Annotated in this window: 97 protein-coding genes (1 of these 97 running past the window's edge); 40 read left to right on the forward strand and 57 right to left on the reverse strand. The window is 42.5% G+C overall.

All coding sequences use genetic code 11. The features are described 5' to 3' along the window. Together JOD17_RS09085 and JOD17_RS09090 are read left to right on the forward strand one after the other, a co-directional pair. The coding region (locus tag JOD17_RS09085) for an exosporium glycoprotein BclB-related protein (protein WP_204697192.1) at nt 1–1,344 on the forward strand (1,344 nt) is incomplete at its 5' end. Nucleotides 1,345–1,484: 140 nt separating this feature from the next. Next, on the forward strand, nt 1,485–2,144 hold the full coding sequence (locus JOD17_RS09090) for an MOSC domain-containing protein (protein ID WP_204697194.1): 660 nt from the start codon (nt 1,485–1,487) through the stop codon (nt 2,142–2,144). 26 nt (nt 2,145–2,170) lie between these two features. Here the strand turns inward: JOD17_RS09090 and JOD17_RS09095 are convergent, their stop codons facing one another. From JOD17_RS09095 to JOD17_RS09160, 14 genes are all read right to left on the reverse strand, one after another. Further along, a complete protein-coding gene (locus JOD17_RS09095; RefSeq protein WP_204697195.1) occupies nt 2,171–3,775 on the reverse strand; it encodes a flotillin family protein in 1,605 nt (534 codons plus the stop codon). 152 nt (nt 3,776–3,927) lie between these two features. Beyond that, entirely contained in the window at nt 3,928–4,470 is a 543-nt protein-coding gene (locus JOD17_RS09100) for an isochorismatase family protein (protein WP_204697196.1), read from the reverse strand. Next, a complete protein-coding gene (locus JOD17_RS09105; RefSeq protein WP_204697197.1) occupies nt 4,467–5,108 on the reverse strand; it encodes a PadR family transcriptional regulator in 642 nt (213 codons plus the stop codon). Before JOD17_RS09105 ends, JOD17_RS09100 begins: the two co-directional genes overlap by 4 nt. Further along, nucleotides 5,105–6,307 (reverse strand): MFS transporter, encoded by a 1,203-nt coding sequence (locus tag JOD17_RS09110; protein WP_204697198.1) that lies wholly within the window; start codon nt 6,305–6,307, stop codon nt 5,105–5,107. The genes JOD17_RS09105 and JOD17_RS09110 overlap by 4 nt, the downstream gene beginning before the upstream one ends. Before the next feature lie 114 nt (nt 6,308–6,421). Beyond that, nucleotides 6,422–6,916: a GNAT family N-acetyltransferase gene (locus JOD17_RS09115; protein ID WP_204697199.1), complete on the reverse strand. Its 495-nt coding sequence runs from the start codon at nt 6,914–6,916 to the stop codon at nt 6,422–6,424. A gap of 99 nt (nt 6,917–7,015) precedes the next feature. After that, nucleotides 7,016–8,827: a hypothetical protein gene (locus tag JOD17_RS09120; protein WP_204697200.1), complete on the reverse strand. Its 1,812-nt coding sequence runs from the start codon at nt 8,825–8,827 to the stop codon at nt 7,016–7,018. Nucleotides 8,828–8,918: 91 nt separating this feature from the next. Continuing rightward, nucleotides 8,919–9,764: a PhzF family phenazine biosynthesis protein gene (locus tag JOD17_RS09125; protein WP_204697201.1), complete on the reverse strand. Its 846-nt coding sequence runs from the start codon at nt 9,762–9,764 to the stop codon at nt 8,919–8,921. 211 nt (nt 9,765–9,975) lie between these two features. After that, nucleotides 9,976–10,359 (reverse strand): glycine cleavage system protein GcvH, encoded by a 384-nt coding sequence (gcvH, locus tag JOD17_RS09130; protein WP_042358730.1) that lies wholly within the window; start codon nt 10,357–10,359, stop codon nt 9,976–9,978. A gap of 39 nt (nt 10,360–10,398) precedes the next feature. Continuing rightward, nucleotides 10,399–10,794 carry an arsenate reductase family protein gene (locus JOD17_RS09135; RefSeq protein WP_169965708.1) on the reverse strand — a complete coding sequence of 132 codons (396 nt, stop codon included), beginning with the start codon at nt 10,792–10,794 and terminating at the stop codon, nt 10,399–10,401. Nucleotides 10,795–10,875: 81 nt separating this feature from the next. Then, nucleotides 10,876–12,456 carry a M20/M25/M40 family metallo-hydrolase gene (locus tag JOD17_RS09140; RefSeq protein WP_204697203.1) on the reverse strand — a complete coding sequence of 527 codons (1,581 nt, stop codon included), beginning with the start codon at nt 12,454–12,456 and terminating at the stop codon, nt 10,876–10,878. Nucleotides 12,457–12,721: 265 nt separating this feature from the next. Beyond that, nucleotides 12,722–13,051 carry a hypothetical protein gene (locus JOD17_RS09145; RefSeq protein WP_239575399.1) on the reverse strand — a complete coding sequence of 110 codons (330 nt, stop codon included), beginning with the start codon at nt 13,049–13,051 and terminating at the stop codon, nt 12,722–12,724. An 84-nt stretch (nt 13,052–13,135) separates the two neighbouring features. Then, a complete protein-coding gene (locus JOD17_RS09150) occupies nt 13,136–14,920 on the reverse strand; it encodes an acyl-CoA dehydrogenase family protein (RefSeq protein WP_204697205.1) in 1,785 nt (594 codons plus the stop codon). 27 nt (nt 14,921–14,947) lie between these two features. Further along, nucleotides 14,948–16,126, reverse strand: coding sequence for an acetyl-CoA C-acetyltransferase (locus JOD17_RS09155; protein WP_042417645.1), 1,179 nt, complete (start codon nt 16,124–16,126; stop codon nt 14,948–14,950). A 22-nt stretch (nt 16,127–16,148) separates the two neighbouring features. Then, a complete protein-coding gene (locus JOD17_RS09160; RefSeq protein ID WP_204697207.1) occupies nt 16,149–18,533 on the reverse strand; it encodes a 3-hydroxyacyl-CoA dehydrogenase/enoyl-CoA hydratase family protein in 2,385 nt (794 codons plus the stop codon). 258 nt (nt 18,534–18,791) lie between these two features. Here JOD17_RS09160 and JOD17_RS09165 point away from each other — a divergent pair, with 258 nt between their 5' ends. After that, the gene (locus tag JOD17_RS09165) at nt 18,792–19,061 is read left to right on the forward strand and encodes a hypothetical protein (RefSeq protein WP_338028781.1); all 270 of its coding nucleotides are present in this window, start codon (nt 18,792–18,794) and stop codon (nt 19,059–19,061) included. Then, a complete protein-coding gene (locus JOD17_RS09170; protein ID WP_204697209.1) occupies nt 19,058–19,384 on the forward strand; it encodes a spore coat protein in 327 nt (108 codons plus the stop codon). The genes JOD17_RS09165 and JOD17_RS09170 overlap by 4 nt, the downstream gene beginning before the upstream one ends. A 20-nt stretch (nt 19,385–19,404) precedes the next feature. On the opposite strand, the gene JOD17_RS09175 is transcribed toward JOD17_RS09170, so the two are convergent. The 10 genes from JOD17_RS09175 to JOD17_RS09220 form a co-directional block, all read right to left on the reverse strand. Next, nucleotides 19,405–19,989 carry a hypothetical protein gene (locus JOD17_RS09175; RefSeq protein WP_204697211.1) on the reverse strand — a complete coding sequence of 195 codons (585 nt, stop codon included), beginning with the start codon at nt 19,987–19,989 and terminating at the stop codon, nt 19,405–19,407. 98 nt (nt 19,990–20,087) lie between these two features. After that, entirely contained in the window at nt 20,088–21,239 is a 1,152-nt protein-coding gene (locus JOD17_RS09180) for a M20 family metallopeptidase (RefSeq protein WP_204697213.1), read from the reverse strand. A 373-nt stretch (nt 21,240–21,612) separates the two neighbouring features. After that, a complete protein-coding gene (locus JOD17_RS09185) occupies nt 21,613–23,124 on the reverse strand; it encodes a tripartite tricarboxylate transporter permease (RefSeq protein WP_204697215.1) in 1,512 nt (503 codons plus the stop codon). Between the two features lie 14 nt (nt 23,125–23,138). Then, complete coding sequence (locus tag JOD17_RS09190) at nt 23,139–23,588, reverse strand: tripartite tricarboxylate transporter TctB family protein (RefSeq protein WP_204697217.1); 450 nt, start codon at nt 23,586–23,588, stop codon at nt 23,139–23,141. Between the two features lie 12 nt (nt 23,589–23,600). Then, nucleotides 23,601–24,578, reverse strand: coding sequence for a tripartite tricarboxylate transporter substrate binding protein (locus tag JOD17_RS09195; protein ID WP_239575400.1), 978 nt, complete (start codon nt 24,576–24,578; stop codon nt 23,601–23,603). A gap of 170 nt (nt 24,579–24,748) precedes the next feature. Continuing rightward, nucleotides 24,749–25,423 (reverse strand): response regulator, encoded by a 675-nt coding sequence (locus JOD17_RS09200; RefSeq protein WP_204697221.1) that lies wholly within the window; start codon nt 25,421–25,423, stop codon nt 24,749–24,751. Next, entirely contained in the window at nt 25,423–26,985 is a 1,563-nt protein-coding gene (locus JOD17_RS09205; RefSeq protein ID WP_204697223.1) for an ATP-binding protein, read from the reverse strand. The genes JOD17_RS09200 and JOD17_RS09205 overlap by 1 nt, the downstream gene beginning before the upstream one ends. A 406-nt stretch (nt 26,986–27,391) precedes the next feature. Continuing rightward, nucleotides 27,392–27,754: a DUF5362 family protein gene (locus JOD17_RS09210; RefSeq protein WP_204697225.1), complete on the reverse strand. Its 363-nt coding sequence runs from the start codon at nt 27,752–27,754 to the stop codon at nt 27,392–27,394. A 150-nt stretch (nt 27,755–27,904) separates the two neighbouring features. Then, a complete protein-coding gene (locus JOD17_RS09215; RefSeq protein WP_204697227.1) occupies nt 27,905–28,102 on the reverse strand; it encodes a hypothetical protein in 198 nt (65 codons plus the stop codon). 47 nt (nt 28,103–28,149) lie between these two features. After that, the gene (locus JOD17_RS09220; RefSeq protein ID WP_204697228.1) at nt 28,150–30,120 is read right to left on the reverse strand and encodes an acetoacetate--CoA ligase; all 1,971 of its coding nucleotides are present in this window, start codon (nt 30,118–30,120) and stop codon (nt 28,150–28,152) included. 149 nt (nt 30,121–30,269) lie between these two features. Between JOD17_RS09220 and JOD17_RS09225 the strand changes: the two genes are divergently transcribed. Further along, nucleotides 30,270–33,344 carry a gamma-glutamyltransferase gene (locus tag JOD17_RS09225; protein ID WP_204697230.1) on the forward strand — a complete coding sequence of 1,025 codons (3,075 nt, stop codon included), beginning with the start codon at nt 30,270–30,272 and terminating at the stop codon, nt 33,342–33,344. 44 nt (nt 33,345–33,388) lie between these two features. Here JOD17_RS09225 and JOD17_RS09230 read toward each other — a convergent pair whose 3' ends face one another. Continuing rightward, the gene (locus tag JOD17_RS09230) at nt 33,389–34,144 is read right to left on the reverse strand and encodes an HAD family hydrolase (RefSeq protein ID WP_204697232.1); all 756 of its coding nucleotides are present in this window, start codon (nt 34,142–34,144) and stop codon (nt 33,389–33,391) included. A 162-nt stretch (nt 34,145–34,306) separates the two neighbouring features. On the opposite strand from JOD17_RS09230, the gene speB reads away from it, so the two are divergent. From speB to JOD17_RS09260, 6 genes are all read left to right on the forward strand, one after another. After that, nucleotides 34,307–35,284, forward strand: coding sequence for an agmatinase (gene speB / locus JOD17_RS09235; protein WP_204697234.1), 978 nt, complete (start codon nt 34,307–34,309; stop codon nt 35,282–35,284). An 18-nt stretch (nt 35,285–35,302) separates the two neighbouring features. Further along, nucleotides 35,303–36,304, forward strand: coding sequence for an ABC transporter substrate-binding protein (locus JOD17_RS09240; protein ID WP_204697236.1), 1,002 nt, complete (start codon nt 35,303–35,305; stop codon nt 36,302–36,304). A gap of 15 nt (nt 36,305–36,319) precedes the next feature. Beyond that, nucleotides 36,320–37,183 carry an ABC transporter permease gene (locus tag JOD17_RS09245; protein WP_204697238.1) on the forward strand — a complete coding sequence of 288 codons (864 nt, stop codon included), beginning with the start codon at nt 36,320–36,322 and terminating at the stop codon, nt 37,181–37,183. Nucleotides 37,184–37,200: 17 nt separating this feature from the next. After that, nucleotides 37,201–37,974 carry an ABC transporter ATP-binding protein gene (locus tag JOD17_RS09250; RefSeq protein WP_204697240.1) on the forward strand — a complete coding sequence of 258 codons (774 nt, stop codon included), beginning with the start codon at nt 37,201–37,203 and terminating at the stop codon, nt 37,972–37,974. A gap of 368 nt (nt 37,975–38,342) precedes the next feature. Beyond that, the gene (locus JOD17_RS09255; RefSeq protein WP_204697242.1) at nt 38,343–39,557 is read left to right on the forward strand and encodes a dicarboxylate/amino acid:cation symporter; all 1,215 of its coding nucleotides are present in this window, start codon (nt 38,343–38,345) and stop codon (nt 39,555–39,557) included. Between the two features lie 109 nt (nt 39,558–39,666). Beyond that, complete coding sequence (locus JOD17_RS09260; protein WP_204697244.1) at nt 39,667–40,467, forward strand: sulfite exporter TauE/SafE family protein; 801 nt, start codon at nt 39,667–39,669, stop codon at nt 40,465–40,467. A gap of 155 nt (nt 40,468–40,622) precedes the next feature. Here JOD17_RS09260 and JOD17_RS09265 read toward each other — a convergent pair whose 3' ends face one another. Together JOD17_RS09265 and JOD17_RS09270 are read right to left on the reverse strand one after the other, a co-directional pair. Next, entirely contained in the window at nt 40,623–42,218 is a 1,596-nt protein-coding gene (locus tag JOD17_RS09265; protein WP_239575401.1) for a long-chain-fatty-acid--CoA ligase, read from the reverse strand. A gap of 22 nt (nt 42,219–42,240) precedes the next feature. After that, a complete protein-coding gene (locus JOD17_RS09270) occupies nt 42,241–43,416 on the reverse strand; it encodes a thiolase family protein (protein ID WP_204697246.1) in 1,176 nt (391 codons plus the stop codon). 441 nt (nt 43,417–43,857) lie between these two features. On the opposite strand from JOD17_RS09270, the gene JOD17_RS09275 reads away from it, so the two are divergent. Together JOD17_RS09275 and JOD17_RS09280 are read left to right on the forward strand one after the other, a co-directional pair. Next, complete coding sequence (locus JOD17_RS09275; protein ID WP_204697248.1) at nt 43,858–44,655, forward strand: DUF3100 domain-containing protein; 798 nt, start codon at nt 43,858–43,860, stop codon at nt 44,653–44,655. After that, nucleotides 44,652–45,101 carry a hypothetical protein gene (locus tag JOD17_RS09280; protein ID WP_204697250.1) on the forward strand — a complete coding sequence of 150 codons (450 nt, stop codon included), beginning with the start codon at nt 44,652–44,654 and terminating at the stop codon, nt 45,099–45,101. The genes JOD17_RS09275 and JOD17_RS09280 overlap by 4 nt, the downstream gene beginning before the upstream one ends. A gap of 73 nt (nt 45,102–45,174) precedes the next feature. Here the strand turns inward: JOD17_RS09280 and JOD17_RS09285 are convergent, their stop codons facing one another. Further along, a complete protein-coding gene (locus tag JOD17_RS09285) occupies nt 45,175–45,948 on the reverse strand; it encodes a tyrosine-protein phosphatase (protein ID WP_204697252.1) in 774 nt (257 codons plus the stop codon). A 72-nt stretch (nt 45,949–46,020) separates the two neighbouring features. Further along, nucleotides 46,021–47,475 (reverse strand): xylulokinase, encoded by a 1,455-nt coding sequence (locus JOD17_RS09290; RefSeq protein ID WP_204697254.1) that lies wholly within the window; start codon nt 47,473–47,475, stop codon nt 46,021–46,023. A 97-nt stretch (nt 47,476–47,572) separates the two neighbouring features. Between JOD17_RS09290 and JOD17_RS09295 the strand changes: the two genes are divergently transcribed. After that, nucleotides 47,573–48,955, forward strand: coding sequence for a M20/M25/M40 family metallo-hydrolase (locus JOD17_RS09295; RefSeq protein WP_204697256.1), 1,383 nt, complete (start codon nt 47,573–47,575; stop codon nt 48,953–48,955). Nucleotides 48,956–48,992: 37 nt separating this feature from the next. Here the strand turns inward: JOD17_RS09295 and JOD17_RS09300 are convergent, their stop codons facing one another. From JOD17_RS09300 to JOD17_RS09320, 5 genes are all read right to left on the reverse strand, one after another. Continuing rightward, complete coding sequence (locus tag JOD17_RS09300) at nt 48,993–50,579, reverse strand: ABC transporter substrate-binding protein (protein WP_204697258.1); 1,587 nt, start codon at nt 50,577–50,579, stop codon at nt 48,993–48,995. A 109-nt stretch (nt 50,580–50,688) separates the two neighbouring features. Further along, nucleotides 50,689–52,254 (reverse strand): ABC transporter substrate-binding protein, encoded by a 1,566-nt coding sequence (locus tag JOD17_RS09305; RefSeq protein ID WP_204697259.1) that lies wholly within the window; start codon nt 52,252–52,254, stop codon nt 50,689–50,691. A gap of 214 nt (nt 52,255–52,468) precedes the next feature. After that, nucleotides 52,469–54,031: an ABC transporter substrate-binding protein gene (locus tag JOD17_RS09310; protein WP_204697260.1), complete on the reverse strand. Its 1,563-nt coding sequence runs from the start codon at nt 54,029–54,031 to the stop codon at nt 52,469–52,471. Nucleotides 54,032–54,055: 24 nt separating this feature from the next. Further along, a complete protein-coding gene (locus JOD17_RS09315; RefSeq protein WP_204697261.1) occupies nt 54,056–55,615 on the reverse strand; it encodes an ABC transporter substrate-binding protein in 1,560 nt (519 codons plus the stop codon). Between the two features lie 137 nt (nt 55,616–55,752). Further along, complete coding sequence (locus JOD17_RS09320) at nt 55,753–56,925, reverse strand: M20 metallopeptidase family protein (protein ID WP_204697262.1); 1,173 nt, start codon at nt 56,923–56,925, stop codon at nt 55,753–55,755. A 184-nt stretch (nt 56,926–57,109) separates the two neighbouring features. Here JOD17_RS09320 and JOD17_RS09325 point away from each other — a divergent pair, with 184 nt between their 5' ends. Next, nucleotides 57,110–58,687, forward strand: coding sequence for an ABC transporter substrate-binding protein (locus JOD17_RS09325; protein WP_204697263.1), 1,578 nt, complete (start codon nt 57,110–57,112; stop codon nt 58,685–58,687). A 388-nt stretch (nt 58,688–59,075) separates the two neighbouring features. Here the strand turns inward: JOD17_RS09325 and JOD17_RS09330 are convergent, their stop codons facing one another. The 4 genes from JOD17_RS09330 to JOD17_RS09345 form a co-directional block, all read right to left on the reverse strand. Beyond that, nucleotides 59,076–60,218 (reverse strand): S8 family peptidase, encoded by a 1,143-nt coding sequence (locus JOD17_RS09330; protein WP_204697264.1) that lies wholly within the window; start codon nt 60,216–60,218, stop codon nt 59,076–59,078. Nucleotides 60,219–60,661: 443 nt separating this feature from the next. Then, a complete protein-coding gene (locus tag JOD17_RS09335) occupies nt 60,662–62,194 on the reverse strand; it encodes an AbgT family transporter (protein WP_204697265.1) in 1,533 nt (510 codons plus the stop codon). A gap of 20 nt (nt 62,195–62,214) precedes the next feature. Continuing rightward, a complete protein-coding gene (locus JOD17_RS09340; protein WP_204697266.1) occupies nt 62,215–63,636 on the reverse strand; it encodes an amidohydrolase in 1,422 nt (473 codons plus the stop codon). Nucleotides 63,637–63,945: 309 nt separating this feature from the next. Continuing rightward, on the reverse strand, nt 63,946–64,710 hold the full coding sequence (locus JOD17_RS09345) for an IclR family transcriptional regulator domain-containing protein (protein ID WP_204697267.1): 765 nt from the start codon (nt 64,708–64,710) through the stop codon (nt 63,946–63,948). Between the two features lie 257 nt (nt 64,711–64,967). Between JOD17_RS09345 and JOD17_RS09350 the strand changes: the two genes are divergently transcribed. The 5 genes from JOD17_RS09350 (at nt 64,968) to allB (ending at nt 71,555) form a co-directional block, all read left to right on the forward strand. Continuing rightward, complete coding sequence (locus JOD17_RS09350) at nt 64,968–65,642, forward strand: DUF1028 domain-containing protein (protein WP_239575402.1); 675 nt, start codon at nt 64,968–64,970, stop codon at nt 65,640–65,642. A gap of 96 nt (nt 65,643–65,738) precedes the next feature. Beyond that, entirely contained in the window at nt 65,739–67,169 is a 1,431-nt protein-coding gene (locus JOD17_RS09355; RefSeq protein WP_204697268.1) for an amidohydrolase family protein, read from the forward strand. 19 nt (nt 67,170–67,188) lie between these two features. After that, a complete protein-coding gene (locus JOD17_RS09360; RefSeq protein ID WP_204697269.1) occupies nt 67,189–68,796 on the forward strand; it encodes an ABC transporter substrate-binding protein in 1,608 nt (535 codons plus the stop codon). 65 nt (nt 68,797–68,861) lie between these two features. Continuing rightward, nucleotides 68,862–70,100 carry a Zn-dependent hydrolase gene (locus tag JOD17_RS09365; protein ID WP_204697270.1) on the forward strand — a complete coding sequence of 413 codons (1,239 nt, stop codon included), beginning with the start codon at nt 68,862–68,864 and terminating at the stop codon, nt 70,098–70,100. Nucleotides 70,101–70,133: 33 nt separating this feature from the next. After that, the gene (gene allB, locus JOD17_RS09370) at nt 70,134–71,555 is read left to right on the forward strand and encodes an allantoinase AllB (protein WP_204697271.1); all 1,422 of its coding nucleotides are present in this window, start codon (nt 70,134–70,136) and stop codon (nt 71,553–71,555) included. 73 nt (nt 71,556–71,628) lie between these two features. On the opposite strand, the gene JOD17_RS09375 is transcribed toward allB, so the two are convergent. From JOD17_RS09375 to JOD17_RS09395, 5 genes are all read right to left on the reverse strand, one after another. Continuing rightward, nucleotides 71,629–73,257 carry an amidohydrolase gene (locus JOD17_RS09375; protein WP_204697272.1) on the reverse strand — a complete coding sequence of 543 codons (1,629 nt, stop codon included), beginning with the start codon at nt 73,255–73,257 and terminating at the stop codon, nt 71,629–71,631. Then, complete coding sequence (locus JOD17_RS09380; protein WP_204697273.1) at nt 73,254–74,687, reverse strand: sodium:solute symporter family protein; 1,434 nt, start codon at nt 74,685–74,687, stop codon at nt 73,254–73,256. Before JOD17_RS09380 ends, JOD17_RS09375 begins: the two co-directional genes overlap by 4 nt. A 147-nt stretch (nt 74,688–74,834) precedes the next feature. Continuing rightward, complete coding sequence (locus JOD17_RS09385; protein WP_204697274.1) at nt 74,835–75,806, reverse strand: hypothetical protein; 972 nt, start codon at nt 75,804–75,806, stop codon at nt 74,835–74,837. An 18-nt stretch (nt 75,807–75,824) separates the two neighbouring features. Then, nucleotides 75,825–76,715, reverse strand: coding sequence for a permease prefix domain 1-containing protein (locus tag JOD17_RS09390; RefSeq protein ID WP_204697275.1), 891 nt, complete (start codon nt 76,713–76,715; stop codon nt 75,825–75,827). Beyond that, on the reverse strand, nt 76,708–77,031 hold the full coding sequence (locus JOD17_RS09395; protein WP_204697276.1) for a PadR family transcriptional regulator: 324 nt from the start codon (nt 77,029–77,031) through the stop codon (nt 76,708–76,710). Before JOD17_RS09395 ends, JOD17_RS09390 begins: the two co-directional genes overlap by 8 nt. Before the next feature lie 222 nt (nt 77,032–77,253). Here JOD17_RS09395 and JOD17_RS21295 point away from each other — a divergent pair, with 222 nt between their 5' ends. The 3 genes from JOD17_RS21295 to JOD17_RS09405 are packed head-to-tail and all read left to right on the forward strand — an operon-like array spanning nt 77,254 to nt 79,120. After that, entirely contained in the window at nt 77,254–77,649 is a 396-nt protein-coding gene (locus JOD17_RS21295; protein WP_239575403.1) for an aspartate/glutamate racemase family protein, read from the forward strand. After that, nucleotides 77,547–78,017: an aspartate/glutamate racemase family protein gene (locus tag JOD17_RS21300; RefSeq protein ID WP_239575404.1), complete on the forward strand. Its 471-nt coding sequence runs from the start codon at nt 77,547–77,549 to the stop codon at nt 78,015–78,017. The genes JOD17_RS21295 and JOD17_RS21300 overlap by 103 nt, the downstream gene beginning before the upstream one ends. Before the next feature lie 26 nt (nt 78,018–78,043). Further along, nucleotides 78,044–79,120 carry a YkvI family membrane protein gene (locus JOD17_RS09405; protein WP_204697277.1) on the forward strand — a complete coding sequence of 359 codons (1,077 nt, stop codon included), beginning with the start codon at nt 78,044–78,046 and terminating at the stop codon, nt 79,118–79,120. A gap of 37 nt (nt 79,121–79,157) precedes the next feature. Here the strand turns inward: JOD17_RS09405 and JOD17_RS09410 are convergent, their stop codons facing one another. Together JOD17_RS09410 and JOD17_RS09415 are read right to left on the reverse strand one after the other, a co-directional pair. Continuing rightward, complete coding sequence (locus tag JOD17_RS09410; RefSeq protein ID WP_204697278.1) at nt 79,158–80,411, reverse strand: serine hydrolase; 1,254 nt, start codon at nt 80,409–80,411, stop codon at nt 79,158–79,160. Between the two features lie 194 nt (nt 80,412–80,605). Further along, entirely contained in the window at nt 80,606–81,775 is a 1,170-nt protein-coding gene (locus JOD17_RS09415; RefSeq protein ID WP_204697279.1) for an NAD(P)/FAD-dependent oxidoreductase, read from the reverse strand. Between the two features lie 170 nt (nt 81,776–81,945). Between JOD17_RS09415 and JOD17_RS09420 the strand changes: the two genes are divergently transcribed. The 3 genes from JOD17_RS09420 to JOD17_RS09430 all read left to right on the forward strand — a co-directional run bounded on the left by JOD17_RS09420 (nt 81,946) and on the right by JOD17_RS09430 (nt 85,330). Beyond that, a complete protein-coding gene (locus tag JOD17_RS09420; protein WP_204697281.1) occupies nt 81,946–83,142 on the forward strand; it encodes a CdaR family transcriptional regulator in 1,197 nt (398 codons plus the stop codon). A 229-nt stretch (nt 83,143–83,371) separates the two neighbouring features. Further along, a complete protein-coding gene (locus tag JOD17_RS09425; protein ID WP_204697283.1) occupies nt 83,372–83,869 on the forward strand; it encodes a sigma-70 family RNA polymerase sigma factor in 498 nt (165 codons plus the stop codon). Nucleotides 83,870–84,001: 132 nt separating this feature from the next. Continuing rightward, nucleotides 84,002–85,330 (forward strand): oligosaccharide flippase family protein, encoded by a 1,329-nt coding sequence (locus JOD17_RS09430; RefSeq protein WP_204697285.1) that lies wholly within the window; start codon nt 84,002–84,004, stop codon nt 85,328–85,330. 94 nt (nt 85,331–85,424) lie between these two features. Here the strand turns inward: JOD17_RS09430 and JOD17_RS09435 are convergent, their stop codons facing one another. Then, a complete protein-coding gene (locus JOD17_RS09435; protein WP_204697287.1) occupies nt 85,425–86,138 on the reverse strand; it encodes a hypothetical protein in 714 nt (237 codons plus the stop codon). A 225-nt stretch (nt 86,139–86,363) separates the two neighbouring features. Here JOD17_RS09435 and JOD17_RS09440 point away from each other — a divergent pair, with 225 nt between their 5' ends. The 4 genes from JOD17_RS09440 (at nt 86,364) to JOD17_RS09455 (ending at nt 90,565) form a co-directional block, all read left to right on the forward strand. After that, nucleotides 86,364–87,620: an Nramp family divalent metal transporter gene (locus JOD17_RS09440; protein ID WP_204697289.1), complete on the forward strand. Its 1,257-nt coding sequence runs from the start codon at nt 86,364–86,366 to the stop codon at nt 87,618–87,620. Between the two features lie 265 nt (nt 87,621–87,885). After that, nucleotides 87,886–88,635, forward strand: a complete 750-nt coding sequence (locus JOD17_RS09445) for an ATP-binding cassette domain-containing protein (protein WP_204697291.1) — start codon at nt 87,886–87,888, stop codon at nt 88,633–88,635. A 3-nt stretch (nt 88,636–88,638) separates the two neighbouring features. Further along, complete coding sequence (locus tag JOD17_RS09450) at nt 88,639–89,493, forward strand: ABC transporter permease (RefSeq protein ID WP_204697293.1); 855 nt, start codon at nt 88,639–88,641, stop codon at nt 89,491–89,493. Between the two features lie 19 nt (nt 89,494–89,512). Further along, nucleotides 89,513–90,565 carry an ABC transporter substrate-binding protein gene (locus JOD17_RS09455; protein ID WP_204697295.1) on the forward strand — a complete coding sequence of 351 codons (1,053 nt, stop codon included), beginning with the start codon at nt 89,513–89,515 and terminating at the stop codon, nt 90,563–90,565. Nucleotides 90,566–91,087: 522 nt separating this feature from the next. Here the strand turns inward: JOD17_RS09455 and JOD17_RS09460 are convergent. Continuing rightward, entirely contained in the window at nt 91,088–91,267 is a 180-nt protein-coding gene (locus tag JOD17_RS09460) for a hypothetical protein (RefSeq protein ID WP_042358669.1), read from the reverse strand. Nucleotides 91,268–91,329: 62 nt separating this feature from the next. Further along, nucleotides 91,330–92,166 (reverse strand): hypothetical protein, encoded by an 837-nt coding sequence (locus JOD17_RS09465; protein WP_204697297.1) that lies wholly within the window; start codon nt 92,164–92,166, stop codon nt 91,330–91,332. A 286-nt stretch (nt 92,167–92,452) separates the two neighbouring features. On the opposite strand from JOD17_RS09465, the gene JOD17_RS09470 reads away from it, so the two are divergent. After that, the gene (locus JOD17_RS09470; protein ID WP_204697299.1) at nt 92,453–93,301 is read left to right on the forward strand and encodes a MurR/RpiR family transcriptional regulator; all 849 of its coding nucleotides are present in this window, start codon (nt 92,453–92,455) and stop codon (nt 93,299–93,301) included. A gap of 40 nt (nt 93,302–93,341) precedes the next feature. On the opposite strand, the gene JOD17_RS09475 is transcribed toward JOD17_RS09470, so the two are convergent. Further along, the gene (locus tag JOD17_RS09475; RefSeq protein WP_204697301.1) at nt 93,342–94,691 is read right to left on the reverse strand and encodes a GntP family permease; all 1,350 of its coding nucleotides are present in this window, start codon (nt 94,689–94,691) and stop codon (nt 93,342–93,344) included. 34 nt (nt 94,692–94,725) lie between these two features. After that, nucleotides 94,726–95,874, reverse strand: coding sequence for a galactonate dehydratase (gene dgoD / locus JOD17_RS09480; RefSeq protein WP_204697303.1), 1,149 nt, complete (start codon nt 95,872–95,874; stop codon nt 94,726–94,728). Between the two features lie 324 nt (nt 95,875–96,198). Here dgoD and gnd point away from each other — a divergent pair, with 324 nt between their 5' ends. Beyond that, nucleotides 96,199–97,098: a phosphogluconate dehydrogenase (NAD(+)-dependent, decarboxylating) gene (gene gnd / locus JOD17_RS09485; protein ID WP_204697305.1), complete on the forward strand. Its 900-nt coding sequence runs from the start codon at nt 96,199–96,201 to the stop codon at nt 97,096–97,098. Nucleotides 97,099–97,117: 19 nt separating this feature from the next. Next, nucleotides 97,118–98,614, forward strand: a complete 1,497-nt coding sequence (locus JOD17_RS09490; RefSeq protein ID WP_204697307.1) for a gluconokinase — start codon at nt 97,118–97,120, stop codon at nt 98,612–98,614. 79 nt (nt 98,615–98,693) lie between these two features. Here the strand turns inward: JOD17_RS09490 and JOD17_RS09495 are convergent, their stop codons facing one another. The 3 genes from JOD17_RS09495 to JOD17_RS09505 all read right to left on the reverse strand — a co-directional run bounded on the left by JOD17_RS09495 (nt 98,694) and on the right by JOD17_RS09505 (nt 102,585). Next, nucleotides 98,694–100,169, reverse strand: a complete 1,476-nt coding sequence (locus JOD17_RS09495) for an amidase (protein ID WP_204697309.1) — start codon at nt 100,167–100,169, stop codon at nt 98,694–98,696. 214 nt (nt 100,170–100,383) lie between these two features. Continuing rightward, complete coding sequence (locus JOD17_RS09500) at nt 100,384–101,571, reverse strand: CaiB/BaiF CoA transferase family protein (RefSeq protein WP_204697311.1); 1,188 nt, start codon at nt 101,569–101,571, stop codon at nt 100,384–100,386. 102 nt (nt 101,572–101,673) lie between these two features. Next, nucleotides 101,674–102,585: a LysR family transcriptional regulator gene (locus JOD17_RS09505; RefSeq protein ID WP_204697313.1), complete on the reverse strand. Its 912-nt coding sequence runs from the start codon at nt 102,583–102,585 to the stop codon at nt 101,674–101,676. A gap of 284 nt (nt 102,586–102,869) precedes the next feature. Here JOD17_RS09505 and JOD17_RS09510 point away from each other — a divergent pair, with 284 nt between their 5' ends. Genes JOD17_RS09510 through JOD17_RS09540 form a run of 7 tightly spaced genes read left to right on the forward strand, consistent with a single transcriptional unit; the run spans nt 102,870 to nt 110,891 of the window. After that, entirely contained in the window at nt 102,870–103,655 is a 786-nt protein-coding gene (locus JOD17_RS09510) for an enoyl-CoA hydratase/isomerase family protein (protein ID WP_204697315.1), read from the forward strand. Nucleotides 103,656–103,674: 19 nt separating this feature from the next. Then, nucleotides 103,675–104,835 (forward strand): acyl-CoA dehydrogenase family protein, encoded by a 1,161-nt coding sequence (locus JOD17_RS09515; protein WP_204697318.1) that lies wholly within the window; start codon nt 103,675–103,677, stop codon nt 104,833–104,835. Further along, nucleotides 104,835–105,884, forward strand: coding sequence for an acyl-CoA dehydrogenase family protein (locus tag JOD17_RS09520; protein ID WP_204697320.1), 1,050 nt, complete (start codon nt 104,835–104,837; stop codon nt 105,882–105,884). Before JOD17_RS09515 ends, JOD17_RS09520 begins: the two co-directional genes overlap by 1 nt. An 18-nt stretch (nt 105,885–105,902) precedes the next feature. Further along, nucleotides 105,903–106,907, forward strand: coding sequence for a TAXI family TRAP transporter solute-binding subunit (locus JOD17_RS09525; protein WP_204697322.1), 1,005 nt, complete (start codon nt 105,903–105,905; stop codon nt 106,905–106,907). A gap of 24 nt (nt 106,908–106,931) precedes the next feature. Further along, complete coding sequence (locus JOD17_RS09530; RefSeq protein ID WP_204697324.1) at nt 106,932–107,393, forward strand: DUF1850 domain-containing protein; 462 nt, start codon at nt 106,932–106,934, stop codon at nt 107,391–107,393. A gap of 17 nt (nt 107,394–107,410) precedes the next feature. Beyond that, nucleotides 107,411–109,348, forward strand: coding sequence for a TRAP transporter fused permease subunit (locus JOD17_RS09535; RefSeq protein WP_204697326.1), 1,938 nt, complete (start codon nt 107,411–107,413; stop codon nt 109,346–109,348). A gap of 37 nt (nt 109,349–109,385) precedes the next feature. Beyond that, complete coding sequence (locus JOD17_RS09540) at nt 109,386–110,891, forward strand: acetate--CoA ligase (RefSeq protein WP_204697328.1); 1,506 nt, start codon at nt 109,386–109,388, stop codon at nt 110,889–110,891. Nucleotides 110,892–110,969: 78 nt separating this feature from the next. On the opposite strand, the gene JOD17_RS09545 is transcribed toward JOD17_RS09540, so the two are convergent. The 4 genes in view from JOD17_RS09545 to JOD17_RS09560 are tightly spaced (at most 13 nt apart) and all read right to left on the reverse strand, a layout consistent with a single transcriptional unit that may run on beyond the window. Then, nucleotides 110,970–112,682 carry an AMP-binding protein gene (locus tag JOD17_RS09545; RefSeq protein ID WP_204697330.1) on the reverse strand — a complete coding sequence of 571 codons (1,713 nt, stop codon included), beginning with the start codon at nt 112,680–112,682 and terminating at the stop codon, nt 110,970–110,972. 13 nt (nt 112,683–112,695) lie between these two features. Continuing rightward, the gene (locus tag JOD17_RS09550) at nt 112,696–112,911 is read right to left on the reverse strand and encodes an acetyl-CoA carboxylase biotin carboxyl carrier protein subunit (protein WP_204697332.1); all 216 of its coding nucleotides are present in this window, start codon (nt 112,909–112,911) and stop codon (nt 112,696–112,698) included. After that, nucleotides 112,898–114,586, reverse strand: coding sequence for an AMP-binding protein (locus JOD17_RS09555; protein ID WP_204697334.1), 1,689 nt, complete (start codon nt 114,584–114,586; stop codon nt 112,898–112,900). Before JOD17_RS09555 ends, JOD17_RS09550 begins: the two co-directional genes overlap by 14 nt. A gap of 12 nt (nt 114,587–114,598) precedes the next feature. Then, nucleotides 114,599–115,343, reverse strand: partial view of an ABC transporter ATP-binding protein gene (locus JOD17_RS09560; protein ID WP_204697335.1) — the 3' portion only. Its footprint extends 248 nt past the window's final position; the window shows 745 of its 993 coding nt (coding positions 249–993); its start codon lies beyond the right edge, outside the window; it ends in the stop codon at nt 114,599–114,601.

Here is a 115,343-nt window from a genome sequence, read left to right on the forward strand (position 1 = left end):
TTTGACGGTAGCACCTATTTTGTGAACACTGCTCCTCCTACGGGTACCCCAGGTACTTCTCCGGATTACACGTTGATTGCGGGCGCTGGAGCTACTGGGGCGACAGGTGTTACGGGTGCGACGGGCATTGCAGGAGATACCGGGCCTACTGGACCGACCGGCGCTACGGGTATTGGGCTCGATGGAATTGTTCCTTTTGACCCTGTTGCCGCACCGGGCTACCCTGTTGGGCAAATCGTTACGTTTGAAGGCAGCACCTATTTTGTGAACACCGCGCCTCCTACAGGCACTCCTGATACTTCACCGGATTACACGTTGATTGCGGGCGCTGGGGCTACTGGGGCGACAGGTGTTACGGGTGCGACGGGCTTAACTGGTGCTTCTGGCATTACCGGACCTACGGGTGCAACTGGCTTAACTGGGGCCACTGGCTCGATCGGAATCACCGGAGCTTCTGGCATTACTGGGGCTACGGGATTAACGGGTGTCACTGGAGCTTCTGGCATTACTGGGGCTACGGGATTAACGGGCGTCACCGGGGCTTCTGGTATTACTGGGGCCACTGGGCCTACGGGTGTCACTGGAGCTTCTGGCATTACTGGGGCTACGGGATTAACGGGCGTCACCGGGGCTTCTGGTATTACTGGGGCCACTGGGCCTACGGGTGTCACTGGAGCTTCTGGCATTACTGGGGCTACGGGATCAACGGGTGTCACCGGGGCTTCTGGCATTACTGGGGCTACGGGATCAACGGGTGTCACCGGGGCTTCTGGTATTACTGGGGCCACTGGGCCTACGGGTGTTACTGGTACAACTGGTATTCCTGGATCTTCAGCGATCATTCCATTTGCTTCTGGTACACCTGTCACTTTAACTACGATTGCTGGGGGATTAATAGGAACTACTAGTCTTGTCGGATTTGGTAGCTCAGTAGCTGGAGTTAGCATTGCTGGTTCGACGATCAACCTCGGTGGAGGACCTGGCATTTTGCTAAACTATGCATTCTCGGTGCCTCGCGCGGGGACGATTACTGCGATATCGGCTTACTTTAGTGTTACTGCAGCATTATCGTTAATAGGTAGCTCAGTTACAGTCAACGCCCAGCTCTTTAGTTCGAGCACGCCAAATAACACATTCACTGCAATTCCAGGAGCAAGCGTCAATCTTCCTCCGTTAACGGGTGTCATTAGTTTAGGTCAAACGTTGAATAATATTGTTTCAGGATTGTCGATTCCAGTCACCCCACAAACGAGATTGCTACTCGTACTATCTGCAACTTCAAGTGGAATTTCTCTAGCAAACGTAGTCGAAGGCTACGCCAGCGCAGGAATCTCAATCTCATAACCTGTCGTGAATCGCTAACTGATCGCTATTCTTTCAACCACAAGTCGTGCTTTCCTTATCCTCGTCGATAAGGAAAGCGCCCTTCAATCAAGTCTGTATTTTCAGAAAATGTTATACTGAATAAAAAAAGGATTGAAATAATGTATATCGAACGTCTTTCTACCTCTTTACCGAAGAGATTAGACTATGGAAACAATGAGCAAGTCATTAGCGCGATTGCAAAAGAAGCGCAATCGGAGGCTTTTCTGACTAAACTCGGATTTACAGGTGATGACGTAGCAGATAAGAAGCATCACGGTGGTCTGGAACGGGCCGTTTGCTTTTATCCACACGAACACTATTCTTATTGGGAAGAACAATTTAACCTTTCTCTTCCAAAAGCAGCTTTCGGTGAAAACATTACCGTTTCAGGCCTTCTAGAACGCGAAGTATATTTAGGCAATATTTACCGCGTTGGAGACGCAATGATTCAAATTACTCAAGCACGAACACCTTGTCGGACCATAGTCCAGCATACGGGAATTGCCGATTTCCTTGTGCACATTATACGAACAGGCTTTACAGGATATTTAGCTAAAGTGTTACATGAGGGAACTGTTTATGCGGATAGCACGATTGAACTACTAGAAGAACCACCTATTAAGATGAGTGTTTTGCGATGCAACGAAATTTATTACCATGAAAGAGAAAACCTTAGCGATGTCAATCAACTCCTACAAATAGAAAGCCTTGCCGAGGAATGGCGAGACATGCTTAATAAACGTAAACAACAGATCACAAACAAAGTCGCCCGCGATTAGCTCGTTGCGGACGACTTTGTTTTCTTTTATGATTTAGTATTATCTTGATCAAAAAACGGATCAATCGTTTCATCGCGTTCTGGATCTAAATCATCCTGATTGCTGTCATCAACTCGCTCATCACTCGGTTTCTCTTTATGAACGGTGTTAGACTCAGCACTCTCTTTTGAGGCTGCAAATTCAGGATATGCTTCTCGCACTGAATTGCCTACACTAGAGCTTCCTCTAGCGACAAAGCTTTCAAGCATTTCTTTTAAGTCCATCCCTGTTGCTTCTTTTAGACTTTCTTGAACACCTAACATCGTTTGTGTCACGTTTGACGTAATTCGATTCGCTCCACCTTTGGAGTCAGAGCCACCCATATCAATGACTTTGTATCCTTCAATCTGACTAAGTGGTGCTGCAACTTCTTTCGCAATGTCAGGAAGTGAGCGGATCATCATTTCCATGATTGCTGCTTCACCGTATTTCTCCATTGCTTCGGCCATAAGCTCTTTCGCCTCCGCCTCGGCACGACCCTTCTCACGAATAACTTCAGCTTGCGCAAGACCTTCAGCACGTTGAATTGATGCTTCTGCTTCACCATCAATACGAGCTTTCTCTGCTTCAGCTTCTGCTTTCGCTTTAATGTCATACGCATCTGCATCTGCTTGAGCTTTACGACGCTTTTGCTCCTCTTGTTCTAAGGTAACTTGACGTTGTCGTTCAATGAATTGCACTTGCATTTCTTCTTCTGTTACTTCTTGATTTAATCTTGCTTGCTCTAATTGATACGCTTGTTCAGACTGTGCTCGAGCACGTTCCGTTTCACGTTTGAATTCAGCTTCTTTAATGTCACGCTCTTTTTGAGATTGTGAAACCGTCGTACTCCTCGTATTCTCTTCTTGTTGTGCTTCTTGGTCGTTTTTCGCTTTGTACATTCGTGTTTCTTTCTCAGCGTCTGACTCTGCCATGTCCGCTTTTTTGCGAATTTCAGCAATTCGTGGACGCCCTAGATTCTCTAAGTACCCATTCTCTTCATCCGCATCACGAAGATCGTCTAGACCGAACGACGTAATTGTAAAGCCCATGTTATCAAGTTCAACTTGTGCAATGTCTTGAACTTGATGGCTAAACGATTCACGGTCATTATTAATCATTTCTACTGATAGTTTTGATAAAATTGCTCGTAAATTAGTCCCGAGTACTTTAGAGACCTCTTCTTCAATCTCAGTATCTTTCTTTCCTAGAAACTGTTCTGCATAATTTGCAATTCCATCTAATGAATCGGCAATCTTAACAGAAGCAATTGCGTCTGCGACGACAGGTACCCCTTGACTCGTGTACACTTTAGGCGTCGTTAACTTAATTTGAAAGGAGTTCAAATCAACGGGTGTACTCGTTTGGAAAAACTTCAAACGTTGCCCACCACCACGAATGATCTTCATGCTTCGACCATTTTCATCTTGAAAGATTCGATTGTCCTTTTCTGGATCACCTAAGTTTGGACCCGTAATAATTAAAGCTTCATTTGAACGCGCGGTTTTGTATCTGCGTTTAACATAAATGAATGCAACAATCCCAAATAAAACCGCTACTGCAGCTAATACTGCAAGAATAATAAAAATTACTGTACCCGTACCAAAATCCATTCCATCACCTCTTTTTCTTAGTTACACTACATACGTTTGCAAATTACACTAAGTTTCAACAATACAGAAAAATCATATTAATTGTAACGAAGGCTGGATGATAATGACAAGTGATTCCATGCAAAAAACCACCGAGAAGCACACTCGAAGGTTTATTGGTAACGTTGTAATAACTCTTCTGTCGTCACAATGTCCGCAAATTCATCACGCAATGTTGCAAGCGTCACATCGTGAATGGTCTGTGCGTCAAAAGGTGCAATTGCCGCTGCTGACGTTGCATCAGATACTAACGTCGTTTTAAAACCTAGATTTCCACTCATTCGAACTGTCGTGGATACGCAATGCTGCGTTGTAAAACCTGCGATAATGACCTCTGACGCTCCATGTTCCTTTAAAACACTTTCCAAATTCGTACCGATAAACGCACTGTTAACGTCTTTTTGAATAATGATCTCATTTTCAACAGGCAGAACTTGTTCCATAAACGAATGGGTCTGACTCCCTTTGTAAAACAATGATGTTGGATCGGTTCTCGTATGTTGAATATGTATGATGAGACCTTCTTGTTCACGGATCCAATGCAAAATCTCACCTGCATGTTCAGCCGCCTTAGGAGTACTAAATTCCCCCCAGCTCGGTTCTTCAAACGCCTTTTGAAAGTCAACGAGTACAAACGCTACTTTTTTTCCACTCATTCCATCACCCCTCCGTCATTTTTATGCTTATGAAACTGTAAAAACAACCGCTCAAATTCTTCATAGGTAATTTCTTCTTCTTCCCAAAGTTCCTCAGCATTTTCAAGGATCGCTTGTGTTGATTGAATCCAATTTAAATAGAGCTTTTCTTGATGAATGGCATGCGAATAGACTGCTGATGCCATAACGATTCGTTTTTTTATGGCTTGTCGTTCGCGAATGCTTGCCGAAGTATCGTCTAGAAACTGCTCCATTTGTTCAATCTTTTCTTTTTGTTCACGCTCAAAGGTTTGTAATTGAAACAATACATCCTTAAGAGACAATTGATCCATAAAAAAAGCTTGCATTAGGAATGGATCTTTTCGTTTCGGAAGGGTTGGAGGCTGACTAAGCCATCGTATCATTTCCGCTTTACCTGATTCTGTAATCTGGTACAACTTCTTATCTGGCTTCCCGACTTGCGTAACAAGCCTACTTTCAATTAAACCTTCATTCTCTAACTTTGCTAGTTCAGGATAGATTTGCGAAAGGTTCGAATGCCAAAACACACTAACAAACCCATCAAACTCCTGCTTTATGTCGTAACCGCTCGCTTCCCACGTCGTTAATAACCCAAGTAGTCCGTGCCTTAAACTCATTGTATGTTTGTCTCCTCTTTTCCACCGATCCCAATCCTCGGGAAAGTAATCACACCCATTGCGCCTGTCACGATGAGAATTGTTGCCATAATGGCGACCGTCTCTGTTATCGTCAGTGTACTTAACAGCCAGCCACTAATCAAGATACTAGGAAGCATCATGCCATTTGAAACTAAGAAATACATCGTAAACATTCGTGTGTAATACGCCGGCTTCGACCATTCTTGAATTAATGTGACGGTTGTCACTTGAAAAAGACCGAGTGCAAACCCTTGAATGACGAAAAAAGGCAAGAGCACAGAAAGCGAATTAGCAAATCCGACCGCTATAAATGTTACCGCTAAAAACAAAAATGGAGGAAATAACAACCATTTACGTTCAAAACGCTTCATCAACCTCGGTGCAAAAAAAGCTCCTAACGTAATACCTACAATGTTACAAATGCCGATCCAAGCCATATTCTCCACGCCTAGATGCAGCTTGTCAGTTAGAAAATGAATAAGAATAAGCTCAAATGCCGTTGCGATTAACATTCCAATGGCTATGAAGGTGTAAAGCATCCGAAACCGTTTTGAAGACCAAACTTCTCTTAATCCCGCTCGAATTTGTTCAATTAATCGTTCACTCCCTTGATTAGTTGCGGGACTTTTCGGAATTTTAATCGTACATAACGTTGCGATGAGTAATGCAACAATGGCAGCAATGAGCAATACTTCAACTGGAAATTGAAGCGCTAAAACAAATCCAGAAACTGCTTGAGCAACGATTCGCAGGATTGTGATCGACATCTGGAATAATGCGTTTGCTTTCGGACGATGATCATGATTCACGAATTGGGGAACGAGCGCTTGGCTTGACGGTAAGAAAAATAAATCAAAGATGCTCAGTAACATAAGCAAAACGAAAAGAATTGGTAACGAAACTGATGACAAAAACAAAGTTAGTACAATGACAATGATTGCTCGTATACTGTTTGAGAAGCGAATAACCAGTTTCAAATTCTTTCCTTCAATCCATGAGCCGATCGGTAAAGCAAGGAATAATAAAGGTGCGTAATACGCGACATAAAACCAAGTAAACATTGAAGGATCACTTACTCGAGATTCCATTTCCTTAAGCAAGGCAAAGAATAAAACAGCATCAGCAAAAATCGTTAACAATCGATTTCCATAGATTGCTTTAAACGCTGGGGTCCACATCCGTTTCACCTCATATATAAATTATCATATATAAATATTTATATATGATAATTTATATAAAAGCAACAAAAAAAGCTACACAAAACGAAAAATATCGTTTCGTGTAGCCCTACTTTAGACGTGAACTCCCTCTGCTACGAGAGAATGAATTGGCTTTTTGACGGTTGCAACATCAATGTGGATCCCTTGAATATTCTTTGTAACAATCTCTTCTGTTTCATAGCCAAGACGTTGGTACAACACCATATTACGATCAACTGCCGTTCGGACCCGGCACGATACTGACTGTTTGCCTAACGTTTTAGCTTCAGCTTCTAGTGCTGTAATGAGCTTTTTAGCATAACCATTCCCTTGATTCTCTGGCGGTACAGATAATCGGAAGAAATATATATCATCATCACTAATCACATAACGAAGCATGGCGACCGGTTCGTCTCCCTCCATACCGATTAACGCTTTCTCTCCACCGTTCAATCCTTCGCGAATCGACTCGGGTGTTTCTAATAAAGCGCTTGAAGAAGGTGTTGCATGTTTATATTCAGCAAATGCATCATGCATGAGCGTGCATACGATTGTTGCGTCATCTGGTGTTGCGTAGTAAACGTTCATCTTGACCTCCTGAAACTTTGACTTTTTAGCAGAAAATCATTGTAAAACATTCAAGCTTAGCTGAAAAGCCATCTGGAAATAGTCAGAATAGGAATTTGTTTACGATTCTACGTCTACCTCTACTTCTTCGTCATCGGCTGTTTCTGATCCTTCATCTTCCTCTTCAATCTCGAACTCTTCAATAACACCGAAATCATCTTCAACCGTCAAGTTAATAAATGAAAGAACTTGTAAGATATTCTCTTCTGTATCGACGACCGTCGCTTCAATTTCATCACCGTCTTGAATGAAAACGGCATCGGCTGATTGTGTAATATCGAATTCAAGTACACGACTTTCTCCTTCAACGAGTACTTGCAAGTATTGATTATTAAACGGATCACTCACACGATACACATTGCCGCTGATCTCCATTTCATCGTATACGTCTGTCGGTACATAGTCGTCTGCACCTAAATTAGCAGCGAGCATTTGACGATACTCTTGGAATGCACCCTCTCGTGAAGAAGCATGAGCAATGTTACCAGTTTCTGCATGAACCATCGCCATTTCTCTCATTAGACCATTTTGGTCGACGACTGGGATCACCCATGTGTACTGATCATACACAGAATATAAGACAGGCTGAGTTCCACGCCATTGTTCACGTATGAAGGACTTGTTCACAACTTCTTGTGCTCCTCGTGCATTCAAAAGACCCGAAGAACCTGTATAATAGGTCGCCTCTCCCGTTTGCGCATTGATCATCGTAAATCCAACCATCGTATTGGATTCTTGATTTGGTCTCGTATGATCAATCATCCAGTACATATCATCGTCTGGACCTAAAACACCAATCATTTCCTCATTACTAGTCGGTTCATGAACACCTTCTTTTGTGAAATACGCGTTAAATAAACCGTTGCTATAACGTCCGAACCAATCAGCATATTGAAGCGCAACGCGATAATCAATCGCATTATCAATAAACTCTGGTTGCTCCCCAAGATCAAAACGTTCTGTTTCTCCAGTGACCGCATCAACTAAAATGACACCGTCTGCATTTGGACCCGTACGATAGTAATCATAATATGCATACGAATACGCGTAATATGGATGTCCATCATCATCAGGCTCAAAAGAATAACCGATTAAAACGACATCTTCATATTGCTGACGAACGTGACGCTCTAAGTTCTCACCAAAAAATGCACTCGGAACATACTTCATGTCATGTTCACTAATCAATCTCGCTTCGGCGTTCGGATCTTCTGCACTGACCATAATGTATCCTGGTGCGGCATCGGCTCTTAACCAACGCCAAATGTTCGCATATTCAATCGGTGATACCCAATACAATTCATCATTGATCTTTTGAATGCTTGATTCTCCTAGATCATAAAAAGAAAAGTTATCGATATTACCGAATACAATTTCTGATTTATACCTTGCATACGTATACGGCACGGCACGAACTGCTTCTTCAGTCACTGACTCGATTTGCTCATCGCTCGTTTCAATGTTCCCTAAGTTGGACAATTGTTCTGTCACGGTTAGTGGAAAAACAACATTCATAAACAATAACCCGGCAAATAAAATGCTACCGATCGTCGTCGACGCATTCGTAAAAGCCAGCCTTGCTTGTTGCTTGACCTCTTCAGGATTACGAGGCACTTTTGCTGCCCCTAAAAACAGTCCTGATATCATGAGATTTAATGCTACGATCCACCCGAAGGAGTTAAGCAAGCCACTCCAAGATAAATCAATTAACCCAAAATAAATAATATAAATGCTTATTCCAAGACCGAGTAAGTAACGTATACCTTGAAATGCAAACCAAGCTTTTGCATTACGTCTAAGGCCATACTTCCAAGCTTTAGGGTTTAATTCAATTGTCGTTAAACCCATAATTAAAATCCAAATATACATCATTCTGTTGTCCCCCTACATGTTGTCACTTAATACATACGTACAACATGCTTTAAAGATTCAGTTTCTAGCCATTTCCCGGGAAATAGATCATTTATTGTTCACTATTTACAGCGCTCCCAGTAATTCTCGTCTTTGTTACCTTTCCTAAATGCACGTATGCTTCTGCTTTCATTACGCTTGGTCTTCCCATTGCTTCTCCTTGATGAACTTGAAACAAGTGCCACCCTTCTTGGCACGATTCTGTTCCTTTGTCGATTAAATACGCACTTAAAGCGGATGCTGCCACACCGGTTGCTGCATCTTCTTTGAACATTCCTCGACTCGGGAATTGTCTTGCGTGAACTTCACCGTTCGATTCGATTACAAACGGGTAAAAGCCGGTAGTTTCATAAGCTTCACACAGGTCCCACAAACGATCAAAATCAGGATTTAGAGCTTGTAAAACCTCATTATTCTTTAATGGAATGATTAGCTTTGATCGTGAAGTTGATCCAATTTGAATAGGTAAGTCATCACGTAAATCTACTTTAGTAATCATCAAACTTTCACAGATGTCTTGAATCGTTGGCACTTTTTCTTGAGTACTCAACGAGTTTTGCTCAACTTGAACTTCTTTGTTTTGATTCCACGTAACAGCCATTGCTCCTGCTTTCGTTTCAATCAATGCATGCTCACCAGCTATTCTCGAATGCTCGACCAAGCTTGTCGTCGCAGCAATTGTCGCGTGTAAACAAAACGCTTTTTCTACTTTTTTCGTAAAGAAACGAAAAGCATATGAACCTGTCTCAGCCCGCTCGACATAAACGACATCCTCATCACAATGACTTGCAAAAGTTTGTTTTTCTAACTCTGTCCATTGTTCGGTATCTAAGACAACGCGGCAAGGATTGCCTCCATGCTCTCCTTTAGAAAAAACCCTTTTAATTCCTTGTTCCATCTGTTGTTCGTCTCCTTTCTAATAGCGAAAATTGTCGAAATCAGTTATATTATCTTTTAAATCAACGATTTAGCTAGATTTTTCTTAGACGATCATCTAAACTAAACACACAGAAGTTAACCGAACGTTTCACGCCTGAAGCTCCCCCTTGCTTCGGGCTTTTTTTATGCTCAAAGAAAAAGCGACCGCATGGTGAGCGATCGCTAACTTCTTATCCTTGGTTAATCAATTGATCGTAGTCTTCTGAAGTTAATAGCTGTTCAAGTTCTTCTGGTTTCGTTGCTTCAATAACAACCATCCATGCTTTCTCATATGGAGATTCATTCACAAGCTCTGGTGAATCCTCAAGGTCTTCATTGATTTCAACGACTTTACCACTGATTGGTGCGTAAAGTTCTGAAACCGTCTTTACAGATTCAACACTTCCAAAAGGTTCGTTTACATCAAGAACGTCTCCGACCTCTGGCAATTCAACAAATACGATATCCCCGAGTTCATCTTGAGCAAAAGCTGTAATTCCTACACGGTAATTTCCGTTCTCTTCTTTTACCCACTCGTGCTCTTTTGAATACTTCAATTCTTTTGGCGTTGTCATGATTTCAACCTCCCATTGATAAGTAACCGTAACGCTATCTTACCATTTTCCTAAGATGTCTGGTGATACATTCCCCAAATATTGCTTCCAATGTTTTTCGAATTCGTCTTCTTTAAATCCTACCGTTGCATGATGCCCATCAGTCACAATTGGACGCTTCACTAACATGCCATCAGAAGCGAGCCAATCGATAATCGTATCTTCATCCGCATCAGGTAGTTTGTCTTTCAATCCAAGTTCTCTGTACTTCTTACCACTTGTGTTAAATAACTTCTTCCATTCTAAACCACTTAGAGCTTTAATTTCTTGAAGCTCTTTACGTGTTGGAGGCTCTTCAACAATATGACGTTCTTGATAAGAGATTTCATTTGCATCAAGCCAATTTTTTGCTTTTTTGCACGTTCCACACGGTGGATATGAATACATCGTGAGCATAAAGACAATTGCCTCCTTACAAATAACATTCCTCTACATTATACGATAAAATGCTACTCGTTTATACAAAGACGTATTGTTTCAGTCACCACTCTGTTCAAACATTTTGTGCAAAACTTCTTCAATTAATTGCGGTACTTCGACAAAAGCACTTTTAGCATGTAGACGTTCCGTCGATTTATGCGCATCTTTTCCAAGTGGTCCGACATTAAGAACAGGAGCATTTAGCTTAGACATTATATGGAAAGGAATAGAGTATGACCAGTTGAACCCCGGTGTATTTCGTTCATAAGAGGCATCATTTCTTGCATGCTTATAAGCAAGATAACTAAGATCGCTAATGCCATTAAAGTAATTCAAATGTTTGACATCCCGATTGAAGCGCTCCTGTGAAGTGGTACGAATCAATTCAACAATTGGTTCAATATCCGCTTTTTTTGAGCGAACAGCTGGATAATAGGGTGGTGAAAAATACGTTATGACAACAGGAGCCAGTTCATCACAACGAAGTAAGATTTTATCAATCATCATCGATGCTTTGGCACGATCATCAAACGTCTCATTCGAGAAAATCTCTTGTTGCCACTCTGTAAGCAATTCTTGTCCGTGTTTTTCTTGAGCATAAATCAGCAGTTCATCGAAGTTCATAACTGTCGTTTTAGGTAACCCTATACGTTCTGCCCGTGTATTTAACGTTTCAACTGCTACGGCGACTTCTTCCCTAAAGATTTTTTCAATATCGAATGCACTCCGTTCAAATAAGAAAACGTTAAACAACGACGTTGAACGATACGGTGTCTTCACTGAATAGGACTCTTGCAAGTCTTTTTGATAAAGTGCCACTGGAAGTGGGGTTTCTTCACCATCAACTTGCTCTCTAAACCGCTCATTATACTCAATTTGACTCGTCACTTGAGAAAGCATAAACGTTGATGTTAACCCGCTTAATGGCTCTCCTACGTGCGTTTCGACACCATAACAAAACACACTCGGCATGATTTTACCAATCGAGCCACTATACACATAAAACTGCTCATCACCAGGCGTTTGTGTAAACACCGGTTCACTATTTAAAAACAATTCATAGTCGAGGTTATGTAATGTTTTCAATTCGTATAAGTGCTCGACTGCAGCACGCATCCCCGCTGAATTCACTTCCTCGTCAGGCACAGTAAGTAACACGAGATTAATCGGCCAAGATTCCTTGATCGCTTTTTCTAAAATAGAAAGTTGAATGACTAGTCCAGCTTTCATATCCATGGCGCCTCTACCAAATATGTACTCTTCTGTTTGGATGTCTTTTAGTGTGCTTCCACTAAATTGACTCTCATGATTGTGGAACCATTCGGTAACTTGTTCGATATCAAAAGCAATTGAATCAAGTTCTCCGTAATTTTCTACACTTACGACGTCAAAGTGGCTCATCATGACAACCGTTTTCGTCGCATGTTCGTGCTTGTACAAAGCAGTTAGAAATTCAGCAGATTGTGGCGACTCCCCTAAATGAAGGTATTCACGGTGTTGGTTAAAATAATCCAATTGCAACAAACGATTGTATAGATGTTTCGGAAAAAGCTTTTCACTTTCCGTACCTGTAATACTCGGGATCGCCACTAATTCCGCTAGCAATTGCTTCTTTTGTTCAAAGCTTGTAGTATTCATAAGCCACCTCCACCAGTTGTCTACTGTGATTGTACGGAAGGTTTGTAATTTTAACAACACTCTAATAGCAGATTTTCTACCATTTGGTCTAACTTCATCGAATTTGTCATTTCAGATCGTCTACTCGCTCGTTGAAAGGTGGGATTTCGCCCATTTATCGTCCACTGTCTTGAATAAAGCTCCATAACAGCTTTTATGCAGGATTATTACTCGTTTATGTAGGGATTTCTGTTGTTCCCCTTAGTATTTGTTAAATAAAATAGTTCTAATTGGCCTCATTTGGATCTACCAACTTCATTTGCGAGTAATACGTCACTTTTTTGCCTGATTGCTTTGCATACGTAATTTCTTTGCTCGTTGAATCTCCGATATACCCTGCAGGATCAATAATCATAACTTCATCAGCAAGATCTATTTTACGCATATGAATTTCCTCAAACATTCTTGCTTGATCATCACTAATGTCAAATCCTTCATATTGTTCAAAGAAACCGACACTAATCACAGCATGTCCTTGAAGTGTGAGCATCGCATTTGCATGGTCGAATTGTTCTTTAAATTTTGTTGATCCACAAAGTGTGATGACTTTTATCATGTTTATCTCCTTATGATTTGATTAGTTATTCGCACAAAACGAAAACGCCCACCTCTCGCGAGATGAACGCTTTCGTCTATTTTCTTAAACGACGTACTTTTTCTCTTGAACGATTCGCTCAGCGATTTCACGCTTCAATTTGATGACGTTGTCTGGTGTACGACGCGTTAATTTACGTACCATTGAAAGCATTGTGCGAAGTGTGTCGCCTTCTTCCATGTGGATGAGTGACTCTTTCGCATCCGCTTCAATGTTTTGTAATCCTTCTTCTACGAGTACTTTCGTATAAAGAAGTTTTAGTGTTTCACTGTCTGCACCATTCTTCTCAATCGCTTTCTCTGTACGGGCAATGGCAGCTTCCATGTTATAAATTTCGCTAACCATGTCTGCCACGTTTAGAAGAAGCTCTTGTTCTTTGTCGAGTTCTTTTCCGTATTTTTGAACGGCTGAACCTGCACCCATAATCACGAGTTTCTTGGCGTTTTGGAGCATATACTTTTCTTTTTCAAGTGGCGCATCGCCTGGTTCTTCTGGCATCATAGCCATTAGTTCTTCTTGAAGTCCCATGGCTTTCTCTAAGAATGGAAGTTCACCTTTCATCGTCTTACGTACGAGAGTACCTGGTACGAGTAAACGGTTGATTTCATTCGTTCCTTCAAAGATACGATTAATACGAGAGTCACGATAAATACGCTCTACTTCGTATTCAGCCATAAAGCCGTAACCACCGTGAATTTGAACCGCTTCATCTGCACAATAGTCAAGTGCTTCTGAACCGAAGAATTTGTTTAATGAACACTCAATTGCATACTCTGCAATCGCCTTGGCAACTTTTTCGCCATCCGCTTGCTCTTCATCTGTAAGGTCACCGAGATTCTTCTCAAAAAGTCCACCTGTACGGTAAATCGAGCTTTCAAGGGCATAAGCTTTTGTCGCCATTGAGCCGAGCTTCTCTTGAATCGCTGTGAAGTTTGCAATTGGTGTCTTGAATTGCTTACGCTCACTTGCATATGTCGCTGCAAGTTCAATCGTACGCTTCACACCACCAACACAGCCAACACCTAACTTGTAACGACCAACGTTAAGAATGTTAAACGCGATCACGTGTCCACGACCGATTTCTCCGAGTACGTTTTCTTTAGGAACCTTAGCATCTTCTAAAAGTAACGTACGAGTAGAAGAACCTTTAATCCCCATCTTCTTCTCTTCAACACCAGTTGATACACCGTCGTAGTCGCGCTCAACGATAAATGCTGTAAACTTGTCGCCATCAATTTGAGCATAGACAACAAATACATCAGCAAATGCAGAGTTCGTGATCCATTGCTTCTCACCGTTCAAAACGTAGTGTGTACCTTCTTCGTTCAAGATCGCCGTCGTTTTTGCGCCTAGTGCGTCAGATCCTGAGCTTGGCTCTGTTAACGCATACGCTGCGATTAGTTCTCCTGAAGATAGTTTAGGTAAATACTTTTTCTTTTGGTCTTCATTGCCGAAGAATACGATCGGTAATGAGCCAATCCCAACGTGTGCACCGTGGCTAAGACCAAACCCGCCAGCAAGTGACATGCTTTCTGTAATTAAGCTTGAGCTAATCTTATCAAGACCAATTCCGTCATACTTTTCTGGTACGTCAGCACCGAGAAGTCCAAGCTCTCCTGCTTTTTTTAGCAATTTCACGGAGTAATCAAATTCATGATTCTCGATGTGGTCAATAACCGGATAAACCTCGTTATATACGAATTCTGAAGTTGTCTTTGAAATCATTTTGTGCTCATCTGTAAAGTCTTCTGGAGTGAACACATCTGTTGTTTCAACATCTTCTAGTAAAAACCCGCCGCCTTTGATGCTCGTTTTTAACGCTTCTGCCATTGTAAATTCCTCCTAGTAAAGTTTGGTTTATAGTAATTCAAATACGCCAGCAGCACCCATACCGCCACCGATACACATCGTTACAACACCGTATTGCTCATTGCGACGCTTCATTTCGTGAATGAGTGAGAGTGTTAATCTCGTTCCCGAACAGCCGAGCGGATGCCCGAGTGCAATCGCGCCACCATTCACGTTTACTTTGCTATGGTCAAGTTCTAATGAACGAATAACTTGAAGTGACTGGGAAGCAAAGGCTTCGTTAAGTTCAAATAAACCAATGTCTTCAAGCGACAAACCAACATTTTTCAATACTTTAGGAATCGCTTCAACAGGTCCAATTCCCATAACTTCTGGGCGAACACCAGCAACCGCCATTCCTAAAAACTTCGCCATTGGCTTTAAGCCATCAGCTTCAGCTTTTTCACGGTCCATTAACAGGACTGAAGCCGCCCCATCACTCATTTGTGAAGAGTTACCTGCTGTTACACTTCCCTTTACATGAAAGGCTGGTCTTAGACCTGAAAGCGTTTCTACTGTTGTACCAACGCGTACGCCTTCATCTGTATCAAACGTTACCGTATTCTCTTGGAACTTATTGTTCGCATCTACGTAACGCTTTTTCACTTCAAGTGGTACGATTTCATCTTTGAATCGACCCGCTTCAATGGCTGCGGCTGCTCGTTTATGACTTTCTACGGCAAAAGCGTCTTGGTCTTCACGGCTTACACCGAATTCGTTCGCCACTTGCTCAGCAGTGTGCCCCATCCCCATGTAATATTCTGGAGCATTCTCAACGAGTTTTGCGTTTGGTGCAATGACATGCCCACCCATTGGGATCAAACTCATGGACTCTGCCCCGCCTGCAAGGATCGTATGTGCATGGCCGAGCATGATTTTCTCCCCTGCATAAGCAATGCTTTGAAGACCTGAAGCACAGTAACGGTTAATGGTTACGGCGCCTGCAGTATTGGGTAGTCCTGCAAGACCGGAAATGTTCCGTGCCATGTTCATGCCTTGTTCAGCTTCTGGCATTGCACAACCGAAGATGACGTCTTCAATTTGACTTGCATCAAAGTCACCTGCACGCTTAAGTGTTTCTTTTACGGTTTCTGCTGCGTAATCATCTGGACGCATTTGTGCAAGCGTCCCTTTTTTCGCCTTACCTACTGCGGTTCTTGCTCCTGATACGATCACCGCTTCTCTCATGACCGTTCCCTCCTTAATAGTGCTAGTTGCGTAATGGCTTACCCGTTTTTAACATGTGTTGCATTCTCATTTGTGTTTTTGGTTCTGCAATTAAGCTAAGGAACGCTTCACGCTCGAGATCGAGCAAGTATTGCTCATCAACTTCACTGTTCTTTGGAACACGACCACCAGCAATGACGAACGCGAGTTTTTCTGCAATTTTAAAATCATGGTCACTAATTTGACCGGATAGTTTCAATCCTTCAGCACCAAGTCGCATCGTTGCATAGCCCGTTTCTCCAACAACTCTTACTGGCTGCTTAACTGGAGGGCGATAGCCTTTTTCAGCAAGTTCCATTGCTTTACGCTTTGCACTCCATGTTACTTGACGATGGTTGGCAACGATGTCATCACGATCCGCCAAAAATCCATTTTCTTTCGATTCTTGTGCAGATGTACCAACTTTCGCCATCGCTATCGTTTCGAACACTTTATTAGCAATTGGTTGTAAATCCGTACCTTTCGGAACATTCTCAATCGATCTTAGGTACAATTCTTTATTTCCGCCGCCGCCTGGAATGAGGCCAACACCGACTTCAACGAGACCCATGTACGTCTCACTTGATGCTTGGATGCTCGCAGATGGCATACAAATCTCAGCACCTCCACCGAGTGCCATTTGGAATGGTGCGGTTACGACAGGTTTTTTGCTATAACGAATGTTCGTTGTCATCTGTTGGAACTTACGGATCACAAGATCCAACTCATCAAATGCAAAGTCTTGCGCTTCCATAAGCATCATCATTAAGTTGGCGCCAACACAGAAGTTTTTGCCTTTGTTGGAAATGACGAGACCATCATAGTTCTCTTCAACTTCTTTGATCGCTGTATCCATCATTTGAATAACATCAAGTCCGATTGAGTTGTTCGGTGATGTAAATGTAAGTCCAGCAATGCCATCGCCTAAATCTGTGAGAACCGCTCCAGCATTCTTCTTAATTACGTTCGACTCATTTTTAATGAGTACACTAACGTCGATGTCTTTCTCACTCTTAGGCAAGGCTACGTACTCACCGTTTTGATAAAACTTTCCGTCTTTTGTATAGAAAGAATCATGCCCACTTGCAAGCATTTCCTTCACCCAAGCAGGAACGGTTTCACCTTCTGCTTCCATTTTTTCGACTGATTTCTTAACACCGATTGCATCCCAAACTTCAAACGGTCCAAGCTCCCAACCGAATCCCCACTTCATGGCGTTGTCAATTGCCACAACATCATTTGCAATTTCTGACATCTTCTCTGCAGAATAGATCAGACTTTTCTTTAAAGTACCCCACGTAAATTGACCCGCTTTATCATCTGCATACGCAAGTGTCTGCAATTTAGCAGCCTTTCCTTTTGCTTGCTTTGCCATTTCAACTGAAGGGGACTTTAACTTGCTTCCTTCGCGGTATTCTAACGTTTCAGGATCTAGTTCAAGGATTTGTTTGTCCTTGCCTTTGCCTTTCTTCATATAGAAACCTTGACCGACCTTTGCACCAATCCACCCTTTTTCGGTGATTTCTTTCATAAATGCTGGCGGATCAAAGACTTCCTTTTCTTCTCCATCAACTTGATCGTATACATTTTTAGCGACGTGCATAAACGTATCTAAACCAACAACATCAAGCGTTCTAAACGTTGCACTTTTCGGACGTCCGATGAGTGGGCCTGTGATTGAATCGACTTCAGAGATCGTTAGTCCATGCTGTTCCATTTGTTCAACAGAAACGAGCAATCCGTACGTACCAATGCGGTTCCCGATAAAGTTCGGCGTATCTTTCGCTTCGACGACACCTTTGCCTAACACATCCTCAGCAAACGCTTTCACAGATGCCAATACGTTAGGGTCTGTATCTTCTGTCGGAATGATTTCAAGTAAATGTAAGTATCTTGGTGGGTTGAAAAAATGCGTTCCTAAAAAGTGCTTTTTAAACGAGTCGGAACGTCCTTCAACCATCGCGTTTACAGAGATTCCAGACGTATTGGAACTAACGATTGTCCCTGGTTTCGTGTGCTTTTCAACCTTTTCAAACAATTGTTTTTTAACGTCTAAGTTTTCTACGACGACTTCAATAATCCAGTCAACATCGCCTAACTTGTGTAAATCATCTTCAAGATTTCCAACCTCTATTCGCTGTGCATTTTCCTTTGAAGCAAGTGGTGCAGGCTTTTGCTTAAATAACTTCTGCTTACTCGTTACTGCCTGACGATTACGAACTTGTGGATGATCTAATGTAAGTCCTTTTGCTTTTTCTTCATCTGTGAGTTCTTTTGCAGGCAAGTCCAGCAGTAGCACGTTTATTCCTAAGTTTGCTAAATGGGCAGCAATCCCTGAACCCATTACACCTGAGCCAAGTACCGCCGCTCGCTGAATGTGCGTCGTCATAATTGTCCTCCTCATTTGAATGAATACTCATTCATTTCACTCTGAAAATAGAAGAGCACTTCCATTTGTTAAGATGCCCTCTAAATGTTGAAATTAATAAAATTGTATTTATATTCTCTTACTATACTATATAAGATTTAAAACCATCTGACAACTATAAAATGAATTGCCATTCATTTTTATTAAAATTGCTTCGAATAGAACGCTGGACATTAGGTGACGATAAGGTTGAAGAAATTTAAAAGGAGAATGTTCGCGATGAATATGCAACCAAATTCGAATCAACCTCAAAACCAACAATCAGCCAATACGATGCACCAACCACCTGTAGTCATTACGACAAAAGACCAACTGTATTTATCTGATATGTTGAATTGGAATTTAACAGCTGCAAAAAAGGCTCACTTTTATGCGCAACATGCCATGGAAGCTGATGTGAAGACAAAATTTGAGCAAGTCGCACAAATGCACGAGAACCATTACAATCGACTAATGCCTTATTTGCAAATTCAAGGAGCCAAACAATGACTAAAATCCAAAACCCCAAAACACAAGTACCAAATACGAAGGAAATGAACGACAAAGACTTTATGACAGACTTACTCTCAACAGAAAAATATATGACAGCGTCTTATGGAACAGCGATGAATGAAGCGAGTCACAAAGCGCTGTATGATGAGATCGCAAGCATCTGTAAAGAATCTCAAGATTGTCAGCGTGACCTTTACAATCAGATGTTCGAAAAAGGCTGGTACTCTCTTGAACCTGCTCCAGAACAAGCAAAACAGCAAGCTTATCAAGAATATTCAACGTTAAGTTCAGAACTTCCATCTGGGCAGATGCCTCACTAAAACGTCGGGATGAGTCATACTCATCCCGATGTTTTTCGTTCATTTTCAAAATGAATGAGTGTTGACTCAAAGACCGGTTCGTCTTCAATTAATTGTGCTTTTCGGTACACTTCCCCAATATCTTCACAGTAAAAAGTTTCACCGACAAGTTCCTCGTACGCATATTGATCAACAGCGATGCAATTATCGTATGCGATCTCTCGAATCTCAAGGCGATACGTCGCTGGGCGAACCCGATATGAATACGCAGCATCATCCCATTGATGATGATCTAGTATGATAAATGATTCACCTTTGGGTTTGTATTCGGTATACCGAACTCCTCGAACGAACGTGCGATCGATTTCATACACTTCCTCACTAACATGAACGCCATTTATTGATTGGTTCACGGCAAGTTGATTTGAATTTACTGATGTCATGGTGCGCTCTTTCATGTGGTTGTCTTCAAATTCGTACGTCGCATAAAGGGTTTCTTCTGGAAAGTAATCCGTAAAATCAATCTCTTCAACTGACCGTTCTTTAAGATCAACGATGACTATTTCTGCTTTTGGATACGTGACAAAGAAAATAACAGCTACGAGAAGCTTTATCATAACGATCATGTTCGTCCCCCTTCCTTACTATGTATTCAAAGAAGCGGACGCCCATTCAATTTAATTTGAATAGGCGTCCGCTTTAGTCAAGTTAGGAGACTTCTCTATTAGACTGTTTCTACACGGCTGTTGCTTAATTGCTTGATTGTCGCTGCAAGTAAATGCGTCCGTTCAACTAAACTTGGGATCTCTAAATATTCATCCGAACTATGCGCCCCTCCACCAACAGGGCCCATTCCATCAATCGTCGCAACGTCCATCACGCTCGTAAATGAAGCATCCGAACTGCCTCCTGTTGCAACTTCAGTCACTTGTACGCCAATTTGTTCACCAGTTTGTTGTATTAATTGAAACAACTCTTCGGTCTTTTCCGTTCTTTCCATCGGCGGCCTCGTCAAATCTCCTGAGACCATCACCTTCGTACCTTCAAGCTCAGACTGTTCAGATAAAGCTTCAATCGCTTCTGTCATTTGTGGTCCTTGCTCGAGTGTAGAAATTCGCACATCAATGAATGCACGAGCATGCTCAGCAACCGTGTTTACCGTTGATCCCCCTTCAATGACCCCGACGTTTACTGAAATTCCTGCTTCAAGGTTTGATAATTGATGAAGAGCAATCGTTTTGTGAGCCAATTCTTCAATGGCACTTCGACCTTCTTCTGGATTGATCCCTGCATGTGCCGCTTTTCCTTGAACGTCCATCGTAAAACGGCCGCCCCCTCTTCTAGCAGTGACGAAAGAACCGTCTTTTCGCGCAGGCTCCATCACGAGTACCGCACGCTTATCCTTAGCGTAGGACTGAATCAATTCTTTTGAAGAAGTTGCACCAATTTCTTCGTCACTTGTGAAAAGAATACCTACGTGCTGTAAAACGTCTGAAGAACCTTCTTCAATTAATGCTTTTATCGCGTATAAAGAGGACACGTGGCTGCCTTTCATATCAACAACACCAGGTCCGTATGCAACGTCGCCCTCAATTCGAAATGGCCGTTCTTTTACAGTTCCAGATTTAAAGACGGTATCCATATGTAATAGTAAAAGGATCGAAGGTGTAGCTTCTGGAAATGAAAAATAGCGATGGTTTCCACGGTTGAGAGATTCATGTTCTTCTTCAATCATCCCGATGCTTTCAAATGCATTCTTAATCATTATGCCGTACTCATCAATGTCTTCTTTGTCATAAGACCCACTATCTTGATTCACAAACGTTTCAAGCGTCTGTAACATGTTCGTAAGCTCAGCTTCTAAATAAGACTTCATCGTAACCATCCTCCTGTTATCATCCAACTTGATTTAGAAAACACAAAATGTTTAAAAAACAGATGGCATATCCCTATTTAATTCATTACAACGGGACGCTTAAGAACAAGAATACACTACTTTTTAATACTTGGTAAATGGATGACTACAATAAACCTGCCATCACTGTAGAACCGACCTCTAAAATTATTACACGCTGAATTGAGCGTCCTTCATAAATAAAACCAACTTGTCACAACTAAGTTCTTTGCGACAAGCTGGTTCGTCAACTACTTCAAATCTTTCTGATCAATCTAGAATGGGCGACTTCTGATTCACAATCGTGATTGATTCTGTTCTGGCGAATTGCCCGTTCTAGTGCGCAGTATTTTATCTATAGATCGACGGTATGATCTTTGTTTTTACTTGCTCTCTTTACGAGCTTAATAATCAACGGGTAAGAGAACGATAATAATGTAAGTAATGCCAACACAATTGTAATCGGGGAGGCGAAAAGCATATCCACCGGCTGGTCGTAGATGACAAGTGCTCTTCTTAAGTTTTGCTCCATCTCTCCGCCAACGATGAGCGCAAGAATTAACGGAACAATCGGATAATCTAATAAACGCATGAACAGCCCGATGACCCCTGCGATAATTAGAATATAGAAATCAATGGTACTGTATCCGAGCGTGTACGCACCGATAAATGAGAGAATGAGAACAATCGGATAGAGTACTTTCGGTGGCGTCTTCAAGATTTTCACTAGAACACCCACCATTGCAATGTTGATAATTACAAGTATGATGTTCCCGATAAACATACTATTAATCAACGTCCATACTAAATCAGGACTGTTTTCAAAGAGTAGTGGTCCTGGTGTAATGCCAATCATCACCAATGCTCCGAGCATCACAGCTGTTGTTGCTGAACCTGGTATTGCCATCGTCAACATCGGAATGAGTGATCCGACTGCTGCTGAACTATTTGCAGATTCAGGTGCAACTAAACCTTCAACAGCGCCTTTTCCAAACTGTTTCTTATTCTTCGAGATTTGTTTCTCCGTACTATACGCAAGAAGCGATGAAATCGTCCCGCCGGAACCTGGCAATACCCCGAGGAAAAAGCCAATAGGACCACTTCTTAGAATTGGAGCGATCGAACGCCTCCACTGTTCTTTCGTAAACCATTTTTGCCCAATCTTACTGCCATCAACATCTTTAGGCTGCTTGTTGGCGAACATGTTGTACAAGACTTCACCAATCGCATAAATACCGATAATGATAACGACAAAACTGATTCCCTCCGTGAAATGGGGAATGTCAAAGGTGTGTCGATGCACACCGGACTGCAAGTCAATACCGATCGTGCTAATTCCAAGACCTAAAAACATCGTAATGAATCCTTTTACCATGTTCCCTATCGAAAGGGCAACCACAGCCGATAAAGCAAAGAAAAAGAGAAATAAATATTCTGCCGGTCCGAAGTTCAATGCGAAATTCGCAAGCGGAATGGCTAAGAAAATAAATCCAAAAATCGCCATCACACCGCCAATTAACGAGGCCATTGCCGCAATGGACATCGCTTGACCGGCTTGACCGTTTTTGGTCATCGGATACCCGTCAAATGTCGCCGCAATCGATGAACCATCTCCTGGCGTGTTAATTAAGATTGAACTTCTTGATCCTCCAAACAATGCCCCGTAGTAGATCGCAGCCATTAGAATCAATGCACTAACAGGTTCCATACCAAAGGTTAAAGGAATTAAGACTGCCACACCGGTAGCCGGCCCCAACCCCGGGAGTATCCCTACAATCGTACCGAGAATTGCTCCAATAATGAGCCAAAGGAGGTTAATCGGTTGAAGGGCTGTCCATAATCCATCTAAAACAAAGCTCAAATCCATACCGAAATCCTCCTTTACGGTAGACTAATTTCTAATAAATAACTGAACACGTACCAACTGCTTCCTGAAACGACCAACGTTACAATGATGTTTAACATCCATTTCTTTTTTCCATTTAAGAAAAACATAATTGCAGCCAAGAAAATGACCGTGGACAAAAGGAAGCCGACTCTTTCAAAAATCAACGTGTACAACAAACAAAGCGCTAAAATAACACCTAACGTAAACAACGTTTCCTTTTTTAGTAACGCTTTCAAATCTTCATTTTCTTTACCGAAATAATGGCGTGTCTTGATTAAATCAATCACTGAAAAAAGAAATAAACCTATGCTCACGACCAGCGGGAAATACATCGGTCCGTATGGATTGCCGAGTTGCGCATGGGGCAATTGTAAAGTAAGTATTGCGAGCACTAAACTAACTACGATAAAAAATATTGGCAATGATAGCCGAACGGCATTCATGGCGACTCCTCTCTACGGGGATAATCCCGCCTGTTCAATGATCTCTGCAAAAAAGTCCTGCTGTTCTTCAAAAAACTGACCAGTCTCACCACTGCTCATATAAAAATCTTCAAGATCGTAATTGTCCAAAACCGTCTGCCATTCATCGGTCTCTACCATGTTGCTTAACCACTCGTCCCATGCCTCCACTTCATGTTCTGGCATATCCGCTGGCCCCATGATGCCTCGCCAGTGTGGGAACACCATGTCGATCCCTTGTTCCTCCCATGTAGGAATATCCGGAAAACTTTCCAATCGTTCCGGCGACGTCACCGCTAAAATATCGATTTCGCCCACCTCATACTGCTCAGAAAGGTCAGACATTGAATTACTCGTTACATCGATGTGCCCTCCAAGAAGCGCATTCATAATGTCGCCACCGCTGCTATAGACGAGAAATTGCAGTTCTGTCGGATCCACTCCGGACTCCACAGCTGCTTGTACAAATGCCAGATGATTCCCACTGCCAAGAGACGGACTAACACCAATCGTAAGTGATTGAGGGTCTTCTCTTAGCTGATCCATCAACTCAGTACCGTCAGAGAAGCCCGCATCACGATGTGTCGCTACAGCGAGCCACTCTGTTGAGAGCATCGCTAAAGGAGTGAAGTCTTCGTGAGTCAGATCACTTTGATCCAAGAGATTACCGGTAACGAGTAAGCTGGAGTTAACAGCGGCAAAATGTCCATCTTGTTGGTTTAAGTATTGCCATCCTACTTCTCCACCTCCGCCCGGTTTATTTACAACTGTAATGTCCTGGTCGACGGAACCATCGGCATTCATAGCCCGCTGTATTGACCTTGCCGTCATATCCCAGCCACCCCCAGGTGTTGCCGGTGCGATGATCTCAATGGCTTGTTCAGGAAAACTTTCAGGTGAAGAGCCTGAAGAATTCGAACAGGCTACTACAACTAGAAGTGCACTGCTCATCATCGCAATTTTTTTCCACATCGTATAAAACCTCCCCATCAAGTAAACGCTTTCAGTTCTCGATGATAATGAATATATCACCCGCAATAACTCGCTACAATATTTAGAATTTTTATTTCTTTTTGTCCTTTATGACCATCGCGATAGAAAATTAAAAAAACTTCAGCATGAATTCGCTGAAGTCCAGGTCGTCATGACGACGTAAGTACATACTTACGCTCAGGTCTTCCGATGACGCCGTAACTCAATTGCGTTTTTGCTTTGCCGGATGCCACCAAGTGTTCCAAATATCTTCGTGCCGTCGTTCGAGAGATGCCCTCTTTTCTACACGTCTCTTCAATCGTTAAGCCGTCAGATGCTCGGCTTAGTGCACCTGCCACTTTGTTCAATGTAATTGAGTCAATTCCTGTCGGCAGCACCTCTTCAGAGAATGCTTGACCCGTATGTGTTAAAAACCGCTTCGCATCACTCTCTGAGAACGTCGAAGGTTGTGCAAACCATGAGCGATGCTCTTTGTATTGTCGCAATGCGGCTTGAAATCTATTTTTCGTCACCGGTTTAACTAAGAAATCATAAACGCCATAGCGCTTTGCAACAAGCAAATCATCGCGGCGGTCAGACGCAGAAATGACGATTATGTCTATGTCCGGGTATTGATTTCGAATGTGCTTCATCAAATTCGTTCCTCTTTCATCCGGAAAGTAGATATCTAGTAGAATTAAGTCGACCGTATGCTCTTCCAAAGATGCGCGCAATTCTTTGCCGTTTAGTGCTTTTGCGGTCACATCAAACCCTTCCATTTCTTCCACATACGTTTCATGAATGCTTGAAACACGAAAATCATCTTCTGCTATAACCACATTCATCATTTCATCTTCCCTTCTGCTCTTTTTGGAATGATTAACGACACACTCGCTCCTCCAAGTTCAGAGTCTGCTATTTCTAGTGAACCATTGTAACGACTTAATTCTTTTTCAACATTAAAAAGACCATAGCCTCTTCCTTCACCCTTAACGGAGTACCCCTGTTTTAAGACATCAGATTTGTAATGATCCGGAATTCCCTTACCGCTGTCCTCAACATCAATGACAATATCATCACCTACATCCGTCATAAAGATCAATATTTTCTTTCGCTTTTCGTCAACGACTGCATCAATGGCGTTGTCGATCACATTGCCGAGCATCGTTGTCATTGAAGAAATGGGAATATGCGTAGGTTCTAAAGAAGAACTGTCCTCAATGATGATTGTAATATTTTTCTCTGATGCTTTCCCCATTCCCGCTAAAAGGATCGCTTGTATCCCAGAATCTTGAATTTTGTTAAGCTTTGGTAAAAAACTTTCCGTCACGACGGCTTCTTCCTCGATGAATCGAATCGCTTCCTCATACTGTTCAAGTTGCACTAAACTCATGATTACATACAGCTTGTTTTTAAACTCATGGGTTTGCGCCCGAAGACCGTCCGCGTAGCTTTTCATTTGATCAATGGTCTGCTGTAGCAACCTCATATCTGTTTTAGATCGAAAACTACAAATAGCACCCGTTAATTGCATATTTGTGTACATCGGTCGTAAGTTCGCAATCAGAGGGTGTCCTTTGAAAAAACGCTCCTCATCATATAAGTACGCTTCACCGTTGATCACATCCAACAGCCCCAAATCACGCACGAGTTTGTCTTCGTCATCATGATGTTGAATCAGCTTGCGTGCTGATGGATTGATCAATGTTACTTCTTGTTTCGTATTTATGGCAATAATCCCTTCTTTTACAGACTCAAGCATGGCTTCCCTTTCCGTAAATTTACTCGCAATCTCCGCCGGCTCAAGCCCAAACGTATCCTCACGAATGTTACGGGCCAACAAACTGATGCCCAACACTAAAACGATAAGACTTACAATCGCTACGAAACCAAGTCGCATAAATTTATCCGTAATTGAAGTCATCAAAATATCTCTTGGGTATTCGACCTTCACTGCACCGACCAAGCGCTCACCATTGAAATCCACTTGTTGATAGATAGGCGCAATAATTTGGATATGCAATTGGTCTGAATCGCTCTGGTAAGATCCATACATTAACGTTCGAGCGTATCTGGTTTCCGGTGCATCTTCACCACCGCTTGTTGCATTTGTTTTATGTAAATACTTACCATCAACATTCACGACAGAAACGAAGGGATGCTGAACTTGCAGACGAATACGCTCTATTTGCCCTTCAAGTTCGTCCGTTTTTTCATTAACCATGGCATCAGCAATTGCAGGCATAAAACTGATCGTATTCGCTGTTTGCCTTGCCAACTGCTCATACTCATCTCTCGTATTTTCAATTTCAAATGAAGCAAAAGCAATAACAAAGATTGTAAATAGGAATGACGACAGGACCGTTGAGAACACAAGCATCCGCGTTTTAATTTTCCATTTTTTCATCACTTGTCCCTCCTTCCCTTGCAAAATCACTGATTGCTTCGCTAAACAACTCGATTGGTACTCCCCTTTCTCACAGAAATTACTTTAAGCAATGGCTATGAAAAAGAGAAAAGAAGACATTCCACATCTTCAACTATCAGAATAATAGATCAGCTAAAATGCTAGATATAAGCCGATTCAAAGCCCTTGATTACGATGTATGGCTCATAAAACCAGAGAGTTGTTCACTCGTTGTAGAGACTTAGTCCCTTTTCTGCACTGTTGAACGAAAAGGTTAAACTGGGTTTTCTATCATTATTTATACTACTCTAATCTGCATGCACTAGTTTATCATATATATTTTGATGATTTGTTTCACTGCAAAACAAAAGCCGTTGCGTGGCGCAACGGCTTTTAAGTCATATAATTAAAACCCTTGGAGCGTCAATCCTGTTGTGAAAATCCCCATGATAACAAGAATAGCTATAATAATGACGAACGCAATCGCAATGATTGCCATAATTGAATTCCACAATAAATAACGTCCAAAATGAATGAGGATGTTATTCAACTCAGCAGGATTCCCACTGTCTCTCAATTGTTTTGCAGCACTACCACTCTGAAACAGAAATACACCGAGAACGACCGTTATAATTCCTGGGATTGCTCCTATTACAAAAGCAAACACGCCTGAAATCGCAGAAAATACTCCACTCACGATCAGGATTACTCCTAGCACTCGCCCCCATAGCGCAATTCTTGGCAAATGCGCGTCTACATCAACGTTCATCCAATTCCTCCTTTTGTACAATTCCTAGTAACATTCCCCTAATTATATGTATAAAGAAACTACTTTATTAAGAAATTTCATACAAAAAGCCTCCTTTTAAGTTTTCACGTATTACGTGTGAACTTAAAACGAAGCTAATTGTACACATCGTTATTTATGAAACTTCTTTTCAATCTCATTGAAATTCTCTTCAGTTTTTTCTGTAAAACGACGATCGATTTCATCGAAGCGTTTATTCGCATCATTCAATCGTTCGTCCATTCCTTTAAACCGTTCATTAAAGTCTGCTTGAAACCGTAACAATGATTTTCGTAGTTGCCTGAAGAAGGGGTCTTGATGAGGATACATCGTTATTCCTCCTTTTTCAGTACTATATGCTTTAATGAACTCGTTCGTTAAGCATCTTGTCGATGAAATTGCTTGAAGTAATTGAATGTATGAGGGTTCTGTAATGATCCTTCATTTACTGCTTGTTCATACTCGACACCCATCAATAACTTCTTAACAGGCACTTCGACTTTTTTTCCATTTAATGTACGTGGAACTTCTTCAATCACATAAATCTCATTAGGGACATGCCGTGGACTAACGTTTTGACGGATGCTCGTTATGATTTCTGTTTTTAATTCTTCACTCAAAACAAAGCCATCTTCTAACACAACGAATAAAGGCATGTATGGTTCTCGAGTCGGGTGGCTTATATCAACGATCAAACTATCTTTGATTGCTTCAAGACTTTCGACTGCTCGATAAATCTCACTCGAGCCCATTCGCACGCCGCCACGATTAATTGTTGAATCACTTCTTCCATAGATTTGACAGCGACCATCGTCTTTAAATTTAATTAAATCACCGTGTCGCCAAACCCCTTTATACTCATTAAAATAACTTTCATAGTATCGCTCGTTGTTCGGGTCATTCCAAAAATAGAGAGGCATGGAAGGCGTTGGCTTTTTTATGACTAGCTCACCAACCTCATCCACGAGTGAATTCCCTTCTTCATCCCACGCATCGACATCCACACCAAGTACGCGTCCTTGAATCTCTCCAGCATAGACCGGTTGAGTCGGGATCCCACCTACAATTGCTGAACAGATATCGGTACCGCCACTTACGGAGTTTAGCCATACCTTATCATGAACTGCTTCATACACCCATTGTGATCCTTCTGGAGGTAACGTTGCACCCGTAGAAGAAAATGCTTTAAGCGTTGAAAGATCTGCGATTTCTTTAGGCTGCATTCCATTTGCTCGGCAAGCCATAATGAATGGCGCACTCGTACCGTATGAAGTAATCCCTGCTTCTTCAATAAGCTTAAATGTCACATTCGCATCTGGGTATGCTGGACTACCGTCATAAAGGACGACTGTTCCGTTCATCATTAACCCACTTACGACCATGTTCCACATCATCCAACCGGTTGACGTATACCAGAACATAACGTCTTCCGATTTTAAGTCTTTGTGTAACACCATTGATTTCATATGTTCCAAGATAATGCCGCCATGACCTTGGACAATGGCTTTTGGTGGGCCTGTTGTGCCCGAAGAATATAAAATCCATAACGGATCGTCAAACCCTACGGACTCATATGGAATTGGAGACCCGTCTCGATAATCAGACAAGAAAGTAGACCATAAATTAAATTCAGCTGGAAGCGCATCTTGAAATACAGGAACGACGATGACATGTTCTAATGACGGAATTGACGTTTTAATTTCTTTTACGACGTCCAATCGGTCATACTTCTTACCATTATATCGGTAACCATCAACAGCAAAAATCACTTTCGGCTCAATCTGTATGAAACGATCAACGACCGTTCGTGCTCCGAAGTCTGGTGAACAACTCGACCAAATTGCTCCAATACTTGCTGTTGCAAGCATTGCAACCATCGCTTCAGGAATATTAGGCATATAACTTACGACTCGGTCGCCACGTTCAACCCCGAGTGCCTTTAAGCCATTTGCAACGGCTGATACGCGTGCGTACAACTCTCCCCAAACGATTTCTTCTTTGTGCCTTTTTTCTCCGTACGCTTTAACGGCAACATGATCAGGATTCATGTTCCGAAAAATGTATTCGGTATAGTTTACGTTTGCTCCTTGAAACCACGTCGTATGCATAAATCCTTTTGACGAATCCATAACGTGTTGATACGTCGCTTCAGGGTTCACTTCAAAGTAATGCCATAAGCTTTCCCAGAACGCTTCATGCTCAGTAACTGACCAGTTATGAAGTTCATGGTAATTTGCAAAAGAAAGACCATATTGCTTCGTAAGCCAATTCATGTAATCGCTTAAATTTGTTTGTTCAATCGCTTCTTTACTCGGGGTATGTAACAACGTCCCTTCTTGCACACTCATCCATTTCTCCTCCTCTTCGTCTACTCCTCCTTTATGTAATTAGTGATTTCTGCCAATTTCTCCTGCTATCTAGCAATCCTTTCTAATTATCATTACAATAAGAGGATAAGTTTTACGTTTTTTTCCATTCGGAGCATATAAAGGAGTAGATGATCATTCGGAAATTCATTTCATTTGTACTATCTGGTGTTTTACTCGTATCGCTGTTCAAACCTTCGCCCGTCCATGCACAATCTGAAGCTCACGTAGACGCTCATGTTACAGGAACAGGTGGTGCTGTTGCCTCTGAAGACGTTCATGCGTCGAAAGCCGGCATGACCATACTAGATCAAGGTGGAAATGCAATCGATGCTGCTATTGCCGTTGCAGCTGCTCAAGGCGTGACACGGCCCTACTCTGGCGGTATCGGTGGCGGTGGCATGATGCTCATCTACCTCGCTGAAGAAGACCGACATATTACGATCGATGCACGATCGGTCACGCCGGCTTCATTTAACGATGAGTCCTACATTGATCCTACGACCGGTTCAATCTACCCTGCAGCAATGAGAACCTCAAGTGGTACGAGCGTATCGGTCCCAGGTACGATCAAAAATTGGGAAGTTGCCCTCGAGCAATATGGAACGATGAGTTTTGAAGACGTATTACAACCAGCCATTCAAGTTGCAGAAAACGGCTTTATTGCCGATCACAACTTTGTACGAGAAACCAATCAACATCAAGATCGCTTTAACTTGTTTTCGTCAACGGTTGCAATCTACGACCAGCCTCGAGTCGGTGAACGCATTAAAAACCCTGATCTTGCTCATACATATCGCTTGATTGCAAATGAGGGTGCCGATGTTTTTTATGAAGGAGAAGTTGCTGAAGCAATGGTTCAAACGATTAATGAACCTCCGCTCGTTGCACATCCAGACTTTCGCGCGGTAAGTAGCAATTGGAACGCTGAACGAGGCATTCTTAAAGGCGATGTATCACTAAACGATTTCAAAGGCTATGAGGTCATCACAAGAGAAGCGACGCATTCTACCTATCGTGGCTATGACATCTACGGAATGCCACCGTCTTCAAGTGGCGGGATTACTGTTGGCTTGCTTTTTAACATTCTTGAAGGATACGATGTTCCGAATATGGGGCCTGTTGATGCATTGCATCATTACTTTGAAGCTTCCCGTGCCGCTTTTGCGGATCGACGAGCTTTCATTGGAGATCCTGCGTTTACAGATATTCCGGAAAACGAGCTTCTATCAATGTCGTATGCCGATCATCGTCGTTCCCTTATTGATTCAAGCATTGCACGCATCGGCCAAATTGCTCCTGGAAATCCACAGACTGAAGCAATGCCGCAGTTTCCTTATGATTTCCAAGATGTTAAAAACGGTCAAACGTGGCCGAGTGAGCATTTTCACCGAATTGATACTGGACCATCAAGCCATCCATTTGATGCAACGTTTACGGTGAACGATGAGCAAGGTCAAATGACACTTTCACCCCGTCAAGACGGCAGGGGCAGTTCTTACGGTCGAGCAGCAGTGACGATGGAATCACTTGCCGACCATGAGTTAACGATGCGCGTTTATGGGAAACCATCTTCTGGAGACCATAGGCTCCGAATTTGGCTTAATGCGGACGTATGGCAATCTGGCAGTACATTACCACTAAATGGATACGGCTTAGAGCTTAACTTCGGCACAAACCAACTTGCTCTACAATCTGTTGTCGATGGTCAGCTTCGAACGGTTGAACGAATCCCATTCACTTTTCAAGATGAATGGCATGACGTGACATTTAGAATTGAAAATGAACAGTTAAAAGTCGCCGTTTCTGCTGAAAACGAAGATCGCACCAATCAGTGGTTAGCCGTTCATTCTTTAGATTCTTCAAACCAGACGTCGTTAGACAAAGGCAACGTTTTATTGAGCATGATCAACTTCGATCATCATCATGCCCAAACATTGTATGTCGATCATATTGATGTAACACCAATCAACGAAGCACGTCAGATGAGCATTCAAGAAGACGTGCAACAAAAAGCCATCTCACCTGCAGAAAAAGCAATCATTGAAGAACCAGAGGAATTTGAGCACTTAGAAGATGATGCTGATGAATCAACCATTCACTTATCGGTCAGTGATGATGAGGGAAATATCGTCAGTTACACGTCCACAATTGTCTCGATCGGCGGCAACGGCATGGTCGTTCCTGGCTATGGTTTTCTATTAAATAACGCGGTTTATAGCCGGATTCCAACTGAATCTCCTGATCATCCGAATTACCCGAGACCTGGTATGCGCTCATTAAGCAGCATGTCACCTACCATCGTAATGGAAGAAGACCGTCCGGTACTTACGATCGGTGCACCGGGAAGTGACACGATCATTACGACCGTCTCACAAATTATGATGCACATGCTCGATTTTAATCGTTCATTTCCAGAAGCAATCACTGAGCCACGCTTCTCGCAACGGAACAATTTTGATTCTGCAACAGAATACGAAGGTCGTTATGTGAATAACGAATCCCTTGCTCAGATTGCAGAACTCGAGACACGTGGCCATCGTTTCTTAGCAAATCAAGCCGTTCAAGGAATCGGAGCGGTTACTGGTATTGAATTTCATGAAAACGGTCAAGTGACACCAACGACAGAACCTGAGCGCCGCGGCGGAGGAAGTGCAATGGTTCAACACGCTACATTGTCATTTAGCGACGTTCATGAGAACACGTTCGGGTATAATTCAATTATGAGAATGGCTGGACTACATGTGATTACTGGTTATACAGACGGTACATTTCGACCTAGTCAACCAATCAACCGTGGTCAAAGCGCTCGCATTTTAACGAATGCACTTGAACTACCAGTACCTGAGAACGTAGACAGCACACCATTTGTAGACACGCCACCGGGTCACACGTATGCCGACGTTGCTGCTGCCGTTTATGAAGCAGGCATTATGATTGGCTCGAATAACAGCCAATATTTCAAAGGCGGCGATTATTTGACTCGCCAGCAAATGGCCTCCATTCTCGTCCGAGGATTAGAGCTCGAGAATACTGGGCAAGCCGTCACGATCGTTGATCTCGATCAGACGTATGATGCGCATAGAGAAAACGTGGAGATTCTTACTCAGCACGGCATTACGATTACTGAAGACAATCGTTTTCGTCCGAATGAGAATGTCTCACGTGCACAGCTAGTCGTCTTTTTAGATCGCGCACTCGACTAATCCAATCTAAAAAACGCCTCGTACGAGTGAAGTACGGGGCGTTTTTACGTAAAAATCCGGTTCAATTCTTCAATTGATGAAACGATATAATTCGGCTGACATTCCTCGCTAATCGTTTGAGTTCCTGTTTCTTTCTCATATTTCTCTTTAATCAATGGTTGTGCAAGCTGTATCCGTTCACTCATGGTTGCTCGTTTTATCCATTCCGGGAACGTATGGCGGATCCAAATGGATGGGATTTCTTCTTGGTTAGCCATCACTACATCATGATCAATGCGATCCCCTACATGACCGACAACCGTGCCATGAGCATACACCGCCTGCAAAATCTGTGGATCTGGCTTTGCGCACCCTGCTTCTTCTGGCGTCACAATCTGATCAAACAGTGGCGCAAGACCTAGTCGTTCCATAACTGGAAATTGATATTTATAAAAACCATTCGTTAACGCCACGAGACGGTAGCCTTTCTTCCTAAGCGTCATTAAGGCCGAAATGCTTCCTGCCTCAAGAAGGTACGAGTCAGGCGGTGCAGCGTGCTTTTTTACAAGTTGCTCCACAGACAACGTATGCACACAATTCGATTTAATCAAAAACTCCGTTACGATCAGGTCCCAATCATAGGCTTTAGTTGTTTCACCTTGTTTCATATAGTCGTTGTGCATCGCAACAATTTCGGAAATAATCGGTCGCTGATCGTTTAAAACGTCCTGCAACTCTTTCTCAATCGCTGGAAACACAAACTTCACGAACGGATTTTGCATAAGCGTACCGTCTAAATCAAACGTAATGATGTTCGTCATCGTCTCACACCTTTTTACTTACTTTGCGTTTACTATACTAGTGTACGTGAATACGATAAAGTATGTTAAATTATATGACTAGTTCGTTGCAGTCCATAGATTATATGCAGATAATATTACATAACAATATGATAGAATTTTACAAAAACAGAGGTGATCTATATGCATTATAAGCCAGAAGCAAATTATGAAGAAGCAGGATTTACAGGAATACGTACATTTATGCATTTACCCCACGTCAAAACAATGGACCACATCGATTATGCAATTATGGGACATGCGTTTGATACTGGAGTCACAAGTGCACCAGGTGCAAGGTTCGGTCCAGAAGCCATTAGGAGTCGTTCGATGAGAATCAGTTCCTATGATGCTGCTTTTGATGTTGAAGTCTTTGAAGACTTATCTGGTGTTGATTATGGTGACTTATCCATTACTCCTGGATTCATTGAAGAAAATTACGAGCAAGTCGAGGAGCAACTCGTACCGTTTTTCTCCAAAAAAATCGTTCCGATCATTCTAGGTGGAGACCATTCCGTGTCCCTCCCACATTTACGTGCAGCGGCAAAGGCATACGGACCTGTAAGTTTACTACACTTTGATGCTCACAGTGATACGTGGGACAGCTCCTTTCAAGGAAAGAAATATACACATGCAACGATGTTCCGTCGTGCCGTTGAAGAAGGAATTGTGAATACAGAAACGTCCATTCAAATTGGGATGCGCCAATATTCGAAGCAACATTTAATTGAAAATCGTGAACTTGGATATGAAGTGATTACAGCTTTAGACTTCCGTGAAATGGGCATTAAAGAAGTCATTAAACGTGCCAATCAACGAATTGGTAACACGCCAACTTTTTTGACATTTGATATTGATTTTCTCGATCCTACATACGCACCAGGCACAGGGACACCTGAAGTTGGTGGGTTTACGAACACTGAAGCGTTTGAACTACTTCGTGGTGTTGCCGGTGGGAACTTCATTGGTTTTGACCTCGTTGAAGTCCTACCTGATCGCGATCCAGCAGGAACCACTGCACTTAATGCAGCACACGTTGCTTCTAAATTTCTAGCATTACTCGCCTACAATAAAAAGCATAGCATTGTTCACAGCAACGAACTTACTCACTCAAAAATTTAAAAACAAGGAGAACATCCCATGAAAAAAACCTTGGCTTTTCCTCTTATTGCAGTACTAACATTAATGACTGCTTGTAACAACTCGGATGAACCGAGTGCAACTGGTGAAGCGGCAAACGATTCGTCAGGAGATCTGGCACCAATGAGTGTCGGTATGGTTACTTGGATTGGCTACTCTGGATTATGGGTCGCTGATGAGCAAGGTTTTTTTGAGGAAGAAGGACTTGAAGTAGAATTCAATACAATTGAAGACTCTACGCAAATCAGGAATACATTAGCATCTGGGCAACTAGACGGGATCGCGACGACAATGGACAGTGCAGCAAGATACGCCGATGACATTCCAATGCAAGTCGTGCTTGGTCTTGATAAATCAACTGGTGCCGATGGGATTATAGTAAGTAACGACATCCAATCTGTCGATGACTTAGCTGGAAGAGACGTCGCTGTTGAATTTGGGAACGTTAGTGAATGGTTTCTTGCCCAAGTACTCCAAGACCATGACATGTCATTAGACGATATTAATCCTGTTGAAATGACGTCTTCTGATGCTGGAGCAGCATTTGCATCTGGAAACATTGACGCTGCAGTCACTTGGGAACCATGGCTAAGTCAAGCAGACGCATCTGATGATGGACAACTGCTTACGAGCACCGCTGATTATCCAAGCATCATCGTTGACGTTTTTGGTTTCCATGATGATTACATTGCTGAACACCCTGAATCGATTTCTGCATTCATCACAGCTTACGATAAAGGAATAGAATTTATAAACACGAACCCCGATGAAGCTCATGATATTATCGGCTCTAAAACGAACTTATCTGCCGAGGAAGCTGCTGAGCAACTACAAGACATTACGTTAATGAGCGCTTCGGATAGTGTTGAATTCTTTGAAAACGATGCAACAGATGTCATTGAGAGCGCTGCTGATTTTTGGTATGAACAAGGAGAAACGAGCGAACGGTTAGATGTGACGAACAAGATTGATCCTGAATTCGTTCAACAACTTACCGAATAAAAGGGAGTGACCTTCATGCAAAAAAGCACTGTCGAGAATCGTTCGCTTCCTCATGAAAGCCAAGTCGTTCATAAACCGAAAAATAACCTACTAAAAAGGTATCTCACACCTAAAGAACCGATTCACAAAAGAGAAAAGAACACACTCGGGGCACTTCCTTTTCTTCTAATTCTTGGTTTATGGTCTCTTGTAACTTATACAGGTCTTGTTGATGAGCTTTTCCTTCCTACTCCAACAGGAGTCATCACTTCCCTTTATGAGATGACGGTACATCAAGGGTTTCTTATGGACGTATGGACGAGCGTGTATCGCATTATGCTCGGTTACTTTTTAGCAGCACTTGTAGCGATTCCACTCGGAATTTTCATGGGATCTTATCCTTCATTTCGTAGTTTTTTCGAGCCAATCACTGGCGTTATGAGGTACTTACCAGTTACAGCGTTAATTCCATTGTTTATATTGTGGCTTGGAATTGGCGAAACGCAAAAACTTGCAGTTATCTTTTTCGGAACGTTCTTCCCTTTAGTCTTCATGGTCATGGACGTAAGTTCAAATGTTTCAAAAGACTTACTCCACGTCTCTTATACGTTAGGTGCGAAAAGAAAGACCGTATTCACTAAAGTATTAATCCCTGCCTCGATGCCTGGAGTCATGGATAGCCTACGTACCGTTTTAGGTTGGTCTTGGACATATCTCGTCGTCGCAGAGCTCGTTGCTGCTCAAGCAGGGATCGGTAATGTCATTATGACGGCACAACGCTTTATGAATACGGAACAAATTATTGCCGGTGTGTTAGTTATCGGTGCACTTGGTTTTTTCAGTGACAGAATATTTATGCTTTTATACCGCAAATTCTTTCCTTATATGTCGACAAGATAACGAAAGGAGCTTTTGTCATGATCACTATTGAACATCTCGAGAAGACGTTTGAAACCCCAAAAGGGAACGTTACTGCGCTTGAAGATGTAAACTTAAGCATCGACCACGGCCAATTTACTTGTATTGTCGGCGCTTCTGGTTGTGGGAAATCTACACTTCTCAAAATCATCGGCGGTCTTGAACCACCTACTGTCGGTACTGTTTCTGTTGATCAAAAAATCAACCCCGAACCTGGACAAGATCGAGGCATGATGTTTCAAAGCTACACGCTTTATCATTGGTTAACCGTAACAGAAAACATCGAGTTCGGTCCGAAGCTAAACGGTGTTAATGTTGCTGAACGCAAGAGCATAGTTGATCATCTTATTCGTTCTATTGGTCTTACGAAATTTAAAGACCTGTACCCTTCTTCTCTTTCTGGCGGGATGCAACAACGTGTGGCACTTGCAAGGATGCTCGCAAATGATCCTTCGATCCTTCTTATGGACGAACCTTTCGGAGCGTTAGATGCCCAAACACGTGCCATGATGCAAAATCTTCTTCTTAAGCTGTGGGAAGAGAATCATAAGACCGTCCTCTTTGTTACACATGATATTGACGAAGCCATCTTACTTGGTGATGTCATTTACGTCATGTCCTCGCACCCTGGTAAGGTAAAAAAACGTATCACAGTTGATATTCCACGCCCGAGAGCCGATCAAATTTTCTCAAATCGAACATTTGGGGATCTAAAAGCTGAAATTACAGAACTACTATTTGATGAAAACGAGAAGAATATGAATTTAGCATAAACTTGTGGAAAGCCAGTCAGACAATCAAAAAACGTCTGCCTCCACGAATATAGAAGTATCAAAAAGATGAACTGGTTGTATTGCTTTTTCAGAGAGTATATGTATTAAAATGTGACTTTCGCTGTAGACCATCGTGCGAAGCACTAAGCGCGGGCAACGCTACGGCAAGCGTAGCCACAAAAGCCGCTTTACTCATTGTAAGTACGATTAAGTTTCTCAACAGGTAGACTGGTGGAAAGCCAGTCTTTTTTTTGTGATGAGAATGCAAAATCAAAATCCCAGTAATTATATAGGAGTAATCTATTTACAAGCCTATCTCCGTCCTATACAATTAAACTCATTGAATTGTAGAGACTGAGGTGAAGGGCTTGTCGTTATCTACTCGTATTTTTATTGCACTGTTTGCTGGAATTGTGTTTGGTGGGTTGTTGAATTTGCTCGCACCAGGCTGGATTGCACCGCTTGATGAGTATGTACTCTCGCCAGTTGGGGAGATCTTTCTACGAGCGATTCAACTCATTGTCGTGCCACTCGTGTTTGTCGCGCTCGTCATCGGTGTTACGCAGTTAAAAGGATCGGGACACATTGCAAGATACACAACAAAGCTGATGAGTTTTTATGTCGTTACGTCTGCATTTGCTATTGTGATCGGAATTCTCGTCGCGATTACGATCCGGCCTGGTGATAGTGCAGAACCGATTAGTTCAGGTGACGCTGATGCGAATGAAGGGCAACCGCTTATGGAGTGGCTCGTAAGCATTGTCCCGAGTAATCCATTCGAATCTCTCGCGTCCGGAAATCTATTACAAGTAATCATTATCGCAGCGCTCGTCGGTACAGCGATTAATTTATTGCAAGATGAACAAACGAAACCATTTATGAATTTCATCGAGAGCACGTATGAAATTGTCCAGAAGATTCTCGGGCTCGTCTTAATCATCGCTCCAATTGGTGTATTCAGCTTAATTGCTTCGATGGTTGCGACGCAAGGGTTTGGAATCCTTGCTAACTTAGCGGTGTACATTCTTGGGTTAATCGCAGCAATCTTTATCATGATTGCATTGTATGCTCTCCTTTTATCTGTAACACGTGCAAATCCGAAAGCATTTTTTAAAGGCTTTATGCCTGCATTTACATTAGCATTTGGTACCGCAAGCTCAAATGCAGCATTACCGGTTGCAATGGACGGTGCTAAAAAAGCAGGCTTGGATGAGCAGATTTCTAGATTTGCGATTCCATTTGGAACGGCACTTAAGCGTGATGGGGCAGGGATTCTTCAAGGATTCAACGCCATTTTTGTTGCCCAATTGTTCGGTGTCGAGTTAACCTTCACGCTCGTTCTAACGATTTTCGTGAGTGCTTTGCTCGTATCGTTTAGTACTGCTGGTGTTCCAGGGGCAGGAATTATTATGATGACCACCGTCTTAACTGCAGCTGGTCTTCCATTAGAAGGAATTGCGATCGTTGCAGGGATTGACCGTATTACTGAAGGATTTAGAACGATGCTTAACGTACTAGGAAATGCAGCAAACGCGACACTTCTGCAACGCTCTGAAGATCATAGACTCGCAAAAAAAGGATGATACGCTCATCCTTTTTTAGTTTGACTGAAATTTCTGCCGCATCGTTCGACATTTCGTTGTACGATAAGAAGGTAGACACCACGAGCTAGATTAGTTGGAGGCGGAACAGATGCTTGCGATACTTCTCTTCACGTTAATAGGTATTTTCATTGGAGTCATGTCTAGTCTCTTTGGTTTTGGCGGAGGCTTTATCGTTGTTCCGATTCTTTATGCGTTCTTACCAGAATCCATTCCCCATGCGTACCTCATGCACACAGCGATCGGTACGTCACTCGCCGTGATGATTGTGAATTCGTTTAACTCCACGCTAAATCACGCCAAACAAGGCAATGTGCATTGGCCGGTATTTCATTATTTGGTAATCTTTATTGCAATCGGTTCACTATTCGGAGCAGTCGCTGCTAGTTTCATTGAAAGTGAGTGGCTTCGCTATGCCTTTATCGGTTTCTTGCTTTATGTAATCGTCTCGAACATCATCAAAAAAACGTTCACCACAGCGATTACCGACAGTCACTTCCGCTTCCCAAAACGCCGCTATGCGGGGGCAAATGGCGTCTGTATCGGTTGGATCTCTTCAATGCTCGGCATTGGAGGTAGTGTGATGACCATTCCCTATTTACGAAAACGAGGTCTTAACATGCTCCATGCGGTTGCGTTAGCAACACCACTTGGCTTGCCGATTGCCATTGTTGGAACGACTACCTATATGATTCTCGGTGCAAACGTATCAGGTATGCCAGCATCCACACTTGGATTCATTTACATACCCGCATTGATTGGTTTTACAATTGGTGGGTTTGCAGGCGTCCCGATTGGTAGGCGTATTGCTCAAGTGTTACCGGACAAGATCTTTTCAAAAGCCTACTTGGTTCTCTTAGCAATTGTTGTCATCTTTATGATTATTGGTTAATTCGTACTCGAGGACTAGAACCAACCGTTATAACCTTTCAACTTGCCAAAGTCTTTTGTTGAGAACAGAGCTCAATCTTTCATCAACTTCAACCTACCCATCGTATAAAACATATAAAAAACACCCGAAACTGGAACGTTTCGGATGCGCCTGCCTTATACTGATGTTTCTTCTTCAATCAATACTCGACGTAGGATTTTCCCTACTTTTGATTTTGGCAATTCTTCTCTAAATTCGATTTGAGAAGGAATTTTGAATTTCGCAAGTCGTTCTTTACTGTACGCAATAAAGTCTTCTTCGGTATCTTTGGAAGCGTCTTTCTTCACGATAAATGCTTTAACCGTTTCGCCTCGGTACGCATCTGGAATACCACAGACGACAACTTCCGTAACGTTTGGATGCTCATAGAGCACTTCTTCAATCTCTCTTGGGTAAATGTTGTAGCCGCTCGCAATGATGACATCTTTCTTACGACTAACGATAAAGCAATACCCATCTTCATCCATGTACGCAACATCACCAGTGTACAGCCAACCATCACGGAGAGCTTCTTCGGTTTCATCATCTCGTTTATAATACCCTTCCATTACTTGAGCACCTTTAACGATCAGTTCACCCGGTTCATTCGGCTTGCACTCCGTTAACCCTTCTTCTAAATCGACGATTTTACAATCGGTACCATAAATCGGAATGCCGATACTACCAGGCTTCGATTCACCTGTGATCGGGTTACAGTGGGTAACTGGAGATGCTTCAGTTAACCCATAAGCATCCAGTAGATTCGCTCCTGTTAACTCGCAAAAGCGATCGCGAACTGCCGTTGGAAGTGGCGCTGAACCACTTAGACACGTATGAATAGCAGAAAGGTCATATTGTTCGATATTTTTAGCAGAATTAACCGCTACATAGATTGTTGGCGTTCCAGGTAGCATCGTAATCTTTTCATTGTGTAAAAGTTCCAAAATACTATTCGGTTCAAACCGCTCAACGAGGTACAACGTCGACTGTAAGTAGATGCAATAGTTCATTGACACAGTCATGCCGTAAACGTGGAACAACGGCAATACATTTAATAGCTTTTCCTTTTGCTTCTCTGTTTGCAAACCAACGAACTCATCGGTCTGAATGACGTTTGCTGCTAAGTTATAATGTGTAAGCTTTGCACCTTTTGATACACCTGTCGTTCCACCCGTATATTGCAACACCGCTAAGTCTTCTTTCGGCTTAATGGCTACTGGCTCAAAGTCTTCACTACCTAAATTAATTAGTTTCTTTAACGTATCGTACTTCGGATGGTCATCTGCTCTTGCAACGATAATCTTCGAAACAATGTCTGAGATGCCTTCTAATCCGTCAAGTAGCGACTTCTCAATGATTAATAGTTCAGAACCTGAATCGGTAAGTTGATAGCCGAGCTCACGCTCTTTATACATTGGATTGTTTTGAACGACAACACCACCCGCATAAAGAATCGCAAAGTAAGAGAACACGTAGTCCGGTGAGTTGTTCATCATTAACGCAACCCGAGTGCCCTTTTTGACACCTTGGTCTTGTAGTGAACTCGCTACTCGACGAACAATTTGTCCAAACTCTTTGTATGTGTACGATTCATTTTCAAATACGATTGCACGATGATCTGGCGAGGCTTTAATTGTATCTTCAAGAAAATCAACGACCGTTGTTTCTTGAATCTCAACGTCTACGTTACGCTCTACTCCTTCTGGGTACGACGAAAACCATCTTCTTTCCATTCCAATCACCCTTCCAAATGGATTATAGTGCTTCTACAATGATCGTGACACCTTGTCCGCCACCGACACAAAGGCTCGCTAAACCGTGTTGCTTTTGTTGTTTTTGTAGTTCATGTAATAGTGTGACAACAATTCTAGCTCCTGAACATCCGACAGGGTGCCCTAGTGCAATCGCGCCCCCATTTACGTTAATCTTACTCTCATCAACGTTCAACTCTCGATTTACAGCGATCACCTGTGAAGCAAACGCCTCATTAAATTCAAACAGATCAATATCGTCTAATGACATGCCTGCTCGCTCTAGCGCCTTCTTAGTCGCAGGAACAGGACCAATGCCCATAATTGAAGGATCAACTGCAGCACTTGCATAACTTTTAATTTTGGCTACAGGCTTTAAGTTGTATTGATCAACCGCAGCTTTCGATGCAAGGAACGTAAACGCTGCCCCGTCATTTAATCCGGAGGCATTTCCTGCTGTTACGGTACCATCCTTTTCAAAGACTGACGATAGTTTCCCAAGCTTCTCAACACTTGTTTGACGAGGACCCTCATCAGTATCAAATGTAATCGTTTCACGGCGTGACTTGACCGATAATGGTACGATTTCCTCTTTGAAGCGTTCGTTTTCGATTGCTTTTAATGCTTTGACCTGACTTTGATATGCAAACTCATCTTGTTCTTCACGTGAAATGTTGTATTGACGTACTAAATTCTCTGCCGTCACACCCATATGATAGTTCTGAATGGCACAGTGCAACCCGTCATGAGTAAGACTATCAACGAGCTTTGCATCCCCCATCTTCTGTCCTTCACGACTTCCCATCAAAAGGCGAGGAACATTTGTCATGCTTTCAGCACCACCAGCAAGAATTAGGTTGCTCTCACCTGCTCCGATTTGCATCGCTCCAAGTGTGATTGCTCGTAAACCTGACGCACATTGTTTGTCGATCGTCATCGCAGGTGTTTCTTCAGAAAGACCCGCATGGATGCCGATTTGCCGTGCTGGATTGCCTTTCACCCCTGCTTTAAATACATTCCCAACGATCACTTCGTCGATGACGTCTTTTGGAAGCTTCGTTTTCTCCATCATTTCAGAGACGAGTGGAACGGCAAGATCAACGGTTGAGAGTCCTTTTAAGCTACCGATGAATGTCCCAATTGCTGTTCGTTTTGCCTCAACCAAATAAACCTCATTCATAATACCGCTCCTCTTACAGATTGATTTACTAGAATAACAAAGTGATAAAACGCTTACATTTCAATGTTTAATGAATCTTCATTCATTTATACTATCACAAATTTTCCAATTTGTTAGCTACTTTCCATGAAAAAAAAAAGGAAGAACGCCACATCCATCCTAGCCATTATTCAGAATTAGTAAAATAAATACTTGATTTGGATACTATTCAAAAGTAAACTATTAACATCCATTAACGATGATTAATTACCTAGATTAATTTCAGACTTTTATAACACAATGAACATGCAATTCCGATATTAATTACAAATCTCTTTCGGTTGAATGGTTTAAGAATACTTATTATTCATAGAAATTAAATCAACGTCTCAAATTTATCGGGTACATTCAAGTCAATGGAACGAGGGGAACTAAGATTGAAGCACTTAAGGGGGACAGAGGATGGTTGAGATCACACAATTATTAAAAGATTGGCGGCTACATGTTATTGTGCTTGGAATTGTTCTCATTACTGAAGCAATCGGTATTATTGAACTTACGATTGGACCGGGAATGATCGTACTTCTACCGATGCTCTTTGCCATTGTATTTGGTCTTATTCTTTATTTCACACCCATTATTAAAGAGAAACAATCAAAAAATGCCGAACCAATTATTACGATTGCTGTTACGTTATTAATTGCAAAAATCGGTGTTACGATCGGTCCCGATCTAGGGAATGTCATTGCAGCAGGACCCGCGCTATTACTTCAAGAAATCGGAAACTTCGGAACGATTTTTCTCGCACTCCCAGTTGCCGTCTTACTGCTTGGTATGAAGCGTGAAAGTATTGGTATGACCCATAGTATTGGGCGGGAATCCAATCTTGGAATTATCTATGATAAATTTGGATTTGAATCTGCCGAGGGTCGTGGAGTCACAGCCATTTATGTATTCGGTACAGTGTTTGGAGCAATGTTCTATGGACTTATTTCTGGTTTCCTTGCCACATTCACGCCCCTTCACCCACTCTCGTTAGCAATGGCCGCAGGGGTCGGTAGTGGGAGTATGATGGCTGCTGCCTCTGGTTCTTTAATTGCGGCTTATCCTGAATTAGAAACGCAAATTATTGCATTTGCTGGTGCAAGTAATCTATTAACGTATGCGACTGGATTGTTTGTTAGTATATTCATCGCATTACCGATTACAGAAAAGCTTTATAAACTGTTCTGGAAGTGGCGAGGTGGGGAAAACCAATGAAAAATATTCAAGAATATTTCCTATTGATGCTCATCGTAGGTACGGTAGCACTAATCGGTAACTGGATTGGATACGATATCTTCTCCATTCAAGCCGTTCTTGGAATGCTCGTCTTAATCCTGATCGCGTCGCTTGGTCAGTTATTGAGTCAATTGATCCCAATGAAAATTCCGAGTGTCGTCTATGTGATCATTATTGGGATTATCTTATCCTTACCTAATCTTCCGTGGGGACCTTATGTTGTTGAGTGGACGAGCAATATCCAGTTACTTGCGATTGCCACCCCGATCCTAGCTTATGCAGGGATTGCCATCGGTCGTTCATGGACCGACTTTGTGAAAATGGGCTGGAAAGCCATGGTCGTTTGTCTTCTTGTTCTATTTGGAACGTTAATTGGTTCTGCAATCATTGCTGAAGTCGTTCTTCGTTTTCAAGGGATTATCTAACAAAAAAACCCATCACTTGCGTTGCACCGAAGACTCTACTTTAATGGTGCGACTCACTATGTGATGGGTTTTCTTATGCAAATCCGTTTAGTAGTCCTCGTCTTGTATGCAATACTCGTGGCTCGCTACGTAATATATGTTGACAATGCATTAATAAATCAGAATTATCTTTCAATAAAGCGGCTTTGCTTGTTCCGCAATGGCGCTCAACAATCGCATAGGCTTCTTTCATTCGATAACGGTCTTGCCCTACCCCGTGCGTGTCACTCGCAATAAAATGAGCGAGGTCATGTTTAATTAAATCGATTGCAAAACGCTTCACTCTTCTTCCAGAATATCCAAGCAGACTTGGGGCAGTAATTTGTGTCACAATGCCTTGTTGAACAAGCGTATAGAGCCAAGATGGATCTTTGCGTATGAGCGGGTGACGTTCAGGATGCGCAAGTACTGGCACAACTCCGTGACGTTGCAATTCACTTAATTCTTTCATCGCAAAGGAGGGAATGGTGTCTTGTGGCAAACTAATGAGTAAGTACTGTCCAGCGTCCGCTAACGTACAAAGTGCCCCCGTATTTAATCCATTCATCATGTCTTCATGAATCAAGACTTCCTGACCAGGAAAAATAAGAATTGGAATCCGCTCTTTCTTTGCTCGTAACCGCAATCGAAGGGTTGCATCGAGAATTTTCTCTCGGGGGTTGTGATAATTCTTGTACCCATGATGGGGAGTGACAATCACGTGCGTAACCCCATTTTGAGCCGCACGTGCAAGCGACGTTATGCTACGTTGAATGTATCGTGTTCCATCATCAATATGCGGAAGAACATGGCTATGTATATCGATCAAAAGACTCACTCCCATTCGCTCTTTTGATCATATTGTAACATATAACTAGTCCTATTAAACTATATATTTGGTTTATTGTTGCATTATTTTAGGATATATTTTGACAAATTCCCGATAACGTACGTTATATAAATAATCAAATGTTTGATTTGGTTCATACCGTTTTTGTCCGAGACGGGCAATAACCGCTTTACTCCATTCATCGTACGAATTGGTCCAGTTCAAATAATGCCCACCGAGTGACGCAGCACCAACGACCGGTAACCATTCTGCATCATCTGGAACGCAAATCGTTATGCCTGTACTATCAGCAAGCATTTGACACCAAGCATGACTTTTCGTACCTCCGCCAATCACTATAATCTCTGTTGGTTTCTCTTCACCTGAATTGGTCATGAGCTGTCGTATACTCAACGATAACCCTTCTAATACGCTAAAACAAAGCGCAGCTTTTGACGTGGTTGCCTTCAGATTAGACCAAGAGCCTGTTGCATTTGCATCGTGAACTGGAAATCGCTCGCCATGGACATAGGGTAGAAAATAGGGATGATCAAGTGATGGCTCAATCGAATGCACGCTGCTCTCAAAAGTTCTATAATCGCCATCGCACAAAAGCTCAACTGCAAAACGATGGACGTTACCTGCATTCAGCATCGGTGCAATCGAGAGAAAATGAACATCATCAAGATGCGGAAGCTTGAATGCGCCCTCATACAACTCATTTTTACGATCCGTTGAAAATGCCGTCCACCCAGTAGAGCCGATATAAAGGTATCTCGTTCCCCGAATTAACACCCCTGCCCCGAGTGACGATGCGGCTGCGTCACCAGTCCCACACAATACCGGTGTTTTCTCATTAAACCCTGCACTATTATGCTTTTGAACAACACCAACAACTTTTCCTGCCGAATGCAATTCTGGTAACATCATCGGATCTAGACCTACATCAACTAGCCAGCTCTTCTCCCATTGCTGCTGTTCAAAGTTCATCATCCCTGTCGTGGCTCCTGTAACAACATCTGCCACAAACTGACCTGTTAATTGCAAAATGATATAGTCTTTCGCATTCACTAAACAAGCATGCATCTGTTCATATATGCTCGGTTGATTTCTTTGTAACCATAACAATTTCGGAAAAACCATCGATCCATCACAATAATTCTCGGTCACTTCCACTACGTTGGGAATGGCTTCGTGAATGATTTCTGCTTCTTCGTGTGCACGTGAGTCAGAGTAAAGAATGGCGTTACGGATTGCTTTTCCTTCTTTATTTACAGGTATGCAATCTTGCATCTGGCCAGTCAATGATATAGTATGTACGGTCGATGGGCTGATTCCTTCTTTCCACCATTCATGGCTTAATTCTTGAACGATGGTCCACCAACTTTCTGGATCTTGTTCACGGTACTCTTCATTTTGAATGGCAGGAATAGCACGTTCCTTTCTGTGATGCATGTGACCGTGCTCGTCGACGAGTACAGCTTTTATCGTTGAAGTTCCAATGTCAAAAGCAGCTACATAAGTCATCAGTAAATGTCCCTTTCTATTTGTTAGAAATTTTTGATCTTTTATATTTTGAATCTTCATTTTACGATACAATGACTTATAAAAGGAGTGAAGTGAATTGAACTTCAAACAACATATTGCAGAGAACAAAGATCACTACTTGAATGATTTGTTTACATTGCTTCGCCAAAAAAGTATTAGCGCACAAAATGATGGTGTCCGTGATTGTGCGGCACTTGTCGTTGGCAAACTAAAAGAAGCAGGCATCGCTCATGTTGAGATCATAGAAACCGATGACCACCCTGTCGTCTATGCTGAACAACACGTCTCTGATGACGCACCAACGATGCTTATTTATGGTCACTACGATGTACAACCTCCAGATCCATTAGACGAATGGAAAAGCCCGCCTTTTGAACCGACCATTCGCGATGGCAAAATTTACGCACGTGGCGTTGGCGATAACAAAGGTCAAATGCTCGCACAAATTCTCGCTGCACAGACGTACATCGCTACAGCTGGGGAACTCCCTTTGAACGTGAAATTCGTTTTTGAAGGTGAAGAGGAAATCGGCAGTAAGAATTTACCAACCTTCGTTGAAACCCATAAAGAAAAGCTCGCTGCTGATTTTGTGTATACATCTGATGGTCCTATGCTATCAAGTGGCAACCCGTATGTATTACTCGGTACGAGGGGCATGCTCTACGTCGAATTAAAAGCAAAGGGATCCGATTTCGATAATCATTCTGGCAACAAAGGCAACATTGCTCAAAACCCCGCTTGGAAAATCATCGAGTTGCTTCAATCGATGCGAGACGACGAAGGCAACATTTTAATAGAAGGGTTTTATGATGACGTAGAAGCACCAACTGATCTTGAGCGTCAACTATTAGAACAACTCCCATTCAACATTGAAGAATTAAGAGAACAAGTTGGGGATCAAAAAATCGATCTATCAAAGGCTGATTACTACAAAAAATTATGCTTTGAACCAACATTTAATATTGCCGGCTTTTCCAGTGGCTATAGCGGTGAAGGGGCCAAAACGATCATTCCAAGTGAAGCAACTGTCAAAATGGACATGCGCCTCGTGAACAATCAAGACCCTGATGAGATTTTTGAACGGTTCAAAGCGCATGTTTCTAAATTCGCACTAGACATTACTGTCGCAAAAATCGGAGCGATGTCACCATCACGAACATCTGCGAATTACCAAATCGTCGAAACCGTTCGGGAGGCAACAGAACGTTCATTCGAACGAAAAACGTTTATTCAACCGAGTTTAGGAGGCAGCCTGCCTAATCACGTTTGGACAAACATTCTCGGTGTCCCTTCTGTAATCGTCCCGTATGCAAATGCCGATGAAGCCAACCATTCCCCAAATGAAAACCTCGTTGTGGACAATTTCTACAAAGGCATTCTTTGCACATGCGAAGTTATGAAAGCGGCCAGTCAGATGACAAAAGACGAACTGCTTCAAAAAAGAACGACACTTGCTTAAATGCAAAAGTGCCCACTCCAAGGTGGGCACTTTTCATTTAGTCATTCACCGATACGTTCCAGAAGATCGGACCGACAAGCTCGTCAAATCCTTCCACATTCTCATCCATTGAAGTAATCGTGTGGAATTTACCGATATTAATCATCGGTAAATCTTCATAAAACTGTTCTTGTAACTCCGCAAAGACCGCTCGTGCATCTTCTTGCGTTTCTTGTAATTTAATCTCATCTAACAAGCGATCCAATTCTTCACTTTGTGTCCAGCCCGCAAACTCTGCGCGTTTACTAAGCACTGGGAATTGATGAGGAATGGAACGTGTCGCAAAAGATGATACGAACATGTCATGAGCGCTAGGATCATAGATTTCTTCTTGCATTGCTGCCCAATCAATAATACTTAACTCGACGTTCATCCCTAGCTTTTCAAGTTCTTGTTGAAGGACAATGGCCGCATTATAATGATGGTCATAATCTCTTGTCGCCATAATCGTTACGAGCTCATTGTCGTATCCAGCCTCGTCTAACAATTCTTTCGCTCGATCAACATCGTTTTGGAAATAGTTTTCTTTTCCTGCATCTGTATACCAATCGACTTGTTCCTCAAGCATCAAACCTGGATCCAACTTATAAAACTGATCACTCGTTACAGAGCCAGTCATGATGGCTTCGTTGTTAATCCCAACGTTAACCGCCTCTCGCATGAGTGGGTCCTCAAACACGCCCTCTAGCTCATTAAAGACAGCAACTTCTACTGCACTCGGTGTGATCATCGTTTCGATACTCGGATTGGAATCCATGAGATCAATATTGTCATAAGGTACAGCCATAATGACGTCATACTCACCCGTTTGAAGTCCAGATACTCGAGTAGATGCATCCGAAACAAAGTTAAAGTAGAGGTCTTCGTATTGTGGATTCTTCTCACCGACTAATCCACTCGAAGGTTCGTCACTTGCAACATAATCGTCAAAACGCGTGAGATGGATGTGTTGGTCTGTTGCCCATTCAACAAATTCAAACGGCCCTGTACCGATAATATCATTCGCTCCGGTCGGACCTGCTTCATCAACGACTTCTTTCGGCATAATCGCTGCAAATTGCCCAATCTCTGCAAGAACATGGAGGATCACCGAATTGCGCTCTGGTAATTCAATCACAAACGTATAGTCGTCTTCTATGATAAACTCCGCATCCGCCAAGTTCGAACGTCCGATTGAAGAATACTCAGTCCACTTCTCCATCGATGCTTTCACATCTTCGGCAGTCATTTCTTCCCCGTTATGGAAGAGTACCCCTTCACGCAATTGAAACGTAATTGTTTTCCCATCTTCACTTTCTTCAAAAGACTCTGCCAACATTGGTGATACTTCATAATCGGCATTCACTGCGACGAGCGTTTCAAAGACGTTACGACTGACATCTCTTGTTGCTGTAGTAGGACTCATGTGCGGGTCCATCGTGTCAGGTTGTGCACTATAGCCAATTTGCAATTCCCCCGAAATCTCAGTTGCATCATTGTTGTCAACACTCGCATCTGTTGTCGTCTCTGAACTGTCATCCCCACCGCAAGCAGCAAGCATGAACGGTACGATACTAAGCGCTAGATACTTGTTGCGTAGCTTCATGATAATCCCCCATCTTCCCACGTTAAAGTTGTAACACTCTACTAGGTTAAAGTATGACTTTTATTATACAGAATTAGATTTAATTTTCAATCATTTATTTAGACAACTTTTAGTCCGCCAATTGCACGTTCCAAAGAATCGGTCCACTTAACTGCTCGTACCCTTCTACACGGTCATTTGTCGCATCAATGGTGCTGTAATGACCGACGTTCATGACCGGCATATCCTCATACATGAATTGTTGAAGCTCAGCCAAAATCTCAAGCGCCTCTTCTTGACTCTCGGCTTGATCAATTTGATTGAAGTACATGTCATAATTCTCATGTTCTGTCCAACCTGGCCAATCACTATTAAAGAACGGATATTGGTGCGGAACGGCATAAATAAATGACGCCGTTACAAAAATATCAAATTCACTTGGGTCTTCTCGTAGACTAAGTAACGTTGCCCAGTCAACGACATTTAATGTGGCATTCAACCCAAGTTCTTGCAATTGCTGATGTACGACGACCGACACACTGTAATGATGGTCGTAGTCTCTTGTCGTTAGAATAACAATCTCTTCACCGTCATAGCCTGCTTCGTCTAACAATTCTAGTGCGCGATCAGGATCATACTCATTAAAATGTTCTTCTCCTGCTCGCGTATGCCAATCCGCTTGATCAGGAATCATAAGCGCTGGTTCCATACTATAAAATTCTTCATAATTAAACGCGGCTTTCATCACCGGTTCTTTATCAATTGCCATATTAAACGCTTGTCTAGCTTTTGTATCTGAGAAAATGCCCTCTTTCTTATTAAACACGAGAAATTCCATGCCACTCGGCATCGTATGAACAATAAGCGAATCGTCATTTTCAAGCATTTCGTACGTGTCATACGGAACATAACTGATTAAATCGTACTCGCCCGTTTGAAGCCCGGCGACTTTCGTTTGTGAGTCAGGAACAAAATGGAAGAAAATCTCGTCTACATAGGCATTTTTCTGCCCAGCCATACCATCTGCTTCGTCTTCAACACCTGTATACTCCTCAAAGCGAACGAGTTGTACATGTTGATCTTGATGCCAGACTTCGAATTGATAAGGGCCCGTCCCTACATACTCTGTAATCCCTGTAATCGGAGCGTTACTCGCAATTTCTTCAGGCATAATACCCGCTAACTGACTAATATCTGCGATTAAATGGAGCGCAGAGTTGTTACGCTCTTCCAAATGCAATTCCACCGTATAAGGATCAACGACTTCATACGCTGATTCTGGTAACACGTTTGCAATTTCGTGCCAGCGTTCCATCGAAGCCACCACATCTTCTGCTTGCATTTCCTCACCATCGTGGAACAGAACACCTTCTCGTAAGTTAAATGTAATCGTTTTGCCATCTTCACTTACATCGTAGCTTTCCGCTAACATCGGGACAACTTCATAATTGCTGTTTAACGTCACAAGTGATTCATACATCGGTCGTACTAAGTCTCGCGTTGCACCAGCTGTCGTAAAGTGAGGATCGAGCACCTCCGGCTGTGTCCCGTATCCGTAATTAAACGTTCCTCCGACAACTTCTTCTGCTCCTTCAGCAGAACTTGCATCTTCACTTTCTGTTTCGTTCGAACAACTTGCTAACACCATTGGTACTGACATAAGAGCGAGTGACCATACCCATTTAGACTTTAACAAAACCCCTTACCTCCCTGATCTATATAATGAACGCCTGTAACTTCTCTTATTATTTTGATAACTTCAGCCATATTCCTTTATATTATGATCATGAATACAAGGATGAAGGACTATATTTTCTTAATAAGGTGATTTGAAAAAAGTAAGCTACTTCAAAGCGTGTCGTCTTCGAAGTAGCTTATGAGCCAACGTTAATTAATGAAATGGCGAACCATTACTCTTCAAGCTGAACATTCCAAAGGATTGGGCCCATGAGTTGATCGTAATCTATGACGTGAGTTTTCACACCATCGATCGTATCGTAATGCCCGACATTGACAACAGGAACGTCTTCATAGAACAACTCTTGTAACTGCTCGGTAATCGCAAGAGCTTCATCTTGGTCATTCGCTTGATCGATCTGATCAAAGTACTCCTCGTAACCTGGGTTGTCCGTCCAGCCTGGCCAGCTCGAGTTCAAAAACGGATATTGATGAGGAACTGCATAGATAAACAATGACGTTACGAAAATCTCATACTGAGACGGGTCTTCCCTTAAACTAAGTAACGTCGCCCAATCGACAACATTCAACGTTGCATTCAAGCCCATCTCTTGCAATTGCTGATGCGTTACGACCGACACATTGTAGTGATGATCGTAGTCTCTTGAAGTCAAAATTCGAATCTCTTCACCGTCGTATCCTGCCTCCTCTAGCATTGAAAGGGCAAGGTCTGGATCATTAATTTCAAAATTTTCTTCGCCTGCTCGAGTATGCCAATCCGCTTGATCTTCAATCATCAATGCAGGCTCCATACTGTAAAAATCCTCATGGTTAAACGCCGCTTGCATAATCGGTTCTTTGTTCAAAGCTACGTTAATTGCTTGACGTGCAAGTGGATCTGAGAATAAGCCTTCTTTCTTGTTAAATACGAGAACTTCCATCCCACTTGGCATCGTACGTAAATCTACCGAATCATCATTCTCAAACATATCATAGTTGTCATATGGCAATCCGTTAATCAAGTCATACTCCCCAGTTTGTAAGCCCGCAACCCTCGTTTGTGAGTCCGGTACGAATTGGAAGTAAATCTCATCTAAGTACGCGTGTTTCGCGCCACCCATGCCATCCGTTTCTTCATCTACACCGGTGTACTCTTCAAAGCGAGTAAGGTGAACATGTTGATCTTGATTCCAATTAGAGAATTCATAAGGTCCTGTACCTACATACTCCGTAACCCCCGTTGCAGGAGCATCTACAGCGATCTCTTCTGGCATAACCGCTGCCATTTGGCTAATATCAGCTAGCAAATGAAGCGCCGTATTGTTCGGCTCATCCAAATGTAACAGAACGGTATACGGATCCGTCGCTTCATAACTTGCATCCGGTAAAACATTTGCGATCTCTTGCCAACGTTCCATCGATGCAACCACATCATCTGCCGTTAACTCTTCACCGTTATGAAACAAGACACCCTCTCGAAGAGAAAACGTGATTGTTTTACCGTCTTCACTCGTTTCATAGCTTTCTGCCAACATTGGAATGACTTCATAATTACTATTTAACGTAACCAATGATTCATAGATTGGTCGCACTAAATCTCTCGTTGCAGAAGCCGTCGTAAAATGAGGATCAAGAACTTCCGGCTGTGTACTATAACCAAAATTCAACGTCCCGCCACCACTTCCATTTGCACCTTCCACCGCACTCGATTCTTCCGTATTTGAATCTCCACACCCAGCTAATAATAATGAAAACGCGATTGCTCCAACTGTCATTTTGGTTTTACGTACACTCATTTATGATCCTCCTAACCTTTTGTTTTAATTTTCTTTTTGAATGTTCCAGAGCACGAATCCTTCAAGATAATCAAGCCCTTCAACATCGGTAGAATAACTAAGAAAACGTGTATAGTCGCCAACTTTGTAAACAGGTACCTCTTCCCAATACCACGCCAACAAATCATCATACGCATCGATACCATCTTCTACGGAAGCGGCATTTCGAAGTTCAAATAGCTCATCGGGAAGGGTTGTCCATCCAGGATAATTCGGATCAAAATAATAATTGGACGACGGTTCTGGTACAGAGACGTTCCCCATCACATAAATATCATACGCTGATTCATCTTGGTTCACTTCTAGTAACGTTGGCCAATCGTACACTTCAAGCTCAACGTTCATTCCTAGTTGTTGCATTTGTTCTTGTAATACAACTGCACCATTGTATTGATCTTCATAGTCTCTCGTCGTAATAATCGTAATCGGTTCACCGCCATAATCAATTGCATCTAAATAACCTTCCATCACACTCGGATCTTGTTGTTCATACACATCAAGACCTTCATCGCTATCCCAATTGCTCAATTGGTGATACATCATAATGTTGTGATTTAAATCATAAAAATTATCGTTTGAGTACGCACCCGTCAAAATGGCTTCATTGTTCATCGATTTTACGAGGGATTGCCTCGCTTCTTGATCAACAAAAAATCCTTCTCGTTTGTTGAAGTGAACATTCAAAAACCCACCAGGGTAGTACAAGTTTTCAAGATTTGGATCTGCTTCCATTTGTTCAGCACTATCAAATGGAACAGAATGTGCAATGTCGTATTGACCCGTCTGAACGCCAGAAATTCTCGTCGTCGGATCCAATACGAACTCAAAATAGATATCATCTACGTTTGATGACTTCTCGCCTGCTAATCCGTCGGTTGGAACGTCACTATTTACATAGTCTTCATATTTACTCAGATGAATGTGTTGGTCTGTTACCCATTCCTCGAATTGATAAGGACCAGTGCCAATGTAGTCATTAACCCCTTGTTCACTCGCTTCTTCAACGATTTCCTTTGGCATAATTCCTGGAAACCCAGTACTCGTAAATGCCATCAATGGCAACGCCGTTGCCAACGGTTCTTGCAAATGAAGGGTTACTTCATAGTCACCATCAATTTCCACGTGAGCATCTTCATGAAATTGATTACGACTCCCTGCAGCGCCGAGCCATTTGTTCATTGATGCCTCTACGTCTTCTGCTGTCATCGGTTTTCCATTATGGAAGACAACATCTTCACGTAAAACAAACTGAATCTCTGTACCATCCTCACTTTGTTCAAAAGATTCTGCCAACATTGGTTGTACGTTGTACTCCGAATCAATAGTAACGAGTGGCTCCATCACATGGCGCATCACATCCGAGACGGCAATGGCCAATTGTTCATGGGGATCAAGAATTGGAGGTTGAGCCGAGTACGCGACACGAAGTTCAGTTCTTTCCCCTGTGTCCGTTCCCTGAGCTGTCGGTTCTTCACTTGAATCACATGCGGTTACGACCAAAGCGCTAAGCAACGTTCCTGCAATCATTTTCTTGTGTATTCTCATCAGGTGATCCTCCTTTAAAAGCTATCGCTCTATAATATTTACAAAATTCTAAAATATAATCACGACTTTTGTCAGATTATCTGCCATTTTATTTAAAGAATAAGCCTATAGACCTGTTCGATCTATAGGCTTATCTTTCATTTCAAATAGTTTTCTGCAAGACTTACAAAAAGCGTTCCGATGTTGCCGAGCGCTCGTTCATCAAAGTTAAACCGCGGATGATGATGCGGGTATTGTGTATCCGGATCATCGGTCATCGCACCGACATGGATAAACGTTCCTGGAACATTTTCCAAATAATAAGCAAAGTCTTCTGCTCCCATCATCGGAGGACGTTCAATGACCGCCGCCTCGCCTACTTTGTCTTTCATGACTTCTTTCACGATTGTTGTTTCTTTCTCATGATTCACAACGGTCGGATACCCTTTCGTATAGGTGAGTGAACAAGTAACATCGCCGGTAAGTTCTATTCCCGACACGATCCGCTCAATGTCTCGTTCAATTTGAGTTCTCGTCTCTTTATTAAACGTCCGTACGGTTCCTGCAACACTCACAGTGTCAGGAATAACGTTGAATGCATTACCTGATTGGAACTTACATACGGAAACAACGGCTTGGTCAATTGGATCAACCCGACGAGAAACGATTCGTTGTAAATCATTGACGAGTGATGTTCCTGCAGTAATTGGATCAATTGTCGTATGTGGTTTCGCCCCGTGACCACCTTTGCCTTGAATCTCTACTGAAAATGCATCCGCCGCAGCCATGATTGCACCACTACGTACGTTGTACAGTCCAAGCTCTAGATCTGAAGACACGTGTGCACCGAAGATAACATCGACCCCATCAAGACATCCATCTTCAACCATTGCAATCGCGCCACCCGGCGTCAACTCTTCTGCATGTTGAAAAATAAAAACAACCTTGCCGTTTAGCTCTTCTTTCATTTCTGTCAGCAAATGTGCGGTACCTAATAGAGCAGCTGCATGACCATCGTGACCACACGCATGCATCACACCTGGATTCTCTGAAGCATACGCCACATTGTTCTCCTCTTGGATTGGCAACGCATCAAAATCTGCCCGAAAGGCAATCGTCGGTCCTTCTCCAGCACCTTGAAGTGTTGCAACGACGCCACGTCCCCCGACTTGTTCTCGTACGTCTAATCCTAAGTCTTTTAAAAGTGCCGCAATGTATTTCGGTGTTTCTACTTCTTGAAATGATAACTCTGGGTAGCGATGAAAATGTCTTCTCCACTCTACCATTTGTGTGAAAATTGCCTCATTTGTTAATGGATATGTAAGTGCCATCCCATTCCCCTCCTCATTAATCAAACTAAAAAACGTTCACTTTAACTATATCCCATCTTACACAATTTTTCACTACTTTGTTAATTTTTCTAACAAAACTATTGAATTTTCTATCAATTACGATACACTAAACGATAATACATAGAACAACCGTTCTGCAAATACACCTTTGGGAGGAATAAATGTGAAGAAATGGTTGCCTTTAAGTCTAATGTCAGTAGGTCTTTTAGTTGCCTGTAATAATGATAACGGTAGTGACACAACAGAAAGCACAGATGCATCACCCACAACGGATGCCATCGCTGAGGAGTTACGGGTTGGCTATCCCGCTCAACCAGAATCACTCGATCCTTACATAACAACAGCCGTTGCGACTCGTGACATTACCCGTCACTTTTATGAAGCACTCGTAACGATTAATGAAGATTTTGAAGTCGTGCCGATGTTAGCAGAATCAATTGAAGAAAGTGACGACGGCAAGACGATTACGTTTAACTTGCGACAAGGTGTGCTTTTTCATAATGGTAAGGAAATGATCGCAGAAGATGTCGTCGCTTCCATGGAACGTTGGAAAGAGACAACAACCCAAGGTCGTTCTAATCTTGAACATGCATCGTTTGTCGAGGTGGATGATTATACCGTTGAACTTCAATTAGATGAGCCGTCTTCCATCATCCTAAACGTATTAGCAGAAGTTGTTCAAATTGCAGCCATCATGCCAAAGGAAATCGTCGATGAGGCCGATGGAACAGGCGTTAAGGAGTATGTCGGGACTGGCCCATTCGAATTCGTTGATTGGCAAACAGATCAGCACATTCACATGCAGCGCTTTGAAGATTACGTGCCATCTGACGAAGAAGCAAGCGGACTCTCTGGACATAAAGAAGCGTTAGTTGAGAACTTATACTTTGAATTTGTCACCGATTCCTCGACACGCATCGCTGGTTTACAAACCGGTGAATACGACGTCATTATTACCGTCCCGCTCGACAATGCCGAGCAACTTGAAGCACAACCAGACGTCGAACTTGTCACAGCACTTGGTTCCTTACAAACTGGGATTTTTAATGAAGAAGAAGGTGTGTTCACCGATCCTCTCATGAGGCAAGCCGTCAATACCGCGATCGACAATCGAGCCATCATGCTCGGTGCTTACGTATCAGAGGAATTCTTTACATTAGACGCAGGTATGATGTTCGAAGACCAAGTGGATTGGCATTCACTAGCTGGTGAAGAATACTACTTCCAGAACGATCCAGATCAAGCACTAGAAATGTTAGATGAAGCCGGTTATGACGGAGAAGAAGTTGTGATCTTAGTTGCAAGAGATTATGATGCACTCTACAACACAGCCGTCGTGTTGCATCAGCAACTAGAAGAACTCGGAATGAATGCTGTCTTAGAAGTCACCGATTGGCCAACGTATTTGGAACTCTCAGATGACCCTAGTAATTTTGATATTGCGATTACAAGTTTCTCAACGAGACTGATTCCACACCAATACCCGACATTAAGTAAACGGGCAGCCTACGTCGGTTGGACAAAGAGCGAAGAGTTAGACCGCCTCCTTGATGAGATCAAAGAGCAGCCTACACAAGAAGAAGCATTTGAAGTGTTTGAAGAACTACAAGTCCAGTTCTACGAAGACATGCCAATGTTAAACATCGGTAAGTCTTCCGGCTTAACAGGCGTTCGTAGCAATGTCCATAACTACGAAGACTTGATCGGCCCGATTCTTTGGAATACAACGATAGAGGATTAAACAGAGGAAGCTCCCAATCCGTTGATTGGGGGCTTTTTAAGGCTCTTTTGGAGAAAGAAGCAGTCCCAGCAGGAGACGATCCGTTTGTCCTGAGCTAAACAAAACTACTACATTAACGCTTTTATTTGGGGATTTTGGTTCGAAGTTGAAGGTGAGCCTCCTTAACCCCTATTGTAGAAATGAGCACAGAAGATGTTCGAACGTCTTTTGACTTTTTCTTTTCACACAACTATATAGACTTAATCACAACATCGAACTATGTGAATAGAACACGATAAATCATCTGTTTCATCACTATTCTGCTCACATAACTGATGTTTTGTGAGCAGAGCCTCCATTATTGATCATCACAAAAAAAGCCCCCAATTGGGAGCTTTTTTTCTAATGGTTAATCTGTTGCAGATTCAGCATCTACTAGACCACTTCCAAACTGATTCGTATCACCAAGATCCGTAGCTGTATCGTTAATGTGACTACGTACTTGTTGTGGTGACCATGATGGGTTTTGTTCAAGTACAAGTGCTGCAACGCCTGCTACGTGAGGTGTTGCCATCGATGTACCATCAAGGCTACGGTAGCCTCCACCTGGATACGTACTTTCAACGCCAACCCCAGGAGCGACAAGATCTAAGCCTGCTCCATATTGTGAGAAGCTAGCACGCGCGTCACTTTGAGTTGTTGCACCGACAGCCATTGCATTGTCATAGGCTGCAGGATAAGAAAGCGATGATGCACCTGAATTCCCAGATGCTGCAACAACAAGCACGCCACGATCCGTCGCTTCATCAACGGCTTGTTCAAGTGTTGGACTCGGCAGTGGACTTCCCAAGCTCATATTGGCAACATCCATACCGTTTTCCCCTGCCCACTGAAGCCCTTGAGCAATGGAGCTAATGTTCCCTGATCCATCGGAACCGAGCACTTTGACCGCGTATAGGTCAGCGTCAGGTGATACGCCGACAACTCCCGTATCATTATCAAGTGCAGCAATGGTTCCTGCCACATGTGTACCGTGTCCATTTCCATCATCAATTCCTGGTTCACCAGGAACGAAGCTTTCGCCACCTTGAATGTTTAAATCTTCATGTGTAGAGATGCCTGTATCCAAGACCGCAACACTTACTCCGCTTCCTGTCACACCACTTGCATTAGCAGCGGGTGCATTAACACGATCAATTCCCCAAGGAATCGTTTGCGAGATCGTTACTTCAATATCTTCTTCAATATACGCAATCGCGTCGTTCTCTTTCAATTCAGTGACGTCTTCTTTCTCAAGCTCTGCAGATAATACCGGAATGTGTTCAAATTCATGCAACACGTCAATATCGATGTCTTCTCCTGATGATGTTGCAACAAGTTGGTCTTCGGACACTTCGTGTTCATCTACGAATTCTGTGGCCATTGTGATGTCATCAAACCCAATTAAGTACTGCGCTTTCTCATCCTCTGCGGCGTTAACCGCTGATACACTGACACCGAATGCGGTCGCAAAAACTGCTGTAGTAGATAGCATTTTCCAAGGCTTCTTCATAGATTCTCACTCCTCTAATGGATTAGTACCCTCACGAAAAGAATAGCATGTTTTTTAAATTGTTAAAATATAAAAAATAGACTGACCTATTGATCTATCAACAGATTTAGCATTTCTAATTCCTTAAGACTAGATTTTCTCAGGACTAATCACTTACATTCCAACTGGTATAAATATGGAAATATGAGCTTCTAACCCCTGATATATAAACCATTGAAATGTTTTTCTAAGATAACGAGACTTTCTGCCTTGGTAGCCTTTTTTCTTAAAAGTAAAACCATTCGTAATGCCTAGCCGTTTTTTTAGGTTTTTTCCTCTTAAAAGCGCCATGTGAACGGTTTAGCGACAAAGATTTCGTCTACTAACCTTGATCAGAGCACTGATAGATCCCAAATAAAAACGCCCCCCTGTTTCTACTGACAGAGGGACGGACTATGAATTCTTTAATCCAAATAGATGTCTACACCTGGACCAATCGGCAAGCCAAGTAATGTCCAAATCACGAATAGAACGATCCAAACAGCAAGTACGAAGAATGCGTATGGAATCATTAATGAAATAATACTTCCTAAACCTAATCGGCTATCGTATCGCTTCATAAAACCGAGAACCATAATTAAGTAAGGATTCAAAGGCGTTAATACGGAAGACGCTGAATCACCGATTCGATAAGCGAGTTGCGCGTAGGCTGGATCATATCCGAGAAGCATAAGCATCGGAACAAAAACAGGAGCCATTAATGCCCATTGCGCAGAACCACTCGTAATGACCTGATTCAATAAGGTTGCAAGAATGATAAATGCGACCATTAATCCTAAGCCTGTAAATCCGATCCCTTCGAGGAACTCGGACGTGTTAACAGCAAGAATTGTACTTAAGTTCGTCCAGTTAAAGTACGCAATAAATTGTGAAATTGCAAACACGAGAACGATGTATGGCACCATGCTTTTCATCGCTTCTGTCATGTGCATTGGAACATCGCCTGGTTTCTTAACCGAACCAACCGTGACACCGTATGCAACAGAAACAACGATAAACCATATCAAAATAAACGGAACGATGTTCGATAAGAATGGTGACGGAATAAATGAACCGCCTTCACCACGGAATACCGATCCCTCTGGTAAAATCAATGCGAGTACGATTCCGATATATACAATTGTACCGATCCCAGCATAAAGCAAACCTAACATTTCTTTTCGCTTTGGTTTTTCTGCAGATTCGTTTAACACTGCCGGCTCTGCATAACTTTCATCGAACTTCCCGAGTCTTGGTTCAATAATTCTCGTCGTAACCAAACCTACAACGAGTACGACCATGAATGTTGATACGCTCATAAAGAACCAGTTATCAACTGGTGTTACGAGAATATCGGGATCCAGGGAGCGTGCCGCTTCCGTAGTAATCCCTGCCAAAAGTGCATCTGTACCTGCAATTAAGATGTTCGCTGTAAACCCTGCTGTTACCCCGGCAAACCCGGCGCACATTCCTGCAATCGGATTTCGCCCTAAGGAATAGAATACCATCGCTGCAAGCGGAGGTATAATAATCATTGCTGCATCTGAAGCGATGTTACCGAGAACAGCAGCAAAAATAATTGCGTACGTAACAAGTGCAGTTGGTGCACGCATAATCGTCGCTTTCATAAGCGTATCAAAAAGACCGACTTGTTGCGCAAGCCCAATTCCGAGCATCATCGTTAAAATTAACCCTAATGGCGCAAAACCGGTGAAGTTCGTGATCATTGATTCAATCATGAACAATACACCTTCGCCAGAGAACAAGCTCTTCGCTTCAATGGTTTCCCCGCTCATCGGATGTTCAACAGAGACGCTGAACAGACTAACAATCCATGAAATGATAATAATTGCGACTGCTAGATAAACAAATAAGATAAATGGGTGGGGTAACTTATTCCCAAGCCATTCAACTCGGTTAAGAATTCGATTCATCACCGATGAAGAATTTGGTTGCATAGCAATTCACCTCGATGATTTTAGTGTGAAATTTTCGTTGGTGTAATCCCTTCTGGGATTGGACATTCGTACGGCTTACCGCCTAAATGTTCGTTTAACTCTTCTTTAGCCATTGCAATCTTCTCTGGGTGGTGAAGCAATTGAGCCGCTGTTCCTGACATTAACTTCGCCGCATAAAGCATCCCCGTCATTGCATACGACGTCTTCCCTTGTGCGACCATTTGCCACGTGTGCATCGGCGTTCCAAAGGCGTAACACGTTGTATAGCACTGTACCGTTGGGGCAATCGCACTCACATCGCCAACATCCGTAGAACCTGCTAGACGCTTCTCGCCAGGTGTTGATGGAATGGCTAGTTCTGGTAGATCTGTTGGTAGTGATTCTGAAGATACCTTTCGCACTTCTTCAACGGCGCTTTGTTGCTCACTTTCACTCAACGTGTCGTAGAATTTTTTTGCAAGTGCTTTTTCTTCATCTGTAAATTTCGGTTCATCAAACGCTGCCATTTCGTTGTTCATCACTTCTTCAAGCGTGTGATTTCGAACATAGTTCGTACAAGCTTTGTCAAAACGGACGTCCAATTCAGTTTCCGTCATAAGTGCCGCACCTTCGGCAATCTTTTGAACACGCTCGAATACATTCTTCGCCTTTTGAACCGTCGTTCCACGCATTAAGTAAAGAACTTCCGCCTCCGGCTGCACAACATTTGGTGAAATACCACCTGTGTTCGTAATGGCATAATGCAGTCGGGATGTTTCTTCAATATGTTCACGTAAATAATTAGAGCCAATATTCATTAATTCAACCGCATCTAATGCACTTCTACCAAGGTGCGGGCTCGCTGCTGCATGCGAAGCTTTGCCTTTGAACTTAAACGACACTTGATAATTTGCCAATGTCTCAAACGCCCAAACGGTATTGAATGTTCCAGGGTGCCAAGTAATGGCTGTGTCAATGTTATCGAAAACACCTTCACGAGCCATAAAGGTTTTGCCTGAGCCACCTTCTTCTCCAGGGCAACCATAGAACTCAATGGTGCCTGGCAAGTTGTTTTCAACCATATAATCTCGTGCAGCAATGGCTGCCGCTAATGCAGCCGTTCCTAGCATATGGTGACCACAGCCGTGTCCATTTCCACCTTGAATCTTCGGAGAATAGCTTGTCTCGTTTTCAACTTGGCTTAAATCTGAAAGCGCATCGAATTCCCCAAGAAACGCAATAACCGGTGCACCACTTCCATAGCTCGCACGAAACGCTGTATCAATGTTAGCAATGCCACGATCAACATTGAACCCTTGTGATTCAATATAATCCGCTAATGTTTTCGAAGATTGCTCCTCTTCAAAGCGAAGTTCTGGAGTATCCCAAATCTGTTTGGCGATTCTTTCGTATTCAGACCGATTATCGTCCATATGTTTTGTTATGAATTGCTGTACTGACATACACAAAACCCCTTTTTATTAACAGAAAATTGTTGTTGTTAATTCATTTTTGAATAGTAAGCGATAAATTAAAGTTATCCTATCATAAAGATTAGTTTAGTGAAACAAATCAGGTGAATTAGTAATATTATGAACTGTCTATTAACTATCGGAATATAGCATCATTACGCTCTAACTAAGGAAAACAAGAAAAATGAATTGTAGCTTTTCTGACACGCTTTTTTAACTTCACTCCGTCTTTTCAAAGCAAATAAATAACGAACGCACAAAAACAAACACACCATAAACACTTCGGTGCGTTTGTTAATTTTACACACCTAAAATTCGTGCATTTTGTAAATATTGACTCGCTTTTTTTGCAGTGCTTTTTAGTTCAACTTTAATCTCTTCCATATTGTTTAGAATGGTATTGCTATCACCAACGACACTCAAACACACATCTGTCTCTTGTTGACTATGAAAAAAAGGTACTGAAATTGCTGAAATACCTGTTTCCATTTCTTCTAAACAATAAGCAATTTGTTCTTTTCTTACCTTTTGTAATTCATCACTCAATGCGCTTGCATCACGAATTGTATGACTTGTGAATACCTCATAAGGCTCCTCACCTGCCATCTTTATAAATTCTGATTCTGATTTATAGGCAAGAATTGCCTTAGCAGATGAAGAACAATGAGCGGGCATTTGTTGACCGACTCGTACAAAATAGTTGTTTCGAATGTTTGAAGGTTGATATGAATAAATGCAATACACTTGGTTTGCTTGGTATTTACTTAAATAGGTGTATAGCCCAGTGACTTTTGCAACATCTTTGCAATAAGTTCTTAACCATTCACTAGGATCTTGACTTTGAATAAAACGACTCCCCCACTGCATTGCTCGAGGTCCTAAATAATAATTTTTAGTAACCTCGTTTTGTGCGACGAGTTCCTTTTCAACCATGTTTTTCAGCATTCGATGCAATGTACTCTTACTAATCTCACTATCTCGTGACAATTGACTAATTCCAATTCCATCCACTGTCGCTTCGCTCACGCAATCCATTACAATCGTAAAACGATCTAACCACTCCACAGTTTCACCTCCACACAAATTCAAGACCACCGTTCTCCTTACAGGAACACTCTACAATTAACCTACACTATAAGTTAATCATTTAGAAAAATCTACCTCTGGAAATTATCGTTAACTGCCTCGTTTTATACGTAATAAAATCTAAGTTGATATAAAATCTTACAATCATCTAGACATTTTCAGAAATTTAAGTTAAGTTAAATTCACATTAAGGGAATGTCGTTCCTTTGAATGGAACGATGAGAAGGAGGTACCAAATGACTGACTCTGAAATTTTTGTATCAACGACTTTTTCTGTCGCTGCTCGCTGTGACAAAACCAATGCATTCGGAGCCATTGTTACAACGAGTAGCCCTGCTGTTGGAGCAAGAGTCATACAATGTCAAAGTGATACAGGAATTGTTCTCTCACAGAACATGACAGACCCAAGGCTTGCACGAATTGGAATGACTATTTTACAAGATCGGTTTGACGCTTCATCAGCTCTTCGAGCTATGAAAGCAGCAACCCCATACCCAGAATACAGGCAGTTAGCGGTGGTCGACAAAGATGGTCATTCTGATGCATTTACCGGAGAAAATGCTTTTGGCCCTCACGCTGGTCACTATTGTGAAAAAAATGTTGCAACCGTTGGCAATTACCTTAGCAACCCTGAAATACCTAAATCAATGGCAGAACAATACCTAACAAATCATCACTTATCTTTTCCAGATCGTCTACTAGACGCAATAGAGATCGGTTTTAATCTAGGTGGAGAAGTGAAAGATGAGAAATCAATCGCTCTTGTCATTTACACCGATACCACATTCCCATATATTGATTTACGTGTCGATTGGAGTGACGATCCTCTCAATTCTATGAAAAACCTATGGGAAGTATGGCGAAACCACGCAGATACCTATCGTCAAAAGGCTTTGAATCCAAATTTATAGTTTGTTGTCTACATAAACCACAAATAACGTTTAGTAATTTGACTTGAAAAATACCGTTCTATCAATCACGTAAAGTATAGAAGGGATGATCGTGAGATGACTAAGATTGACACGTTAATTACTCATGCAGATTTGTTTACGATGGCGGGTGAAGGTGTTGGGTTTGTTGATGACGGAGCAATCGCAATTGCCAATGGAAAGATTGTTGAAGTTGGTGTTACGAAAGACTTAATTCAACAGTATTCACCTTCTGAAACGATCAATGCCTCAGGAAAAATGGTCTTGCCAGGTTTTATTGATGGTCACATGCATTCCTATTGGGGAACGCTTCGCGGGGTTGGACAAGACACAAAAAATTGGATGCACAAAGGGGTTGGCCCTTTCAGAAAATACCTTGACGATCAGGCGAAATTGGCAGGAAGTAAGATGAATTTGCTTGAGGGTCTAGCGGCTGGTACAACAACTTTTGCTGATTACTCAACTCCGATTCATGAGATTGCCCAATTTTTTAGCCAATTGGGGGCTCGAGCTAGACTTACAAGTCATATTCGAGAGGTCCCAGATGATGTTCAACACTTGCTTAAAGATGGTGATTTGTATCCTTTTGACGAACAAAAAGGACGAGAATCATTAGAAGAAAATGTTCGTCTTATTGAAGAGTGGCATGGATATGACGACAACCGAATTACGGCATTGCTCGGTCCGCAAGGTCCAGACTTCCTCAGTGAACGATTACTTGAGACGGTACGTCAGCTTTCCGTTGATAAAAACATCGGTATCCATATGCACGTAGCACAGAGTAAGCGTGAGACTGAACAAATAATGAATCGCTATGGTCAAGGGTCGATTGATTTTCTAGAAGAGCGAGGCTTTCTGAATGAGCGACTCATTGCTGCTCACCTTACAGAAGCCAATGATGAAGAAATTGACCGTCTCGCCAAAGCAAAAGTCTCCATGATTTTATGTTCCGGTTCCATTGGAGTCATCGCTGGTCGAGTCCCTCCCGCAGCACAATTTATAAAAGCTGGTGGATATGTAGGACTTGGGAGTGACCAATGCTCAGGAAACAATTGCAATCAAATGATTAATGAAATGAAATTAACTGCTCTCTTTAATAAAATCATTCACCAAGACCCTGAAGTGTTTCCCGCCTATCAAGTATTACGAATGGCAACAATTGAAGGTGCACACGCCCTTGGGATTGGTCAAGACGTGGGATCACTTGAACCTGGAAAAAAAGCCGACTTGCAGTTCATTGATTTGAGTCATAAAACGATGCAACCCGTCATTAAAGAACCAATGCGTAACCATATCCCAAACCTAATTTACTCTGCGCGAGGCAATGAAATTGAACGGGTGATGGTGAGTGGTAAGACACTTTATTACAAAGGAAGTTATACAACCGTTGATGAGGAAAAAATAATGTATGAGTGTCAGCAGGAAGCCAATCGCATTACGAGCAAAATCAGCCCTGAAGATTTTGCAATTTCAAAAAACGCATCTTATATGAGCCTATGCCAACTATAATTAACTTGGGGGTAAAACGATGATTAAGACGAGAAAATCGACGATGGCCTTGTGGTTAAGTGCGCTAGCATTAACGACCGCTTGTGGTAACAGTGAGAGTGAATCGTCAAATACAGAAAGCGAGTCTGCAAATGACCAAGAAGCAACAGTTGACGACGTGGAATCAGGAGGAACATTGAACTTAGGCTATGGAACAAACCCAGCTACGCTTGATCCTCATATTACACCACATACAGCTACACGAGATGTGAGTCGCCATGTATTTGAACAATTACTTGCCATTGATGAAGACTATGAAGTCCAACCGTCATTAGCGGAGCGTTTTGAGGTTAGCGATGATGGACTCGTGTATACATTTATTCTACGTGATAATGTTACTTTCCATAATGGAGAACCGATGCTTGCTGAAGATGTTGTCGCTTCAATGGAGCGTTGGTTAACCCAATCTAGCCAAGGCCTCGCAAACTTTCCAGATGCAACGATGGTAGAGGTGGATGAGAACACTGTTGAGTTACATTTACAAGAGGCAACTCTTATTGGACCAAACATTCTTGCTGATGTTGCGCCACTACCTGCAATTATGCCAAAAGAGATTGCTGAAGAAGCAGGAACAGCAAGCATTAGCGAGTATATCGGCACGGGTCCCTTCCAGTTAGAAGAGTGGTCAATAGATCAACATGTTCATTTAACAAAATTTGAAGACTACCAATCGCCTGAGGGAGAAGCTAGTGGTCTAGCTGGAGAAAAAGAGGCGCTTGTCGACGAAGTGTTTTTTAACTTTATTACCGATGCCTCCACGAGGGTCAATGGAATTACAACTGGGGAGTATGATATTGCATTTAACCTTCCGTTAGATAGCTCTGACCAAATTGATGCGTCTGACGGTGTTGAACCGTTTTTAAGTGATGGGGGCATTATGGCTTACGTGTTCAACAACGATCAAGGACCACTGAGCGATCACACACTTCGCCATGCAGTCAATACTGCGGTTAATATGAACGATGCACTCATGTCCGCGTATAGTGATGATCGTTTTTATAGTCTTGACCCCGCACTTGCAAACCCTAATCAATCACACTGGTATAGTGAGGCTGGCTCAGAAAACTACAATCAAAATGACATTGAAGCCGCGAAGACACTCGTGGAACAATCTGAGTATGCGGGAGAAGAGGTTGTTATTTTAGCAACAAGTGAAGTGGATAACTTATACAATATTGCCATCTATACACAACAAGCGCTAGAAGAAATTGGGCTTAATGCATCACTGAGCGTCTATGACTGGGCTTCCTTTGAAGAAGCACGTGATAACCCAGAAAACTTTGACCTGTTCGTTGTTGACTTTGCTGTTCGCCCAACCCTCCATCAATACCCATTCTTAAGTTCTGAGTCGAGTTATCCTGGTTGGACAGAAAGCGATGAGATTGATGAGGCGCTAAAGAACATTACACAAGCAAGTACAATTGAAGATGCACAACCGTATGTCGACGAATTACAACTTGCGGTATGGGACTACTTACCAATCAGTAAAATCGGTAACAAACAAAACTTCGTCGCACATCGTGAATCTATTGAAAACTATCGTGATTTAATTGGACCGATATTATGGAACGTTACAAAAGATGAATAGGGAGAACCCCGTAGGGGGTTTTTTCTATTCATCGATAGAAGAAATTTAGAATTGAGGTGACTGTAATGCAAGCATCGACGTCACGCATTGAATCGTATTTTTGCAAGTTAAATGGAACTCCGATCTCAACAAATCAGAGCATGAACCGTCTTGCCTATACCGAAGATGAGCGCAGAGCTCATCACACCTTTTCTGAACTAGCCGTTTCTTTAGGGATGACTGTTCAAACAGATGCTGTTGGCAATACGATCGCTCGATTAAAAGGAAGTGATGATACTCAACCTGTCGTTGCCATCGGTTCGCATCTCGATACTGTAAGAAATGGCGGGCAATTTGACGGAACCGCAGGAGTCGTCGCGGGCTTGGAAGTCGTAGCCCTTTTCAATGAACATCGTATCCAACCTCACCATCCTATTGAACTGATTGCTTTTGTAAGCGAGGAATCTTCACGTTTTGGCGTCGCTACGCTCGGCAGCAAAGCGATGATCGGGGAATTCCCAATTGATAAGATGTCGACACTAACTGACCAAGATGGCGTCAGCCTAGCAGAGGCACTACGCCGATGTAAGTTAAATCCTGAAGTTGTTGAAAAAGCCTGTCGTTCAAAGACAGACATTAAATCGTTTTTTGAATTACATATTGAACAAGGCCCTGAGCTCGAAAGCTTAGACGTTCCCGTTGGAATCGTAAACGGGATTGCCGCACCTACACGATTAAAACTGACGTTTCAAGGTCAGGCAAACCATACCGGTACAACTTCGATGATGCGAAGAAAAGACGCACTCGTCGCTGCTTCTGAAATGATTTTATTCGTAGAAGACGCTGCCAAGCTTGAGGCCATCAATAAAACGGTAGCCACCGTTGGGATTTGCGAAGTAACTCCTGCCTCTATGAATGTGATTCCTGGTGAAGTCACGCTTTACGTTGATATTCGAAGTACAAGTATGGTTTCCAAGCAACGCGTACACCAACAAATCCGCAAAAAAGCTTATGTGATTGAGCAGTACCGAGGTGTGACCTGCGAGATTGACGTTCTAAGTAAAGAAATTCCCATTGTCATTGAACGTCATATCCAAGAACGATTACAGAGTGCTTGTGAAGAAATCGATATTAATTATGAAAACATGCCAAGTGGTGCTGGTCATGATGCGATGAACATGGCTAAACTCTGGCCTACTGGAATGATTTTTGTCCCATGCAAAAATGGTGTCAGTCATGACCCAACCGAATACTCAACGGTAGAACAAATTGCAGCAGGCACAAACGTCTTAATTACTGCCATTAGGCGAGAAGCATCACGCTAACAAGATCAACTAACCATTCAGGAGGCGTTCACCATGACAACATGGGATATGAAAATAGAAAATGGTACGATTGTGACAGATACTGAGCAATACAAAGCAAACATCTACATTCGTGAAGGAAAAATTAGCGCAGTGACTCATGAACAACTTACAGGGGATAGTCTCGAAACGATTGACGCTACTGGTCATTACGTTTTTCCAGGTTTTATTGACACCCATATTCATTCAAGGGATCCAGGTCCAACGTATAAAGAGGATTTTATTCATAGCACTCGCGCTGCAGCAGCCGGGGGAATTACAACGGTATTTGAAATGCCGAACACTTCCCCACCTGTGAATCACGCTGAGAACTTTGATCGTCAAGTCGAAAATTTAAGCAAAAAAGCATTTGTAGATTTCGCACTTTGGGGAATATGTGTTGGAGATTTAAACAATCAACACTTACCTTCACTTCAACAAAAAGGCGTTATTGGGTTCAAATTTTTTTGGGGGTACGCAGTACACGCAAAAACATACCAGCTCATGTACAACTACAAACCTGGAATGGAAGACGTTATTCCTCCATTTCAAGATGGTGACGTATATACGATGATGCAAGAAGTACAGAAGACGGGCGAAGTATTCGCAGTACATGCTGAGAATAATGATCTAATTCAAACATTAACCGAAAAAGTAGAAGCTCGCGGAGGTAAAAGTTATGAAGACCTCATCGCAACACGACCAGCTCTTGCAGAAGTACTTACTGTTAAAACCGGCATTGAGCTCGCACGTGAAACCGGTGTGCGTTTCCATGTGTTACATATTAGTTCAGGTGATGCACTTGACCTCATTCGAGATGCCCAAGCGGAAGGGTTACCTATCACTGTAGAGACATGCCCACACTATTTGTTTTTGAGCAATGAAGACTTCGCTCGTGTCGGACCACATATGAAAGTATACCCACCCGTTAAATACAAAAGCGATCAAGAGCGCATTTGGCAAGGGATTACGGATGGAACGATTTCTCACGTTTGTTCAGATCACGCTCCTCATACCGAAGAAGAAAAAAATGGGGGACTTTGGTCAATTCCTGCTGGCATGTGCGGAGTCGAGACACTAGTACCCCTTATGTTACAAGGCGTTACTGAAGGTAAACTCTCATTACAAGACGTTGCCCGTTTATTATCTGTTACACCTGCCAAACTTTTTGGTGTGCATCCTCAAAAAGGGTGCCTCACACCTGGAAGCGATGCGGACATTACAATTGTTGATATGAACAAAGAAAGAACGATCGACCGAGAACAACTGCACAGTAAAAGTAAAGTGACCGCGTATCATGGCAAAAAAATAAAAGGCTGGCCAGTTCAAACGATCGTTCGTGGTCAGATGGTTATGAATGATGGGAAGCTCTTTGGAAAACCAGGTCAAGGCAAACTTATCACAAAAAAGAGAAAGCAATCGTTACCGTTTAACTAACAAAAACAGGGTCTAGTATTTATTGAACTAGACCCTGTTTTTTATTGCAATTTTTATCTTTGCACGACATTGTTTAAACCTTCACTTCCTCACCGACTCGATACTGTTCTACACCTTCCACGTAGGTTGCGATTACTTGGATGTCTTTAAGTTGCTCTTCTTGGACAACAAACGGGTCATGCGAGACGACCATAAAGTCGGCTTTCTTTCCTACGGTTAATGTACCACGCTTGTGTTCATCGAAATTGCCGTATGCAGCATCAACCATGTAAGCACATAATGCGTCGTATACAGATAAGCTTTCGGTACGATCGGTTTTCGTTCCGCTACTCGTCGTGCGCGTAACGGCTGTGTAGACACCAAGAAAAGGGTTCCCTTCCGTTACTGGCAAATCGGAATTTCCAGGAGCTACAATCCCGTATGCTTTGAACTTCTGGTGTGGAAACGCGCGCTTTACGCGTTCGTGTCCTAAATTGTTCACGTAGCCATCACCAATACTATAGAGGAAACCGATGGAAGAACCCGCAATAATGCCAAGCTTTTGCATTCGCTTTAGGTGATCTTCTGTTGGTAAGATCGCGTGTTCAATACGGTGCCTCTCTATATGTGGATACTTCTGTATCTCTGCATATTCGAACGCTTGAAGCGCCATTTCAAGTGCACGCTCACCGATGGCATGAACAGAAATTCGCAAATTATTTTGAATCGCTTTTTTGAAGCGGTCATTTAATTCACTCTGTTTCAAGTAGACAATTCCGTAATTGTTAGCTGTCCCTTCAAAAGGTTCAGCTACCGCTGCCGTTTTGCCTCCAACACTTCCATCGATCATAAATTTAATGCCTTGAACGTTTAATTGCTCATTACCAAAGCCAGATTCAATGCCTAAGGTCGTGATTTCTTCTTGCAATCCTGTCCGGCTCATTTGCGTACGTCCCCATAACCACATGCCAACATTTAAGCGTAGTCGGTTTTCTTTTTGTAGTTGCTGGTACACTTTGAACTCTTCTTTGCCTGTTGCCATGTCATTGATCGTGGCAATTCCCCAACTTAGGAAAATCTCTTCGGCAATTTTCCAGGCCCGCTTCGTGTCTTCAATTGAATACGTTGGTGTCTTAAATACACTCATCGCGTCTTCCATCACATAACCTGTTAACGTTCCAGATTCATCGCGCTCAAACGAACCACCTTCAGGGTCATTCGCATCAAGTGCAATCTCACTCGATTCAAAGGCCTTCGTATTCACCATGGCGTTGTGTACACACGTCCGAAGCAAGAACACCGGATGTTCAGGCGCAATTTCATCAAGATCCGCCATCGTGACAAAACGCTTTCCTTCCATTAAATTCTCATCCCAACCTGCTCCAATGATCCACTCGCCCTTTTGCTTTTTGGCGACTTCTTCTTTAATTGCTTTAATTACGGCTTCACGATTCGGGGTTATTCTCGGTCTAAGATCCAACTCTAGTTGTTTTTTTGCAAAATCAAGAGGGTGAGCATGACTTTCGATAAATGCCGGTAGCACCGCTTTCGAATCGGCATCGTAGACTGCTGTGTTCGAGCCTTTCAATTCATCAATCTTATCAATAGATCCTACCGCAAGGATGCGTCCATCTTTTACAGCAAAACTATCAGCATGATCTCCTTCTACTTCCATTGAATAAACCTTCGCGTTTGTGACGATTAGATCTGCAACTAACTTCATAGCGCTTCACTCCTGTTCGCACTTTGATTTAGGTTACTCGTCATGAATGTGACCGCAAACAACACAATAATAGACAGTGGTAACCCGACAAAAACTGGATGTAAACCAAATGGATGATCGAGCAATTGCCAACCAATCGCGGTTGCTAGACCACTCCACATGGAAGCGAGACCAGCAACCTTCGTGACGCCACCCCAGACAAGACCGACCATAATAGGAGCTAGCATCCCCGACACAAGCATAGCGGTTCCCGTTACCCACAAACTGACAAGTTGCGGGATATATAGTGCTAATAAAAGCGCAATGACGGATACAATTCCAACACTAACGCGACTATAAAATAGCATTTTTTGATTACTTGGGTTCTTCACTCTCGGACCAATAATGTCATTTACAATTGACGAAGCACCTGAGATGAAGAATGAGTCAGCCGTTGAAATTACGGTTGCAAGTAACGCAAGAATCATCAGTAATACGAGTGGGAATGGGAAGACTTCTCCGACCACTTCATAGTAAACGAGTGAAGGGTCAATCGTCATATTCAACCCATGTAAACTCATAATTCCTATTAAGACGACAACGATGCCTGTTAATGTCATCAGAACAATTGAAATCCAATAACCGACGTTCATCGTTTTTTCAGAACTTGCTGCCCAGAAACGTTGCCATAAATCCTGACGTACACATTGATACGCTCCGATTGTAAGTAAGAAAACAAAAATTTCCTGCGTCGGTAAACTAGTGAGCGATAACATCCAGCCGTCTCCAGCTTCTCTTGCATTTTGCTCAACATTTTGCCATCCACCCGAATAATACATCACAACAAAGAAAAGCAGGAAGATTCCGACGGTTTGAACGGTCCCGTGAATTGCATCTTGTAAGACGACAGCTTTTAACCCGCCAAAATACGTTTTAATTGTAAGCAAAATCCAACCAATAATAATTCCGACAGTAAAATTTACATCCATCGTAAAACTTAAAATGGTTGCAATCGAGACGAATTGCATTCCGGTAATGGAACAGTACGCCATTAATACGGCAATCACGGTTGGAAGCCGTGCTTTTTCACCGTAACGAAGCGCTGCAAAGTCGCCGAGAGTGACCATGTTATGCTTCTCACCGAGCCTACGAATTCGCTTCGCAAAGAATAACACGAGCACAACGGAGAAAATAAAGATCCCGATGTTCGCCCATTGTTGGCCCATTCCGATTTCATACCCACTCGTCATATAACCGAGTAAAATCGACCCACCGATTGCTGTCGCAACAAACGTAAGAATAAGTGAAAACATTCGCACGCCACGACCAGCAACATTATAATCATCGTAGGTTTTGACACCTCGACTTACCCATATACTAAAGCCGAACAAAAAGAAAAAGTACACAATTACAGCAATCGTAATGATCATCATTTCTTGATCGTTAAACATGGAAGTCATCCTTTCACTCTTTGGAGCGTTTTGTTTTGATCATTCACTATTGCTATATTCCATGCAGATTGTGTAGATTCCTTCGCTTTTTTGTCAAAATCACACTTTATTCTGTTAAATTTCCTGACAAACTAAAGTGATCACTCGCTAATCCGTGACTAATGTCACCTCTTCTTCCATTCCTTGTAAAAGGTCGTACGTATGAAGTGTAACTGTTGGCTTTTTTTGATAACCACTTTGATCACGTTTTGTATAATATAGCTGATCATCTTGCAAGAGAATGTTCCCAACAGCTGAACCGATGTTCAACCGTTCACCTTCATAAACGAGATCATAATCATAGTTCTCATTGCTATTCGGGTTCATAATGGTCTGGTAGAGCAGTTCATCTTCATAAATCACTGATTGACTAACGTCGACTTCCGTTTCTTCACCTGACAATAATTCAACTTCTTTTGTATTCGGATCAAACAGGTACGAACGTGAAACAGAATCGAAAATTGAATCTGCCGTTCGTTCTTCTAGTTCATAATCATCATACATCGTTACAACAAATTGTCCTTCATCTAGCACTTGATGAACCGTCATCGCTCGATCAAAGATTCGAGTCAATGAACCGTCTTCTTCAACTTTAAAAAAACCCTCATCTAACGGTTCAAAGCCTTGCTCAGGCTCAACTCCTTGCGACACTTGAATTCCACCTGTATAAAGCTCATCATTCGTTTCATCATAGACAAGCTGATTGAGTACTCCTCTTGCCTCAACAATGACGTCACCTGCATCATTGATAATTTCGCTCGTTCGAAGTTGATTTTCTCCTTCTCCTGCTGGTTGATCATCATAGCCTGTTGTATGAATAAACAATACTTCGTCTCGTGCAAAGGCAAGATCAAAGAATTGATAGCCAGGATCAGCTTCATAGATTTTTTCCTCATCGACAAACACTATTTCCAGTCCCTCATGCTCTAATGCATACAACAATTGATCACTTTGAACGTCAAACTCCCCTGTAAACCGCGGACCATCGTCTTCGTTCGTTTGAATGTAACCAACGATCGCTAATGATAAGACAATACCGGTCATCACGCCGAGTAACAGGAGTATATTGGTGAACTTCATCCTTGGAACCTCCTTCCTCTACGGTCTAAACGGCCAGAAAAACCGTACAATTTCCATTGGCACAATCTCAAACCAAAGACTTGCAATCGGCAATGTCCCAAACAAAAAGACGAACAGCGTAATAACGGTACTGATAATCATCGCTCGCTTCGTTCGTTGTAGAAGTTTTGCTTGCAACACGTAACTTAGTGCCCATACGACGATCGGCAACGCGTAATTGAGCAAAATAATGTTCAGGCCAACAAAAATCATTGCACCGAAGCTCATCGTTACATTAATCGCAGCAATGATAAAACCTGTCGTTAATTGCAAACTATGAAAATAACGCCTAGTCTTAACTTCTTTCGATGACTCGTTGTACGATAGCGTCGTCAGATAAATGAGTGCAATATTCAATAAAATCAAGACATAAAACAACACATGAAATGACGTTGCTTGCGTATAAAGGCCTGTTAGACCAAACAAAATAAACAGCAACAAATGCACCAACAATGCCATGTTCATCCACAGTTTACGTCTAAGCACAAATCGCTGGTTTAATGATAAAACGAGCACCGCTATTTGCCCGATAAAGATCGTAAATAATGAATAGACTGCCATTTGTTCAGATACGACGATATGGACAAACAGTGCACACATCCATAAAAACGAACCAAACACAAATCCAAGAAACATCTCTCTTCGAAAAGGGAATTTCGCTTGTTGAATTTGATCTCCTAGGACCGACTCTTTGCCAAACTCAGTCATGGCTTCCTCCTCTGCTTCCTTTTCAGATTTGCCATTGCTCATTTTATCTTCTTTCAGATCTTCAAGATGAGCGAGCAACTCTTCATACAAATCCTCATGTTCAGCGCGACTCCCGTCCGTTTGCTGGACGATCCGCGCTACAAAACTCGGAAAACTACTCATGAGACTCACTCGTCCGTTGGACGAGATCGTTTAATACGCCCCAATCCGCACGCTTTTTCTTGAGCTCCCGTACACCATCTTCAGTAACCTGATAATATTTTCGTCGCTTCCCGCTACTATCATTCCAATACGATTCGATCCAGCCTTTTTTCTCCATACGTTTCAATGATGGGTAAAGTGTGCCTTCACTCATTTGGTATGACTCATCACTAATCGAGCGCAACTTTTTTGTCATTTCGTAACCATATAAGTCTTCTTTCGCAATGAGTGAAAGTAAGATCAAATCAATATTGCCTTTCATCATTTCTTTATCCATCGAATAACCTCTTTTCTTCATACCTCGTATTACAAAGTATAGACATAGCAATGTATGAAATTCAACAGTGACTTGTCAGTCGTTTAACCAATCCTTTAGAACTTTTGCACAAAAGGTCAGCAACATCTCAAGAAAAAAATTGGTCATGTCTGCTGTAGAGTGCACACAAATAATCCGGTAGCGTAGTAGTATCTAGATTTTGTTAAAAAAGGAGGGACACCAATGCAAAACCGTACATATGGCTATGTTCATCCACAGTCAACATCGGTGACGCAGCTACGCGGACAATATGTGACGGGTTTTTCAGTCGGTATTTTATATTTGGATGATTGCTGGTACCCAACTGTACCAGGCAATGTCGCGAATTTAAGTACATACCCATTCCCGGTCATGCCTAAGAAAGTCCCGAACTGTACGACGATGAAACTACTAAACGGTGATGAAGGTTTACTCGAAACCATTGTGAACACCGCAAAGGAATTGGAAAAAGAAGGAGCGAGGGCCATCACATCCGCTTGTGGTTTTTTGGACGGTTCCAAAAGGAAGTCGCGGCAGCGGTCGACATTCCGGTTTACTTATCTAGCCTCATGCAAGTTCCTTGGCTTCTTGCAGGGTTAAAACCTAATAAAAAGGCCGGTATACTCACCGCTTACGAAAAAGGAATTTCACCAGAGCTTCTAGAGAATTGTGGCATCCATGATCCGTCTTCGATCCGCATCCAAGACTTAAGTGATTTAACAGAATTTTCATGCATTATTGAAGATCGTGGAACATTTGACCACGCCGCTCTTGAACAAGAAGCCGTAACAGCAGCCGAGTCTCTCGTTGACGATGACGTTGCTGTCATTCTACTTGAGTGTAGCGATTTGCCACCGTATGCGCATGCGATTCAACAAGCAACATCTCGACCTGTGTACGACTTTATTACGCTTATTCATTGGATGCACTATGCGACCACGCAAAAACCTTATTACGGATTTATGTAAGACATTTCAACAAAGGAGAGGCTTACATGAAAGATGGATTAACGTTTGCATTCGCGGTCGTTGGGGTTGTTGTTGGAGCTGGAATTGCATCAGGACAAGAAATCATGCAGTTTTTTACGTTTTTCGGATGGGTTGGAGGAATTGGTGCTCTGATTGCCACAGGACTTTTTATGTTCCTACTAACGAGTGTGATTCGAATTGGAAGCGAGATTAACGCGAAATCCCACTACCGCGTGCTGCAATATTTATGTGGAAAGTACTTAGCTGTGTTTGTTGATTTATTTCTGACTTTTTTCTTATTTGGAATCTTGGTCATCATGATTGCAGGTGGCGGTTCCCTATTTGATCAACAATTTGGATTGCCTGTTTATTTAGGTAGTTTTGTAATTACGGTACTTACAATCGCAACACTGTTTCTAAATTTCAAAGGCATTCTTTACGTACTCGGGGTCTTTACACCAATTATGTTCATTTTGCTCGTTGCCATGTCCGGATACTCTGCGGTTACGACGGAGTATTCATTTGAACAATTTATGCAACTCCAACAACCAGAATCTGCAGCAACGTTTCACTGGTTGCTTGGTGCTTGCTTGTTCGTCTCAAACTGTGTTGCGGCTAGCTTTCCGATGCTCTCAGTTATGGGGGGTTCTACGAAAAACAAAAAAGCACTGTTCATCGGAGGAATGGTCGGAGGTTTAACACTCGGCTTACTAACATTAATGATTCACATTTCGATCTTCTCGAACTTCCATTTAGCCGCAAATGTGGCGATGCCGACGTTAATCATCGCATCTGACTTTATGCCGCTGACCGCTTTAATCTTTGTCGTCTTAATCTTCGGGATGATCTTTAATACTGCCGTTGGGATGCTCTATTCATTTACGAGTCGAATGATGCGTCCTGGCACAATGAAGTTCAAATTGTACGGAACATTGTTCGGCTTTCTTGCCTTCGGAGCAAGCTTTGTCGGCTTCACAGACCTCGTGAACATTCTCTATCCAATCACAGGGTTAATTGGTTTTATTCTGATGGGCGCCATTACGATTAAGGCGATTTCTAGAAAGAAGCCGACCGACCTTCCAGATCAAAAGCTCGAAGTATAGAACAAGGTCCTCCAAAACTTTTGGAGGACCTTAGTTTTTATTCTGCCGACTGTAATTCCTTAACCACTTCTTCTCTGTACTCTCGGTTTTCTAGAAATTGCTGTACGAATGTAAAGTAATTCCGGTTTAATTTAAACCTCTCCCACGCGTTTAAGTTATCGGTGAACATTGCCCACTGCACGGAATCACCGTCGACTGTAGTCAAGAACCTTGGTTCATTTAGCACAAATGCCGTTGAACCACCTTTCCCACCCATCATCGTATATCCTTCTGGTGCGTCGTACATATCAGATAAAATCGACATGAAATAGTCGGAGGTTTCCTCATCCGCCCACTCCCCAGTTTGCACCTGATTTAGCCATCGACTGTATTCAGCTGTCGTAGAAGAAGGCAACCAGTCTGACCAAAACCGTTGGTCTCCTAGTCCTGCAGTAAGGCTCATTTCACTTGCATCCAATTGCTTATTCACAATCAATTGATGCGTTTCAAATACCTGTTCTTCATAGTCTTCAAATGACAAGTCTTCCAGTTCCCCATCATATTCTTGAATTACGATTAATCCACTGACAAAAGGAATTAGATTGTCATGATTTCCCAAGCCCCATTCGGCAATCCGTTCATTCACATGATCTATGCCTAATCGCTCTAGAAGATAATCCGTATTTGCATTTGAACTAAATGAAATCATCCCTCGAACAACTTCTTCTAACGAAACGGTGTCTTCGCCTACATCTTCCAACCATACAGGGTGTGCACCACCATCCGTATCAGGAAAGTAGAATTTCTCAAGATCTACAATCTCGATTTGTTCATCTGGATCGATGTTCCCCGAAGTCACTTCCTCAGCGAAAACACCTGCAATAGTCATTTTGGCTGTACTCGCTAAAGGAATATTCATGTCTTCATTTCGACTCACAACAACTTCATTATTCACTGCATAATAAAAAGAAGTAGTAGGATCTGTTTTTATGTAATTCACGACAAAGTCTACGTCTTCTCTTAGTACGTAATAAGCTAAACCACCAATGATCATGGCAAGAACACCTAACGTAATGATGCCTGCTTTCGTATACGTGTTCCGATCCAAGAGGATAGACATGACGACCATGATTCCTATACCTAATAGTAAATTAACATTTAATAATAAGACCGCTAAAAATATAACGATGGCTACAATCGTTGATCCAAACGCGCTAATATACCCCCACGTGTTCCGATTTTTCTCTTTGCGCAACGGAATTAGACTAAGAATGATGAATACTAAAAATGCGAAGATTGTTATCGTTGGCATGATTGTTTCCTTCCTTATGTTATTTCTAAAAACAGTAATTGAGTATACCATAGATACTGGCTTTGTACATTTTTGCTTAGTATAGCTAGCTTAGTTCAAATCAGGTTAACCTCAATTAAAACCTCTTCCAGCAAAAAATGACGTTGGGCTGCTCAACGCTAAGCAGCCCAACGCCATTCGCAATACAATCAACGTTAATAAATCGCATCTTCAATCACTAATGCATTCTCTTTAAATCGTTCAACTCGTAACGGACTCAAGTCGAGGGTGTCGTACTTCCCTTTCATAATCAATTCCGACAAGCCTCTTCCGACTGCTGGAGCTTGTTGCATGCCGTGTCCACTAAACCCAAAGGCAACGTAGTACCCTTTAGCCTCGGGGTGTTCACCGATAATGGCATTATGATCTTCTGTGTTGTGGTCATACAATCCCGTCCATCCACTCTGAAGCTTCAGCTGTTCAAACGGGCCGACACGGTGTCCGATAATTGGCCAAATGTTTTCGATGAAATCTTGTCGCTTCCAACTAAAATCCATACTTGGTACATAATCTTCGGCGTATCCACTAATAAAGTGCTCGCCTTCGTGTCTGAAATAAACGCCTGTTGGATCCATTGTGAGTGGTAGTGGGTTTTGTAGTGGCACCTCAGTGTCAAACTGGAACACACGACGCGGGAGTGAGACGACAGGTAACGGATACCCCGCTTGTTGACTCAACTGTGACGCCCAAGCACCTGCACTATTGATTACGATCGGTGCATAATACGTATCCCCATTCGTCATTTTTACCCCATTTTGAAAAACTTCATCGAGCACGAGATCTGCAACTTCATCATATACGTATTCGGCACCGAGACGTTTTGCATTTTTAATGTAGCCTTGCATGACGGAATATGGATCCAAATAACCACTCTCACTGCAATAAATTCCTCCCGCAATATCCTCCACATTCAGCTCAGGAATTCGGTTTAACAATCCCGCCTTATCAAGAATTTCAGAGTTCACACCGAGTTGGTGTTGCAACTTGAGATGTTCTTCGAACTTGCTCATCATCTCATCGGTTCCTAAAAATAAATATCCTCGTTGTTTCAAGTCAATCTCCGGATCAAAGCCATCAAATTTCATCGTTTCGTGAAAATTTTTATAAACATGTAAGCTATATTGACTCAGTTCAATATTTACTTTCGTCGTAAACAATTGGCGAATGCCACCTGCACTTCGTGACGTCGATGAATATTCATACTTTCGGTCTTTTTCAAATACGATTACTTTTCCCTCGTAGCCCGCGTTAAGTAAATGATAAGCAATGCTTGATCCGATCACACCGCCACCAACAATTAATAGATCCGCATGTTTCGAATTCATCGCCCCGCCTACTTTCTTTCATTTCTTATAACTGTACAAAACCGATCACGACACTTCTATAGCTACTCTCCACAAAAAACTCAATCGAAACAGCTGGAATATTCGTCACTTTCACGAAGGAACCTGTCAACATTTGACGAATACTATTACTTTAAAGGCAGGTGTTCGGTTTGCTAGAGAGAATTGCACAACGAATTGTTGATCAAACGACCGATATTCTCGATTATCCGATGAGCATAACCGATGAACACGGAATCATTGTCGGATGCACAGACTCTAAACGGCTCGGCACCATTCACTGTGCATCGATTGATGTGTTAAAGAAAGACCAAATTGTTCATTTCGATGAAGTGTACGCAAAGTCACTCGTCAATGTATTGCCTGGCGTTGCCGCACCGATTTACTTTAACGAACGAGCAATCGGTGTTCTCGGTATTGTCGGCAATCCTGAAGACGTGAACAACTATACGAAACTCGTAAAAAGCCATGTAGAAATGCTTTGTTACGAATCGTTTTATCAAGAAAGCGCGATCCTTGAGGCAAAAAAGCACGACACACTGATCCACCACTTACTCCATACCCCTTCAACAAATGCAGATCGAATTGAACATTATGCAACTATGATTGGCTTTGATCTTAGTCGGAGAAGATGTTGCATTCTCATTGAGTTTCAGCCGTCATCTCAAGCAAACCCTGCAATGTGGACGCATGACCACCACGTGATGCAAGAATACCTGTATGCACACGTTCTTGATGATGACCAGGACTTGCTTACACTGCTAACGCTTGATCGTTGGCTTTTATTAAAAACAACACACCTTGATGATGTGTATAAAAACAAATCGTTTCACTATCAGATTCATCGGTTCCAAGAGCATCTGCTCGAGCAATATCATATTACGTGTCAGATTTCGATCGGTCCCCTTGGACAAAGCATTACTGGCATTCAAGAATCCTTTGAAAGTGCAGAAAGAACCTTGACCGCAGGAAAACATGCAAATGAATTGAATAACATTTATCATTATGCAGACTGGGCCATTGCACTTCCTTTACTAATTGAACAATTACATCCTTACTTAGAGAAACGCCTGCACGATAACTTATCGAATCTTTTTGATGACCCGAAGTTCAACACGCTATCAGCGACATTTCTTTCGTATTGTCATCACAACATGAATTTAAGCAAAACCGCAAGGGCGCTCTATCTTCATCGCAACTCCCTCGTCTATCGTTTACAGAAAATCAAAGACATCACAGGACTTGATCTCGATCAATTCGAAGATTGCATCTTGCTTTATGTTGCACTGCGAGCAAAAAGTAACCCTGTGCTTTTTCAAGAAGGCAAAGAAAACGTCAAACAAGAGTAGCCCTACTAGTGGCTACTCTTGTTTTGATATTAATAGGTTTCCTCTGACGAAATGGTTACTTCATTAGATTGTTATTTTATACGACAGCCACTAATATACTGAATAAGATCCCATTATATATTTTCGTAATTTTTAAAAATAATATGACTATATTACTTATTTTATAGTATTATAGTCTTAACCCGAGGGAATACAATTGCGGCGGATCCGCCACTGGAAGGAATTTTCAGTGACAAAGTCGATCCGTCAACAATTCAACTTCGAGGAAATCTATCATCAGTACAACCCATTAATTAAAGCATCTGTTAAACGCACACAGATCCGAGGTTTCCATGAAGATCTAATGCAGGCAGGTTACATGGCGTTGTGGAAAGCATATGAAACACACAATCCAGAGAAAGGACCCTTCCCGGCGTACGCTAAGCTTTGCGTAAGTTATGAACTGTTGACGTACTTCAAAAGTGAGTACACCTATCAGGGCCATAACATGCCTACCGACTTCCAAGAAACATATGAAGAGCGTGGCCACGCAACAGACAGATACACAGAGGATGATTTTGGGCATTACCTCTCGCTTCTCAGCGACAAAGAACGCATATGGGCGTATGAACATTGCGTCAACGATTTGCCTCCTCGCATGATTGCAAAGAAATACAGGGTGTCTGTTTCCGCAGTGAAAGACTGGCGGAAGCGGGCAATTGCACGACTTCAAAACGTACTAAAATGACAAAAGAGTCCCTTTGCATTTCAAAGGGACTCTTTCGTATGAAGTGATTTCCTTAGTAAATCTGTCGATCATTTTCACCCATATTTCCACACCTTGTCTCATACGTATAAGTAGGAGAAGGAAGGTGTTTCGGTGAATACGTTTTTTCGTGGCTTACTCGTACTTTCACTCGCTGCATTTGTTGGTGAGTGCTTAGAACTGTTTATCAATGTTGTACTGGCTCGTGAACTTGGTGATGAGGCATTTGGAATGTATATGGCCATTTTGCCGACGATTCTTTTCGTTGTCGTACTTTCAAATATTGAATTGCCCGTATCGATCTCAAAACTCATTGCTGAGAAAGAACCAACGTATCACTGGAGCGTCCTTAAACACGCACTGAAGTTGGCATCGCTTTGGGCTGTTGTCATGATGTTCATCGCATCATGGATTTTACCTTTACTCCCTGTCTTTCATACGTACCACGTAGGGATTCAATGGATGCTTCTTCTTCTTATTCCAATCATTACGTTCTCTGCGGTTGTAAAGGGCTATTTAATCGGTGCCCAGAAGACAACAAAGATTGCAATCGCCAATCTGATGAAACGGTCACTGCAACTCGTTGGTCTCCTAATTGTGTTCCAATTGTTTTCTTTTGACAGCGACGTTGCGATTTTCATGGCACTACTTGCTTTAAAACTAAGTGAATTACTCGTTTTAGGTTACTTAATGGTCGTGTTCATTTTTAATATGAAAAAGATCAAATCCGTGAAGCAGACGACTCTCACTGGAAAAGAAGTGCGACAGAAGTTACTTGCCGTCTCCATTCCTACGACCGGGCTTAGAATCTTTCATTCCGCTTCATTTGCCATTAAGCCGTTCCTGATTACTTGGGCACTCGGAAATGCAGGCATGATTGAAAGCATCGCCGTTGTTGAGTACGGCAAGTTAGCAGGGATTGCATTCACCGTCGGCTTCTTTCCAGCGTTTATCGCCCATGCGTTACTGATCGTGCTCATCCCGATCGTTGCTGACGCTTATGAACGAAAAGACTTCGCGACATTGCACCACTATTTGAAGCTATCAATGATTGTCACCGTATTTTACGGTGCGCCCGTCGTTCTCATGTTCTATGCATTCGCAGAACCAATTACGAACTTGTTCTTTGAAGCATCATCGGCTCACATTTACTTGCAAATACTCGTTCCTTACTTTATCTTCCAATACTTTGCCACACCGCTCCAAGCTTATCTGATCGGTATTGGCTTAGTGAAAGACGCGTTCATTCACTCCTTATATTCAACGAGCATTTCCTTTGTCTTAATGATCGTCCTCGGGTCCATGCAAAGCTTGCAAATGGACGGCATTATACTCGGAATGAACATGGGCGCTGTATTGCTCACACTGCTTCACTATGTAACGATCTGTAAAAAACTCGGATTAAACGTCATGATGGGACGCCAAGAAGCGCTGTCTTCGTGAAGGTGGAATCTAAGGTGAACAACAAATGAAAAACATCGTCCACTGAATCAGGTGGTCGATGTTTTTCATTTGTAACTATGAGTAGAGCTTTGACTTATAAAAAATTAGCAACGCTGAAAAACGTAAGAAGCCCCAGAATAACTCCGGTCGTTGTGACAACCGTTTTCTTATCCAGTGGACCCCGGCTAATTCGTATTTCCATTAATGGAATTAAGACCAGCATTGTTGAAAGCAAGATGAGTAAGAGTATCGGAAACCATAAATGATTCTGATGAATATAGCTCGCAAGATCTGGGCGAGAGTCTAGGATATAAGCTACGGCTAACATTCCTCCAAAACCACCGATATACACGAACCATCTCAGCCGTCGCCACCGGCGATCCGCAGGCGTACGACTCTGTTTCTCGTTATCGATGGATCGTTTCCCTTCTACTAAAGAATTAGCCTTTAGCAAGAATCTGTCTAACTCGTTAATCCCCTTTTCCAAAAACTCCTCTTGCATTTGGATTTCATCAAATGAATAGAGCCATTCCCCTTCCGTAAAGAAATCCAAGAACGTCTGATCCGTGTAATCAAACTTCGCTTTTTGATAGACCGCATCAAATGCATATTTACGTTCTTTATTCGTTCCAATTGCATGTTGAAAACGCTCACGAGGTACGACAAATAATCGTGGTTTCTTCTGTGAGAATTCAAACATCTTCTCATAAAATTGATCATCATGAAAGGTAATTGAAATTTTGACTTGGTAAGGTTTTCCCTTCGTCTCATCGGTTATTTTACTCGCCGTCAACGTATAAGATTGCATCCGTCCCTCCTCATTATTCTGCCCTTTTATTGCTTGTTCTTACTTACGTCTTGGTCTTCCATTAATTCCGATCTAAATATTCTATATTTTCCATTATATTAACAAAAGCTTACTTATTTTGCATGAATTTCTGATAAAACATTCCTGTAGAAAACCTCACAAAAATCCCAACCGATTGCCAATTCCCTGATACAATCACCCAATACAAAAAGGGAGTGTGTCGCTATGTCTAATGTGATGAGAGAAACGGTTACTGCAAAACCTGTACAAACCGCAACACTACCATGGTGGAAGTCTTGGGGACCTGGCGCAATTGTCGCTGCATGCATTATCGGTCCAGGAACCGTGACAACCGTATCTGTTGCTGGGGCAGAGCTTGGCTTTCAAGTCGCTTGGATTCTTGTGCTCGCTTGTCTTGTCGGGTATTTCATTCAACGTCCCGTCATCAATTGGACGGTCGCCACTGGGACTAGTGTACTTGAAGGCATACGTGATGAAGTGAGTGTGTTCTGGTCAAAATCAATCTTTTTTGGTTTATGGCTCGGGGCGCTCGCTTTCCAAGCAGGTAATTTCATCGGCGCTTCCATGGCAATGAACTTACTGTTTCCTTCTGTTCCGATGCTTGCCTGGGTTTCTTTGTTATCGATTATGGCAATGAGTATCGCTTGGTTTGGCGTGTACAAAGTGCTTGAAAACATAAACCGAATCGTCATGGTCATGCTTGTACTTACGTTTTGTCTTACTGCTCTGGTCGCACTTCCTGATGCAGGTAGCACGATCAGTCAAGGATTCACGCTTTCCATTCCACAAGGAAATATATTGATTATTCTAGCCTTAGTGGCAACGATTCTCGTGCCGAACACACTTGTTGCACTATCTGGTTTTACGAAGAATAAGTATCGAGATTCGGCGTATTCGAAAGAACAGGTTCGTAAGCTTTCCTTTAACGATTTAAAGATCAACTTTACGTTACTCGCACTTATTTCAATTGCGATTTTACTTTCTTCGGCGACAGCGTTTTATGGGTCTGGTCAAACGATCGCAAGTGCAGGCGATATGGCCGTTCAACTTACGCCAATTCTCGGCTCTTTTGCAACAGTCTTCTTTGCCGTTGGTTTATGGACCGCAGGGTTTTCATCCGGACTATTTAACTTAACGGTGCAACCGATGTTGTTTGGGCATGCCTTTAAACGTTCTGAAGATCCAGGTTCAAAAGTGAATCGAATCATTCTAATCGTAACAGCGATTATTCCAATTGCACTCGTTTGGGTGTTCGGTGGTTCACCAATCGAACTTATTATTTCTGCACAAGCCGTCAACGGATTATTGTTGCCTGTACTCACTGTTGTCTTGTTCATCTTAACGAACAAAACCGATCGTATGGGACAATTTAAAAACACGACGGCAAGCAATGTCATCAATGTTCTTATTATCGGACTCGTAACCGTCCTTGCGGTTCAAGTGTTTATTGATTTCTTTTAACCCAAAACCCTAGCTCATTGGCTAGGGTTTCATACCCCGCATTTAAGTAAACGCTTACTTCTCTTCCTCTTTTTTCGTTTCGTTGATTTCCCTGTTATATTTGCTCTCAGCTGTTTCAGACGATGGGTAAAGCTACCCTTTTCTTCTTGTATTGCGTTAAATGAGTTTCCTACAATCACGAATTTTTTTTTAGTTATTCTACACAATGATTTTCTTACACGTCTTGATAGACTATGTTCAAATCTAATCGTAATGAGGTGAAAGTGTGGGCTTAGTCGTAAAAGACGTAAGTAAGTCGTTTCCATCAGAACATGGCATCAAACCTGTATTGCAAGACATTACGTTTGAAAGTAAAGACAACGAATTTGTTTGTGTCCTCGGTCATAGTGGATGTGGGAAATCGACACTCTTAAACATGATTGCCGGTTTCGCTTCTCCTGATGACGGGTTAATGACCGTCAATGGCGAACAAATTAATGGTCCTGATCAAGAACGTGGCGTCGTTTTTCAAGAGCATGCCCTTTTTCCTTGGTATACAGTTCTTGAGAACATTGCCCTTGGACCGACATTTCAAGGAAAGCCTAAGGAAGAGTCTCAACAAATTGCAAAGAAATACTTAGCCCTTGTCAATCTTGAAGACGCCGCCGATCAATATCCTAGTCAACTTTCAGGTGGCATGAAGCAGCGTGTCGGAATTGCCCGTGCACTTGCAAATGAACCGAAAATTCTGCTGATGGACGAGCCGTTTGGAGCCCTCGACATATTGACTCGCGAGACGATGCGTAAAGAACTGTTGAACATCTGGATGCATTTACGAACGATGGTCGTTTTTGTTACACATAGCATCGCGGAAGCGGTGCATTTGGCAGACCGAATTCTTGTCATGAAGCAAGGGAAAATTGCATCCAACATTGAAGTTCATCTCGATCGACCTCGCGACGCGAAACATCCACAGTTCTTATCCCTCGTTGATGAACTTAGTTCAATCTTAATTGAAGAGAAAGCGAGGGCATAAACCATGACTGTTGGTACGAATGAAAAGCTTTCCTTAAAAAATTCAATGACCTCCCATTTTTTTACAACAGAACGAAAAGATAGCCTGTCACGTATGATGACGATCGCCGGCTTCTTCGCTTTATGGCAAATTATCGGGATGATCAATGCACACTTTGAATGGTTTAACCCTACTTTTCTCCCCACACCTGTTGACGTGCTCGGAGCTGCACTTCATTTGCATGATCAAGGTGTTCTCTTCACTCACATTTGGTCAAGTACATGGCGACTTGGTGTTGGTTTTATTCTCGGAGTTGTTATTGCTGTTGTACTCGACTTTTTAATCGCAAAAGTGAAATTGGTTCAGAACGCACTCGAACCCCTCATTAATATAATCGGTCCAATCCCACCATTTGCATTATTACCGATCTTCATTATTTGGATGGGCGTTGGCGAACTGTCAAAACTCACATTAATTACATACGCAACTGCCATTCCAATGATTGCTTATACCGTCGATGGCATACGTAATGTCAATCCGCTACTCGTTCGCTCAGCATTATCTCTCGGAGCCAATCAATGGCAAGTGTTCAAAAGTGTGATCTTACCTTCTGCTCTTCCTCCGATTTTTGTCGGTATGAGAGTCACCCTAGCGATTTCTTTTTCGGCAATGGTCGTTGCAGAAATGATCGGAGCGTTTTCTGGTCTTGGTTATCTGATTATCGATTCGCGTAACTTCTTTCAAATGGACAATATGTTTTTAGCAGCCGCACTAATCGGTGTGCTCTATTCTATCTTCGCACTGATTTTAAGTTTCATTGAAAAAAGGTTGTTCAAGTGGAGACAAGGTACACAAATGAACGATGCCATTAGCAAATAATCATAAGGGGGTTATGATCATGAAAAAGAATCGTTTAAGCTTTGCACTTGTTACAGGGGCCGCTTTAACGCTTGCAGCATGCGGAAGTGACGAGCCTCAGAGCAATGAAACATCTGAAGAACCAGACAATGAGGCGAGCGCATCCGAAGAATTAGAGACGACTGAAGTAACGTTGTACGGAGTTGTTGATACACAAGTGTCTGCTCAACAAATGATCGCTGAAGAAATGGGATTTTTTGAAGATGAAGGATTAACAGTGGAAAGTAATATCGTGCAATCTGGTCCCGACATCGGCCCGTTAATCGCAAGCGGTGACGCCTACGCAAGTTTTGAGACGACGATTACGAACATTACGCTTTCCTCATCAGGTGTCGACAATGTCATCATTGCGCCAATGGCAAACATCTCAGGCACACAAGCGGTCATTGCTCACCCTGATTATGAAATCAACAGTGCTCAAGATATTGAAGGTGCCACGATTGGAATGGTACAAGGTGCCGGGGTTACAATTGCCTTGCAAAACATGGCCGATGAACTCGGAGTGAATATGGATGAAGTGGACTTTATCAACATGTCTCCGACAGACCAAATTGCGACTCTTGATAACGGCAACATCGACATTATGGCCGCATGGGAGCCATGGGTTACAACAGGTGTAGATCTGGGCGCAGAATTCTTGTTCAGTGGCAGCGTTTCTGAAATGCCAGAAGTACAAGGTGACGTCGATTGGATGCAATATTACTCAACATTCCAAGTAACAGAAGATTTTCTAGAAGACAACCCGAATACGGTAAAAGCACTGCTTCGTGCTCTACATCGTGCGACTGAATACATTAATGAAGACCGTGAAGGCGCACTAAATATTATGGATGATGTTATCGAACACTTACCACGAGAACAAATTGAAGAAATTATGGAACGCAATGATTATTCTATGGAAGTTACCGATGACCTAAGAGAAGGTTCAGACGTCATTGCCGAACACCTTCATAACATGGATAGCATTCGTGACGTACCGGCATTTGAGGATTATACCGATTTCACGTTGTTAGAAGAAGTGTTGAACGACTAATAACAAAGCGAGTCTGCGGCATCTATACCCGTAGACTCGCTTTCGTTTTTATAACTTCGAATGTCATACTCCCACCCTAATTAATCTTGCCTCAATCGCTTCGTCGATCTGGCGAACCTTTTTATCGTGTCCAACATTAGGGCGATTTGACCCCTGAATCTGTACTCGGTACGAACCAAATCACTGAACTTGGATCACTCATCACTAATCTCTTAGCTTGAAGCTAAAAGTATTAGGATCATGAAAAAGAATACCTTAATCCTCTCTATAACCATTCGACGTTTGTTCTAAGGGCCTCATGTTTACTTCCCTTTGATTTTGACCAAGCTATCGGATAAGAGAGGGGAGATTGTTTTGAGCTCTAAGAAGAAACGGTTACTAGACAAATTTAAAATAGAAAATACGACGAACACACTGGTTCGTGGAAACAACTTGAAGAATGGCAAGCCCTATTCTCATTATGTTTACGAACCAGAGAAAAACGAAAAGAGAAAGGGATCTTAACATCCCTTTCTCTCTTTTTTATTTAATATACTTGTCCGCGATTTCTTTCCCCAAATGGAGACGGCTAATTCGTTGTTCTACTGTTTCTGAAGAGTCCATTGATTGTGGGTCTCTGTATTTTGCAAGTATGGCTTCTCTTCGACGTTTCCTTTGAGTTGGGGATAACCGGCGTGCTTTTGTCGCTACTTCGCTTTGCATAAAACAGCTCCCCTTTCTACTAGTTAGAAATCAACGATTTATAACCCATTACCCTATCATTCTTACTCATAATCATACTCCACTATATCTAACATTTCAATTTCGTTCTTCACCACTTCTGCATAATGAATAAGGCCTTTAAGTGTATTCGTATCCAAATCATCAAACAGATCTTCGATGTTTCTTGAAACTACGATATACACCGTTTGTTCGAAAGGGATAATCAATTCATCATCCTCTACCACTTCTTCTACTTTTGTTTCAGCAATCATTAAGTTCGTTGATTTTCTTTTGATTCGATTTTTATAGGCGATCTTTTGTTTACCTTCTAAATACTGAAGATCAGCAATTAATAAGCTCTGCCCTTTAGTAAAATCATGACTTTCAGTATATACTTTCACTTCAATCTCATGGTCGTCATATGCTGCTCTTAATTGCGTTTGGTACGACCTCATAACTTCCATTAAGATCGCTAAATGAGACCTTCGATCCTCGGCTCTCATTTTAGCTAAGGCATATCTATGAGATTCGATGACTTTAGATAAGTAATTGATCGTCTGACCTGCCTTTTTCTCAGCAATTTCACTCGTATCAAATTCAATCTCAACATTAAAAAAACGAATTTTCTTTGATGAAACCAACAGAAGAACATTCGTAAAGAAAAAACCAAATACTAGAACAATTGCCGCGCCTAAAAACCCAACGATGAAGGGAGCAATATAGTACTGATTTGCAGATAGATCCTCGATTAAGGGGTTATTGAAATAATTTATTGTTGTGATTATAAAAGCTAAAAAAGACAACACGATAAAAAACATATAGCTTCCGATCCTAATCATCTGGCGATGTTTAGGTAACTCATTTTGTAGATTTAATAAGAAAAGATTAAAAGCTCTCATATATCAGATCCCCGCTTCTTGTTTGTAAAGAAGTTGTGTTACATGAGTTTCTATCATATCTCTATGAGTTTAAATCTTCCGTTAATCCTATAATTACATTGTATAGCAAAAGCCCACCAGCAACATAGAAACAATTCAAAAAAATGGCATTTCTAAGAAGTACTGAATTTCCCGTTCATCTTCAAACCCGGAACATACATGCTCACACAAAGCGTAAGCTACATTCCTATGTCCACATCACTTGTGCTATACTGCGAGATAGATTAAGCATGAAAGCAGGGATATTTTGACGACAAACGCCTGTTTACAAACCATTCGCTCTTATTATTCATCGTTATCAGACAAAGAGAAGAAGGTGGCCGATTTCATTTTGTCTTCTCCGGATAAAGCGGTCTACTTTTCAATTTCAGAACTTGCGGAAGCCAGTGGTGTTGCAGATGCTACGGTGTACCGTTTCAGCAAGCGTCTCGGTTATCAAGGCTTCCAAGATTTAAAGATCTCACTCGCCAGACAAATTGTAAAAGAAGAAGCAAACATTCATGAATCCGTTTCTTTCGAAGACGACGCTGCAACGCTTGCTTCCAAAATCTTCACAGAACATAAGCGTGCCATGGATGATACATTGGCTCTTATTAATGAAGAAACGTTGCAGACGGTGGCGACCATCATTACCCAAAGCAAGCGCATTGACCTCTATGGGTCCGGTGGTTCTGGGGTCGTAGCCGAAGATGCTTATCACAAATTCATGCGCTTTGGCATTCCGATTCAAGCGTTCAGCGACAGTCATCAGCAAATGATGAGTGCCTCCTTATTAACTGAAGGCAGCACAGCCATTGGGATTTCGAATAGCGGCAGTAATCGCGATGTTGTGGACGCACTAAAAACAGCAAAAGCAGGCGGTGCTGTTACAATAGCGATATCTGGGCATACATCTTCGCCATTAACAAAGGTTGCGGATTACACATTAACAACCAGTGCCAGAGAATCCCTGTTTCGTTCTGAAGCCATGGCATCGAGAATGGTCCAGCTCGCATTAATCGACGTACTTTATGTATTGTCTGCCTTGCAAATGAAAGACACGACACTCCATAATTTAGATAAAATTCGCGAGTCCATCGCTACGAAAAGATACTAAGGCGCAAAAAAAGAGAGCATCTTTGCTCTCTTTTCGTCTGTTAATTGAAGAAGAAACTGAGGATAAATACGACGAGAAAACCTACACCGCCGATAATTGTTTCCATGACGGTCCAAGACTTTAACGTGTCCTTTTCTGACATTCCTAAGAAACGGTTAACGAGCCAGAATCCTGAGTCGTTCACGTGAGACAATACGGTTGCACCACACGCAATCGCGACTGCAATAAGCGCAAGTGAGGGTTGCGTCAAATCAACAAGATTCACAATTGGCGCTATGAGCCCTGCTGCTGTTAGCATTGCTACCGTTGCTGAACCTTGCGCGACTCGCACACCTGTTGCTATTAGAAAGGCAAGTAAGACGAGTGGGAACCCTGAAGATGCCATAAGTTCGCCCATCACATCACCAACACCGCTCTGGATCAGAACTTCACTGAATACCCCACCGGCTCCTGTAATTAAGATCACAATACCAGCTGGCTCGAGTGCTTTTGTAGACATATTCTGTAATTCTTCTTTCGATACACCACGTTTTCTCCCTAGGAAGTGGAGCGCAAACAGCGTTGCAATAATTAATGCTAAGAACGGGTGACCAAGAAACATAAGAATTTCCTGAAGAAGTCCCTCTTCTAAGAATTGTTCACCGATCGTGTTTGCCAAAATTAATAGAAGCGGCAATAAGATAATGAACAGAATCAGTTTGAACGAAGGCATATTCTTATTCTCTTGCCCTTCCGCTTCCGCACGTTCAATGACGTGGTCAGGTACAGGAACGTGAATCCGATTTCCGATGTAACGTCCAAACAGCGGTCCACCGATAATCATCGCAGGGATTCCTGCGACAAAACCAAAGATCAGCATCCACGCTAAATCTACACCTAGAATTTGCGCAACTGCAATCGGTCCCGGTGTCGGAGGGACGAAGCTGTGAGCGACAGCTAACCCTGCCAAAAGGGGAATCGCATAAAACAGCAATGATTTTCCAGTTCGCATCGCTAAGCTGTAAACGATTGGAATAAGAATTACGAGCGCGACATCAAGGAATACTGGGATCGCGACGATTAATCCGGTAAAACCGAGTGCCCACTGCGCACGTTTCTCACCAAACGTATCAATGAGGGTGAACGCGAGTCTTTCAGCACCGCCAGACGTTCGGAGCACTTCACCAAACATCGCACCAAGCCCAACTACAATCGCGATAAAGCCTAGTGCCCCGCCCATGCCTTCCTCGATTGTCACAAGTAGCGACATCGGATCCATACCAGCCATCAACCCAATAAAGATACTCGCTAACAAAAGAGCCAAAAACGCTTGCATTTTAGAGCGTATAATTAAGTATAAAAGTAAGCCGATCCCTAAGATCGTAATAAGAATTAAACTTACACCTGACATGTTTTATCCCTTCTTTTATCCAGTTATTCTTTGTCTACCACTCTGCAATGCTACGGTCTTCATGTCTCCACACAGGATTGCGCCAGTTGTGACCTTCTTCGCTCATTTTGCGGACGTGGTCCTCATTAATGTCAATGCCAAGCCCTGGTCTATCAGGAATCTTCACATGCCCATCTTTATAGTTAAACACCGTCGCATCGGTGAGATAATCAAGTAAGTCCGACCCTTGGTTATAGTGAATGCCAAGGCTCTGTTCTTGAATAAAGGCATTGTGGCACGTTGCGTCCACTTGCAGGCAAGAAGCCAGTGCAATCGGACCGAGTGGACAATGAGGTGCAGCCGCAACATCAAATGCTTCAGCCATGGAAATAATTTTCTTATTCTCCGTAATCCCACCGGCATGTGACAAGTCTGGTTGAATGATATCCACATAACCATCTTTAAGAATCGTCTTAAAATCCCACTTTGAGTACATGCGCTCGCCTGTAGCAATTGGAATGACCGTATGATTCGCAATCTCGCGCAACGCTTCGTTGTTCTCTGGTAGTACCGGCTCCTCAATGAACATCGGGCGGAACTGTTCTAGTTCTTTCGCAAGAATCTTCGCCATCGGCTTATGCACTCTACCGTGGAAGTCGATGCCAATTCCGATATAGGGGCCTACTGCTTCACGAATCGCTGCTACATTCTCCAACACGCGATCAATTTTTTCATAAGAATCGACATATTGAAGTTCGTCCGTTCCATTCATCTTCACTGCCGTGAATCCTTGGTCGACAACCTTCTTCGCTTCCTTGCCAACTTCTGAAGGACGATCGCCACCAATCCATGAATAGACTTTGATCGACTCTCGGGCTTTCCCGCCTAACAATTCATGGACAGGTGCGGAATAATATTTTCCTTTGATATCCCAAAGCGCTTGGTCAATCCCGGAAATGGCGCTCATCAAGATCGGGCCACCACGATAAAATCCTGAACGATACATCACATTCCAATGATCTTCAATGTGGAGTGGATTTTTCCCGACAAGGTATTCCATTAACTCGTGGACGGCTGCTTTCACCGTTGCAGCTCGGCCTTCAATGATCGGCTCTCCCCACCCCGTTAGTCCTTCATCCGTCTCGATTTTAAGAAACAACCAGCGCGGTGGCACCTGGAACAATTCATAGCTTACGATTTTCATAGATCCTCTTCCTTTCTCTTTTGTAAGATTGCTTTTAGTCATGATTGCGCTTTCAGAGATCATGTTAAAAAATAATCATCTTCACTTCTTCTAGTGCACGAACGAAGATATGATGGCCCCCTTTGCATTACATTTTTCATGTAACATTCTCCATACCATTGAGGAGAATCATTATCCTCTTTATAAAATTGAAACCATTTTTTCTGTAATTGTATGAATCGTATCATTAGTTGACGTAAAATGAAATATATTTTCTTATTTTAATTTACAAATGAAAATAATTTTAATAACATACAAGTAACACCACTACTTGGAGGCGTTTTTATGAACGTAGGAATTATCGGATTAGGGAAGATGGGATTGCCCCTTTCCCTACAACTTATCGACCGTAGCATCAATGTCGTTGGAATGGACCAACAAGAAGAAGCGATGAACGCTTTAAGAGAAGCTGGCGGTCAAGCCGCAACTTCAATTGACGAACTGCTAAATAAGCTCGAGACGCCACGAACGATCATCTTGCTCGTTCCTGCCGGCGATATTACGGAGAGTGTTTTTCAAGAACTTCGCGAAAAGCTATCGCCAAATGATCTAATCATTGATGCAGGGAATGCTCATTACCGAGATACATTACGTCGCCATGAACAATTAAAAGAGACTGGAATTCTGTTCGCGGACAGTGGAACTTCTGGCGGAGTATCTGGTGCTAGAAATGGTTTATGTGCGATGGTTGGGGCAGACGAACAAGCCGCTGAACGCGTAAAGGAAATTTTCGAAGCGATTACAATCGAAGATGGATTCTTACTTACTGGAGGAGTGGGAAGCGGTCATTATTTGAAAATGATTCACAACGGCATTGAATACGGGATGATGCAAAGTATTGGAGAAGGGTTTGAGTTACTAGAGAAAGGCCCTTTTGAATATGATTATCATAGCGTCGCGGATATGTGGAACCATGGTTCTGTCATTCGTGGTTGGCTCATGGAATTAACCGCAGAAGCTTTCAAAGAAGAGCCGAAGCTTGATAGCATTAAAGGGGTAATGCATTCTTCTGGAGAAGGAAAATGGACAGTAGAAGCCGCTCTTGACTATCAAGCCAGTGCGCCAGTGATCGCCATGTCACAATTAATGCGTTATCGTTCCCTGGATGAAAATCCATTTCATGGAAAAGTTGTTGCTGCACTAAGACATCAATTCGGCGGGCATGCCGTAGAGAAAAACGAGTAACGAAAAGCAGGTGATCTAGATGCATGTTGATTATATCGGTGTTGACATCGGCACAACCGGTGTAAAAGCGGTCGTATTCGACGAAAAAGGTCAGGAGCGGTACAAAGCATACGAAACGTATCCGATGCAGAGTCCAACTCCCGATACTGCCGAACAAGACCCTGATCTTATTTATAAGAAGACCATCTCTGTTCTTGAGCAAGCCATCGCCTTTTCTAATGAAGATGTAAATGAACTTCGTGCAGTCAGCTTTAGCTCTGCCATGCACAGCCTGATGTGTGTCGACAGTCAAGGGCGACCACTAACGAACCTCATCACCTGGGCGGACAAAAGAAGTTCAGCCGAGACGAAAGCATTGCAACATTCGGATTCTGGCCAACAGTTCTATGAACGTACCGGTACACCGATTCACCCGATGTCTCCTTTTGCAAAGCTCTTATGGATGAAAACGCATGAACCTGAGCTTCTCAATCGTACTGCCAAAGTGATTGGCATTAAAGAATACATCTTCTATCAGCTTTTCGGTGAATTTGTCATGGATGAATCGATTGCTAGCGCGACAGGCTTGATGAACATTCATGAACGGGCGTGGGATCAAGAGATCATGACCTATGCTGGGATTACGATCGAACAGCTTCCAGAACTCGTGCCAACGTCTTTTACATTTTATAAGGATCATATTCCTTATATCATCGGTGCGAGCGACGGCGTTTTGTCCAACCTCGGAGTCGGTGCCATCAACGAAGGTGAAGTTGCGTTAACGATTGGTACGAGTGCTGCCATACGAAGCGCCTCTTCCACACCCCATGTTGATGCGAAAGGAAGGACGTTCTGTTACTTACTCACTGACGACCTTTGGATTATCGGTGGACCCATTAATAATGGAGGCATTGCGCTGCAATGGGTCGTGGAAGAACTCGTAAAAGATGAAACGATCTCTAGTGATCAAGCAGCAGAAGCGGTATTAGCGTTAGCTGACCGTGTCCCTGCTGGATCAAACGGGTTGTTCTTTATACCATTCCTTACCGGAGAACGGGCACCGCTTTGGAACCCTGAAGCGACGGCTTCTTATATTGGTCTGACCCGTACACATACGCGAGAAGATATGATTCGTGCGGCACTTGAAGGGGTTACGTTTAATATTTACAGCGTGTTACTCGCCTTACAAGAATTAATTGGATTTCCTGGTTCCATCTATGCTTCTGGAGGCTTCTCTCGCTCAGAGACTTGGAAGCAGATGGCAGCAGACATCTTCGACCAGCCGCTTCATTTCGCAAAGTCTTACGAAAGCTCCGCGCTCGGCGCCGTCATTCTAAGCATGTATACACTCGGTGACATTGAGTCACTTTCTCATTTCAAACAGCATCAACACGTGGATGAGAAAGTGATCCCAAACGAAACTTCGGCATCACTCTATCGCGATTACAGCTCATTGTATCTCGAATTAATCCGAAGCTTATCTCCACATTATGAGCGACTGTATGCGTTGCAACAGAAAAAAGGCGTTTGGATCTAAGTATAAAAAAGTTCGGCTCATTGATCCAGAATGAGCCGAACTTTTTTATGTCACGCCCCTTTACAGGATGTTGAACCTCTTACAACTTCGACACATGCACTTCCGGCTTATTTCCCCCGTTCCACGCACCGTCTAAGGCCCGCTCAATCTGAGCACCAAGCTGCAAAAGTAACCCATCATTCGCTTGGCGAGTTAAGAAATGCATACCGAGTGGTAACCCGTTCTCAAGTGTTGCCATCGGCAATGAGATACCTGGAATCCCTGTCACGTTTGCGATCGGGGTGAATGAAAAGATGCTCCACAAATTCTGGAACCAGTCATAGACGTTTGGCTCCTCACTTGTTGTCATGTACTCTTTCGTACTAATTGCAGGGGTCGGCTTCGCCATCGTCGGGGTAAGAATGATATCCCACTCTTCTAAGAACATTCCGACTTGACGAGACACGTCATTAAATTGCGCTTGCATCGCCGCGCGCTTTGAATACGTTGCATCAATGCCTTCTTCCCATACACGAATACACATCGGTTCTATCAAGTCTGAAGGAGGTTCTTTTAGCCCTTTTTGTTCCATTAAGCCTGCGATTACTTGGGAGAAGTTCATAATGTAACAGTCCGTTTGCGCTTGGTAGGCTTTATAGAAATCAACCTTCGGTGTTTGCCATTCGACGTGGTGACCGAGGCTTTCTAGAAATTCAGCCGTACGGGTCAATTCAGAGACGATGTGTGGATCTGCTTTGTAATCGCCCCATTCATGAGAGACCGCAATACGCAGTGGCTTCGGATCATGTGCAATCAAGCTCGAATATGATTGTTCAGGCGACCAATACGGCATGAACTCTCCAGGCGCACCGCCTCGGCATTCATCATAAAACATGGCAGAATCACGAATCGTTCTCGACACACACCCTTGTGTTGAGACGACACCCATCAAGTCTGACCCATTCGGACTGACCGATAACACACCTCGGGATGACTTCATACCGATAATGCCATTGACGCCAGCAGGAATGCGGATCGATCCCCCGCCGTCTGAGGCATGTGCCAACGGTACCATTCCTGCTGCGACGGCTACCGATGAGCCCGCTGATGAACCGCAACTCGTATAGTCTTGGTTCCACGGATTACGAGTCACATAAAGCTCTGGATTTTCCGCCGAGCTACACAAGCCATACTCTGGTGTTGTCGTTCTCCCGATGATGTTAAGACCTGCACTTCGAATCTTTGACGTTAAAAAACTGTCCGCTTCGGCTCGATTTCCTTGCATTAACTTAGAGCCCATCTCTTGAAGTCTACCAGCAAGCGTAGGTCCTAAATCTTTCATTAAGTATGGAACCCCTTTAAATGAACCTTCAAGGTTCGTCCCGTCTTTCGAAGGGTTCTCTACGACATCATCAAACACTTCAACCACACTGCTAACGTGATCATCCAATGCACGAATCGCTTCATGCGACTGCTTCGCCACTTCATTAGCCGTAACGTCACCTTTTTCAATAAGTTCCGCAAGACCTACAGCATCATAACGTTCCAACTCAGTCCAACTCATCGCTTTGTTCATTGTGGTCACTCCATTCTCGTTGTATGGGTAGGTATAGAGCTCGCATCTACTTCTATATGTAATTACGGATTGCACAGTAGATTTCCTGCTTCATTTTAATAGTTTCATTATAGAAAAGTTTGTGAGAAGGGGAGTGGTGTTTGTTAGAGGATATGACACAATGAGTTAGAAAAAGCCTTTCCATGTGTAGTCTTGGAAAGGCTTTCGAAACCTCTTAGATAATTCCCTCTTCACGCAATCGTTCAAGTTCTCCAGGGCTGTAGTGAAGCATATCTTGCAGTACCTGTTCAGTATGCTCACCAACAAGGGGAGCTGGTGTAACCTTCTGTTGTTCCGTGCGCGACAAACGAATTGGGGAACCAGGAACTTTTGAGCGACCTCGAATAGGGTGGTCAACATATTGAATCATACCTCGTGCTTTCAAATGTTCGTCATCTTCTACTTCTGCAATTGATAATACTGGGGAACTTGGCACTCTAGCTTCTTTAAGTTGTTTCATTAAATCCCATTTACTCTTATCCTTGGTCCAATCTTCAATTATTTGATCGACAACATCCATGTTTAATGCTCGATTAACCGTATTCTCATAACCCGGTGCACCGATGAGGTCAGTGCGTTCCATAAGTCGAGTTAACTGCTCCCAATGTTTCTCTGTTACACATATAATTGCGACATAACCATCCTTAGTCTGATAGACATTATATGGTGCCATACGTAAACCACTATGGCGATTGCCTGTTCGTTCAGGACGCTTGCCTTCTCCTTCGTAATATCCTGCAAGCGGGGATGCAAGGGCTGGGTATGTCGCATCATGCATAGACACTTCGACATGTTGCCCTACACCGCTCTTTTCACGTTCATAAAGTGCTGTTGCAATACCTCCATATAAATGAATACCTCCTAAAATGTCACAAACTGCAGGTCCTGCTTTTACCGGAGGCTTCCCTTCATAACCTGTTGAAGCCATGACACCTGAAATGGCCTGAACGGTTAAGTCCATACCTGGAAAATCGGAGTATGGACCATTAAGTCCAAAGCCTGTCGCGGAACCATAAATAAGACGCGGATTAATTTCCTTTAACGTATTGTACCCGACACCAAGTCTGTCCATCACCCCAGGAGTGAAATTCTCAATTAATACATCCGCTTGTTGAACTAAGGATTTTAAAATCTCGGCTCCTTCAGAAGACTTTAAGTTAAGTGAGATTCCAAGTTTATTAGAATTAAACATGAGAAACTCATGCGGGTTTTTGTCTTCGATCCGTTGACGAATCACCTCCCCGGTAAGCGCTTCCATTTTTATTACTTTTGCTCCCTGATAGGCCATTAACATCCCACAATATGGACCCTGATAAACTTGAGATAAATCAAGTACAATAAGTCCGTCCATCGCAGATTTCATGTTATCCCTCCACAATATTTCTTGTTAAGGAGCATTCTAAACTGACTTTTATATAATTTCTAATACCAACTTTGAATACATTTATAGTCTTAACAAATAAATTTACTTTAAGAATCCAATCTTATTATCTTCTTTTATAAAAAACTGCTGTATCAAATTCCTAAATCTCATAACTGCTGGTGAATAATAGCGTTCTTTGTTATAAGCCATAAACACTTTCCTTTTAGGGGTTGGATTCGTTAATTTCACCGTATGGATACCTTGATGAAGTGAATATTTGGGATAACTAGCTGGCAAGATACATACCCCTAATCCTTCTGCAACAAGCATCCGTGCCGTATCCAATCGTTCAACATAGTATTTTCCTTCTAAATCAATTCCCGATTGAATAATCGCTTGCTTAATGATTTCAGTTATTTGGAAAACTGCTTGCGTAAGAATTAATGTCTCACCTTCCAAATTAGCCATGTCAATGCTCGACTTCGTAGCAAAAGGATGATTTTCAGGACAAATTAAGACAAGTTCTTCTCGGTAGATCGGTGTTAGCTCATACGTATCCTCTAAATCCTCTACCATCGTCGTGATCGCAAAGTGAACGTCATTACTAATCAATGCATCACGCATATGCTTTGTCCGAATCTCCTTAAAGTAAATTTGAACATTTGAATACTCCTCAGAAAATTGCTTTGCCACTTTAGGAATCCAGTATTTCGAAGACTCAATCATAGCGATATCGATAGCTCCAAATCCGGTGTCTTTAACATCTTCCATTTCTTTTAATGTACTTTCGAATTGTTTAAGAATTAATACCGCGCGACGATATAGTACTTCCCCAGGTTCCGTCAACTTCATTTCACGAGTACTTCGTTCAAATAACTTGCATCCTAGCTCCTTTTCCAGCTGTTTAATCATGTTGCTCAAAGATGGTTGCGAGATATGAAGCACTTCAGCCGCAGCCACAAACTTATTCTTCTCTACAAGCGTGACAAAATAGTTCAATTGGCGAATATCCAATGAGAGGACCTCCTGTTTTATAGCAATAAGCTATAGTTTTATTTTAAAGCGGTATTAGACATTATATTGACTAAACTTTAAGATAAAAACAATTCAGAATAGAAAAAAAGGAGTGAGAGGTTCAATGTTTTGTTACACATCAAATGTGAAAGTTGGAGATTCAACAAACAACTGTCTACTTTAAAACATCCCACCGCTTTTTTGTAAGCGCTATCAATTACTTTTGTTTCTACGATGCTGTACCGGCGAAGAAAACTTAATCAATAAAAACGGAGGTATGGAAAATGAACGAACCTTTACACATTGAATTACACGAGCATATTCAACTAATTACCTTAAACCGGCCCGAAAAGAAAAATGCATTTTCGTCTGAAATGATTACGCAATGGGTGGATGCACTTGAAACAGCCCAGCGTGACGATCGTGTGCATGTAATTGTCGTTACAGGAAATGGTGATGCCTTTTGTTCTGGCGGCGATATGCAAGATTTACAAAAAGGGCGCGAAACAAGACTCGATGCGAAGAATATGCTTTGGGAAGACATCCATCGTGTTGCTTTTACGATGAATAGAATCGACAAACCTGTCATTGCGGCGATTAATGGTGCAGCCGTTGGGGCTGGCTTGGACATGGCATTAATGGCAGATTTCAGAACGATGGCGCTTGAGGCAAAAGTATCTGAAGGATATGTAAAAGTTGGATTAATCCCAGGAGACGGTGGGGCTTACTTTCTTCCTCGTATTGTAGGGCAAGCCAAAGCGCTTGAATTATTATGGACTGGGCGTGCCGTTGATGCAACGGAAGCATTAGAAATAGGATTAGTTAATCATACGTTCCCTCGTGAATCGTTACTTGAAGAAACACTCGTAATAGCGAAACAGATTGCTGACGGACCGCAAGTAGCCATTCGCATGATGAAACGCGCAGCACGACAGTCAGAGAAATTAGACTTAGAAACATCGCTTGATTTAATTTCTTCTCACATGTCGATTATTACCGCGACTGAAGATCACAAAGAGGGCGTGCAAGCCTTTCTTGATAAACGCAAACCAGCTTTTGTAAATCGCTAACGTATAAGGAGGAAATTCTATGGAAGCGTCACTTCAATTGCCAGTTTCAAAAGCATCGCACTCTTTGACAGAATTTCGTCATGAAGTAAGAGCATTTATTCAAAAAGAACTTGATGCTGGATCATTTCAACCTGATTGTGATTCTTGGCTTGCTGGTTTCTCTAGAGAATGGAGCATGAAAATGGGTGAAAAAGGGTGGGTTGGTATGACCTTCCCAAAAGAGTACGGCGGTCAAGGTGAATCCAATTTGAAACGTTATGTCGTTACGGAAGAAATGCTCGCAGCCGGAGCACCCGTTGCAGCACACTGGATTGCTGACCGCCAGACAGGTCCTTTACTTCTAAAATACGGAACTGAATATCAAAAACAGACTTTTTTGCCAAGAATCTGTAAAGGGGAAGTTTACTTCTCTATTGGATTAAGTGAACCGAATGCTGGTTCTGATTTAGCTAACATTCACACGAAGGCGGTAAAAGAAAGTGACGAATGGTTACTGAACGGTAGTAAGATTTGGACGAGTGGCGCCCACCTTCAAGACTATATGATTGTACTGTGTCGTACTGAAAAGCAAACGGAGAAGAAGCATGAAGGATTAAGCCAATTCATTGTTGACCTTCGTGCCAAAGGTGTCTCCATCCGACCAATTACTCTTATGACAGGTGAACATCACTTCAATGAAGTGTTCTTCGAAAACGTTCGCCTCTCCGATGAAATGATCGTCGGTGAGCTTGGGGAAGGATGGAAACAAGGTATGGCTGAACTAGCATTTGAACGTAGTGGGCCAGAGCGATTTTTAAGTACGTACCCGTTACTTGAAGAGATGATTACAGTATTGAAACAAAGAGCAGATGCAGATTCTACCTATGCCTACACGGAAATCGGAAAGCTCGTAGCAACACTCGTTACATTGCGGAGAATGTCTTTTTCAATTGCTCAACTGCTTGAGGAAGACCAACCAGCGAGTCTTGTAGCATCACTCGTAAAAGACCTTGGGAATCAATTCGAGAATACGATCATTGAGACAGCGAGAATGCTTATTGAGAGCGAACCATCTACACATAGTGAACAGCAGTATGAACGATTACTAGCAAAAGCGATGTTGCATTCTCCAGGCTTCACACTTCGAGGTGGTACAACTGAAATCTTACGGTCAATTGTAGGAAAGGGGTTGGGGCTTTAATGATCACGATCGAACGTATGCTTATTGACACGACAGAAAAACTGTTTAAACAAACTTGTACTAAAGAATTAATTAACGACTCTGAAAACGGAATTTTCCCAAAAATATTCTGGAATGAACTAGACAGCATGGGAATAACAACAATCGGAGTTCCAGAAGACTGTGATGGAAGTGGCTTTACAAAGCTTGACGCCTTTGCCGTGTTAAAAATCGCTGGTAGTTTCGCAGCACCAATTCCTTTAGCAGAGTCAATCATTGCAAATTGGCAGTACGTCGAGCTTGGACTCCCGCTTCCTAATACAAAACAAACAATTAGTATGATCAATGAAGATGTTGATCTTCAACAACATTCAGAAGGTTGGATTATCAATGGCACATTCAATCGCGTCCCGTTCACTCAATGGGCTGATGAACTAGTGTCACCGGTTAAAACAACTACTGGTAAGTGGTATTTGCTCACAATCCCACTCAATCTCACAACAACAGCTCCAGATTCAAATATTGCAGGTGAATCGAGAAACAAAGTCATTTGTCAAAACACTTCAATTAATTCATCACAAGTCATAGCAATGACACCTGAACATGCTGCACAATTTATTCACGAAACGTTGTTAGGAAGAACGATGATGATGGCAGGTGCATTACAGCAAATTCTCACGATGTCCATCCATCACGCGAAAGAACGCCAACAATTCGGTCGACCGATCGGGAAATTCCAAGCTATTAAACAACAGCTTGCCGTATTAACCGGTCTTGCTACCTCTGCAAACGTAATTGCAGATTCCGCTGCAACAGCTACTGTAGACAACATTCAATTCCAAACCGAGGTCAAAATCGCAAAAACTTATATTAGCCAATCAATTTCAAAAGCGGTACCGATTGCACACCAGATTCATGCAGCAATTGGCTTTACTCATGAACATCCACTCCATCAGTACACGAGAAGGTTATGGTCATGGCGTGATGAATATGGATCTGAGGCATTTTGGGCAAAACAAATCGGTGAAAACGTCCTTTCTTCAAGTAAATCCTTGTGGAATCAACTTTAGGTAAGAGGAGGTTCAAACATGAAACGCAGTCTATATATTTTCACCCTGATTTTCACGTGTCTACTTGTTGCTTGTGACGGTACAAATACCGATGCTAATGACAATGATTCAGGAACGACACACGTTCCCCTTGGAACTGGCGGTACTGCTGGAACTTACTATTTCGTCGGGGGTGGAATGTCCAGCATGTTCCAAGCGCATGAACCTAGCATTAATTTGGGCGTTGAAGTCACTGCAGCTGGAGAAGAAAATGCAAGATTACTCAGCCATGGCGATGTGGATTTGATCCTAATAGATGGACCCACTATCCTTAGTTACTCAGAAGAAGATCCCGATATTTTTGAAGAATGGCGTCAAATCTCTGCCGGTCACGGCATGTTCACACATATCGTTGTTCGAGAGAGCTCAGATATCCATTCATTTCAAGATCTTGAAGGGAAAGACGTGGGGGTTGGCGCTGCTGGAAGTGGGAATATAAAGATCATCGAGCCACTCCTTGAAGCCCATGACATGTCCTATGATGACTTCAATCCGATGTATTTAAGCTTTGCTGAACAAATTGATGCCTTTCGTGCAGGACAAATTGATGTAGCTATTATTGTTGGTGGTCCCCCTACTTCAGGGATTGTTGACCTTGAATCGACTGAAGATATCCGCTTAATAGAAATTGAACCAGAGATTCTAGAAGAGCTTGAAGATTTACCAGGAGTCTATCCTGAAGTTCTTCCAGCAGGAACCTATCATGTTAACGACGACCACGACTTACAAGGAGTAGGAGCAAACACCATGCTAGTTGCACGTGCCGACCTTCCTGATGATGTTGCATCAATGATCAGCGAGACGTTGATTGATCAGTATCAAGTGATCGAGGACAGTCATCCTGCAGGAGCTGAATGGAACCAACAAGCAGAGTACCTTTTCCGAGGCAATCTTCTTGAATTCCATCCAGCTGTTGTTCAAGTTCTTGAAGAGCAAGGAATTTGGGATGAAGCGAGTGAATACAACGTGGTTGGTAGTGACTAAAAACCTTATTAAAGGAGGGCTTACATGAAGTACCTCCTCTTCTTTTTTGTTCTTTTACTAAGCCTATTTATAACTTGTCACACATTGAATCAACCAAAAGCAATTGAAATTTATGATGAAAATACAAATGAAATGATTGTCTCATTTCCCATCGAGCCTGGCGAAAGATTTTACATTGAATACACACACTCCATGTACGAAACAAAACAATGGGAAATGTACGTTGTCGAAGAAGACGGCTTTCTCCTTGAACACGTTGAATTCGAATCATTTGATGCGGCTAATTACTACGGAAATAAACGAGATACGGCTAAGTTTCAAGATGATTTTCAGTTTGGAAACTGGCAGATTACACGTAATCAATCACTTGACACTATTCGCTTTCGTGTCCCTTATTTATACCCACTAGTCATCGGCTATCATGATGAGCGACTAACCATTCAACACTACACACATTCAGGAACACCGATTGTAATTCAATTTTAGAAATGAGGTGGTGGCTTGTGAAGAAACGTGAGAAAAAAGAGCAATTACTTTCTACGCCTTATCGTAAAGAAGTTGGTGTCCATCGTTACGCCATTATCATCTTATCACTAGCCTTTTGTTTCTTTCATCTCTATACTGCTGGCTTTGAAATGCTCGTTGCATACCAACAGCGAAGCGTACACTTGGCTTTTGGTATGACATTATTATTCCTATGCGTTGCTCCTACGAAGACTACGACACAAAATCGCACCCTCCTCGGAACGGATGTGATTTTTGCAGCTCTTAGTCTTGGAATTGGCGTTTATGCATACTTTTCCTATTATGAACTAGTTGGAAGAGTTGGAAATCCGAATACAATGGATCTTATACTCGGAACACTGCTGATCTTTCTCCTACTAGAAGCTACAAGAAGAATGGCAGGAAAAGCCTTAACTCTTATTGCAGGATTGTTTCTCATATACGCATTTGTCGGACCGTATCTTCCAGGCTTATTATCACATCGTGGCTATGGTTTCGAGCGGATTGTTAACCAAATGTTTTTAACGAATGAAGGGATCTTTGGAATCACACTCGGAGTATCTGCGAGTTATGTATTTCTCTTTATTATGTTCGGGACATTTTTAGAAGTTACGGGGGCCGGAAAATTCTTTTTAAATCTTTCAATTGCTTTCTTCGGCAGGATGACAGGCGGACCTGCAAAGGCAGCCGTAATTGGAAGCTCGCTTTTTGGCACCGTATCTGGAAGTGCTGCTGCTAACGTATCTGGAACTGGGCCTGTTACCATTCCATTGATGAAGCGACTCGGTTATAACCCGAAGTTTGCGGGCGCAGTAGAGTCGGTTGCTTCCGCAGGTGGACAGCTCGTGCCACCTATTATGGGTGCAGCCGCTTTTATTATGGTCGATATTTTACGCCTACCTTATACGACGATCATTCTTGCTGCGATCATCCCTGCCGTTCTCTATTATTTATCGACAATGGTCGTCGTTCATTTACAGTCAAAACGGCAAGGGTTAATTGGTGTTCCAGCCAAAGAAATGCCCGATTTAAAAGCAACACTTAAAAACGGTATTCATTTAGCCATTCCACTTCTCATTCTCGTATTCTTATTAGCAGTAGTGTACTTACCACCAGCACTTGCAATTTTCTGGTCGTTTCTCTCACTGATCGTAGTTGCCCAACTACGTGGGACGACACGAGTAAGTGTAAAAGCACTAATTGATGGCTTTGTCCAATCAGCAAAAAACTCTATGATTGTCGTCATCGTAACAGCAGTCTCAGGTATTGTCATTGGAATTATTAACTTAACAGGGCTAGGTCTAAACATCTCGAACTTACTTGTTGCGTTAGCAGGTGGAAGCTTAATCCTTCTTTTAATCCTAACGATGATTACATCAATCATACTCGGTATGGGCTTACCTACAACTGCAGCATATGTGATCTTGGCTGTGCTCGTTGCTCCAGCTCTCGTTTCAATGGGTGTCGAGCCTCTTGCAGCACACTTTTTCGTCTTCTATTTCGGAATTGTTTCAGCGATAACACCACCTGTTGCCGTCGCACCATTTATTGCATCAGGGATAGCCAACACTTCTCCAATGGGAACCGCGATGTGGGCGCTTAAAATCGGTCTCGCTGCATTCATAATCCCGTATATGTTTGTCTTCAACACTGGTCTTCTCATGCTCGGTTCTGTTGAAACTATTTTAATAGGAAGCTTATCTGCCATAATCGGTATAGTAGGGCTTGCCATTGCCATTGAAGGATATCTTTACGAACCCATCAGAATTATTCCAAGAAGTATCTTAATAATTGGTTCGTTACTCATGATTACCCCTGGTTTTATGCTTGACCTTATTGGGCTTCTTATTATACTAGCTGTACTCAGTTATTTACGCTGGATCTTTAAGAAAAGGAATGTCCAGTTGTTAGATAATACTGAAGGTGAACACGTATAGACATTAACTAGGAAGGTTTGATGCCTTCCTCTTTTTTATGCTTTCGATCAACGGTCATATTCAACTTATCGCGGTTTATTGGGAAGACGAGTCCGGTGAACAAATCGAATATACGTTCAAACAGTTACGTGACAAATCGAACCAATTAGCACATGCCTTAAAGTCCCTAAACGTAAAGAAAGGTGACCGGGTGGCATGTCTTCTAGGTAAAGATATTGAGCTTGTTATTACCGTTTTAGCGACATGGAAAATTGGTGCCATCTATGTTCCTTTATTTACAGCTTTCAACTCCTCCGCGATCTCTTATCGATTGGAAAACGTTGAGAGCAAAGTTCTCATTACAAACCATGAACAATCTCAAAAACTATCAACGATTGATCACTCAAGTAAAGTCATCGTCATCGACAACCCAGACACTCCCTCACTCGACTTTCACTCGCTCGTTAATGAATTTCCTGTAGACTACGATGTTGAAGAAACATCGTTAACCGACCCTTCTGTCATTCAATTCACATCAGGATCAACAGGCATGCCAAAAGGAGCCGTATACGCTCACAAAATCTTACTCAGCACTTACCCTTATTCGAAATATGGAATTGCCTATGAAGAAGGCGATATCTTTATGGGCGGCGCCGACCCTGGATGGGCATATGGCTTGCAGAATTCGATCTTCAACCCATTAAGTTTTGGAATTCCGATTGTCATGTACAAAGGTCGTCCAAGTAGCGAAACTTATTATCGCTTAATGGAGAAATACAATGTGACGAACTTCGCCTATGCGCCTACTGCCTATCGAATGATGGTGCAAGATGGTCCTGAGCTTATCACTAAACATTCGCTATCAGTGAAGAAATTAAGCAGCGCTGGAGAACCACTGAATGCCGAGGTCATTCGATTTTTCAAAAAGCATCTTGGAATAAATATCCATGATCATTACGGCGCAACCGAGGTCGGTATGGTCATCAACAACTACCATGCGATTACGATGGAGATTAAAAACGGCTCGATGGGATTTCCAACGCCCGGATTCACCATTTCCCTTCTTGACGCACAAGGGAATCCAACACCTGACGGTGAAGTTGGTGAAATCGCGATCGACACAACGAACGATGGCTATTACTTCAAAGGATATTGGAACAATGAAGAGAAAACCGCAGAAAAAATGAGCGGAAAGTGGTTTCTAACCGGAGATCTCGCTTTAAAAGATGAAGAAGGATATTACTGGTTCCAAGGTCGATCCGACGACATTATTACAAGTTCCGGCTACCGAATCGGTCCATTCGAGGTTGAAAGCTCTTTACTCGAACACCCCGCCGTCACAGAAGCAGCCGTTGTTGGTGAACCAGACGAACAAAAAGGTGAAATCGTCAAAGCTTATGTCGTCTTAAGTAAACACTCTAGCCCTAGCGATGAACTTGGGGAAGAACTAAGTCTACACGTGAAAACGAACCTATCCAAGCACCAATACCCAAGAAAAGTAGAATTCTTGGATGAATTGCCGAAAACGACGAGTGGGAAGATTCAGCGGTTTAAGTTGCGATAATGAACGTATAGATTTTTTCTTAGCTCACTATTTCTACTCATACGAAGCATATCAAAAACCTCTCCAACTCTGGAGAGGTTAATTTTTTTGAACTGGCGCCTCACTAAGAAGCATTTCCCTTAATTTGTATTTCTCAATCTTATTTGTCGGGGTGCGAGGGATCTCCTCGATGAACCGAATATACGTAGGCACCATGTATTTCGGCATCTGCTTTATGCACCATGATTGTAATTCATCTTCTGTAATCGTTGCGCCTGGTTTTCGTTCACAATAGACAGCAACGTCGTCTTCATCCCCTTGCTTTGCGGGGATTGGGAACGCTGCGGTTAAGTTAATGTCATCATGGCCATTAATAATATCTTCGAGCTGATATGAGGAGATCTTCTCACCTCGACAACGAATGACGCTTCCTAAACGATCGACGTAATAGTAGTAACCATCTACCCCAAGGTATCCTGCGTCTCCAGAGTGGAACCAGAGGTTTTTAAATGCTTTTGTCGTTGATTCTGGTTTATTAAAATATTCCGTCAAAATCAGTGACGGTAATTGAGGACGAAAGCCGATCTGACCAATGACGCCTGGCGGTTGCTCCTCATCGTATTCATTTAAGATTGCCAGTTCAAAGTGGGCATTTGGCTTTCCCATAAATCCTTTTACGTTGACTTCATCCCCCCGCATGATCGGCACGCCGTCGTCTTTTAACAACGCCGTCATCTCATCTAAGGTATAGCCCCTTCGTAAAAAGTCAGGTGTGCCTTTGCCATCAAGTCCATGTACGATTGCCGAAGACAGTGGATTACCCACTTCCGTTTGCCCGAATCCAGACGTGATCACATCAAATCCGAAGCGATGAGCAACTTCTTGATGATACTTCGGAAGGGGTTGCATGTGCACTTTGTTTAACGTGTTTTCACGGTCAGTGTTTTTCGTCTCCGCATTCATGAGCCATGGAATCATAACATCTAGTAAGATTGCACAGGTCGCTTGACTATCTTTGATCCGTTTCCAAAATTGCGTCGGGCTGAATTTATCATACAGGGCAATTCCAGCTCCTACAAAAGCAGCTCTCGCAATGTTCGCAAATGCTCCGCCAACATGATACAACGGTAAATCATTGTATACAACGTCTTCTCTCGTCACAAGTCTACGAAGCCCACGTGTGTACCCGTACACCCAACGGTGCGATTGGACAACCCCTTTCGCTGGACCTGTCGTCCCTGACGTATAAATGATGTTCGCCATATCAAAATAGTTCAACTCAACGTTCGGATTATTACGGTTTTCAGAAACGACTAAGCTCCAATCTTTCTCATTATAAATTGAATGAAGGCGCTCCTTTGCAGAAGATTCCTCATAATCATGGTCGCGAAATGATGGACTGTATACAATTGCATTGACGCATGGCACATCGTACGCAATGTCATTAAGTCGCCCGACCATAGAACGCTCAGTCATTAATATAATCGGATTCGTATCATTCAGCGGATAGCTAAGAAGCTTTCCTTTGAAATTGAAATTGATTGGGCAGAACACTGCACCGCACTTCCAAATCGCAAACATCGCCACTGTCGTCATTAACGGGTTTTTCATAAACACTGAAATGCGATCCCCTTTGGCAATGCCTTCTTCTAACAAACCGTTCGCCACTTGGTTCACACGGTCATTAAATGCTTTATACGTCAACGTTTTTCGTTGTTCTCCGTAATAGACAAACGGATGGTTCGGTTGAATCACTGCCCATTGCTCTACTTGTCGATGAACTAACTCTTCTTGTGTACCAAAGCTATTCATCCAATTCCTCCTATCATCCTTTGAGTTTGACGATAACATCGCCTTCTTGAACGAAGTCCCCTTCTTGTTTCAATACTTCTGAAACGATCCCTTCAATCTCTGCTTCAATCGGAATTTCCATTTTCATTGATTCCAAGATAGCGATTTCATCTTTCTTGTTAACGACATCTCCTGGTTTAACGAGCACTTTCCAAGCACTCCCGCTCATTGATGCTTTAATGTCTGGCATGGTTATTCTCCTTCTCAAGTCTTTTACGCAAGACTTCTTTTTTTATTTTTCCTGTCGTCGTTAAGGGCATTTCGTCGACGAGAATAACTTCTGGTACTTTGTAGCCTGAAAGGTTTTCTATTAGAAACTTCTTCATTTGTGTCTGTGTTGTTCGTGAACGAAGTTGAATAAACGCAACCGGAATCTGTCCTTTTTCATCATCGACTTTTCCGACGACAGCACAGGCGTTAACATGTTCGTGGCGACTAATGATGTGCTCCAGCTCTGCCGGGAACACGCTCATTCCGTTTACTTTTAACATGTCTTTCTTGCGACCAATGTAGTGTAGATAACCCGCTTCACTCATTACACCGATGTCACCGGTGTAAAACCACTCTCCGAACGTCTCGTCTTTGCCCCAATACCCTTTCATCAGCGACGGTGTTGAGATGGCAATTTCCCCTTCTTGTTCGAGTGGTAAACGATTCTTTGTTTCGAAATCTACAATCTTTACTTTCGTTCCAGGCATTGGTAAACCGACGAAAATCGGTCGACTTTCTAAATCGAAATGTCTCGTTTGCATGCCTTGCGTGAACGTATCACTCGTATGGGTTTCGGTCATGCCAAATGACGTCTCGCGCATGATCGTACCCGTTGCTTTGAACCATCGTTCTCGGTAGTCTTTCGTTACTTTTTTTATGAAGGAACTGACGGTCGTCATTGTGAGTGACGATAAATCACGATTATGAAACGCTTCGTCTTCCATCAACTGCACGATGTTATCAGTCACGCCGCCAAATGAGGTGACCTTATACGTTTCGATTGCTTGAAACACAGCTTCTTTATCCCATCGGTACAACAAAATCAGCGTTGCTCCGCTAAAAACAGGCATAAGAACACCTGCATTTTCTCCTGCGATCCAAAAGACGGGCATATAGCCAAGGCGTACGTCATCTTCACTCAAGTTGTAGTTGTACACGTAACTGTTCGCCATCGTATAAAGCATGTTCCTTTGTGTATGCATGCACCCTTTAGGCATTCCTGTCGTACCGCCCGTATAGTTGAGGGCAGCTAACGTATCGAGTGAACTGTAGTCATCGTGTAGCGGTGCAACGGTCTGCACTTCTGTAACCCAATCATCCGTCGGCAGTGCGTGTAACTTTGCGGTCTTCAAATCAGGATGTAGCGGAAGTGTCGGATGTTCTACGATGTAATCGGACAAAGATGTCGTCACAATCGTTTCAACTCCTGCTAACACTTGGCTCATGGAATCATAAAGCGTTTCAAGCGTAATCACAGCGACGGCTCCGCTATCTTCTAGTTCGTGGCGAAGCTCATGTTCTTTGAACATCGGATTTACAGGAACATGAACCGCACCAGCAGCAAGAATGCCGTAGAACGCAATAATAAACTGAGGACAATTTGGCAAATAGACAGCTACCCGGTCCCCCGTGCTTACGCCTTTACTCCGAAGGTACGCTGCTACACGTTGGCTACGATCATAAAGCTCCGCAAATGAAAGTTCATAGCCGTAATAATTAATGCACGTTTTCCTTGGCGTCTCCACAGCACGTCTTCTTAAATATTCGGTGAGTGGAACTTCACCAAATGGATACGTCGCCGCTTTTGATAAGCCTTCAGGCCAGGAATCTAGCACGCGCTTTTGCATTTCTTCTTCGTAATCTTGCTCGTTCATATCCACTCCTCCTTACGCTTCCTGCGGTTGTTTCATTTCGGCTTCGCTTACTAAGTGACAAGCAGCGTACGTGCCGTCTCTAGTAACTTGAAGTGAAGGTTCAACTTGCTTACACACGTCCATCACTTTCGGACACCTCGTATGAAATCGACAACCACTCGGTGGATTTTCCGGACTCGGTAAATCGCCTTTTAAGATAATCCGATCTCGCCCACGAAGCTTCGGATCTGGACGCGGCACCGCTGACAGCAACGACTCTGTGTACGGATGTTTAGGGTTTCTGAATAACTCATCCTTACTAGCCACTTCAACGACCTTACCGAGATACATGACTGCGATTCGATCACTAATGTATTTCACCGCTTGAATGCCGTGGGCGATGAATAGGTACGATACGCCGAGTTCTTTTTGTAAGTCTTTTAGTAAGTTCAACACTTGCGCTTGAATCGAGACGTCGAGCGCAGAGACCGGTTCATCGCAGACGATCAGCGACGGCGATAATGCAATTGCCCGGGCTATTCCAATTCGTTGTCGTTGTCCTCCTGAGAATTCTGAAGGATATCGCCTTCCATGTTCTGAACGTAAACCGACGCGTTCAAGCAACTCATCGACTCGTCTTTGTTGTTCAGCTCTTGAACCGTCCTTGTGTAAACGAAGAGGTTCTGCGATAACATCCGACACTTTCATTCTCGGATTCAAAGAAGAAAACGGGTCTTGGAAGATCATTTGCATTTGCTTACCAAGCTCTCGTTTATCC

It is taken from the genome of Geomicrobium sediminis (assembly GCF_016908595.1).
Taxonomy (GTDB): domain Bacteria; phylum Bacillota; class Bacilli; order Bacillales; family Marinococcaceae; genus Geomicrobium_A; species Geomicrobium_A sediminis.

Bases quoted from the DNA above. Each gene is read 5' to 3' on its own strand.
- JOD17_RS09090 (WP_204697194.1), top strand. From the start codon at position 1,485: ATGTATATCGAACGTCTTTCTACCTCTTTACCGAAGAGATTAGACTAT.
- JOD17_RS09095 (WP_204697195.1), bottom strand. From the start codon at position 3,775: ATGGATTTTGGTACGGGTACAGTAATTTTTATTATTCTTGCAGTATTA.
- JOD17_RS09100 (WP_204697196.1), bottom strand. From the start codon at position 4,470: ATGAGTGGAAAAAAAGTAGCGTTTGTACTCGTTGACTTTCAAAAGGCG.
- JOD17_RS09105 (WP_204697197.1), bottom strand. From the start codon at position 5,108: ATGAGTTTAAGGCACGGACTACTTGGGTTATTAACGACGTGGGAAGCG.
- JOD17_RS09110 (WP_204697198.1), bottom strand. From the start codon at position 6,307: ATGTGGACCCCAGCGTTTAAAGCAATCTATGGAAATCGATTGTTAACG.
- JOD17_RS09115 (WP_204697199.1), bottom strand. From the start codon at position 6,916: ATGAACGTTTACTACGCAACACCAGATGACGCAACAATCGTATGCACG.
- JOD17_RS09120 (WP_204697200.1), bottom strand. From the start codon at position 8,827: ATGATGTATATTTGGATTTTAATTATGGGTTTAACGACAATTGAATTA.
- JOD17_RS09125 (WP_204697201.1), bottom strand. From the start codon at position 9,764: ATGGAACAAGGAATTAAAAGGGTTTTTTCTAAAGGAGAGCATGGAGGC.
- gcvH (WP_042358730.1), bottom strand. From the start codon at position 10,359: ATGACAACGCCAAAAGAATTGAAGTATTCAAAAGAGCACGAGTGGGTA.
- JOD17_RS09135 (WP_169965708.1), bottom strand. From the start codon at position 10,794: ATGCTCACGATGTATTCATATCCACCGTGTGGAACGTGCAAAAAAGCA.
- JOD17_RS09140 (WP_204697203.1), bottom strand. From the start codon at position 12,456: ATGAATACTACAAGCTTTGAACAAAAGAAGCAATTGCTAGCGGAATTA.
- JOD17_RS09145 (WP_239575399.1), bottom strand. From the start codon at position 13,051: ATGATAAAAGTCATCACACTTTGTGGATCAACAAAATTTAAAGAACAA.
- JOD17_RS09150 (WP_204697205.1), bottom strand. From the start codon at position 14,920: ATGGCAGAAGCGTTAAAAACGAGCATCAAAGGCGGCGGGTTTTTACTA.
- JOD17_RS09155 (WP_042417645.1), bottom strand. From the start codon at position 16,126: ATGAGAGAAGCGGTGATCGTATCAGGAGCAAGAACCGCAGTAGGTAAG.
- JOD17_RS09160 (WP_204697207.1), bottom strand. From the start codon at position 18,533: ATGACGACGCACATTCAGCGAGCGGCGGTACTTGGCTCAGGTGTAATG.
- JOD17_RS09165 (WP_338028781.1), top strand. From the start codon at position 18,792: ATGAATATGCAACCAAATTCGAATCAACCTCAAAACCAACAATCAGCC.
- JOD17_RS09170 (WP_204697209.1), top strand. From the start codon at position 19,058: ATGACTAAAATCCAAAACCCCAAAACACAAGTACCAAATACGAAGGAA.
- JOD17_RS09175 (WP_204697211.1), bottom strand. From the start codon at position 19,989: ATGATCGTTATGATAAAGCTTCTCGTAGCTGTTATTTTCTTTGTCACG.
- JOD17_RS09180 (WP_204697213.1), bottom strand. From the start codon at position 21,239: ATGAAGTCTTATTTAGAAGCTGAGCTTACGAACATGTTACAGACGCTT.
- JOD17_RS09185 (WP_204697215.1), bottom strand. From the start codon at position 23,124: ATGGATTTGAGCTTTGTTTTAGATGGATTATGGACAGCCCTTCAACCG.
- JOD17_RS09190 (WP_204697217.1), bottom strand. From the start codon at position 23,588: ATGAATGCCGTTCGGCTATCATTGCCAATATTTTTTATCGTAGTTAGT.
- JOD17_RS09195 (WP_239575400.1), bottom strand. From the start codon at position 24,578: ATGTGGAAAAAAATTGCGATGATGAGCAGTGCACTTCTAGTTGTAGTA.
- JOD17_RS09200 (WP_204697221.1), bottom strand. From the start codon at position 25,423: ATGAATGTGGTTATAGCAGAAGATGATTTTCGTGTTTCAAGCATTCAT.
- JOD17_RS09205 (WP_204697223.1), bottom strand. From the start codon at position 26,985: ATGAAAAAATGGAAAATTAAAACGCGGATGCTTGTGTTCTCAACGGTC.
- JOD17_RS09210 (WP_204697225.1), bottom strand. From the start codon at position 27,754: ATGAACGTTGATGTAGACGCGCATTTGCCAAGAATTGCGCTATGGGGG.
- JOD17_RS09215 (WP_204697227.1), bottom strand. From the start codon at position 28,102: ATGTATCCTCATCAAGACCCCTTCTTCAGGCAACTACGAAAATCATTG.
- JOD17_RS09220 (WP_204697228.1), bottom strand. From the start codon at position 30,120: ATGAGTGTGCAAGAAGGGACGTTGTTACATACCCCGAGTAAAGAAGCG.
- JOD17_RS09225 (WP_204697230.1), top strand. From the start codon at position 30,270: ATGATCATTCGGAAATTCATTTCATTTGTACTATCTGGTGTTTTACTC.
- JOD17_RS09230 (WP_204697232.1), bottom strand. From the start codon at position 34,144: ATGACGAACATCATTACGTTTGATTTAGACGGTACGCTTATGCAAAAT.
- speB (WP_204697234.1), top strand. From the start codon at position 34,307: ATGCATTATAAGCCAGAAGCAAATTATGAAGAAGCAGGATTTACAGGA.
- JOD17_RS09240 (WP_204697236.1), top strand. From the start codon at position 35,303: ATGAAAAAAACCTTGGCTTTTCCTCTTATTGCAGTACTAACATTAATG.
- JOD17_RS09245 (WP_204697238.1), top strand. From the start codon at position 36,320: ATGCAAAAAAGCACTGTCGAGAATCGTTCGCTTCCTCATGAAAGCCAA.
- JOD17_RS09250 (WP_204697240.1), top strand. From the start codon at position 37,201: ATGATCACTATTGAACATCTCGAGAAGACGTTTGAAACCCCAAAAGGG.
- JOD17_RS09260 (WP_204697244.1), top strand. From the start codon at position 39,667: ATGCTTGCGATACTTCTCTTCACGTTAATAGGTATTTTCATTGGAGTC.
- JOD17_RS09265 (WP_239575401.1), bottom strand. From the start codon at position 42,218: ATGGAAAGAAGATGGTTTTCGTCGTACCCAGAAGGAGTAGAGCGTAAC.
- JOD17_RS09270 (WP_204697246.1), bottom strand. From the start codon at position 43,416: ATGAATGAGGTTTATTTGGTTGAGGCAAAACGAACAGCAATTGGGACA.
- JOD17_RS09275 (WP_204697248.1), top strand. From the start codon at position 43,858: ATGGTTGAGATCACACAATTATTAAAAGATTGGCGGCTACATGTTATT.
- JOD17_RS09280 (WP_204697250.1), top strand. From the start codon at position 44,652: ATGAAAAATATTCAAGAATATTTCCTATTGATGCTCATCGTAGGTACG.
- JOD17_RS09290 (WP_204697254.1), bottom strand. From the start codon at position 47,475: ATGACTTATGTAGCTGCTTTTGACATTGGAACTTCAACGATAAAAGCT.
- JOD17_RS09300 (WP_204697258.1), bottom strand. From the start codon at position 50,579: ATGAAGCTACGCAACAAGTATCTAGCGCTTAGTATCGTACCGTTCATG.
- JOD17_RS09310 (WP_204697260.1), bottom strand. From the start codon at position 54,031: ATGAGTGTACGTAAAACCAAAATGACAGTTGGAGCAATCGCGTTTTCA.
- JOD17_RS09315 (WP_204697261.1), bottom strand. From the start codon at position 55,615: ATGAGAATACACAAGAAAATGATTGCAGGAACGTTGCTTAGCGCTTTG.
- JOD17_RS09320 (WP_204697262.1), bottom strand. From the start codon at position 56,925: ATGGCACTTACATATCCATTAACAAATGAGGCAATTTTCACACAAATG.
- JOD17_RS09330 (WP_204697264.1), bottom strand. From the start codon at position 60,218: ATGAAGAAGCCTTGGAAAATGCTATCTACTACAGCAGTTTTTGCGACC.
- JOD17_RS09335 (WP_204697265.1), bottom strand. From the start codon at position 62,194: ATGCAACCAAATTCTTCATCGGTGATGAATCGAATTCTTAACCGAGTT.
- JOD17_RS09340 (WP_204697266.1), bottom strand. From the start codon at position 63,636: ATGTCAGTACAGCAATTCATAACAAAACATATGGACGATAATCGGTCT.
- JOD17_RS09350 (WP_239575402.1), top strand. From the start codon at position 64,968: ATGACTGACTCTGAAATTTTTGTATCAACGACTTTTTCTGTCGCTGCT.
- JOD17_RS09355 (WP_204697268.1), top strand. From the start codon at position 65,739: ATGACTAAGATTGACACGTTAATTACTCATGCAGATTTGTTTACGATG.
- JOD17_RS09360 (WP_204697269.1), top strand. From the start codon at position 67,189: ATGATTAAGACGAGAAAATCGACGATGGCCTTGTGGTTAAGTGCGCTA.
- JOD17_RS09365 (WP_204697270.1), top strand. From the start codon at position 68,862: ATGCAAGCATCGACGTCACGCATTGAATCGTATTTTTGCAAGTTAAAT.
- allB (WP_204697271.1), top strand. From the start codon at position 70,134: ATGACAACATGGGATATGAAAATAGAAAATGGTACGATTGTGACAGAT.
- JOD17_RS09375 (WP_204697272.1), bottom strand. From the start codon at position 73,257: ATGAAGTTAGTTGCAGATCTAATCGTCACAAACGCGAAGGTTTATTCA.
- JOD17_RS09380 (WP_204697273.1), bottom strand. From the start codon at position 74,687: ATGTTTAACGATCAAGAAATGATGATCATTACGATTGCTGTAATTGTG.
- JOD17_RS09385 (WP_204697274.1), bottom strand. From the start codon at position 75,806: ATGAAGTTCACCAATATACTCCTGTTACTCGGCGTGATGACCGGTATT.
- JOD17_RS09390 (WP_204697275.1), bottom strand. From the start codon at position 76,715: ATGAGTAGTTTTCCGAGTTTTGTAGCGCGGATCGTCCAGCAAACGGAC.
- JOD17_RS09395 (WP_204697276.1), bottom strand. From the start codon at position 77,031: ATGGATAAAGAAATGATGAAAGGCAATATTGATTTGATCTTACTTTCA.
- JOD17_RS21295 (WP_239575403.1), top strand. From the start codon at position 77,254: ATGCAAAACCGTACATATGGCTATGTTCATCCACAGTCAACATCGGTG.
- JOD17_RS09405 (WP_204697277.1), top strand. From the start codon at position 78,044: ATGAAAGATGGATTAACGTTTGCATTCGCGGTCGTTGGGGTTGTTGTT.
- JOD17_RS09410 (WP_204697278.1), bottom strand. From the start codon at position 80,411: ATGCCAACGATAACAATCTTCGCATTTTTAGTATTCATCATTCTTAGT.
- JOD17_RS09415 (WP_204697279.1), bottom strand. From the start codon at position 81,775: ATGAATTCGAAACATGCGGATCTATTAATTGTTGGTGGCGGTGTGATC.
- JOD17_RS09435 (WP_204697287.1), bottom strand. From the start codon at position 86,138: ATGCAATCTTATACGTTGACGGCGAGTAAAATAACCGATGAGACGAAG.
- JOD17_RS09440 (WP_204697289.1), top strand. From the start codon at position 86,364: ATGTCTAATGTGATGAGAGAAACGGTTACTGCAAAACCTGTACAAACC.
- JOD17_RS09450 (WP_204697293.1), top strand. From the start codon at position 88,639: ATGACTGTTGGTACGAATGAAAAGCTTTCCTTAAAAAATTCAATGACC.
- JOD17_RS09455 (WP_204697295.1), top strand. From the start codon at position 89,513: ATGAAAAAGAATCGTTTAAGCTTTGCACTTGTTACAGGGGCCGCTTTA.
- JOD17_RS09460 (WP_042358669.1), bottom strand. From the start codon at position 91,267: ATGCAAAGCGAAGTAGCGACAAAAGCACGCCGGTTATCCCCAACTCAA.
- JOD17_RS09465 (WP_204697297.1), bottom strand. From the start codon at position 92,166: ATGAGAGCTTTTAATCTTTTCTTATTAAATCTACAAAATGAGTTACCT.
- JOD17_RS09475 (WP_204697301.1), bottom strand. From the start codon at position 94,691: ATGTCAGGTGTAAGTTTAATTCTTATTACGATCTTAGGGATCGGCTTA.
- dgoD (WP_204697303.1), bottom strand. From the start codon at position 95,874: ATGAAAATCGTAAGCTATGAATTGTTCCAGGTGCCACCGCGCTGGTTG.
- gnd (WP_204697305.1), top strand. From the start codon at position 96,199: ATGAACGTAGGAATTATCGGATTAGGGAAGATGGGATTGCCCCTTTCC.
- JOD17_RS09490 (WP_204697307.1), top strand. From the start codon at position 97,118: ATGCATGTTGATTATATCGGTGTTGACATCGGCACAACCGGTGTAAAA.
- JOD17_RS09495 (WP_204697309.1), bottom strand. From the start codon at position 100,169: ATGAACAAAGCGATGAGTTGGACTGAGTTGGAACGTTATGATGCTGTA.
- JOD17_RS09500 (WP_204697311.1), bottom strand. From the start codon at position 101,571: ATGAAATCTGCGATGGACGGACTTATTGTACTTGATTTATCTCAAGTT.
- JOD17_RS09510 (WP_204697315.1), top strand. From the start codon at position 102,870: ATGAACGAACCTTTACACATTGAATTACACGAGCATATTCAACTAATT.
- JOD17_RS09515 (WP_204697318.1), top strand. From the start codon at position 103,675: ATGGAAGCGTCACTTCAATTGCCAGTTTCAAAAGCATCGCACTCTTTG.
- JOD17_RS09520 (WP_204697320.1), top strand. From the start codon at position 104,835: ATGATCACGATCGAACGTATGCTTATTGACACGACAGAAAAACTGTTT.
- JOD17_RS09525 (WP_204697322.1), top strand. From the start codon at position 105,903: ATGAAACGCAGTCTATATATTTTCACCCTGATTTTCACGTGTCTACTT.
- JOD17_RS09530 (WP_204697324.1), top strand. From the start codon at position 106,932: ATGAAGTACCTCCTCTTCTTTTTTGTTCTTTTACTAAGCCTATTTATA.
- JOD17_RS09540 (WP_204697328.1), top strand. From the start codon at position 109,386: ATGCTTTCGATCAACGGTCATATTCAACTTATCGCGGTTTATTGGGAA.
- JOD17_RS09545 (WP_204697330.1), bottom strand. From the start codon at position 112,682: ATGAATAGCTTTGGTACACAAGAAGAGTTAGTTCATCGACAAGTAGAG.
- JOD17_RS09550 (WP_204697332.1), bottom strand. From the start codon at position 112,911: ATGCCAGACATTAAAGCATCAATGAGCGGGAGTGCTTGGAAAGTGCTC.
- JOD17_RS09555 (WP_204697334.1), bottom strand. From the start codon at position 114,586: ATGAACGAGCAAGATTACGAAGAAGAAATGCAAAAGCGCGTGCTAGAT.